The organism is Streptomyces sp. NPDC055955 (assembly GCF_042270245.1).
In the GTDB taxonomy this organism is placed as follows: Bacteria; Actinomycetota; Actinomycetes; order Streptomycetales; family Streptomycetaceae; genus Streptomyces.
Genome location: NZ_JBHJYS010000004.1, coordinates 56,159 through 168,680, shown reverse-complemented (window position 1 = coordinate 168,680; position 112,522 = coordinate 56,159). Strand labels below are relative to the sequence as shown.

Below are 112,522 nucleotides of genomic sequence, written 5' to 3'. Positions count from 1 at the left end.
ACCTCGACGTCGGCCGTGACCGGCGCGGACCGCACACGGGCGGGATCGGCCACGGCCCGCGCCAGACACGCGGCCACTTCCTCGTCCGTGGTCTGCGAGAAGTCGCTGTACCACTCGCCGACGGAACCGAACAGGGGCGGTACGGAGAGGCACACCACGTCGTCGGCCGCCGCGCTCAGTCGGCGCACCGCGTCGGGCGGTGCGACCGGCACGGCAAGCACCACGCGGGCGGCACCCTGCGCCCGTACGACCTGGCATGCGGCCGCCGCCGTGGCGCCGGTCGCGATCCCGTCGTCCACCACGATCACCGTACGGTCCTGACCGGTCACCGCGGGAGCCTCACCGCTCACCACCGCCGCGTCCTCGCCGGCCGGCGCGGGCCGCCCGCCGCGGTACCGCCGTGCCCGCCGCTCCAGTTCCTGTCGCTCCACCCGCTCGACGGCCGCGATGTGGTCCGGATCGATCCCGCAGTGGCGCACGACATCGTCGTTGAGCACTCGCACGCCGCCCTCGCCGATCGCGCCGAAGGCCAGTTCCGGCTGGTACGGGACGCCGAGTTTGCGGACCACGATCACATCGAGCGGGGCGCCCAGCGCACGCGCCACCTCGAAGGCCACCGGCACACCGCCACGGGGCAGCCCGAGGACGACCGGCTCCTCATCTCGCAGATGCTGTACCGCTGCGGCAAGCCGCCGCCCGGCATCAGTACGATCCGTGAACCGCACAGCGCTCGCCCCTCTCGGAGCCCCTCACAGGTGACGGCAGCCATGTGTCTGCCCTTACCTCCGGGCTATCCCCGTTCGCGGCACCGCGCAACTCGGGACGCGAGCCGCTCCCCGGCGCGACAATGGTGGTGCGGACGATGCGCTCCTTCGCGGAGAGGCGGCCCCGGCTATGCCGTACATATCGGTCACTGCGCTGAGCCACCCCGGACTCAGGCGCGAGCACAACGAGGACAGCCTGGTCGCAGGCCCGTGGACGTTGTGCGGAACGGTCACCGAGAATCCGCAGACGATGGCGTTCCCGCTCGGCCGCCCACTCGTGGTCGCCGTCGCCGACGGCATCGGCGGGCAGCCGGCCGGCGAGGTCGCCAGCAGCCTCGTCGTCCGCCGGCTCGCCCTGTTCGGACCCGCGCTGGACGGCGAGGAAGCCGTGCGGGACGCGCTGGGGATGTGCAATCACGCCGTGTACGCGGCGGCCGACCGCGCCCCGGAGCTGTCGACGATGGGAACGACCGTCGCGGGCGTCGTGATCCTCGAACAGGAACTGCTCGTGTTCAACGTCGGCGACAGCAGGGTGATCGAAGTGAGCCCGGCCAGTGACGGCGACGGCGACGCGCCCGGTGGCCGGGCCGCCACGGACGACACGCTCCACCAGCTGAGCGTGGACGACAGCCCGCCCCTCCCGCGGGGCCGGCGCACCACGTCGATCGTCACCCAGGCACTCGGTGGCGCACCCACGTTCAGCGCGATCACGCCACACGTCAGCACATCACCGCTCACCGCGGGTACGCGCATGCTCGTGTGCAGCGACGGCCTGACCGACCCCGTACTCGACAACGAGATCGACGACATCCTCAGGGCGCACGACGGGGGCCGGGCCGTCTTCGAGCTGTGGAAGGCCGCCATGGCCGCGGGCGGTCCCGACAACGTCACGATCGCGTTGGTCACCGTCACCGGCTGACCCGACAACGACCATCGGCCGCCCCGCGCCCGGGCGGCAAGGCTTTCGGCTCTCCCCGCTCTCAGGCCGGGACGTAGCGCAGCAACACGATCCCGCTCCGGAACGCCTTCGAGTCCACCAGGCGCAACCGCGGGACCTCGTGGCCGTCGGGGAAGAGCCGCCTGCCACGGCCCTGGACGACCGGGTACACGAAGAGGCGGTACTCGTCGACGAGCCCCGCCTCGATCAGCGTGTGGGCCAAGGTGATGCTGCCGGTGAGGACGATGTCCTTGCCGCCCTCCAGCGCCTTCAGCGCGGTCACCTCCTTGACCGCGTCGCCGGACAGCACGGTCGAGTTCTCCCATTGCGGGTCCTCGATCGAGCTGGACACCACGTACTTCCGCACCTGGTCGAGGTAGTCGGAGATGCCTGTGGCGTCGTCGGTCAGCCCGGGCCAGTAGCCGCGGAAGTCCTCGAAGGTGCGCCGGCCCACGAGCAGCGCGTCCGACCGGCTGTCCTGGCGACGGCTCTCCTCCAGCACATCGGCCATGTCCGCGTCGCCCTGGGCCTGCGGTTCGAACCAATCGGTGAGCATCTCGACGCAGCCGTCGACGGTGATGTTCTGGGTGATCGCCAGAGTGCGCATGCCGCGCCTCCTTCCGAACGGGTGACCGGTCCACCTTTCATGACCGATCCCGCCCCGGAAAGTCATCGGCGCGTGGGGGGCTGGCGTAGAGCACCCAGGGTGCCGACGGCGTCACAAGTCGGCACCCGACACATCGCTTCACCGGTTCAACACCGGTCTCGGACTCAGGAGGTGAGGGTCTTGAGCAGCGCCGTGAGGCCGTCCGCGTAGATGCCGTGGAAGAGCTCCTCGACGTGGGCCTCGCTGACGTCGACAGGTGTGAACGAGCCCGTCCATTGCACCCGCGACGTTCCGGGCGCGCCGGGGATGTCGCGCACTGTCAGCGTGGAGAGGTAGCCGGTGACGGGGAACGGCGCCTGCTCGATGGCGTAGGAGTAGGTGCGCTCGTCGTCGTCGAAGGCCTTGAGGCGTTCGACGATGACGCCGCCGTCCTGATTGGTCAGGCGGCGTAGGCGGCCGCCCTCGCTCAGCTCGCTCTCGGGGATGTACGGGAGCCAGTCGGGCAGGGAGTCGAAGCCGCCGATGAGCTGCCAGACGTCGTCGGCGGATCGGGGGAGGTCGATGGTGGCGATGGCGGTGGCCATGTGTTGTTCCTTTCGTGTGCCGTGACGTCGGGGGTCAGGCAGTGGGGGTGGGGGCGTCCGCGGCGATGAGCTGTTCGTCGCGCAGCGCGGTCCAGAAGGCGGCCGGGACGTTCTCGTTGAGGGCGGCGACGTCTTCGGCGATGCGGCTGGGCCGGGTGGCGCCGGGGACGACGGCGGCCGTGGCCGGGTGCGCCAGGGCGAACTGGAGGGCGGCGGCCTTGATGCCGACACCGTGCCCGGCGGCGAGTGCCTTGATCCTCTCGACCTTGGCGACGATGTCCGCGGGGGCCTTCTGGTACTCGAAGTGCTGGCCGCCGGCGAGGATGCCGGAGCTGTAGGGGCCGCCGACGACCATGTCGACGTTCTGCGCGGTGGCGGCGGGCAGCAGGCGCTGCAGGGAGCGGTTGTGGTCGAGCAGCGTGTAGCGGCCGGCCAGGAGGAACGCGTCGGGCTTGGGCTCGTCCAGCTCGAGGGTGAGCTCGATCGGCTCCACGCGGTTGACGCCGAGGCCCCAGGCCTTGATGACGCCCTCGTCGCGGAGGTTCTGCAGGACGCGGAAGGCGCCGGTGCGTGCCGTCTCGTAGACCGCGAGCCAGTCGTCGCCGTGGAAGTCCTGGGCGACGTCGTGCACCCACACGATGTCGAGGCGGTCCGTCCTGAGTCGCTTGAGGCTGTCCTCGATGGAGCGCAGGGTGGCGTCCGCGGTGTAGAGGTCGACCATCTTGTTCGCGCGGCCGTGCTCGAAGAGACCGCCCTTCTCGCCCAGGTCGCGGTCGGCGGGGTCCTCCAGCTCGTCCAGGATGACGCGGCCGACCTTGGTGCTGAGCACATAGTCGTCACGCGGCCGGCCGGCCAGTACGTCGCCGAGGCGCAGCTCGGACAGGCCCGCGCCGTAGAAGGGCGCGGTGTCGAAGTAGCGGATGCCCTGGTCCCAGGCGGCCTCGACGGTGGCGGCGGCCTCCTCGTCCGGGATGCTGCGGAACATGTTGCCGAGCGGGGCGGTACCGAAGCCGAGGGATCCCGGCAGGAGGGACTTGATACCCATGAGTGGAATCTTTCTTTCTGTCGCGTGATGCGAAGCTCAGGACGTTTTCTCCTGCTCCGCGGCTCTTGCTCTGTCGAGGTTAGGATCGAGGGGTCAGACTGTCCAAGACTTGCTTGGACACACTTGAGTCCCTAGAGGTCTTACATGCTTGACCTGCGACAACTTCGCTATTTCGTGGCCGTGGCCGAGGAGGAACACGTCGGCCGGGCCGCCGATCGCCTGCACATCTCCCAGTCACCGCTGAGCCGGCAGATCGCCCAGCTGGAGAAGAGCCTCGGCCTGACCCTGTTCGAGCGCAGCCAGCAGCGCCTGCGCCTCACCTCCGACGGCCGCGTCTTCCTCACCGAGGCCACGGCCCTGCTGCGGCACGCGTCCCGGCTCGAGAACCTCGGCCGGCGCCTCGGCCGCGGCGAGGAAGGCGGCCTGTGCGTGGGCTACGTCGGCGATGCCATGCACACCGGAATCCTGCCGCGGGCCCTGCGCGCCCTGCACGACGAGCGGCCCGGCATCCACGTCGCCCTCTACGACCTGACCGCGGCCCAGCAGTTCGAGGGCCTGCGCCAGCGCAGCCTGGACATCGCCCTCGTGCCGGAAGCACCCCCCGAGGCGGACCCCGACCTGCGCAGCGCCCTCCTCCTGGAGGATCCCCTGCTCCTGGCCGTGCCCAGCAGCCACCCTCTCGCCAGGAGCGCGGAGATCCTGCCCGAAGACCTCGACGGCCAGCCGTGGATCGCCATCGAGAACAGCCAGCAGCCCGCCTGGCGCGACGACTTCGTCGCCTCCTGCACGGCGGCCGGGTTCACCCCCGACATCCGGCTCGAAGCCCCCGAACCCCTGACCGCTCTCGGCCTGGCCGCATCCGGCCTCGGCATGACGCTGGTCCAGGAGAGCATGCTGCGGGGCGACACCCCAGGGGTCACGGTCCGTGAACTCCCCTGGTTCCAGAGGTCCGTACGCCTCTGGGCCGCCTGGCATCAGATCGATCTGCGCCCGGTCGTCACGTCCTTCCGCGCGACCGTACTGAACACCGGGGACGTCGCGGATGTCGCGCGCGACGCGGCCGAGCCTGTCAGGTGATGCCGGCGGCGGCCTGTTCCCCCGCGTTCCGGGGCGCCCGCTCGCGGCGCGGGAGCAGCAGCGGGGTGACCAGGAGGACTACTCCGGCGATCGCGATCGCGGTACGGGGGCTGGTGACAGCGGCGATCACACCCCACACGGCGGTCAGGGCCGCGATGGACAGGCTGCTGCTGACCGACCACGCGGACAGCGTGCGGGCCATCCGGTCGGAGTCCGTGTGTTCGAGCCGGTAGGTGGCGAGCACCGGGTTGAACAGGCCGCAGCAGGTCACCAGGCCGAGCTGGACGGCGATGACGAGCACCATCCCGGGAACTCCGGGCTGGACGAACGCCAGCCCGATGGGCCAGCACGCACGCAGGGCTCCGACGGTGAGCATCACCTTGCGCTGTCCGAACCGTGCCACGAGCGGGTGGGCCAGGCGTGAGCCGATGAGTCCACCGAGGCAGGGGGCCGCGAACGCGAGACCGTACTGCCAGGGTGCGAAGCCGAGCCGGCTCAGCATGAGCACGGCGATCAGCGGCTCGGAGGCCATGATGAGGCCGTTGACGACGATCGAGTTGAGGAACAGCGGGCGCAGCGTGCGGTGTCCGAGGATGTAGCGCCACCCTTCGAGCAGATCGCCTGCGCGCAGCCGTGGTGCGGCGGCCCGCGCGGGGTGCGCCTCCGTCCCTCCGATGGCGCGGATCCCGAGCGCCGAGAGCAGGTAGCTGACCGCGTCGGCGATCACCGTCGTCACCGGGCCGAACATCCCGATCGCGGCCCCGCCGAGCGGTGGCCCGACCACGATCGAGGTCCACGTCGTGGACTCGAACCGGCCGTTCGCGACGAGCAGGTCCTCCGGCGGCACGAGCGACTTCAGATACGCGCCGCCGGCCGCCTTGAAGGCGATGTCGGCCGCGGCCACGACGACGGAGACGACGAGGAGCTGAGCGAAGCTGAGCCCTCCGAACGCGAACGCGGCGGGGACGCTCATCAGCGCCGCGAACCGGATCAGGTCCATCGCGATCATGACGGGCCGCTTGCGCCGGAACTCCATCCACGGCCCGAGCGGCACCGCGACCACGGCCCCCACGGCCCGCCCCGCGGCGGCCAGCGCCGCCACCTGCGTCGGCCCGGAGTGCAGCACGAGGATCGCGATCAAGGGGAATGCGCCGAACCCGAACCCCGTGCCGTACGAGCTGACCGCGAACGCCGCCCACAACCAACCGAACCGCCGCCCCAGCGCCCGCCTGCCCTTCACGCCCACCGCACCTCTCGCCGCCCCCGACAACCACACGCTGACCACCGACATCAAAGCGAGGAGCAGACGACGAGATCAAACAACCGACCCGCCATGAGAACACAACCAGTCGTTGTGCAGACACTCGGGACGCCTGGACCTCCCGGCCACGAGCGGGAAATCGCTCGGGCCCGAGGCTCGGAAGGAGCTCGGCGGGGAGCGATGATGTGGCCATGACGTTGTCGACGGCGTTCACGGAGATGTTCGGCGTGCGGTACCCGATCGCGCTGGCGCCGATGGGCGGGTCGGCCGGCGGCGCGCTGGCCGCGGCTGTCGCACGCGGCGGCGGGTTCGGGTTGCTGGGCGGCGCGTTCGGCGACCCGGAATGGCTGGCGCGCGAGGTGCCGATCGTCGCGGGCACCGACAGGCCGTGGGGTGTGGGACTCCTGACCTGGGCAATCGACGTCGACGTGGTGGAACGGGCACTGGAGTACGGGCCGAAGGCCGTGATGCTGTCGTTCGGCGACCCGAGCCCGTACGCGGAACGTGTCCGCCGAGCGGGGGCGCTGTTGATCCTTCAGGTCACGGATCTGGAGGAGGCCGGGCAGGCCGTGGACCTGGGCGCCGACGTGATCGTGGCCCAGGGCACCGAGAGCGGCGGGCACGGAGCCCGGCACGGACGCTCCACCTTGCCGTTCGTGCCGGCGGTCGTGGATCTCGTGGACCCGGTGCCCGTACTGGCGGCCGGCGGGATCGCCGACGGCCGCGGCGTGGCGGCCGCACTCGTGCTGGGCGCCGCCGGAGCGCTCATCGGCACCCGCTTCCAGGCCACCACCGAGGCCCTGGCGGACCCCTCGATCACCAAGGCGATCCTCGAAGGACACGGCCGGGACACCGAGCTCAGCTCGGTACTGGACATCGCCCGCGGCTCCCGATGGCCCACGAAGTACCCCGCCCGCACCCTCGGCCACCCGTACCTCGACCGCTGGCGCGGCCGCGAGGCGGAACTCGCCGCCGACCCCCAGGCCCGTCAGAACTACCAGGACGACGTGGCACGCGGCACGGTGCCCCCGCTGCCGGTCTGGGCCGGCGAAGCCGTCGACCTCATCACCGACCTCCCTTCGGCAGCCGACCTCGTCCCCACCCTGGCCGCGCAGACGGAGGAAGCACTGCGCCGCGCGGGACGCGGCTGAGACGCCAACACCCCACGTGGTGACGGCTCATGGGCCGCGCACCCACGGCTAGACCGGCAGACAGCTACGGCGAGAGACTACTTTCGGTTGCTTCCGCGCTCCTCGAGCCAGTCCTCCAGCAGGGGGATCACGGCTCGGACGTCCTCACCTCAGATGCTCCCGGCGACGGCAGTAGGGATCACGCGGGCATCAACTTCCGTGCACGGCGCGGTGATTGAGAGAGAACGAAGTGGAGGAGGCCGGGCGGGCACCGCCCCCGAGGCGGGCCGGTCTCAGCCGGCCGCCCGCTTGATGAGTTCGCCGATCCGCGCCTCGTCGTCGGCGTTCAACTCCGTCAGGGCGTACGCAGACGGCCACATGGCGCCGTCGTCGAGCTTCGCCAGGTCGCTGAAGCCGAGCGTGGCGTATCTGCTCTTGAACTTCTGTGCGCTCTGGAAGAAACAGGCGACCTTGCCGTCCCTGGCGTACGCGGGCATGCCGTACCAGAGCTTCGGGGCCAGGTCCGGGGCGCTGGTCCTGACGAGGTCGTGGATGCGCTCGGCCAGGGCGCGATCCGCTTCCTGCATCCCGGCGATCTTGGCGCGCACCTCGCTGTCGCCGTCCGCCTTGGCCGTGCGCGATCCGCGTCGAGGGGCTGCCTTGAGCTCCTTGGCGCGCTCCTTCATCGCGCCTCGCTCCTCGTCGGTGAACCCGTCGTACGTCTTGTCGGCCGTGACGGTGCCGGTAGTGGTCCTGGCACTCTTCGTGGCGCTCTTCGTGGTCCTCTGCGTGTTCGTCATGGCAGGTTCCTCTCGGGCAACGCGCGGTCAGGGCAAGGCGGAAGGGATCGGCTTCGGGTCAGGCCGAGGAAGCGACCGTGGTGGCCTGCCAGGCGAAGTCGTCCGGGTCGGTGAAGGTCCCGGCGTCACCGCCGAGTACGAGCCGGTGCGATCCGCTGCCGTCGACGGGGACGCCGACATCCTTGGCCAGCGCGCGGCGCCCGTAGAGAGCCAGCTTGACCGGGCTCGAGGGTGTCTCGAACTCGACGTACTTGCGGCCGAAGCTCTTCGCCACGGCCAGACCACGGTCGACGTAGAACTGCCTGCTCGCGGCCACGTCCGCCACGCCCAGCAGGAGCACGATGCTGTCGATCTGCCGGGTCGCCGGGCCTTTGTCCTTCCGCGCGGACGTGGCGACCTTCCAGATCGTCCCGTCCGGTGCCCGGACGACGCCGCCGTATCCCCACAGGGACTTCGTGACGGGCTTGAGCGGTGTGGCGCCGGCGTCGAGGGCGGTGCCGACGAGCGCCTTGACGTCGGCCGGCTGAGACACGGTGAGCGAGAGCGAGAAACCGCGGAAGCCGGTCGTCGGCGCCTCGGAGGCGCTCAGCCCGATCTGAGTGTCCAGGCCGAAGGCGGCGGTGTAGAAGCGCTGGGCGGCCGTGGGGTCGGCCACCTCGAGGGTGATGGACTCGATGGAGGTCATGGACATCACGCTAGTTGTGGCTCGGTGGGGATTGCTTCTCCATTCCTGACCGGTATCGGCGGCGTCCAGGTCGCGGCTGCCGCCGTCCCGGAGCGGTATGCGTTCGGCGTCACGCCGGCCAGCTCGGTGAAGCGGGCACGGAAGACGCCCTGCGACGCGTAACCGACCAGGAAGCCGACCTCGGTGACCGTGAGGTCGCCGCCGCGCAGCAGCGCCTTCGCCCGCTCGATGCGACGCGCCGTCAAAAAAGCGTACGGCGACTGGCCGTACGCGAGCCGGAACTGGCGGCTGAGATGCCCGGCCGGCCAGTTCACCCGACGGGCGAGCGCCTCCATGTCCAGCGGCTGCGCGTACGCCAGGTCGATCCGGTCACGGACACGGCGCAGTCGCACCAGGTCCTTGAGCCGCTGATCCTGGGCGAGCGCGCGCCCCCAGGCGGGATGGCACATACGACACCTGCCTTCATCGGTATCCGCGCGCGCCAGGGGACCCCGGGGCCACCTGGCGCGGCAGGGCTCAGCGAAGCTCCTGGATGCGGACCATGTTGCCCGCGGGGTCACGGAAGGCGCAGTCACGGACGCCGTACGGCTGCTCGGTCGGCTCCTGGACGACGTCCACGTCGGCTGCCTGCACCTTCTCGAACGTGCCGTCCAGGTCCCGGGTGGCCAGCAGGATCCAGCCGTAGGTGCCCTTGGCCATCATCTCGGCGATGGTGCGGCGCTCGGCCTCGCTGACGCTGGGGTCCGCGGCCGGCGGGGCGAGGAGGATGGACGTGCCGGGCTGGCCGACGGGGCCGACCGTGATCCAGCGCATCTTGCCCTGGCCCACGTCACTGCGGACCTCGAAACCGAGGACGTCGCGGTAGAAGGCCAGGGAGGCGTCAGGGTCGTCGTGCGGGAGTGAGGTGGTGTGAATGGTGATGTCCATGGACCCACGTTAGTAGCGGCACGGCGGACCGCGCTTCTCCAATCCTGACCGGCCGGGCCGGATCTCACCCCAGTGGGGCCAAGGGGGCGTGCCGACGACTCGGTGCGGCTACTGTTCCAGCCCCTTCACGTTGTCCCCGAACGTCCACCCCTTCGACCCGTCCCAGTTGATCGACCAGGTCATCAGCCCCTTGAGGCCGTCGCCGTACGTGTTCCATGCCTGCGAAACCAGGCTCGGCGACATGTAGCCCCCGCCCGCGCCGGACTGGGCGGGCAGGCCGGGGACCTGCTTGTCGTAGGGGACCTTGATCGTGGTGCCCTGGACGACGAGGCCCTGGTTGAGGCAGTCGGTCTGGGCGGTGAAGCCCTGGACGGTGCCGGCCTCGTAGGAGTCGCCGGAGCAGCCGTACATGCTGCCGTTGTAGTACTGCATGTTGAGCCACCACAGGCGGCCGTTGTCGGCGTACTTCTTGATGATGGGCAGGTACGCGCCCCAGATCGAGCCGTAGGTGACGCTGCCGCCGGTGACGTACGCCGTCTCGGGGGCCATCGTCAGGCCGAACCCGGCGGGCATCTGGGCGAGGATGCCGTCGATGATGCGGATCAAGTTGGCCTGGGACGTGGAGAGTTGGCTGATGTTGCCGCTTCCGGTGAGGCCCGTCTCGATGTCGATGTCGATGCCGTCGAAGTTGTACTGCTTCAGGATCGGGACGATCGTCTCGACGAAGTGGTCGGCAACGGCGGTCGAGTTGAGGTCGATGCCCGCCGCCGCGCCGCCGATGGACATCAGGATGGTCTGGCCCGAGGCCTTCGCCTGACACATCTCGGCGGGGGTCGCGACCTTCACGTTCGTGTCCATGCCGTCCTCCCACAGCGCGGTGCCGTCGGAGCGGATCACCGGGAAGGCCGCGTTGATGACGTTGTAGCCGTGCTGTGCCATCTCGGGGTTGGTGATGGGGGTCCAGCCGAACGGCGGGTGCACGCCGTTGGACGCGCCGTCCCAGTTCTCCCAGTACCCCTGGAGGACCTTGCCCGCCGGTCGCGGTTTGGTGGCGCAGGTGTCGGCGGCGGGGGCGGCGGGCGCCGCGACGAGGACGGTGGAGAGGGACGCGGCCGCCGCGAGGGCTGCGCCGAGGAGACGGGACATACGGCTGCGACGGGACATGGGGGCCTCCGCAGGATCGCCGGGCGAGTGGGGGTTGGCGTGAGCATGACGCACGGTAGAGAGGTCCAGACCTTTCGTCAATGGGTATGGACCAATGGGGAGTTGGGGCAGAGATACCGTCGGTGCTAGTACGTCGCGCGCCGCCGCCGCGGCCGGGCCGCGCTCCCGTCCGCGGCGTGGGGGCGATCCTCCGGCGCCGAGCGCTCGCCCTGCGCACGCAGCGCGGCGAGCCCCGCGACGACCTCACCGCGATGGGCGGCCGAGGTCATCCAGCGGGGCAGCCTCGGGATCATCGCCAGGGACGACGACGCACTCCCGCGCTCCCTCAGGCGCGCCCCGATGTACGCCGCGAGCGCGTCCACATGCCCGATGTCGTACGCCCACAGCAGCCGGCCCGCGCAGCGCGTCTGCAACCACAACGGCAAGCCGAAGAACGGCTCGGCCGGGCCGCCGAGCGTCGCGCCGATACGGGCGTTGCCGCGCCGCTCCGGCTCCCACTCGGCCGTGGCGCCGCAGCGCGCGCAGGCCAGCCGCCTGGGCAGAAACAACAGGTCTACGGAGTGGCGGAGTTCGGGCCCTCCCGGCCGGGGTACGACCACGGCGCGCCCGGAGCAGCGGGGGCACACCACGAGGATGCGGGCGGCGAAGCCGGCCAGCATGGCGCCCTTGTCGGCGTGCCGGTTCACGGGGTCCACGGAGGCCTCCCCTGCGTACTTCGACACTCGAATCCGCTTACCTCGACCCGTCGAATCGTACGCAGCGACTGACCACACCGTGCGGTCCGCGACAGCTCACAGGCCGCCTTCCGTCCCGGTCAGCGCATCGAGATCGAGCACAGCACCCAACGCCCCCTTCAGCGCACCGACGCACATCCCGTGCAGTTCGGCGCGGGTGAACGACTCATTGGTCAGCCAGTCCACGCAGAGCACACGGACGAAGACCAGCCAGCTCGTGAGCGCGGCCGACACCAGGTGCGTCGGACCGTCGCCGAGCACCGTCGCCTCCAGCAATCGCCGTCGCAGCTCGGCCAGTTCACCCGTGATGATCGCCTGGATGACCGGATCGCCGGCGAGCACCCGGTTCGCGGCGAGCACGGTGTGCCGGTTGGCGGCGAAGTAGTCGAAGTGCGCGTCGAGCCCTGCCGACAGCTGCTCCATGACGGGCGCCGACTGGTCGAGCCTGGTCGCGGCCAGCAGTTGGTCCGCGGCCTGTCGGTAGACCTCGGCGAACAGGGCCGGTTCCAGCCGTAGCCCGTCAACAATCATGAGATCGGCCTTGCTGTCTCACGCGGCCCGTGCGCCGGCAGCCCCGTCTCCACCGGACCCCTGAACGGGACCGTCGCCGCCGGGGACAGCCTGGAGGCCAAGTCCCTGAAGGTCGTGGTCATGGGTATCACCGTGACCTGCAACGCCACATCCGCCCAGGCATCCGGTCCGTTCGTCCTCTGACGCGCCGGGCCGGCCTCGACCGACGGTGCCGCCCCCTTCGCGTGGGCGGGCGGCGCCTCTCGGCCTGCACGTTCTACGCGCCTACGAGCAGACGCGTCTCCGTGCCCGTGGCTACTTCCTGACCGGGCACATCCCCTCGGAGAGGGTGTTGTACGTGGGAGCGCTCTGCGTCGTCGCCGTGCCGCCTCCGCCCAGCTGGATGAGGATCTCGTCGGACAGCAGGTCCTCCTTGCCCTTCAGGGCGTCGGCGACCTTCGTGTCCTTCGGGAACACCATCTCCGCGGCGATGTTGTCCTGCACGATCCGGGCGAGGTTGTCGAGCGCGGTGAAGATCGGGTCCTTCGGCGTCTCGAGGCCGGGCAGGTCGATCAGGTGGGTGGCCACCTTCGCCGCGTTCATGCAGTCCTTGATGATGATGGTGTTCTGGTTGAGCACGCTGGTGGTCCACTGCGACAGCACCACGCAGTACAGGTCCGCCCATGCCGCCTCACCGACCTTCGCGCGCCAGGTCTTCATGATGTCCTGCACACCCTTGATCTGGGCCTGCGCGGCGTGCTCCATGTTGACGCGGATGTCGGGGTAGACGCTCCCGGAGAAGTCCTCGAAGGACTTCATGTCGAACACCTTCGCCTGGACCGAGGTGTTGATGAACTCCAGCGCGGCGTCGAGGATGTGGCCGCACGACGTGGTCAGCGCGGCCGGCAGGCCGGCGGCGGGAAGGTTCTTGCGCGCCGTGGTGAGGGTGGCGGCGTAGGCCTGGAGGGGTTCGATCCACGCGGTGGACCTGTCGTCGTTGAACGCCACCAGAAGGAGGTCATGCGGGTCGATGCGATCGGCGTTCGGCAGGTTCGGGATCTTGTCCGCGAGGTACGAGGCGATAACGGAGAAGCAGCCGAGCGGAACGTGAGCGATGGACTTCGCCAGCTCGAACGTCTCCGCCACGGGGTTGACGGACTCCTGGCCGTTCGCCGTCACGAGGGTGAATCTGCCGCCCTTCGCGTCGTTCTGCACCACGATCACCGGCGACAGATGCTTGACCAACTCCGCCTTGAGAGTGGCGTAGTTGGAGCGCATTCCGGCGTTGACAGCGAAGATCGAGTCCTTCGCCTGCTGCTGGGTCACCGAGACCGCGGTCGTACTCGCCGTGTCCGTCAGCGGGGAGTCCGCGGCACTCGGGGACGCCGAGTAGCCCAACAGCGCGGCGGTGCTGATGCCGGAAGCGCTGCCGATAAATCCTCTGCGCGTAGCCATCTTCGTTTTCTCCGTAGCGATTCGATGCGCGAATGTCGAGTGAGTGGGGGGACCATCTGCATGGCGGTGATGTGGGACATGGGGGGAAGTCCATCGGTCGGGTGAGTCACTTGTGGGGGCCTTACTTGTGGGGGGGCCTTACTTGTGGGGGTTCTTCTTCTGGGGGATCACAGGGCGTCGGAGGGGGAAGGAATGCGCGTTCCTTCCCCCTCTCAACGCCGAACGCCGAACGCCGAACGCCGAGCTCAGAACTCCGAACTCGGAACTCCGAGCGAGGCGAGTGCTGGGCGAGTGCCGGCTACTTGAGTGCGCTCTGCTTGGGGACCACGACTCCGTAGAGGTCCTGAACCGTGGCGAGCGCGGCCTCGTGCACCTGCTTCGCGGGGATGCCGTTCGGGTTGCCCTTGAGCGGCAGCGGCCGGGTCGCGGAGGCGTCGCCCACCACGGTCGGGTTGTTGCCGTTGAGGAACGCGCCCTGGGTCGTGAACAGGGTGCACATGTTGGTCATGAATCCGGCGATGATGACGTTCTTGCGCCCGGCCTTCTTGACCTCTTCGGCGAGATCGGTGTGGTGGAAGCCGTTGGGGACGGTCTTCTCGACGACAGGTTCGCCCTTCGCCGGCTTGAGTGCCGGGATGATCTGGCCCGCCTTCGACTTCAGGTCGTAACCCTTGTCGACGATGTGGATGACCGGTGTGCCCGCCGCACGGGCGCGCTGCAGCAGGGCTTCGGCGTTGTTCACCGCGGAGTGCCAGCCGTCGAGTTCCATCACACCGTGGGTGTAGGTGTTCTGGTAGTCGACGAGGATCAGCGTCGCGTCCGAGAGCTTCGCCGGGGTCTCGTCAAGCTTGTTGAGCTGCCGCAGCGTCGTCGTGTCCTTCGCGACGTTCTTCCCCCCGCCGTTCCCGCCGGCGTTCTCTCCGGCGGGCGACGGTTTGCGGTCGGTGCGCGCGGCGGCTTCGGAGCTTGCGCCGCACGCGGTCACGGTGGCCGTGAGAACGGTGGCGAGACCCAGCGCGGCGGCTGAACGCAGCAGCTTCATCAGACGATCTCCTTCTGGGTCGGTACGACGACGCCGTACAGGTCGGCGATGGTGGCGAGGGCGCTGTAGTGCACCTGGCAGGCGTCGAGGTCGGTACCGGCCACGGGCAGTGAGCGGGTGGCGGTGGCATCGGCGACGACCGTGGGGCGGTTGCCGCGCAGGAACGCGCCCTGCGCGGTGAACGCCACGCACATGTGCGTCATCCAGCCGGCGATGACGACGTCCTGTCCCTCCGGGACGTGCGAGCCCAGGTCGGTGTCGACGAACGCGTTCGGGACCTGCTTGACGACGACGGCCTCACCCTCGACCGGCGCGACACGGGGGTGGATCCGGCCGATGTCGGCCCGGATGTCGTACGGGGTGCCCTCGCCGCCGTCGTTGATGACGTGGACGACCTTGGTGCCCTCCTGGCGGGCCCGGGCCAGCAGCTGCGCGGCGGCGTCGAGCGAGGCCTCCCACCCGTCGAGTTCCATCACGCCCTGGGTGTAGGTGTTCTGGAAGTCGATCAGGATCAGCGTCGAGTCGGCCAGCTTCGCGGGCGTCTGGTCGAAGCCGTTGAGCTCGCGCAGCGTGGTTCTGGACATGGGTGTACCGCCTTCGGTCTTCGCGTGAGGTTGGCAGCCCGAGCGATGCGGTGGGCTACGACCAGAACGCTATGGCCCGGCAGGCGTGTCGACAATGACGTCTAACATGCAGATACCGACATGCCGCGCGCACATCACCGATCGCCAACTGCCCACTGCCCACTGCCCATCGCAGTCGCCGATCGCGGATCGCCGGTCACCGACCAGGGGGACTCATGCAGGACATCGCCAGACGGCTCATCGTCATCGTCCTCTTCGAAGGCGTCGATCTGCTCGACGTCACCGGGCCACCGGAAGTGTTCTCCCTGGCCCGGCGCGAGACCGAGGACGCGGCGGGCTATCGCGTCGTCCTCGCGGCCGAGAGCATGGACCCGGTGACCACCTCCGCCGGAGTCCGCATCCTTCCGGACATCACCTTCCGGGAAGCCGCCGGGGGAAGCATCGACACCCTCATCGTGCCCGGCTCGGTGGAGGTCGACAGCGAGCGTCGTGTACGCGCGCTCGTCGACCCCGAGCTGGTCGGCTGGGTGAAGACCCTCGCCGACCGGACGCACCGGGTCACGTCCGTCTGCGTCGGAGCGCACCTCCTCGCCGCGGCCGGGCTGCTCGACGGCAAGCGGGCGACCACGCATTGGTCGACCGCGCCCCAACTGGCCGCGGACCACCCGGCGGTGAAGGTCGACGCCGATCCGATCTTCATCCGTGAAGGCAACGTCTGGACCGGAGCCGGCATCAGCGCCTGCCTCGACCTGTCGCTCGCCCTGATCGCCGACGACCTCGGCGAGGCCGTCGCGCTGCGCGTCGCCCGACAGCTCGTGATGTACCTGAAACGGCCGAGCGGGCAGAGCCAGTTCAGCGTTCCCCTGGAACAGCTCGCCACGACGCGGCGGATCGAGGATCTGCGTCACCACATCATGCGCAACATCGGCCGGCCGCTGACCGTCGTGGACCTGGCCGAGTACGCGCATGTCAGCGACCGGCACCTCACGCGGCTCTTCAAGACCGAACTGGGCATGACCCCTCATGCCTACATCGAATCCGTCCGGGTCGAGAAGGCGCGCCATGACCTCGAATCCTCCGACGCCACGCTCGAACGCATCGCGTCCACCTGCGGGTTCGGCACGACGGACACCCTGGTGCGGGCGTTTCGACGGCGGCTGGACACGACGCCGACGGAGTACCGCCGCAGATTCCGGGTGCCGCAGACCCGCTGACGGCCGAGACCGCCTGCCGCCTCCGGATGCATAGACACTGTCTACGCGGCACTGGTAGACAGTGTCTATGGCTGATGAGAACTCTCTTCGCGAGCGGCTGATCGACGTCGGTGTGGACCTGGTCCTCACCGAAGGTTCCGCGTCCGTGGGGCTGCGGGAGATCGCCCGACGGGCCGGGGTGTCGCACGGGGCCCCGCGCCGGTACTTCGCCACGCACCACGCCCTGCTCTCCGCGATCGCGCGACGCGGCTTCGAGGACCTCGCGGCCCGATTCGAGACCGCCGTCGACCCCGAGGCGCCACCACGCGCCCAACTGGAGCGGCTCGCCAAGACCTACGTCGGGTACGCGCTGGAGTGTCGCGGCATGTTCGAGCTGATGTTCCGCCACGACCTGCTCGACGGCGCGCAACAGCGCGACGGCCGAACCCAGTTGCGCACCTCCACGCTTCCGCTGTTCGAGCTGCTGGCCACACTCGTCGACCGGTGCGGGAAGGAACCGGGCGCCGTACGTCGACCCGGCGCGCCCGGCGATTCGGCCCCGCCACCCACGGTGACCGCCGCCGCCCTGTGGGCCGGGCTGCACGGCATCGCCCAGCTCTGGACCTGGGGAAGCCTGCAACTGGCCCTCGCCACTCCCCCGCCCGGTGATGAGGAACGCGACCGGCTCGTCACGGCAGTCCTGGACGCGCACCTCGGTCCGGTGGCGGCATGAGCACGGCCGCACCGCGGCCCTTCGCCCTCCTCGCCTCCGTGTCCGGGGCGATGATCGTGGCACTGGACGGGACCATCCTGCTCGTCGCGCAGCCCAGCCTCCGCCATGATCTCGACGCGAGTGTGGCCCAGGTGCAGTGGACGAGCACCAGCTACCTGATCGCCGTCGCCACGCTCCTCGTCGTCGCCGGGCGCCTCGGCGACCGCTACGGACACGCACGGCTCCTCTTCACAGGTGTCCTCGGCTTCGGCGTCGCGTCGGCCGGCATCGCGCTCGCGCCCACCGTCGGCTGGGTCATCGCGCTGCGCGCCGCACAGGGCGTCTTCGGCGCGCTCCTCCAGCCCGCGACACTCGCCCTGCTGCGACTCGCCTACCCACCGGACCGTCTCGGCAGACCCATCGCCGTCCGCACCAGTGCGATCGCGGTGGCCGCCGGCATCGGTCCGGTCCTCGGCGGGATTCTGGTGCAACACCTCGGATGGCGTGCGGTGTTCTGGGTCAACGTGCCCGCCGCGCTGGTGATCGCAGCGCTCACCCTCTCCGTCCGTACGCCGATGCCTGAACGCACCGGCCCACAACGGCTGGACCTCGCCGGCACCGCACTGCTCACGGCGGCACTCGCGGTGCTCGTCCACACTCTGGCCGGCGTGCCGGGGCACGGCTGGACCGCCGCGTCGACGCTGCTCGAACTCGCCGTCGGCCTGGCCCTGTCGGCGGTACTCGTCCTGCACGAGCGCCGCGCCGCGCACCCGATCGTGCCGCGTGCCGTGGCCCGGTCCGTGCCCGTGACGTCGGCCATGACACTCCTCCTGGTCATCAGCGCGGGTCTGTTCGGCGCCCTGTTCAGAGCCACGTTCTACCTTCAGGACGCCCTGCGCCTCGCCCCGCTCGCCACCGGTCTGCGCGTCCTTCCGCTGACCGCGCTGATGGTCCTGGGCGCACCCGTGGCCGGCGTCGCGCTGCGCCGGTACGGTCCACGGCGCACCGCCGTCGCGGGCACGGCTCTCGTCGTGATGGGCATCGCGCAACTGGCCCGGCTCGGTCCGGCCGGCCCGTGGCCGTCCATGACAGCCGCCTTCGCCGCGCTCGGTGCCGGGTTCGCGACGGTGATGGTCACCGCCACCGGGACAGTCGTCGGTGATGCGCCGCCGGGGTACGCCGGAGTCGTCGGAGGGCTCAAGCAGACGGCGATGAACATCGGCCCGTCGCTCGGCATCGCCGTAGCGGCCGGCGCGACGGGCGCAGCGGGAGCGACCGGTGCGCCCGACGCCTCCGCTTCCACGATGACCAGCAGCCTGCTGCCCCTGGCCTTCCTCGCTCTCCTCGGCCTGATCCCCGCCTTCCTGCTGCCTCGGCACGCGAACGGCGACGTCGAAGCCGCTCCCCCGCCACGACAACCGGCCCCGCAGAAAACCCCTGTTGCGGAGGTCGGCGAACGCCGGTAGCAGCACGAAGCGCCGCACGCGATCCCACCCCAGGGTCACGTGCGGCGCGTATTCGGGCGAGGATCAGAGCTTCAGGCGGTGCACACCTCCCTGGACCGTGCCCACGTACAGCCGGCCGCCGTCGGCCGCGAGGCTGGTCGCGTCGAGGTTCTGCAGACCGGTGGAGATGTTCTGCCAGGTGCGGCCCCCGTCCGTGGAGCGCAGCACTCCGCGGCCGCCGCGCGGCAGAGCCGTCTCCCAGTAACTGGTGGTCGCCGCGTACAGCGTTCCGCCCACCTGGAGCAGATCCCTCACGCGTGTCGGCAGCTTGCCGGTGTCGCCGGTGCGGAAGGTCTTTCCGCCGTCCGTCGACACCTTGATGGCGTCGCCGCCGGTCAGCATGCGCGAGCCGGTGAACTCGATGGTGTCGACGCGGCCGTCGGTGACCTTGGTGATGTCGTCGCCACCGTTGTCCGAGCGGTACAGGCCGTCGGGGGCGCCGAGCCACAGCCGGTCGGGGTTCTTCGGGTCACCGGCGACCGCGGTGAAGTACGTCCGGTCGTTGAGCAGGTTCTTCCAGTTGGCTCCCCCGTCCTCGGTGGAGAACAGGCCCACGCCCAGCAGGTTGCCGTACGAGACATACACGCGGTCGGGGTCGGCGGGGTGCACGGCCATCGCGTACACCGTGCCGTCGCTCTCGCCCTTCTTCTTCCAGGTGACGCCCGAGTCGCCGCTGCGCTCCAGGCGGAAGCCGCCCCAGGCGTTGTACTGCACCCGCCAGACGATCCGTGAGTCCTTGGGAGAGGTCTGCAGCAGGCGGGTCGCGACGCCGATCCTGCCCTCACCCCCGGTGGTGCCCCACTCGGCCCCGGAGACCGGGAGCCGGGAGCGGTGGGTGCCCTGCCAGCCGGCCGCGAGCAGCTGGTCGCCGCTCACCGCCAGGGAGTTGACGGTGCCGCCCTGGACGCCCAGACGCCGGTAGTCCTTGCCGTCCGCCGTGCCCCGGTACACGCCCGCCGCGTCCGCCGAGACGGTCAGTGAGCCGTCGGCCCAGCGGTCGAAGTCGGAGACGGTCGAGGAGCGGTTGACGCCGGGGATGGTGCTCCACTCGCGGCCGTGGTTGCGGCCGACCCGGGTGTCACCGCCGTAGCTGACGTACAGGTCGCCGCCTGTGAGGGTCATCCCGGAAGCGCCGTATCCGTGATTGTCCAGCGCCGCCCAGGTCTTGCCGCCGTCGAAGGAACCGACGATGCCCGAGCCGATCTCGTAGATCGCCACGACCTGGCTGTCCGCGACCACGTTGACGGAGACGCCGCCGTCCACCGAGTCGTGGACCTTGACGGCTGGGCCGAGCGTGCCGGTGGAGAGGCCGTCGCGCTTCCAGAGCGACGTGCCCGCCGAGAGGTAGAGGCTGTCGCCGCCGATCGCCAGGTCGTAGACGTGGTCGGCGGGAAGGCCTATGGGCTCGGACGCCCAGGTGTCGCCACCGTCCCTGCTGATCAGCAGATCGGTGGCGGTGCGGGCGACGAGGGTCTTCGTCGCCTCGTCGGCGAGGAAGTCGTAGACGGGGGTGTCGGGGGTGTTCAGGGTCTTCCAGCTGCGGCCGGCGTCCTCCGTGCGCAGGATCGAGCCGGTGCGGGGGATACCGGAGGCGCTGTTCGCGGCGTACCACCAGCGCTTGGCGTTCGTCGGGTCGATGACGGTGAAGGCCTGGCCCGACACATTGCCGAGCGGCAGCCTGGTGTGCTGCTTCCAGGTCGCGCCCTTGTCCTCGGTCGACCAGGGGCCGGTCTTGTTGTACTGGGTGAGGACGGCGGACCCGGGGTCGCTCTGCGCGGTGCTGATGTCGCCGCTCTCCGAGTTGGGTCCGACCGGCTGCCAGCGGGAGTCGCGGCTGTCCTCGGGGGTCACCTCGAAGCCGTCGCGGTTGCTCGTCAGTGTCTTGCCGTCGGTGGTCCGACCGGTCACCGAGACCAGATGGGCGCCGGTGCCGCGACCGGTGATCTCCGCCTGGTAGACGTTCCCGGAGCGGAGTCTGGTGGTGACCGAGTAGGGCCTGCCGTGCGGCGGGGTCACGGTGAGGACCGGCGACTTCGCCAGCGGGGCCGGCGTGAAGACGACCGCGGTGGACCTGCCGTCGCTCGGGTCGGGGCCCGCCTGCACGAACAGCTGCCGCACGACCAGGAGATACGGGACGCGCAGGGCCGCGCCGCCCTCCGGCGTGACCGTGACCATGCCGCTGATCTCGGCCTCGCCCGCGGGGCGGTCGGCGCTGAGGGTGACGGTCGCGGTGGCGCTGCCACCGGCCGGGATGCGCAGGGTGCGCGGGCTGACCCGCGCCTCGCCGTCCACCTTCAGACGAACGGTGCGGGTCCGGGTTCCTGAGTTGTTGACGGTGAGCTTCTTGCTGCCGCCCACCGTGTGCCGCGCCAGGTCGGCGAGCCCGTACGAGAGCGTGGCCGGATTGGTGGTGACGGCGGTGTCCGCCCGGTCCGCGGCCGCCGCGACGTCGAGTCGGCCGGAGCCCTTGGTCGTCGTCCCGTAGTCCTTCAACTTCCGTGCGCTGCCCACAAGTTCGGAGGCGACTTTCGCAGGGGTCTCACCGGGGTGGAGCTGACGCAGCAGCGCCGCGGACCCGGCGACGTGCGGTCCCGCCATCGACGTACCCGACATGCGGTAATAGCCGGGCGCGTAAAGGGACTTGGGGACGGTCGAGCGGATGTCGTAACCCGGGGCGACCAGGTCCGGCTTGAGGTCCCAGTTCAGGTCGGGGCCGCGCGAGGAGAAGGAGGCGATCTTGTCCGTGACGTCCGTGCCGCTGATCGTCACCTCGACCTTGCCGTCCGCCAGTCGGCGGCCGAGCTCGGCGTACTGGGTCGAGTCGACGCCCAGCATGACCATGGAGTCCATGCGCATCGAGTCGCCGGACTCCTTGACGGAGGTCGTCGGGGCGAGCGGCACGGTGCCGTCCGCCTTCGCCGGCGGCTCAACCGCGGTGTCCGGCCGGCCCGCGTCCTCCGGCTGTCCGGCGAGCACCGGACCGCCGCCCGAGCTCTTCCCTCCGATGATGGCGAGCGCCCCATGGCGCTCCGCCTCGCGGGCCATCTCGATCTCCCAGGCGGACAGATGCTCCTGGGTGTCCGCGACGAGCATGTCGATGCGGACGGCCTTGCCCTTGACGTCTCCGGCCCGCTCCCAGTCCTCCGCGGTGCCCTGGCCGAGGTCGACGACCTCCGTCGTGACAGGGGCCGCGGGCGGGTTCGCGGAGATCACGCCGCGATACGTCTGGATCTTCTTGCCGCCCTTGTAGGTGGCGCCGGGTATGCGCAGCCCGCTGATCGAGGCGCCGACCGCGATGACGCCGTCGGCGGCGGCCGGGGTGCCGACGGTGCCGCTGCCCGGACCCTCGTTGCCGGCCGAGGCGACGACGACAACTCCGGCCTTGGTGGCGGCGGTTGCGGCCAGGCCGAGCGGATCGTCGCCGTCTCCGTAGCCGCCGAGGCTCATGTTGACGACATCGGCACGGTGCGGATTGGCCGGGTCGATCGCGGCCTCGATACCGGCGACGATGTCGGAGGTGTAGCCCTCGCCCGCATCGTTCATGACCTTGTACGCAAGGAGGTTGGCGCCCGGGGCCACACCGGTGACGCCGCCCTTCTCGGCGGCCTTGCCGGCGATGATGCCGGCTACATGGGTGCCGTGGCCGTTGTCGTCCATCGGGTCGGCGTCGCCGTTGACGAAGTCGTAGCCGCCCACGACCTTGTGGCCCTTGCCGAGGGCGCCGCCCAGGTCCGGGTGGGTGTAGTCGACGCCGCTGTCGAGGATGGCGACGGTGACGCCTTTGCCGTCGGCGCCGTTGCCCGCCGGGTCCTTGCGCTGCCAGACCTCCGGCGCGTTGATCAGCGGCACACTGTCGTCGGTGAGGATGCGCACCTTGGTGTCGGGGACGACGGAGGCCACCCCGGGCAGTTGCTTCAACTCGGGTACCTGGGAGGCCTTCACGGTCACGGCGACCGCGTCGAGCAGCAGGTTCAGGCGGCGCGGGGAGCCGGTGCGCAGTCCGGCGTCCTTCGCGTCAGCGAGGAACGTCTTCTGCCGTGCGGCGAGGGAGGCGCGGTCGGCGCCGATCTCCTTGGCGTCGGCGGAGCTCAGCCGGCCCTTTCCCGTCGCGGCGGCGGCCCCGGACAGCGTGACGATGACACGCTGCTCGGGATCCTGATGTGGGTCCGCGGTGGCGGACTGGGGCACCGCGGACAGCAGGCCGCCGACAACGGCGGCCGTGAGCCCGGCGGTGAACATTCTTCGAGGGGTCATGCCAGACGAATTAATCGGACGCGAGTGGTCCAGACAACGATTTGGCCTGGCCCATTGCTGCCCCTGGCACACACGGGCCAAGATCCGCCCATGCCTCAGCTGACCGCCGCAGGAATCGAAGCTTTCGACGAGAGCGTCTACCGCGCGATCCTCGTCCGGCACACCGCCGCGCCCGCCGAGCTTGCGGGTGACCTGTCCTGCTCCACCGAGCGGGTCGCCCGCGCCCTCGACCGACTCCGCGAGAACGGCCTGGTAGGGCGGCTCGCCGGAACCCGCCGCCGGTACGCGGCCATTGAACCGGGCGCGGCCCTGGAATCCCTGGTCCGCTCCCGAACCGCGGATCTCGACGGCGTGCGGGCGGCGGCCGGCGAGCTCTCACGCCTGTTCGCCGCGGCCCGGCAGGGCGGCTCCGAACAGGTCGAAGTCATCACCGGCGGCGAGGCGTTGGGCCGATGGTTCGTACAGCTTCAGCAGGAAGCGCGCGACGAGGTCATCACCCTGGACCGCCCGCCGTACGCGCTGACCACCTCCAACCCGGTCGAGGCGACCGCCCTCACCCGGGGCGTCCACTACCGCGCCGTCTACGCCCCCGAGGCACTGGAGTGGCCCGGAGTCCTGGGCGACATCCGCGAGCTGGTGGCGCACGGCGAGCAGGCCCGCGTACTGCCGGGCCTGCGCATCAAACTGGCCATCTCCGACCGCCGCCTCGCCCTGATGCCACTCACCCTCGACTTCACCACCGAGGTGCGCGCCGCGGTCATCCGCCCGTCAGCCCTGCTCGACGGCCTCATCGACTACTGGGAGCTGTGCTGGCGCACCGCGACCCCGCTGGGCGCGCCCACCGAGGACGACCCCCTCGGCGAGGAGGACCGCCAGATGCTGACCCTCCTCGTCGGCGGCCTCAAAGACGAGGCGATAGCCCGCCAGTTGGGCTGGTCGGTACGGACCATGCGACGCCGGATCAGCCGCCTGCACGAGGAACTGGGCGCCGCGAACCGTTTCCAGGCGGGGGTGATCGCGGCGCGTCGCGGGTGGATCTGAATTCCCTTCAGCCGTCGGCCGGTTGAGCGACTAGGGCCTGTCGTCACATTCCCGTCGTCCGCCCGAGGGGCGGGCCCGGCGGCGTCTGGTGCGTGCGATCGCAAGGCGCCGGAGAGCCCTTGTAGCGGAGCTACCAGGGCTTTTCGGCAACGCCGCGAGCGGGCGTGCCAGACGCCGCCGGGCAGACGGGAATGTGACGACAGGCTCTAGTCCCCGGCACCTTCGAGGTCGTCGGAGTGGCCGGACCGCAGCCGTGGCCACTGGGCGGTGGGGCGGCCGTCGGTGCGCACGTAGTTGCCGCTGATCTGCGGCCAGCCGGCGGGCGAGTCCTCCCACGGCTCCTGCCGCCCGTACGCCGTCCGGTCCAGCAGGCTGTACGTCTGGTCCATCGCCTCGACGCCACGGCCGGTGGTCCAGTACGTCTCGAACACCCGGTCTCCCTGGCGCAGGTAGCACGCAAGCATGAACGGGCCACGCCCCGCCATCAGTGTGTCGATCGACTCCCGGGCCGAGTACCAGGGCACGTCCCAGCCCATGAAGTCGCGGTAGCGGACGCTCTCCTCGTACGGGCCCTGGCACAGCGTCGCGTAGGTGACGTCACGGGAGTGCAGGTAGGACAGCTCGCGGACCTGACTGTTGAAGAACGTGCAGCCCTCGCACTGCTCGGCGGCGGGGTGGTCGGCGTGCCACATCTGGAAGTACGCGATGAGCTGCGTGCGGCCCTCGAAGGCGTCCAGCAGCGTGACCTGACCGGACGGTCCGGTCAGTGGGGTGCCGGCGTCCACTTCCACCATGGGCAGCCTGCGGCGGGCCGCCGCGATCGCGTCTCCTTCGCGGGTGTACGCCTTCTCCCGGATCCGCAGCTCGTCCAGTTCTGCCTGGTAGGTGGCACGGTCGACGGCCTTGGGCGCCGGAGCGCTCGTTTCGGTGCTCATGAGAACTCATCCCTTCATGTCCTGTCCGGAGGATCCAGTCCCGAGGATCCAGTCCGGAGGGGCGTGTCCAGAGGGCGCCTGTCCGGAAGGTCTCCTCCGGCTCTTGCTCGGCCCACCTCCAGAGTGACGGTCACCCCACCGACGAAGCCGGCACCGCCGGATCGACACCGGCAGCGAAAAAGTTCGCGGAATGTTGGCGACGCTCGTCAGTGGTCGTCGTTTCCGCTGGTCAGCTCGCTGATCCGGCTGGTCAGATAGCGACGCTCGGCCTCGGTCGGCGCCAGTTTCAGCGCGTCCTCGTACGCCCGTCCGGCCTCGGTCGTCCGGCCGGAGCGGCGGAGCAGGTCGGCCCGGGTCGCGGGCAGCAGGTGGTAGCCGTCGAGGCACCCGGATGCCGCCAGCTCGTCGACCAGTGCCAGACCGGCCGGGATGCCGTCCGCCATCGCGACCGCCACGGCCCGGTTCAGCTCCACGACCGGAGACGGGGCCAACCTCGCCAGCTCCCCGTACAACACCGCGATCTGCGGCCAGTCCGTGCTCGCCGCGTCGGGCGCGGTGGCATGGCAGGCGGCGATCGCGGCCTGGACCTGGTACGGCCCGGCACGCCTTCCGGCCAGCGCCTGGTCGAGGATCTCCACGCCCTCGGCGATCAGCCCCCGATCCCACCTGCGTCGGTCCTGATTCTCCAGCGTGACGAGCATTCCGCCGGACGTACGGGTCATGCGGCGGGCCTCGTGCAGCAGCATCAGGGCCAGCAGCCCGCGCGGCTCGGGTTCGCCGGGCATGAGCCGGACCAGGACCCGGGCCAGCCGGATCCCTTCGGCGGTCAGCGCTCGGCGGGCGTCCTCGCCCTCGTCGTCGTACCCCTCGTTGAAGATCAGGTACAGCACCGCGAGGACGGCGGCGAGTCGCTGCGGCAGCAGGTCGGCGGTCGGCACACGGTACGGGATGCCGGCCTCGGCGATCTTGCGCTTCGCGCGGACCAGCCGCTGCGCCATCGTGGGCTCGGCCGTCAGGAAGGCCCGGGCGATCTCGGCGGTGCTCAGCCCGGCCAGCGTCCGCAGGGTGAGGGCGACCCGGGCCGGGAAGGGCAGCGCCGGATGGCAGCAGGTGAAGATCAGCCGCAATCGCTCGTCCGGGATGTCCTCCACCGGCGGTTCATCCTGCTCGGGGGTGATCAGGGCGAGCCGGCGCAGCTTGGCCGCGCCCACGGCGTCGCGCCGCAGCCGGTCGGTCGCGCGGTTGCGGGCGGTGGTGGTGAGCCATGCGCCCGGGCGGCGCGGCACGCCGTCGCGTGTCCAGGTCGTCAGCGCCGCGGCGAACGCGTCCTGCGCGCAGTCCTCGGCCAGGTCCCAGTCGCCCGTCATCCCGATCAGGGTCGCGACCACCTGGCCCCACTCGTCCCGGAAGGCCGCGTCGACGGCCGTCCTGACCCGGTCGACCGGCGCGGTCATTCCCAGAGCGGGCGGATCTCCACGCCGCCCCAGCGCGCGTAGGGATGGCCTTCGGCGATCGCGATCGCCTCGTCCAGGTCCTCGCAGTCGACGATCACGAAGCCGCCGACGAAGTCCTTGGTCTCCGCGAACGGGCCGTCCGACACCAGGGTTTCGCCGTCCCGGACCCGGACCGTGGTCGCGTCCACCACCGGACGCAGCCGCGCACCGACGAGCATGCCGCCCCGCCGGTCGAGATCCGCGAGCCAGGCCTGGTGCACGGGGTCCGCCTCGAGTTCCTCGTTGCTGGGTGAAACCTTCTCGTCGTCGCAGATGAGCAGCACGTATTTCACCCTGTTCATTCTGCCGCCGCTGCCGCCGGGATGAGGGACGCGCATCGCATCGCGGACGGGCGCCACCGCTCTGCGTGCCGTGACGGCCCCACCGAGTGGTTGTCTTCGCCTGTCCGGCCGTTGACCCAGTTGCCCTCGACGCTTCCGGCCGGGGTCAGGGTGCCCTTGTCGCGGCCATGTCGGACTCGTGCTTCGGCCCGGTCGCTCGCCGGCGGTCACGGGGCCGGGTCTACGGGGCCGGGTCCGGGCTTCTTCGTGAGCGTGAGAGTCTCTGGGCGTGTCAGAGATGTCGAGCCGGTGGGAGTCGGCTCTGACCGAGGCTCTCTCCCCTTCGTGGTCGCGACGTGTACGGGCCGGGCGTGACCTTGCATCGTTCTCCCATGTCCCCGAGGCCGCGGAAGCGCTGGTGAGGCTGCTCCTGGACGCCGGGGACACGGCGGTCACCCGGCAGACGTCAGAGGCCCTGGCCCGCGTGGGAACGGTGGCGTCCGTAAGGCTCCTCGCTCTCGCGATCGCCGGAGCCGACGACAGCCAGGCCGACTGGATGGAGACCGGCGTGCAGGACGCGCTCGTGGAGACGGACGGTGCGCCGGACCTCGCAACGGTGTGCGGACACCTCGGTCGTGACTCAGAAGCAGCTGTCCGTCGAGGTGCCGCGGAGATCTTGGCATGGACGGACGACAGACCGGGTCCGCCATGACCTGCTACCCGGTGGCTGTCGCCGCGTCCACGGTCTCGGGCGCGGTCGGCTCGTCGGGCGTCGGCGGCGTGCGGTACGCGCGGAGGGGGGCGTTCGCCCCTGCCACCGCGGCGACTGCCAGCGTGGCGGAGAGGCCGCCGGCGACCAGGGCGAAGGGGGCGGAGGTGGCCGATGCCAACCATCCGCCGCGGAAGTTGCCGAGTTCGGGGCCCGCGACGCCGATGACGTGCTCCAGCGAGGAGACCCTCCCCCGGTACGCGTCCGGGGTCTCCAGCTGGACCAGCGCACTGCGGGTGACGACGGAGACGGTGTCGGCGGCGCCGGCCACGGCCAGGCATCCGAGCGCCGGCCACAGCGGCCCGGACAGGCCGAAGCCCGCCAGCGCGAGGCCCCAGACGGCGGCCGCGCCCAGTTGCACCAGGCCGCCGCGGCGCCGGCGCGTCACCGTGCCGGAGACCAGACCGGCCGCGATCCCGCCGACCGCGACGGCCGAGAGGAACAGGCCGAGGGTCTGCGGGTTGCCGCCGAAGCGGATCTCGTTGACCAGCGGGAAGAGCGCGATCGGCATGGCGAGCAGCGTCGCGGACAGGTCGGTGGCCATCGAGCCCCACAGGGTCGGGCGGCGCAGGACGATCCGCCAGCCTCCGCGCTCCGGCCGGCGCCTGGTGACGTTCGCGCCGGCGCTTTCGGGCTTCATGGCCGGGAGGCGGATCACCGCGAGCACCGAGACCAGCGTCGTCACGGCCTGGGCTCCGTATGCGGCAGAGAGGTCCCAGCGGGCGATGATCAGCCCGGCCAGCGCGGGGCCGGCCAGCATCGCCATCTGGAACGAGATGTTGGTCAGCGCCAGACCGGCCGCGACCTGGTCGGCCGGGAGCAGCCGGACGGGGAAGGTGCGCCGGGCAGGGGCGCCCAGCGCGCCGCAGGCGGTCCCGGCGGCAACCAGGGCGAGCAGCAGGACCACGTTCCGGTTGCCCGCCACGGCTTGAGCGGACAGCCCTGCGGCGACCAGCAGTTGGCCCGCCGTAGTGGCCCGCACCAGCGCCCGGCGTTCGACGCTGTCCGCCAACGTGCCCCCGAGCAGCCCGAACAGCACCATCGGCAGGCCGGTGGCGAGCCCGATGGCGCCGGTGCCCACCGTGCTGCCGGTCAGGTCCCAGACCTGGGCGAGCACCGCCACCGTCGCTATCTGGCCGCCGAGTTGGGAAGCCGCGGTACCGATCCACAGGTCACGGAACGGCCGGCTGCGACGCAGCGGGCGGATGTCGAGGAACCGGACGCGCCGGTTCACCGCGGTGGCTCCGTGAGGTGGCGGAGGATGCGCTCCCGCATCGACCGGTGCTCCAGTGCCCGCCGCACCTCCTCGACGACGGCCGTCATCGCGTGCGGGATCTCGCCGTCCAGCTCGGCGACCGTCGCGTGCGTGGCCCGCCACTCGGCTTCCAGGAACGGCACCAGCGAGCGGCCGCGTTCGGTGAGGTTGATCCGCCGGGTGCGGGCGTCGGGCCCTGGTTCGGAGGTGACCAGGTCCTCCTTGCGCATGGCGGCGACGGTCTGGCTGATCGCGGAGTGCGAGCGGTTCAGGGACTCCGCGAGTTCGCGGATGGTCAGGGGGCCGGTGTGGGCGAGCCGGATCAGCGGGTACGCGAAACGCGGCCGCACTCCCTCGATGCCTCGCTCGACGTAGACCTGCTCGATCTCGGCGTCCATGACGGACAGCAGCTGGTGCAGCGACTGCCAGGGATCGGGTAGCAACGTGGGATCTGGAGATGTCACAGCGCTAATATAACAGCGCTGCGATAAATGCCTCCGCAACTCCGCCACCCGGCCGAAGTGGCCGAACAGGCCGACTGACCGAAGTCACCGAACCGACCGGCCGACAGACCGAAGTAACCGAACCGACCGACTGGCCGACTGACCGACCGACTGACCGAACTGGCCGAACCGGCCCGGCGGGACGACGCAGGAAACAGGGCAGGGCAGCTCGAGTCGACTTGATAGGCAAGTGAAGAGTTGCCTATCATCCGGCCATGGCCGACGATCTCTTCAAAGCCTTGGCCGACCCCACCCGCCGCGCCATCCTCGACGAGCTCTCGGAGCAGTCCGGGCAGACACTGTTCGAGATCTGCGGGCGACTGAGCATGAAGCACCGGCTCGGCATCTCGCGCCAGGGCGTCTCCCAGCACCTCGCCGTACTGGAGGCCGCCGGGCTCGTCGAGACCAGGCGGGAGGGCCGCTACAAGTTCCACGACCTGAACACGGCGCCGTTGCGCCACATCGCCGAGCGATGGCCCGTGCCCGACATCCCCGGACCGGAGGAGAGCACCTCATGAAGATCCATCTGACCAGCGTCTTCGTCGACGACCAGGCCAAGGCCGAGCGCTTCTACACCGAGATCCTCGGCTTCGTGAAGAAGCACGACGTCCCGATCGGCGAGAAGGACCGCTGGCTGACCGTCGTCTCGCCCGACGAGCCGGGCGGCACCGAACTCCTCCTGGAGCCGGCCGGTCACCCGGCCGTCAAGCCCTACCGCGACACGCTCGTCGCGGACGGCATCCCTCTCGCCCAGTTCGCCGTCGACGACGTCAAGGCGGAGTACGAGCGCCTGCGCGCCCTCGGCGTGGTCTTCACCCAGGAACCCGTGGAGATGGGCCCCGTCACCACCGCCGTCTTCGACGACACCTGCGGCAACCTGATCCAGATCGCGACGAAGCCGGAGTAGGCGACCGATCGCCGGGGAGGCCGCCAGCCGCGTCTACGCTTCGGCGGCCTTCGCGGCCGGTGCGTGGAACTCGGCAAGCAGGCCGATGACCTCGCCGAGCCGCTCCCGCACCGTCGGGTCGGTGATCACTCCATCCGCGCCGATCATCCGGTGCTCCACCGGGATCCTCGCGCAGGCCGACTCCACGATGTCGGCGCCCGTATAGCCGAGTACGGTGCGCAGGGTCGCCGCGGCGCCCTCGCCCCGGCCCGGGGCAGCCGCGTTCACGAAGGCCACGGGCTTGTCGCAGATCTCGGTGCCGCCGACCGTCCAGTCCAGCAGATTCTTGAACGAACCCGGCAAGGTGCCCGCGTACTCCGGCGTACAGATCAGGATCGCCGTCGCCTCCGCGATCGCCGTGCGCAACGTGGCCACAGGAACCGGCAACGGATCGGCGTCGTCGTCGGGGTTGAAATGCGGAAGCGCCGCCAGCCCGTCGTACATGACCGTGCACACCCGAGGAGAGGCCAGGGCCTGCACGGTGCGCAGCACGGCCTCGTTGGAGGAATCGGTGCGCAGGCTTCCGGAGAGCAGCAGGATCGAAGGCAGCGTAGACATCTGGTCAACCTATCGGGGAGGGCGCCGATTGCGGCGGCTACTCCCTTGCGTCCCGCAATCGGTCCCCAACTCTGCCACCTCCGCCTTCAGTTGTCCGTCACGGCGAGGGTTCTCCGCGGCTCCGGCGGCGGTGAACTCTCGCCTTGCCCTTTCCGCCAGCGCCGCCACCGCCACCGCCACCGCCAGGCGACACCGGCATGCGACGACCCCGGTCACCCTCCTTCCTGACGGTCGTGGGACCGCCACCCCGGCGTAGGAGTCCAGCGCGCCTTGCCGCCTCCGCGACCTCCCGATACGTTCGACCATCAGGCGTTTCACCCCTTGCATGGAGACCTCGCCCATGTCGCAGCTGGAGATCGGTGCCGTCGTCTTCGACGTACTCGGCACCCTCGTCGACGAACCCGCCGGCATCCGCAACGGCATTCGCGCACTCGAACCGTCGCTCGACGACCCCAGCGTCGAACAGCTCCTGTCGCTGTGGCAGGAGCACATCGAGCGCGAGCAGCGTCGCATCCTCGACGGCGGCCGGCCCTACGTCACCAGCGACGCGCTCGACCGGGAGGCCGCCCGGCTCGTCGCCGACGCCGCCGGAGTCGACGACCCGGCCGCCGCAGCGGCGCTCGCCCGGTCGGGCCAACAGCTTCCGCCGTGGCCCGACACCGTGACCGGCCTCGCCCGAATCGCGGAACGGCACCCGCTGATCGGGCTCTCCAACGCGAGCCGGGCCGCGCTGCTGGAAGTCAACGCCCACGCCGGCCTGCGCTGGCACCAGGCGCTGTCCGCCGAGGACGCCCGGACCTACAAACCGGACCCAGGTGTCTACCAGTTGGCCGTCACGGTCTCCGGACGACCGCCCGAGCGGCTGCTGATGGTCGCCGCTCACGCCTGGGACCTGCGTGCGGCCCAGGCTCTCGGTCTGCGCACCGCGTACATCGCCCGCCCCGTCGGCGACCCGCCCACCGCCACAGATCAATTCGATCTCTACGCGGACGACTTGGACGACCTGGCCGGCCAACTCGACAAGGGTGTCCCCGCCCGCCTCGGCAGGCCCCGGCCATAGGGGCGTGGCCAACCAGCGCGGCCCGTACGTCACATGACGCTCGCGCGAGGGCTCACGACCGATTCCGGGTCCCCCGACGTCCAGACCGTGTCGCAGGAAGTGCAGGCGAATCTGTTGGACAGGCCGTCGGTGTGACAGCCGCAGCTGGGGCACTGTTCCGTCGTGAAGTAGGCGTTCACGACATACGAGCGTAGTGGCGAACGCCTGTGATGCCGCCCGGGATTCCGTACGAGCGTGGTGGCGAGCGTGTGCTTGCTGGCGTTCGTCGAATCCGTTGCCGGGCGGATGAGAGGTTCTCGGCGGGACGCCTGACAGGCCCGATGAGTCAGTCCAGGGAGAACGGGTCCTTCCCCGGCGGTGTCGTGTGGTGATCGAACAGCCCGTCCGGCACCTCTTCGATCGGCATGGTGGAGCCGCCAGTCCGACATACCCGGGGTTCTCTCTCGCCGGCCGCCGCGCGGTCTCGGCCGCCTCCTCGCTCAGCGACAGTGCCTCCGAATGCCGTTGGAGGCGCCACAGGGTCGCCCCTCGCTCGGCCAGCGCCTTGGTGAGCAGGAGAGGGTCCAGGTCGGGGTGCGGCGATCCGCTGAACGACGGCCCACGGCCGCCCGTCGGCGCTGACCACGCGCCCGCTGCACAACCTTGACCCGCTAGACGAGGTCGAGAACTGCCCGCAGTGCGTCAGGGCGTCGGTCGACGGGCAGGTGGTCGACCAGATGCACCGGGCATCCGAGCGCCGCGGCACCCACGTCCGCGACGCGATCGTCGCCGACCATGAGGACCTCCTCGGGTGGCAGTCCGAGCTTGTCGCAGGCCGCTCGGAAGAGCCCCGGATCCGGCTTCTGCACCCCGTGTTCGAAGGAGAGGGCGTACGCGTCGACGAGGCCGTCGACATCGTGGGCGCGGAAGACGGGCCGCAGGTCCCAGCCGATATTGCTCACCACAGCGACCGGAACTCCCCGCCCCCGCAGAGCACGAAGAGTCGTCTCGGTGTCGGGATAGGGGCGCCATGCGGACGCAGTGCGGTGACGGTCGTAGAGCGCTTCTGCCAGTTCCGCCGAGGGGAGGGACGCCTCGCGGGCGAGAGCGGTGAAGGCGGCGCGGTGTTGCTCGGCGCTGAGATCCCGTTCACGCCACAGCGCTTCGAGATGCGGGGGCACCGCGCGCGGCGGAGCTCCTCCGGGCAGAGCGCCCGCCTCGGTCAACCGACCGGAGCACGCGGCGAGTTCGTCCTCACTCATGTCGAGTCCGGCCTCGGCGACGACCGCTCCCAGCCACTCCGGGACCGACTCGATACGGAAGAGGGTCCCGGAAAAGTCGAACATCACACCTTTGATCATGCCGTCGATCCTCGCCTTCCCCGTCACCGGTCCGCAAGCCCGGCAGGGGGCGGGAAACGGGCGACGGCGTTGGCTCCTGTGCCGCGAGTTGGCGCCTACGTCACGACTTCCGGTACGTCACGAGCGGTGTGGCGTCACCGAGGTTCCTGAGCTCCATCGGTCCGTCCGCAGTCGCCACCACGTACTCGGAATTGAACTCCTCAGGCGGGCAGTACGTGGTCTTCTCGCCCTCCAGGACCTTGGTTCTCCTGGGCTGTACGCGGTCCTCCCAGATGTTGATCAAGTCCATGCGGACCTTGCACGTGGGGCCCTTGAGCGTCTCGACGGTGGCGGACGCGGGCACGTTGAGCCTGCTCTGCCGGAAGGTCACCTGATGACTGCCGTCCTCGGCACGCCAGGTGCCGAGGAACCGTGCGCCGAGCTTCTTGTACGTGGTCACGACCTCGCCGAAGCCCTTGCCCGCCCGCCATTCGAGCGTCGTCGTGCCGGACGACGACTTGGTCGAGAACGTCGCCGACTTCCCGTTCCGGGCGATGTCGACCCGGTCCCAGCCGTCCCAGTCCTTGGCGAGGTGGGTGTCCCACTTCCCCGGTCCACCGGTGCCGACGGCGGCGACGCTCTCCGTCGGTGGCTCGCCGTCCCGGCAGTACTGCCCGAAGTCGGCGCGCACGGTGACGGTGGCGCGTTGGGCCTTCAGATCGATGCCCCGGCAGGGGTCGGTCTTGGTGGCGTAGACCGTCTTCGCCGTGGACCAGGGCTTGCCGCGGGCGCTCCGGTGCCGTTCGAGCAGGCCCGTACCGGCCTGGTAGCGCAGGGAGACCCGGCGTCCGTCGGACAGTTCGACGACCGCCTCGTCATCGGTTTCCTTGACGACGCGTGCCGCGCCCGCCGGATCGGCCGAGGCGTCGCCCTGGCAGGCGGTGATGCCGCCTGTGGCCAGCAGCACGGCCCCGGCGACACCGAAGACACACGCGCGTCGCATCTACGTCCTTCACGCATCGAAGTGAACTCTCGGATAACTGACGCGGGTCGGGGCGGAATCGTTGCACAGGTCGCTCATATTCCGCTCCGAAGGCGGGGTGGCGGCCGTCATCACTGCAGGGGTGATGACGGCCGTGGTCACCGCCTGCCGCCGAACTGCCAGTCGTGGACCTCTATCTCGGCGTAGAGACCCACGGTCAGAACGGAGCAGGCCGTGTCCGGGTCCGGCGCCCGGACCAGCGCCGCCGTACCCAGCCAGGTGGCGCCGTCGTCGGACAGCAGAGGCCCGTACGCGATCAAGTCGTCCTGGTCGGGCGGCACATCGAGGTCGGCGGCCTGCCCCGCACCAAGGCCGAGCACCAGGTACCGGTTGCCATCGGTCGGGCCACCGGGGTACTCCCACATGGTCCGCCCCAGGCTGTTGCGCCACCGGCGCAGCATCACGTCCCGGTACACCCCGGCCTGATAGCCGGGTTCGTCGAACGCGAACGCGCGTGCCGCCGCGGGATCCGGCAGGTCGACGATGTGCACACTCCCCGTCGGCTCCTCCCCGTCACTGCTGAACGTCGGGCCGCGCGCGATCAGCTCCTTGCCGTACCGGTCCATGTAGGACCAGTGGTCTTCCAGCAACTCCTGACGTAGCGCCAGGGAGTCGAGACGATCGCGGTGGTAGCAGAAGAACTCCATGCGCACACTCTCCACCACGATGCTCAGCGTCATCTCGCAAGCGTCCTCATTCGGTCTGCGAGCGAGGTCACCCGGAGGGGCGGGCCACCTGATCGGGCAGGTCGGTCGGATCGGACAAGTCAGCCCGATCCGACAGGTCGGCGGTCCCGGCGCTCAGCCGGCCCGGCGGTCGACCGGAGAGCGCCGCCGGGCCGGGCACAGCTCGTCGTCCGTCCGGACCGAGTTACCCGAACTGGCCGGGCTGGTAGTCGCCGGCCGGTGTCTGGATGATGACGTTCCCCCGGTTGAACGCGTTGATGAGGGCGATCTGTGACACCAGGGCGATGAGCTCGTCCTCGTCGTAGTACTTGGCGGCGTTCGCCCAGACCTCGTCCGAGACGCCGCCGGCCGCGTCGGCGAGGCGGGTTCCCTGCTCCGTCAGCTCCAGCGCCGCTCGCTCGGCCTCGGTGTAGACCGTGGCCTCCCTCCACGCCGCGACCAGGTTGAGGCGCGTCGAGGTCTCACCGGCGGCAGCCGCGTCCTTGGTGTGCATGTCGAGGCAGCCGCCGCACCCGTTGATCTGGCTGGCGCGGATCTTCACCAGCTCCAGCGTCGCGTGCGGCACCGACGACTCGGCGAGCGCCTGGTTCGCCGCGATGACGTGCTTCCAGATCTTCATGGCCGCCGGGTTGCCGAACATGTTCAAACGGGCGTTCATCGTGAACTCCTCCGTCGTTGCCGATGCCTACACCCCTATGACGAAACGGCTCCGCGCGCTGTGACATGGCCACATGTGACCTGCGTCTCCACGTCCTGCTCCGCGGGAGCTACGTAACAGGCGACCGGCCCGTGGCCGTCGGTTCGCCCTCAGGGCACTCTCCCGGGCCACGTCCCGTACGGTCCTGAGCCAGGACCGCGATCCGCGACAGCCGCCGCGTACGACGATGTCCTCGCCGGCCTGGCTCGTCGGCTGCCGGGCCCGGAGCGCCGCGCAGCGGGAATTCCCGCTTCTCCCCCAGGACATCGCCGTCCCGGACACGGCGTCATGTCGGGACTCCGCCCCCAGTGGTAAGTACCCTGCACGCATGATCAACGGTGCTCACGTCATCATCTACAGCCAGGACGCGGAGGCGGACCGCGCCTTCTTCAAGGATGTTCTGGGCTATCCGCACGTCGATGCCGGCGACGGCTGGCTCATCTTCAAACTGCCTCCGGCCGAGGTCGCGGTCCATCCCTCCGACGCGCCGTCACACGAGCTGTATCTGATGTGCGACGACGTCAACGCGACCGTCGATCAGCTCTCGGCCAAGGGGGTCACGTGCGCCCCGGTCACGAACGCCGGCTGGGGCCTCAAGACCGGGATCCGGCTGCCGGGCGGCGGTGAGCTGGGCCTCTACCAACCGCGCCACGAAACGGCCCTCAACCTCTGACGACTTCTCCGGTCCGGGTGGCCGGGGCCCGGTGGCCAGGTCCGGGGCGTGGGCTGCCCCTCAGGCCCTTGGAATGGGGCGTCCCGTGGGCCGGTACTCCATCACCAGCACCCGGCCGTCCAGGTCGTGATGGCTCACCAGCTCCAGGTCGGCCGATCCCACACCGGCGAACAACGGCTCGCGACCCGATTCCCCGACGAGCAGGGGAAAGGTCGTCAGCCTCAGCCGGTCCACGAGGCCCGCTTCGAGGAGCTGCCGGACCAGGGACAGACTGCCCATGGTCCGCAGGGGTACATGGCCCTCGCTCTTGAGCCGGGTGACCTCGGCGATCAGGTCGTCCTGGCACACGCGGGTGTTCTGCCAGGCGACCGTCTTCAGCGTCGACGAGAAGACGACCTTGTCCACACCGGGCACCGGGTCCGTGTCGGCGCCACCCGTCTCTCCTGCGACACCCGCAAGGGCCTCGTAGGTGCGCCGTCCCATGAGCACCAGCTGCGGTGCGGCCATCTCCTCGCGGATCCACTCCTCGAGCAAGGGCCCGTCGTACCCGAAGTAGGCGGGCGATGTCGCGCTGCCGGCGTACCCGTCAACCGAGACGAACACATCGACGGTGAGTGTCTGCATGGCCATACCTCCGAACGGCTCGCACCTTCCGTGCCACGTCCGCCCCCACGGCCATGGCCTTCCGTGGAGACGTCGGAGCGGCATCGCGTGATTCGACCTGTTCAGCCAACCATGTCGCTCGCTCCTGCGGGTCGCTACGAGCCGCTGTCCGTGGGGCGGCGTGCGATCCAGAGCTGGCGCGTGGAGCGCACCACCAGGTCGTCGCGATGGCGTACGTCCGCAGGGCCCCCGTTCACCAGAGCGTCCAGGGCTTCCAGGTCGGCCGGGTCGATGCGGCCGACCAGTGCGCCCCGGATGCGGCTGAGCGTGCCGTGCGCGTAGAGCCCGGCACTGCTCTCCGCCTCCGGGCGCAGTTCGAGACTCTCCGTGCGTTCCTCCTCAAGGGTGAATCCGGCCGAGGTCAGCAGCGCGCCCCAGTCGGCTCCCATGTGGGGTACCCCTTCGTCGTGCAGCGTCGTGAGTACCTCACGGCAGCGGCCTTCCAGTCCGGGGCGCTCCGGTACGGCGTCGTCGGCGAGGAAGCGTGGCATCCCGTCCAGTTCGGCGACGGCCAGGACTCCGCCCGGGCGCAGCGCCTTGAAGATGATGTCGAGGGTGGCCGCGGGGTCGTCCATGTGGTGCATGGAGGCGGAGGCCCATACGAGGTCCGCGTCGGTGACGCCCGGAAGACTCGTCCCGGCGTCCGCTTCCAGCGGGTGGACGCGCGGGTCCAGGTCCCTGGCGGCGGCGGTTCGGGTCAGCCGTTCCAGCATGTGGGCGGAGCTGTCCACGGCCGTGACCTGGGCGGACGGGAACTGCTTCAGCAGGGCGAACGTCCCGGTGCCGCTACCGGCACCGAGGTCCACGATCCGCTTGACGTCGCCCGCCGCGACTTCTGCGACTTCTGCGATGCGACGCATCGAGGCAGCCAGGTAGGGCGCGAACAGCTTGGCATCGAGGTCGAGCAGTTCCGCGAGGCCGTCCTGCTCGTGCTCATGCGCATGTGTTCCATGGCTTTCCTGCGCATGAGTGTTGTGGCCGTGGGAGTGGTGCCCATGGGAGCCGTGGGCGCCGTGGCCGATTTCATGGGCCCTGTGTCCGTGCGGCTGGGAGTGTGCGGGGGAAACGTGCGGTGCGGGCGTGGGGTGCGTCATGACGTCGACCGTACGCGCCATTTCGTTCGGCGCATAAGTTCTTGCCCATGACGCAAGAAGGTTCCCCGCTCGACGGCCTCATGCGCAAGGGATCACGGCCTTGTGCGCCTGGCGTGGCCGGTCGGGCGACGGCCGGAACAGCCCGCGCCCTGTCCGTTTCGGGCCTCGGCCTGGCCATGGCTCGCCAAGATCGCCCGGACCCACGGAGCGGAGCAGGCGCAGGAAGGCGGGGCATTGGTCCGGCTGACGTTCGGGTGAGGGTGGCCGCACGGGGTGACCCGTGAGCGAGGCCTCTATCCCCCTCCATCCGCTGCGGCGCGCGCAATAGCGGGAAGAAAGAAGCCTGGCTGCCGGACACCGAACCCACGCGGGCTGGAGTGCGGGAGCCTACGGCGCCCACTACCTGAGCAGCCCGCTACGGTAACCACTGGTTTCGTCAACAACCAGTACGACGGCGCCCACGCCGAGCGCGGCGAAGACGCCGGTGCCCGCGCGGCCTGGACCACCGCCTGCCCCTCTACCGCAACCAAGGCCGGTCCATCCACCGCTACGCACCGTATGACGGCGAACCTGACCACAGACGGTCCCGAACGGCATACGGCATCACGGGCCAACACCTCACGAAGGCAGGGAAATTGACTACGCAGGCCGAGCACATCGACCACGAACTCATCGAGGCCGCGGCCCAAGTCGCGCGCACGCGTTGCCGGGGCGACAACCACACCATGGCGGCCGCCGCCCGCGCCCGGGACGGCCGGATCGTCACCGCGGTGAACGCCTACCACTTCACCGGCGGCCCCTGTGCCGAGCTGGTCGTCATCGGCGCGGCAGCGGGCCAGGGTGCCTACGAGCTGGACACGATCGTCGCCGTGGGTGACCGCGACCGCGGGGTCGTCCCCCCGTGCGGACGGTGCCGCCAGGTCCTCCTCGACTACTTCCCGGACCTCAAGGTCATCGTCGGGGCGGGCGACCATCTTCGCTCCGTCCCCGTCGTCGACCTGCTCCCCGAAACCTACGTGTGGGCCGACCACCAGCTCGACACGGAAAGCTAGTAGTACTGGGACAGGCAGAACTCGTGCCCCTCGGGATCGGTCATCACGACGACCACACCCTCGTCGTAGTCGTGCCGCTCGCCGGTGAACCGGCCGCCGAGGCTCTCGACTTGGGCGATGCCCTGATCGATGTCGTCGACCGAGACGTCCAGGTGCAGGCGCACTTTTCCGGCTCTCGGCTCGGCGACGGGCTGGAAGACCAGGCGCGGCAGCGGGTCGTCGCGATGTCCGAGATAGACCCAGCCGGGCTCGGACGGTCCCCGTGGGCGGTCCAGCAGCACGCTCCAGAACGCTGACACCCGTTCGACGTCGATACAGTCGACGGTCACTCCCACCCACCGGTTCACCATGGGCCGAGTATGCCCCTGAACTCGGTGTTCCACGGCCGGGATCAACATCCCGGCGGGTGGCCTCAGTTCGGCCCGGTCACCCAGTCGCCCACGAAGCCCCCCGCCCCAAGGCGGTGAGTCACCCGAGGCTGCCGGTCGCCCGAGTCACTCAGGGACTGGCGGGCAGAGGAGATGACCGCGGATGTGGCGCCGTGGGCGTCCAGCGGCATCCCCAGCCGGTAAACGAGGTGCGCTCCGGGCATCGTCCCTCGTAGTGTCCTCTGCGCACGTTCGACAGTCAGCTTGCCCAGGAGGTCCAGGTGCCCCGGAACATCGTGTCTGACGCAGGTGACACGGGCACCGCCCAAGCGGTCCTGCGTGAGGCCAACCACGCGCATGGCGAGCGGTTCCGACTGCTTCGACGGTTCGACGACGGAGTCCAGTCGGGAGCCTGGCTCCTCACCGATGACACCGGCCGGCGAGCCGTTCTGAAGTGGAGCCCGGACCTCTCCTGGGCCCCTCAGATCGAACGGGCTGCCGCGGGCGTCGCCAAGATCCGCGCTGCCGGATATCCGACCCCCGCCTGGCTCGCCGTGGGCACCAGCACCGACGGCTTCGGATACCAGATCCAGGAACTCGCACCTGGTCACACCAGACCGCAAGTGGGCGCGAGCGAGGCCCGGTTGCTGATCGGCGTCCTGGAGATGCACGCCGGCCTCGACCCCGACCCGCGGCGATGCTGGTCGGAGTTCGTGACCGCCCGCATGGCCGGTGAGGACCTCTGGCGGCAGACGGCCCGGACCGGGCCGACCGGGCGGGACCTGGTCGACGCCTGCGAGCGGCTACTGGCCGCCCACGGACCCGTCACCTTGCCCACCGAGGACCTGGTCCACGGCGATTTCCGCCCCGGCAACATCCTGTTCGACGCGGACCGCGTCAGTGGCGTCATCGACATCGAGGCGCTGGGCAGCGGTACCAGAGTCTTCGACTACGCGACGCTTCTGAGCGCCCACGACTTCACGCCCGAGGCCTTTGAGATGCTGTGCGACGCCGGCGAGCAAGTGGCGGGACCCGGTGTTCTGGCCTACTGCTTCGCGCAGGTCGCCCTCGATCTCACCGTCTTCGTCCACGAGCGGAACCTTGAACTGGGCATGCGGAACGTCGGCAAGCTCGTCAAGCGCACGCTGATCCTCCTCCGTCGCGCGGAAGGACGGAGCTGAAGCACCGACGCAGCGGACCAGATGTCCGGGACTTCGCTCGTCGTTGCCTTGCAGCGCGTGGCGCGGGCGGCCGGCTACCGACGCGCCGGGACCCTTGACCGCCCCGCAACAGATACCAATGCCGGTACCGACCTGTGGCGCGTAACTGACATCCACGGCCGGGAAGTTCAGCGGTCCTTCGGGTCGAGCAGCCACAGCCCCAGGACGACAAGGAACGACAGGCACAGGAAGCCCGCTCCCCACCATGCCGTGCCGGTCTCGCCCATCATCCACTCGTTGACGATCACGGTGAGGCCCCAGAGCTGGCCGATGACCACGGTCATGGCCAGGACGAGGCGGGCGGTGAGTTTCGAGGAGCGTTCCGGCTCCTGGTCGGTGCCTGCGCCGGGTCCCGGGCCCGTGTGCTGGATCCGGGGGTCTCCGTAGCCGCTGGTCGGGCGGATCTGCGGGTAGCGCTCCTGGACGGGGCGGTTGAGGCGCGGCTGGGCGCTGCCGGGGGTGTAGTGGGGCGTCGGGGGAAGGCCTTCGGGCTGTTCGGTGCTCATGTCCGCTGGCTCCTCTCCCCGTTGGCGCCGTTCGCGACGGGGCAGCCCAGCTGGGCCCTCGTCTCGGGCCGTGAGCCGGCGAACTCGCGGCACACGGCGTCCTGGGGGCTCTCGCCGGAGCGGGCTGTGGCGACCGCCCAGACGCTGCCGTCGGGCTGTTCCACGAGCAGTACCTTGGGCAGTCCGCGCGGTGGCGGGCCCGCGGTGACCTCGCCGGTGCGGGCGTCGAAGACGCCTTCGTGGCAGGGGCAGTACAACTCGCCCTCGCTGCCGCGGTCCTTGCGCCACAGCACGCCGCAGGCCAGGTGTGTACAGACGGCGGAGTAGCCGACGAGGCTGCCGTCGGTGAGGCGGACGGCGACGGCGCGGTCGTCCTCGCCGGGGTAGCGGAAGGCGATGGACTCGCCGGGGGCGAGCCGGTCCGTGATCCGCTTGGCGTCCGGTGCGCCCTCGGTGTCGCCGTGCCGGTGCAGCACTCCACCGGCGACGGCGAGGCCGCCGACGGCGAGGCCGCCGGAGACAGTGGCGACGATTCGGAGGTAGTCACGGCGCGTGGTGAGGGAGTCGGCGGAGATGCGGTCCTCGAGTGCTGCCTGGGCCGAGTCGTCGTCGGTGCCGTGTTCGGGGGCGGGGGGCGGCTCGGTGAGGCTCATCGGGTCACGTCCTTCCCGTTGACCTGGACGATCGGCAGGCCTCCGGGCACCGGCCACTGGACCTTGTCGGCGGGGACGACCATCGCCACGCCGGTGTTGACGACGACGTCGCCGAAGGTGAAGGAGTCCGCGACCTGGACGCCGGGCCGCTCGGTCTGGAGGTCCTCGAGGGTGCCGTAGAAGAGTGCGCCGGTGGGGCAGACCGTGGCGCACATGGGGGCGAGACCGTAGGCGGTGCGGTCGTAGCAGAGGTTGCACTTCATCTGGAGTTTGGCGTGGAGGTCGATCTTCGGTACGCCGAAGGGGCAGGCGTTGACGCAGTTGGCGCAGCCGATGCAGCGGGTGGTGTCGGCCTGCTGCACCACGCCGTCGGCGGTCACCAGGATCGCGTCGGCGGGACACACTTCGGCGCACGGGGCGACCGGGTCCTCGCAGTGCATGCAGACCGTGGGGAGGGACGCCACGGAGTGGCCCTCGTCGGGGTAGTCGAGGTGAATCATGGACTTGCCCCGGTGCGAGTCGCATTCCCGGCAGGCGGACACGCACGCCTGGCAGCCGATGCACCGCCCTGGGTCGATGAAGATCGTTCTGCCCATCATGGCGTGACCTCAGCTCCTCTCGGCGGTGCCGCGGCCCTGCGGGGACGTGGGCGGCAGGGGGTCGGTGCGGGACACCTGGGCTTCCGGGTACGCGGCCTGGCCCGGCGCGGTCGGGGGCGCCGGCACCTCGTCGATCTGTTCGGCGGCCTCGATGCGGCAGGCGCAGACCTTGTACTCGGGGATCTTGGAACGGGGGTCGAGTGCATCGATGGTGAGCGCGTTGGCGGCCGTGGGGACCGGCCAGTGGTAGGGCACGAAGACGGTGTCGGGGCGGATCGCGTCGGTGACCAGCGCGGGGAAGACCTCGCTGCCCCGGCGCGTCACGACGCGTACCGGGTCACCGTTCTTGAAGCCGTGCGAGGGGTGGACCTCCGCCCATGGGCGCGGGGTCTGTTCGACGAGGCCGGCGAGTCGGCGTGTCTGGTTGCCGGACAGGAAGTGGGCGACGGTGCGGCCGGTGGTGAGCGACATGGGGTGGTCGTCGTCGTACGGGTCCATCGGCGGGTGCCATTCCACGGTCTGGAGGTGGATCTTGCCGTCGGGGTGGTACGACCTGCCGTCCTCGAAGAGGCGGGGGGTGCCGGGGTGGTCGGTGGTGGGGCACGGCCAGGCGATGCCGCCGGTTTCCTCGAGGCGGTCGTAGGTGATTCCGTAGTAGTCGTTGACCGTGCCGGCCGACGCGATGCGCAGTTCCTCGAAGACCTCGCGGGAGCCCGGAAACTCGAACTTGTCGCCCGCGCCCAGGCGCCGGGCCAGCTGGCACATCACCCAGGTGTCGGTGCGTACGCCCTCCGGCGGCTCCTGGGCCTTGTTGTGCTTGACCACCCGGGCCTCGGCGTTGGCCATCACGCCCTCGTCCTCGGCCCAGGTGGTGACGGGGAAGACGACGTGGGCGTTGTCCGCCGTCTCGGAGAGGAAGAAGTCGAACTGGGCGTGGAACTCGAGGGTGTCGTAGCCGTCCTTGACCGTCTTGTAGTGGGGGAGGGAGACGAACGGGTTGTTGCAGATGCCGATCAGGCCGCGGATCTCCTGGCGCTGCATCTGCCAGACCATTTCCATCATCGACGTGCCGGCGGCGGGGAGCTCGGACTCCTCGATGCCCCAGATCTCGCAGATCTGCCGTCGGTGGTCGGGGTTCAGGATGGAGCGCCCGCCGGGCAGCAGGTCGGCCTTCTGGCCGTGTTCGCGGCCGCCCTGGCCGTTGCCCTGGCCGGTGAGGGTGCCGTAGCCGGCGCCCGGTTTGCCGATGTTGCCGGTGGCCACACAGAGGTTGATGACGGTGAGGCAGTTCTCGACGCCCTGCGAGTGGTGCTCGATGCCCCGGGCGTGCCAGGCCATGGCGTTGTTGGCGCCCGCGAAGGCTCTGGCGACCTGGACGACCTGTGCGGCGGGGATCCCGCAGATCTCGGCGGCCCGTTCCGGGGTGTATGTCGCGACGGTGGCCTTGACCTCGTCCCAGCCGGTGGCGTGGGCGGCCACGTACTCCTCGTCGACGAGGTTCTCGCGGATGACGACGTTCAGTACGGCGTTGAAGAACACGGAGTCGGTGCCCGGTTTGAGGGCGACATGGATGTCGGCCGTGCGGGCGATGGCCGTCTCGCGCGGGTCGATGACGATGAGGACGGCGCCGCGGTCGCGGGCGCCCCACACGTACTGGGTCATCACCGGGAAGCACTCCCCCACGTTCGACCCGGCGATGAGCAGGCAGTCGGAGAGGAGGATGTCGGAGAACGGGTTGCCGGCCCGGTCGATGCCGAAGGCCAGCTTGTTGGCGCCGGCGGCGGAGACCATGCACAGGCGGCCGTTGTAGTCGACGTGCTTCGTCTTGAGGGCGACGCGCGCGAACTTGCCGACCAGATACGTCTTTTCGGAGAACAGGCTCGCACCGCCGAGCACGCCGAACGCGTCGTTGCCGTGGGCCGACTGGATGCGGCGGATCTCGGAGACGGTGAAGTCGAGGGCTTCCTCCCAGGTCGCCTCGCGGAAGGGTTCGTCGCGGGAGCGGCGCATGAGGGGCGCGGTCAGCCGGTCCGGGTGGTTGACCTGCTGGTAGGCGTTGATGCCCTTGGGGCAGAGCCGCATCCGGTTGATGTCGTGGTTGCGGGGCTCGACGCCGAACACCTTGCCGCCCTTGTCGACGCGCAGATACATCCCGCACTGCACGCCGCAGAAGCAGCAGTGTGTGGGGACGAGGGTCTCGCCGTGCTGGTCGGCGTGCCACTGGTCGGCCGGAATGCCGCCCGCGTCACGGAAGTTGCGGGTGCCGGGCGGCGCGATGGAGGGGTCAAGCGGGATGTGCTGCTGGGTCACTTGAAGCCCTTCTTCACATCGCTGAGGTATGCGGTACCGCGCAGCACCCGCTTGCAGCGCGGGCAGTACTCGGTCCAGGTGTCGAAGTCGAGCTTGAGGTCGCGCATGGTGCCCTGGAGGTTCTCGACGTACGGGGCAGTGTCGATCAGCTGACCGCAGCGCTTGCAGTGGAAGAGCTGTTCGTCCTGGCGGGCCGTGTACTTGAACAGCTGCATGCCGACGGCGGCCGGCCGCTGCACGATGTGGAAGAACTTCCCGAACGGGATGTAGATGAGGGTGAAGACCACCGACACCATGTGCAGGATCGCCAGGAACTCGTAGCCGCCGCCGTGCAGGAAGATCGACGAGAAGGTGAGGAGCAAGCCCGTCACCGAGATGACGATCAGTGCGATCAGGGGGACCAGGTCGTAGGCGAATCGCTGGCCGGTCATGGCGCCGCGGTCCTTCATGCGCCGCCACAGGAAGTACGAGGCGCCGGGGATCACCAGGACGGCGGCGATGTCCAGGCCGTGGAACATCAGCCAGCCGAGGATGTTCAGCGAGTCGAAGCCGATGACCTTGATGCCCCAGATCCGCATCGCGTAGCCGGGGCCCGCGCCGGACGGGGAGGTGAAGGTGAACCACCCCCAGGTCAGCGGGAAGGTGATCAGGGCGGCCAGGATGCAGCCCCAGAAGATCAGCTGGTGGGCGGCCCAGCGGGCGTGCGAGCGGGCGCCGAGGAACTTCTGGAAGCCGAGGTAGGTGGCGATCATCCCCGGCAGCGCGGTGGGTGCCCTGCGGAAGTTGTCGGCCGAGAAGAGGCTGCGCCAGCCTTCCTTGAACAGCCGGCGCGCGCCCGGTGCGGAGATCCACACGGTGTAGCGGTAGGCGACACCGAAGGCCAGGAACACGGTGGCGACGGCGTACGGCAGGAGCGCCGAGTCGAAGTCCTGGAGCATCCGGCTGCCGAACACGATGGCCAGGATGAGCAGTACGGACACGATGGTGCCGGCGAGTGTGGCCCGCCCTGCGACCGAACGCGGTCCGTGCCCGCCGGCCACGCCGGCCGGCGGCGCGTCCGGGGTGGGGGCCGCATCCGGGGCGGCGGCGGGGGGTGCGGGTGGCTCAGTCACCCGACCCACGATAGGGAGTTTTATACACGTTTTGCCCGTTCTGGGAGGCGCGCGAGTGACGTGTCGACGGGACGCGCGCCCCCTACAGCCGCTCCGCCCCGAGGTTCCGCATGCGGCCGTACGCGTAGACGCAGCCGGCGAGAGCGAGGTCGGACAGCAGCATGAATCCGATGGAGTACGAGTTCTTGGCGCTGTAGACCGCGCCCATGACCAGGGGTGGCACGAAGCCGCCGAGGCCACCCATCGCGCCGACGATGCCGGTGACGGAGCCGACCTGCGGTTGCGGAGTGACCTGGGAGACGAGCGCGAAGACGCTGCCGCTGGCCGTGCCGAGCCCGGCGGCCATCACCAGGAAGCAGATCGTGCCCAGGGGGTGCAGGTGCGGGTCGAAGGCCTGGACGATCGCGAAGAGCGCGACGACGGCGAGGGCGAAGGCGGTGACCGTGGCCGGGTGGATCCGGTCGGACAGCCAGCCTCCGATGGGCCGGAAAATGACCGTGACCAGGGCGAACCCGGCCGCTTTGGTGCCCGCGTCGGTGGGGTCGAGCTCGTACCAGGTCTTCAGATAGGTGGGCAGGTAGACGCCGAACGCGACGATGCCGCCGAACCCGATCGCGTAGAGGAACGACAGCTCCCACGTCACCCTCAGACGTCCTGCCTGCCCGAGCCTCGCGGCGAGCGGACTGGTGGGGATCGGCCGGTCGGGGCGGTCGGTGATGAGGAACAGGGCGATCAGCGCGTACGCGGCCAGCGCGACGGCCACGACGAGGAACGGCAGGTTCTCACTCTGCTTGGCCATGCGCGGCGTGAAGTAGCCGGACAGGGCCACACCACCCATGCCCATGCCGAAGATGCCGAGCGCGACCCCCCGGTGGGCGGGCGGGAACCACGAGTTCACGAGCGGGATGCCGATGGCGAAGGTGGTGCCGCCGATGCCGAGCAGGAAACCGACACCGAGCATCGCGACGAAGGAGTCCCTGGCGGGGATGACCAGCAGCACCGGGACGATCGTCAGGGCGGCGACCAGCGGGAACATCAGCTTGGCGCCGTAGCGGTCGGTCAGCGCGCCGACCGGTACGCGGCCGAGAGCGCCCACGATGACGGGCACCGCGACGAGGAGCGACTGACTGAACGAGCTCAGGTCCAGACGTTCCTTGAAGTCGCCGCCGAGTGGCGCGATGAGGGACCAGGCCCAGAAGGTGAGGGTGAAGCCGACGGTGGCCACGACCAGGTTGCGGTAGGCCGCGGCAGGCGGCCGGGTGGTCGGCCGGGTGGTCGTCTGCTCCGGTGCGAGGTGTTCCACATCCCGATGCTAGGAAGCCCCGGGGCGTCCGGCCTGATCTGGTGCTCCGATCGATGCGCCCACGCCCGACAGTCGGTCGTCAGCATATGTTGACGATCGCCACGCGTCAGCATATGCTGACGGCCATGGAGAGCACACTCGAAATCGCCGAGGGCGCCGCCAGCAGCGACCCGGACACCGGGCTCCGGGCGGTGGCCGCCCTACGAGAACTCACCGAACGGCTGGAGATCCTCCAGGTGGAGAACGCCCGCAAGCTGGGATGGTCCTGGCAGGACATCGCGGAGCGGCTCGGCGTCACCAAACAGACCGTGCACCGCAAGTACAGCCGCCTGATGGGGAGTCGATGATGTTCGAACGCTTCAGCCCGGACGCCCGCAGCGTGGTGGTCCACACCCAGGAACACGCCCGCCGGCTCGGCCACCATCACGTCGGCCCCGAGCACCTCCTGCTCGCCCTCGTCTCCCTGGACCAGCCCGCGAGCGCCGTACTGCGCGAGCACGGCGTGACGCCGGAGAGAGTGGAGGAGGAGATCGTGCGCCTGGCCGGACTCGGTGCCGGGTCCCGCCTGTTCGGCACCCTCAACCGGGACGCGCTGGCGTCCGTGGGGATCGACATCGACGCGGTGCGCGCCAGGATCGAGGAGTCCTTCGGGCCGGAAGCCCTCGCACGCGCCGACAGCGCCGTCCACGGCGGGCGCCGCCCGTCCAGGCGCGGCCCACGTCGCACGGTTCCCACGGCCCTCGCCCGCCACTGGCGCCGGCGGCGCGCCGCCCGACGCCCCGTCCTCACGGCACCGGCCACCGCCCCCACCGGCCTGCGCCAAGCCGCCGGCGCTCGCCCAGCCGGGCACATCCGGTTCTCCCCCCGCGCCAAGGAGAGCCTCGCGAACACCGTCCGCGAGGCGCAGGCCCGGCACGACCGTCACATCGGCGTCGAACATCTCGGCCTCAGCCTCGTCACCATGACCAGCGGCCTCGTACCTTCAGTGCTGTCGGCGCTCGGCGCCTCTGCCCCTGCGTTGCGCACCGCGATCATCGACCGGTACCGGCAGGCGAGCTGATCCCCTCTCCCTCCCCGTCATGGGGCCAGCGCGTATCCGCACCGTCCCGTCGTCCGCCCGGAGTGCCTGACCCGCGGGCCAGGCGGAAAGGTGAGGACAGGCTTCAGGGCGCCGTCGCCGTGGTCCGGTCGGGGGCGGGCGGGGCCGTCGGGTCGACGGTGAGGACGAGGAACGTCGCGACGAGCGCGCTGGCCCCCGCCAGCCCCGCCGCGAGACGGCGGCGCGCCGTGAGGGTGGGAAGGGGCGTGGGGCCTGCGGGCTTGCGGTGGCGTCCCATGGTGGGTCTCTCTGTTGCGGTCCGGACGGGTCAGAACGTGAAGCACTCTGCGTGGATGTGGCCCTCGGGCACCCCGGCCCGCACCAGAGCCGTCGTGGCCGCGGCCGTCATCCCGGGCGGCCCGCACACATACACGTCGTGCTCGGCGAGTTCGGGCACGAGATTGCGCAGCGCCTGCGGTGCGAGCGGGTCGAACGAGGCGTCCGACGGACCGAGCAGATAGTGCAGGGCCGCCTGCCTGCTGCGGGCGATCGCCTCCAACTCCCCACTCAGGACAAGCTGTTCGGCCGTACTCGCGCGATACAGGAGAGTGAGGTCGCCCGCCGTTCCCGGCAAGGTCTCGAACAGGGCCCGCAGGGGTGTGATGCCGACGCCGCCCGCCAGGAGCAGCACCTTGCGCCGAGTACGGCGATGTGCGGTGAGCGCGCCGAACGGGCCGGTGGCCAGCACGCGCGTGCCCGGCGCGATTCTGCGGACGCGGCGCGTGTGCCGGCCAAGTGCCTTGACGGTGATACGCAGTTCGTCGCCGCGCACCGGCGCCGAGAGGGAGAACGGGAGCGACGTGTGCCAGAGCCCACCCCTGAGGAACCGCCAGCGGAGGAACTGGCCGGGCTCGGCACGCAGTCCGTCGAGCCCGATGCCCTGCATGACGACGGAGAAGACGCCGGGCCCTTCGCCATGGACGGCGACCACGCGCAGACTGTGCCGTAGCGCCTGGTGAACGGGTACGACCAGCCGGTACCAGACGAGCAGCACGGCGACGACCGCGTGCAACAGGGCCCACAGCCACCGCGTGACGACGCCACTCCCCACGTCCGGGCCCGCGAGTTGATGCACGAAACCCAGCGCCGCGGCCAGGTAGGTGAGCAGATGCAGGGCACGCCACGTCTCGTGGGACACGCGGCGGCGCACCGCACGAGCGCTGCTCACCCCGACGGCGACGAGCAGTCCCGTACCGGCGCACGCGGCCGCGATGGCCGGGTAACCGAGCAGATCCACGACGGTGGAGACGAGATCGGTGCCCGCGTGGGTGGCGTATCCGCACACCGCGAGGACCAGATGCGCCGCACACAGCCCCAGGACGTGGCGGCCCCCGGCAGCGTGACGGCGCGCGAGACGGTCGGCGCCCACACCGTGTTCGACCGCAGGTATGCGCGCCATGAGGAAGAGCATCACGAGGATGCCGTAGCCGGCGAGCAGTCCGGTGAGGTGTGCGCCGGTCGCGAAGAGCGCGTCGAGGCGCGCCGACGGTTCGGCCTGCACGGCCCACAGAGCGCTGACGCCGATGCCGCCCGCGGCGATGCCGGCGCGCAGCGCACGGGGCGAGATGCGAAGAGGCGCGGCGGGACGGCCGATGCGGGGCCGGCGTGTGGGCCGCGGGGGTATGGGCGGGAGTTCCGCGCCCGGGCCCTCGACGTGGCGCAGGTACGCGTTCAGTGCGGGGTACCTGGAGAGTTCGGATGCGCTGGCGGCCTCGGTCGTCACGCAGCCACAGTAGGGGCGGGAAGGGGTGAAGAAGGCCAGGTCAGAGCCTTCTCGCTGATCCTTAAGGCGGGCTTGAGGATCGCCTCACGAGTGGTTAAGCCACGGCCTCCTCCGACCCGGGCGGCGGGCCGCACGACCGCTCCGGGAACGCTGCTCGGTGTTTCGCGTTTCCGGGTTTCCGACTTCTTCGCCAGGCGGTCACCGTCCCGGACGACAGTGACTCCCGTACCGCACAAAGGACTTCAACTCTTTGTACACAATGTCGGACAGGGCGGGGACCCGACTCCCCAGTGGAGCGAGATACGAACCACGGGCACCCTGGTACAAAGAACACGTCTTCGGCTCCTCACGACCGTGCCTCACTCATCGGACACGGCTCACGAGCCAGATGTGCCGGCCGGACCGGCCCGCGCCGAAGCCCCCGCACCGAGCCTCGACCAGGCATGCCGGGCGCACTGATCAACAGGCGGCTCAGAGCAGCCGCCACCCGTGCAGAAAGGCCGACGGTTTGAACCCGCAGACATTTCAGGACGAGGCACCTCCCCACATACCCGCACCGGGTCAGCGCATCGTGATCATCGAGGACGACGAGGCGCTGGGGCGCTCCGCCGCCGCTCACATCGGCCGCTGGTACGGCACGGTGCACCGCCTGCCGCGGCCCGACGACGACACCCTGCGCGAGCACCTCGATCAGTGCGTCGACGCCGTCGCCGTCGTCTCCCGTGACGACATCGTCGCCCTGCGCTACGCCTTGCTGGCCGAACACCTCAAGCCCGGCATCCGGTTGGTCGTGACCCTCTTCGACCGCACGGTCGCCGACGAGGTCTCCCGTACAGTCCCCAACTGCACCGTCCTGAGCATGACCGATGCCATCGTGCCGAGCCTCCTGGCCGAGTGCCTCGCTCCGAACTACGCCATGCTCCAGCCCGACGGCGGCGACGTCATCGCGGTCCGGCGGGAGGACGGGACCACTTCCGTCGAGCGCCTGCACGCACGTGCTCTCGCGGCCCACGCGCCCGTTCACCCCCGGGCGTCCTTCCGCGCGTGGCTGCGCTCCCTCGGGACCTCGGCCAAGGCGCTCATCGCGAGTCTGGCCGCTCTGTCGGTGGCCTTCTCGGTGGACATCGCTCTCGGCGTCCTCGTCCTGCACGAGCACTGGACCGACTCCGTGTGGAACGCCGCCCGCGCCCTCACCACCATCGGCTCCTCGCCGGCGGCCGAGCACGGACCCGGCTGGTACAAGGTCCTGTCCGCCGTCTCCATGCTCGCCGTCCTGGTACTGGCGGCCATCTTCACCGCGAGCGTCGTCGACCGGTTCACCGGGCACCGCATGACGAGCATCCTGGGCGCCCGCTCCATCCCGCGTCGGGACCACGTCATCGTCGTCGGCCTCGGACAGGTGGGCCTGCGGCTGTCCGCGCGACTGAAGGGCCTCGGCATCAAGGTCGTCGCCGTGGAACGCAACCCCCAGGCGGCGTGCCTGCCCCTGGCGCGCTCCCTGAACATCCCGGTCGTCCTCGGCCGGGGTGGCGACCGCTTCCTGCTCGAACGCCTCTCCGTCCTGCGGGCCCGCGGTCTCGCCGCGGTCGGCTCGGACAGTCTGGCGAACATGGCGGTCGCGGTCGCGGCCCGGGCCGTCGCCCCCGACCAGCGGATCATCCTGCGCGCCGGAAGCGACGAGGTCACGACGGACTCGCAGTCGCTGTTCCGGATCGGCGCGGTCTGCGACTTCCCGCGCATCGTCGGCGCGTTCGTCGCCGCGTCGGTCCTGGGCGCCGAGCCGTCCAGCGTCTTCGTCGCCGAGGACCGCACCTGCGCCCTGTTCCCGGACGGCCAGGTGGTCGACCTCGCCGTCTGGGACACACGCCCGGGGCCAACAGCTGCCGAGACCGAACCCGACCGTTCGGCGTCCGAGGTCGAGGCATCAGCGGCCACGAACTGAGGGGGCCTCCATCAGCCGCACTCCGCCTAGGGCACCGAGGTGTCGCAGGGATCATTTGCCGGACACGACCTGAAAACCTGCGCGTACGTGGCCGCCGGCCGGTCCGGCTGCGATGCTTCCCCAATGGGGTCGAAACGGCGCAGTCAGGCCGAGCGGGACGCGATCACCGTCGAGATCGGCTATGCGCTGGTCAGCGCGTGCTTCCTCGGTGGTGTCGCGTTCGGGGCCATCGCCGGCCCCGCCGCCGTCTGGAACCTCCCGCGCGCCGTTGAACAGTTGTTGCTGGCAGCGGGGACTGTCGTGGGCGGCGTCCTCGCGGTGCTGCGAGTTGTTCACGTCCTGTGGCGGTTCGGATCGCCACACCGCTGACGGGACGCCAGGTTCACACGACGGAGGCCGCATCCGTACGTACAGCCACCAGCAGCACAGTTGCGTTCGCGGAACACCGGCGGCGGCGACCGGCCTTTGAGGCAACGTCAGCGGCACAGACCGCAAGCCGCTCGGCCCAGGCATGGGGGCCCTGTTGTTCCCCCTCACAACAGGGCCCCTCAGCAAGGGCGCGCAAGCGCGATGACGGCGGCAACTTGGCCGTAGGCTTCCAGCGAGACGTGCGGCCACAAGACCCGCCCCGGGGACACCGGTGACGGGCCGCGCAGGCCGCCGTGCTGCGTCCGGCCTCGGCGCCCCTGCCCGCGAGCAGCGGCCGGCGGCGGACCGGAGCGGAACCAGCCCGAAGACGACGGAGCGGAGAGCACTGATGCACCACATCCACCTGCGTGACCTGGACGTTTCCCGGATCGGTCTCGGGGCGATGGGCATGTCCCAGGCGTACACCGGCGCGGGGACCGATGATGCTGAGTCCATCCGTACCGTGCACCGGGCCCTGGAGCTCGGCGTCACCTTCATCGACACCGCCGAGATCTACGGTCCGTACACCAACGAGGAACTGCTCGGACGTGCCCTGAAGGGGCGCCGCGACCAGGTGGTGCTGGCAACGAAGTTCGGCCTGGTGTCGCACGGCGGCGACGGGCCGGGCCACCAGGATTCCAGCCCGGCCAACATCCGCACCGCCGTGGAAGGATCGCTCGCCCGCCTCGGCACGGACCACATCGACCTCTACTACCAGCACCGGGTCGACCCGAGCGTCCCCATCGAGGAGACGGCGGGCACAGTGGGCGAGCTGATTACCGAGGGCAAGGTCCGCGCATTCGGCCTGTCCGAGGCCGGGCCCGACACCATCCGCCGAGCGAACGCGGTCACACCGGTCAGCGCCGTCCAGTCCGAGTACTCCCTCTTCACCCGCGACCCCGAAGCCCGCGTCCTTCCGGCGCTGCGCGAACTCGGCATCGGCTTCGTCCCGTTCTCGCCGCTGGGACGCGGCTTCCTCACGGGAGCGATCCGCTCCACCGAGGGCTTCGACAAGGACGACTTCCGGCGGGACAACCCGCGCTTCACCGGCGACAACTTCCAGCACAACCTGCGCCTGGCCGACGAGGTCAGGGAGGTCGCCACCGAGGCCGGCGCCACCCCGGCCCAGGTCGCCATCGCCTGGCTGCTCGCCCAGGGCGACGACATCGCCCCCATCCCCGGCACCAAGCGCGTGACCCGCCTCGAGGAGAACGCCGCCGCCGACGCCGTGCGGCTCTCCCCCGCCCAGCTGGAGCGCCTGACGAACCTCCCGCCCGCGGCCGGTGACACACACAACGAAGCGCAGATGAAGATGATGGAACGCTGACCCGCCCGCACCCGAAGAAAAACACATGCACCACTCCACTCTGAACCTCGACGTCTTCGACTTCGAGCTCACCGACGACGAGATGGCGTCCATCGCCACCCCGGACACCGGGGCCACACTCTGCTTCGACCACCACGACCCTGAGATCATCAACTGGCTCAGCGCCCGGCGCCTGGACGGCTGAACGACTCGGGCCCGAGCCTTGACGTGGCGCCCTCGGCCGAGGGCTTCGGCTGCGGCGTGGGGCCGACACCCCCTTTTCGCAGCCCCGGCGTGGCGGCGGCTCGCGGTTCGGGGGCAGGTTCCGAGGGCGTACCGAACACGATGAGCCGTACGAGCCAAAAGTGCGTCCGGTCGGCGCGGCGCGCGGCGACCTCGCCGTTGTGACCGCTGCACTCACCGGGGCAGGAGTCACCACGAGACGCGGCCGGCCGGATCGGTCGAGGCACGCGGTCACCTTCGGAGGCGAAATTGTCGGTGAGCCGAGTCGGCCTCGTCGTTCACGGCGGGCGCGCGGAGGCCGTAGAAGCAGGTCGGGTCGTCCGTGCATGGTGCGATGAGAACGCCGTGCGGTCCACGGACATCGATGTGTGGCGCAACGGTGGGCCTCGTGACGACCGTACGGAGCTCGATGCCGCCGAGCATCCCGATCTCATCGTCACGCTGGGCGGGGACGGCACCTTCCTGCGCGGTGCACGGCTCGCCGTGGAGGACGATGCGCTGGTTCTGGGAGTCGACCTGGGGCGCGTGGGGTTTTTGACGGATGTGTCGGCCGAGGACGTGCGTGCGGCGCTCGACGCGGTCCACGAGGGACGGTTCAAGGTCGACAGTCGCATGCTGCTCGCGATGCGGGCCTCCCGCCGCCTGGAGGTTCCCAAGGACGTGGAGGACTGGGTGCAGTACGGCCATGGACGACTGATGCGGCCGCCCCCGGTACACCCGGACCTCAAGGGAGACGACGAGTGGGGTACCCCCTTGAACGTCACCGCGCTCAACGACATCGTCGTGGAAAAGCTCACCAGAGACCGCCAAGTGTCCGTCGGCGTCTACATCTGCGGCCGACTGCTGGCGTCCTACTCCGCCGACGCGCTACTGGTGGCCACGCCGACAGGCTCGACCGCCTACAGCTTCGCCGCCGGCGGGCCCGTCGTCTCACCCCGCGCCGACGCCCTCGTCTTCACACCGGTGGCCCCGCACATGGCGTTCGACCGGTCCATCGTCGCCGCCCTCGACGAACCCGTGGCCCTGCGCATCCTCGAGCGGTCCGGGCAGGCGGCCGTCAGCATCGACGGCCAGCTCCGAGGCGTGCTGGATCCAGGCGACTGGATCGCGGTGTACGCCGCCCCACGCCGGCTGCGGGCCGTACGCCTCGCATCGATGGATTTCTACGGCCGCTTGCGCGAGAGGATGAACCTCACCGACGCCCCGGCCGCCCTCGCCGACGGTTGCGCGCCCCGGTTGTGGTCCATCTCCACGCCTCCGCCCGCGGACATCGCCCATCTCGAGATGCTGCCGGTTCCGGATCCGTCCCTCGGTCAGTGACGGCCTCGGGTGTCCCGCCGAGGCCGTCTGACGCCCCTGGCACAGGAGGCGGCCCGTTGGGCCCTCGCCCCGTGTGGCCTCTGGGGCTGGCTCAGGCCTACCTGGCCTGCACGAAATCGGCAGACCGTGCACGGCGGACCGCCGAGGGATCGTTCGACGCGCGCAGGGGCGGCACGTACGCGGAGAATGGAGAAAGGATCGGTTGCCAGGAGCACCACGCCATCTGCCCTGCAGAGCGGCGGTGGCCCCTTCGCGAAGGTGGTGGCGATGCCGACGTGGCGATTGCGGGACTTCCACGATGACGACCTGGACCGCGCCATCCAGATCTGGGACCAGAACCAGCAGGCGGACGAGGCACCTGCCGTTTTCCCTGTGTCCGAGGTGGTGACCGCAGCCAGGGCCGGAGGGCCGGCCGTGGTGGCGGTGGTCGGCGACGAGCTGGTGGGCGTAGCCGTGGCGCAGTCCTTCGGCGAGCGGGGCTGGATCACCGTGGTGGCCCTGGCCGCGACGTGGCGCAACCGCGGCATCGGGAGCTCTTTGATCGCCGAGCTTGAGCGGCGCCTGCGGTCACAGGGAGTCCGCAGGATCGGTGCGCTCATTGCGCCGGGCGCGACGGGAACCGCAGCCTTGGAGAATTCCGGCTACCGCGCCCGGTCCGGGCTCGTCTTCTACCAGAAGGTCGAGCACCTCGGCGCGAGCGACGCCGGCCTCCTCGCGGAACTGGGGGGACGGATGCTTCCCGAGGGTCTGTGGAACAGCCTCGCGGGAATGGAACGGGAGAAGGAAGCCATCGAGCGGCGGATCGTGCTGCCGCTGGCCCAGCCTGTGCTGGCCGAGCAGTACGGAGTGAGGCCGCCGAAGGCGGTCATCCTCTTCGGGCCGCCGGGAACCGGCAAGACCAGTTTCGCCCGAGCGGTCGCCTCGCGGCTGGAGTGGCCTTTCGTGGAGCTCTTCCCCTCGCGGCTTGCGTCATTCCAGGAGGGAGGACTGGCGACGTCGCTGCGGGAGGCGTTCACCGAGCTGGCCGAGCTGGAGACGGTGGTGCTCTTCATCGACGAGGTCGAGGAGATCGCCTCTGTCCGCTCCGGTACGGCGGTCGACCCCAGTCACGGGGTCACCAACGAACTGCTCAAGCTGATCCCCGGCTTCCGCGATCACGACGACCGGCTCCTGATCTGTGCCACGAACTCCGTCCGCTCTCTCGACCCGGCGTTCCTTCGCCCTGGCCGTTTCGACTACGTCATCCCCGTCGGCCCACCGGATCCAAAGGCCCGTGCGGCGGTCTGGCGACGCTACCTGGGGCCTGCCGCCGCCCATGTCGACCTGCACCGCTTGGTCGAGGCAAGCGAAATGTTCACGCCGGCCGATATCGAGTTCGCCGCTCGCAAGGGTGCCCAAACCGCCTTCGAACGCGAAGTCGCCGAGGGGAAAGGCATCCCGATCGGCACGCAGGACTACCTTCAGGCCATCGCCCAGACCCGTCCCACACTCACCGACCAGGCACTGAGGGACTTCGCTCAGGACACCGAGGAGTACGTGCGTATGTGACAGGCAGACGCCGTACCTCCCCGGCTTCCTCCGGCACGCACCGCTCGAACATGTCGGACGAGCCGCCCGCGAACAGTCCGCCGGCAAGCGCGGGGGCGGCGGCCTCTGTGTGATCGGCCGCCGCCCGCATGGTCAGCGCTTGTGGTGGGGCTGCTGGACTCGGCCCTTGACGGAGGTGACCGCCGGGTCGAGGTTCTTGAACTGGTCGGTGTAGGGGCCCACCGAGATGCCTCGTACCTTTTGGGCCTGGGCCAGTTGCTGGAACGAAGCGGTCTTGGCCGCGGTGGTGAGGATGCGGATCGCGCTGCGCTGCAGGTCGCCCAGCCGCATCGTGTAGGCGTCGGCCGCGGGGTAGTTGCCGGTCAGGGTGACGGTGTAGGAGGTCACGGGGCTGGTCGAGTCCCCTGCCGTGCTGTGCTTCACGTCCGAGACCGTGACCGCTGCCTTCTGGGTCGCGGTCAGGGCGGAGGAGGCGAGCAGTTCCTGCACGGCCTGGTAGGCGTCGTCGACCGAGGTGAACTTCGGGTGAGCCGTGTAGGTCTGGTTGTTGATCGCATCGATCGTCGTGGTACCGGACAGCGGGGTCTTCGACAGGTCCGTCGTGCCGTCGACGGTGGAGGAGACGGTGGTGCTGCCGCCGGCTGCCAGGGTGAGTCCGCCGAGCTGGAAGGTGTAGCTGGTGGAACCGGTGCTCCGGACGGTCTTGGTGTAGGCGGGCAGGCCGTGGACGTCGATGGTCGGTGCGGCCTTGACGGTGGCGTTGACGATGTCGGAGGGCTTGCCGCCGGGCTCTATGAGGTCGTTGCCGGAGTACATGGTGTTGGTGGCGCCGTGCGCTCCGCCCCAGTCGGTCATGACGGTGCCCTTGAAGCCCCATTCGCCGCGGAGCACGTCGGTGAGCAGGTCGTAGTTGCCGGAGGCGTAGGTGCCGTTGACCTTGTTGTACGAGCTCATGACGGACATGGGCTGGGCGGCCTTGACGGCGATCTCGAAGCCCTTGAGCTCGATCTCGCGCAGGGCTCGCTCGCCGACCATGTCGTTGCCGGAGTTGCGGGCGGTCTCCTGGTTGTTCCCGGCGAAGTGCTTGATGGTCACCCCCACGCCCGGGTTGCTCTGGACGCCCTCGGTGGTGGCCGCGGCGGTGAGTCCGGAGATCAGGGGGTCTTCGGAGTAGTACTCGAAGTTGCGGCCGTTCAAGGGGTCGCGGTGGATGTTCATTCCGGGTGCCAGCCAGAGGGAGACCCCGTATTCGTTCATCTCCTTGCCCACGGCCGTGCCGACCTTGTCGACCAGGTCACGGTCCCAGGTCTGGGCCAGGAGGGTGCCGATGGGCCAGGCGGTGCCGTACTGGTAGGTGGGCGGGGTTGTGGCGATCTGCTGGGTGAGGCGCAGTCCCGCGGGTCCGTCGGACAGTGTCATGCTCGGGATGCCGAGGTCCTCGTGGGCTCCGGTGGTGTATCCGGCGGCTCCGACGGCTGACGGGGTGGTGCCTCCGACGCTGGAGCCTTCCACGATGTCGGCGAGCTGCTTCACCGTGAGTCCGGCGACGAACTGCTCGATCGAAGTCTTGCCCTTGGCCACGTCGTAGAGGGTGCTGCCGGAGCTGGTCCGGACGTGCTTGACCTTCTCTCCGGTCTTGGGTGCGTAGGGAGCACCCGTTCCCTCCCAGTCCTTCTCGTCCTGGTCGAGATAGACGGTGGTGGAGGAGATCTTGTCCCCGTCGAGGGCGTAGTAGGGCGAGGTCGAGTCGACGGTGACGTTCTGCTCGCTGTCGGAGGCATGGTTCTCGGTGTGGAACGACCGGGGGTCCAGGTTGATGCGCCGGGCGTGGGCGATCTCCTTCTTCTCGTCGGCGTAGGTGTAGAAGTCCGCGGGCTTGCTGGTGAGTTCGCTCGCGGGCTTCTGGTCGTTCAGCTCGTTGTGGTCCTGTTCGGTCACGACGGGCTTGGCGAGGTTGAGCTTGGCGGCGACGTGGGTGTTGCGGGACGAGTTGCCGACGCGGACGAGGTAGTCACCGGCGTCGAGGACCCATGCGGCTCGGGATTCGCTGTAGGAGGCCAGTGAGGAGGTGTTGAAGGTGACCGTCACGGTCTGCGAGGCGCCGGGTGCCAGGTCGTCCGTCTTCGCGTAGCCGGCGAGCTGCTGGTAGGCCTTGTCCGCGCCGGTCTGCGGGGCGGAGACGTAGACCTGCACGGTCTCCTTGCCGCTGTAACGGTGCCCGGTGTTGGTGACCTCGGCGGTGACCGTCACCTGCTTGGCGCTCGCGGTCACCTTCTGCGCCTGGATGCTGAAGTCGGTGTAGGAACCGCCGTAGCCGAAGGGGTAGTTGACGACGGAAGCCGGGTCGTTCTCGTTGATCGAGCGGTAGAAGGAATCGAAGTAGCGGTATCCGACGTAGATGCCCTCGCTGTACTCCTCGGTCGCGGAGTTGCCGTCATTGTTCGCGAAGGTCGCGGAGGCCGGGTAGTCGGAGTAGCTGGATGCCCAGGTGTCGGTGAGCTTCCCGGAGGGGGTGGTAGTGCCGTTGAGGACGTCGACGAGGGCGTTGCCGCTCTCCTGGCCGGCCTGGCTCATCAGCAGCATCGAGTCCAGGGCCTGTCCACCGGACGAGTCCTTCTCGGCGGCGTTGATCTGCTGGTAGAAGCTGGTGTCGATGATGCCGCCGGAGTTGATCACCACGACCACGTGCTGGTAGGTGCGGCCCAGCAGTTCGAGGTTGGCCCGTTCGGTGTCGCCGAGGAGGTAGTCGCCCTTGCCGGAGGAACGGTCCGATCCCTCACCGGAGTTGCGGGCGATGACGTAGACGGCGGTGCCGGTCTTGGCGGTCGGCTTCACCGTGTCCGTGGTCAGCGGCTGTTCCACGGAGGCGTAGTCGATCGTGGGGCCGAAGATGCCGCCGGTGGGGGTGCCGTACTTGGCGTCGTAGGCGCTGGTCATGGCGGACCAGTAGGCGTCGCTGGTGGTCACGCTGTAGCCGGCGTTCTCCAGCCCCTGGCGAGCGGTGATCGTGTACCGGTTGTTCACGTTGCCGGAGCCGGTGCCGCCCTTGACGGTCCGGTAGGCGCCGACTCCGTACAGGGCGATGTTGCCCGAAGAGGCGATGGGGAGAGCCTGGTCGTGGTTCTCCAGCAGGACCATGCCCTGCTCGGCCGCCTTGCGGGACAGGGCCGCGTTGGCCTGCTCAAGGGCGGTGGGCTGCGGGTCGGTCGTCGCGGCCTGGGCGGGTATCAGTCCGCCGAACATCAGGGTCGACGCCACGACCGAGGCTGCGGCGGCCACGATCATGGGTCTGTTCCGGGGGTAGCGCGGGGCGATGGTCATCGACAGCGTCCTCTCTGTCCAAGTCCGGCTGAGAGCCGGACGCAAGAGGAGGCTATGGAGCCGCTTTTGGCCCGTCAATAACTGAAAACAGCTACGATTCCCGGGTTTTGCGTTAACTCCGCAAAACAAATTCGCCCATCATTGGCTGAATGAAGGGAGGTGCCTATCATCAGCGCATGGACGTGACCTCCGATCGCTCCTCACCACGCAACAGGACCCGCGAAGAGATCTTCCGCGCCCTCCAGGGCGGCAGCATCACGCGCGCTCACCTCGTCGAGACCACGGGTCTGTCTCGCAGCACGGTGAACCATGCCGTTGCGCGGCTCATCGCCGAGGGGCGCGTGACGGAGGACGATCCAGCGGTCAAAGGCCCGGGCAGCGGCAGCGGCCGCCCCGCCGGCGTGCTGCGATGCGTGCCCCGCCACGGCAACGCCACGGCGATCGACTTCGGACACACACACGTCAAGGTCGCCGTCGTCGACGGCTCCGGCCATATGGTCGCCCAGCGACGCGCCGATCTGAATGTCGACCTGTACGCGGCTGAAGCCATGGACGCCGCCGCGGACATGTTGCGGGAACTTCGCCAGGACCACGAAATCGACGCCGGTTCCACCGTGGTCGTAGGGATTCCCGGGCCGCTGGACTCCGCATCCGGCCTGGTGCGCTCACCCACGATCCTCTCCAGCTGGGTCGGCCTCGACCCCGGACAGGAACTGATACGCCGACTCGACCTGCCGGTCCACGTCGAGAACGACGCCGTGCTGGGTGCCTACGGTGAACTGCGGCGCGGCGCAGGCAAAGGCTACGCAGACTTCCTGTACGTGAAGGTCTCCCACGGCATCGGGGCGGGCATCGTACTGAACTCCGAGCCCTACAGAGGTTCGCTCGGCTTCGCCGGGGAGATCGGTCACACGCCGCTGTCCGGGTACACGGAGCTGTGCCGCTGCGGCCGACGAGGCTGTCTGGAGGCTGTCGTCTCCGTCTCCTCGATCATGGCCCAGGTCGCCCACACTCATCCGAGCCTGCAGTCCGACGCCTCCCTCCAGGGGCAACCCGACGACCCCACGACCCGGCGCATCCTCAACGACGCCGGCCGCATGCTCGGAGGTGTTCTCTCCGTCCTGAGCAATCTCCTCAACCCGGCCGCACTCATCATCGGAGGCGAACTGGGAGCAACCGGTGGCCCGCTTCTGGAAGGTATCGACGCGACCGTGAAGCGCGACGCCCAACCCGCGATCGCCGCGTCCCTCAAAGTCCTGCCCGCCCAGCTCGGGGACAACGCGGAACTGGTCGGTGCGGCGGTACTGGCAGGCGAACTGGCCCAGAGGTGAAACGAGACACCGAGCTCCAGGCGGCGTGCAGTGTCGCGCCGACAGACACTGCCGGACGCGGACGGACGCTTCGCCGGGCACGTTGACACACCCGCATGACGCCGACACCTCAGACAGGGGCCCTCGGTCGGCGTCCACCGCCATGAACGAGGGCCTGCCCGACCACGCTGCTCGTCTCACCCCCGGCGAAGACGCATGCAGACACCTGCGCAAGAGGAACCATCATGACCGTGACGCGCGGACCGCGCAGCTCAGCCGCCCTCCTGGAAACTGCCGTCCTGAGTTGCTTCGACACGGTCCCGACCCTGAACCGTGCAGAGGTCGCCCAGCGCACCGGCCTGTCGCGGACCGTCGTCACCTCCGTGCTCAACACCCTGGTCGACCGGGGAACTCTCTCAGTCGTCACCGGCTCCCCGGTCAGAACGCCCGGCCGCCCCGCCATCGCCTATCAACTCCGCGCATTCGCCGACCCCGTCGCCTTGATCCGGTTCGGGGAGTCAACTTCCGATCTGACGCTGGTGAGCCCCGCGGGCCCGTACTCGCCTGCCCCGATCTCGATATCGGCCACTCAGCCCGACCGCTGGGCCGCCGCAGTCCTTGACCTTCTCGAGGAAGCCGACAGCAAACACAGCTCGCCGATCAGACAGGTGGTCATCGCCGCACCATTCCCCGTGTCCCGGGACGGCCATCCTGCGATCCCCGCCTCTGCCGTTCGAGACGAGCGTCTGGCCGGGTACTTCCGCACGGTGGAGGAGGCTCATGCACGCCTGAGCGCAACGCTCCGTCAGCCGGTCGTCCTCGTCAACGACGCCCAGTTGGCCGGACTGGGCGAGGCCGTCTTCGGTGCCGCCGCCGGCGTCCACTCCAGCGTGCACCTGAGCGTGCGTCACGGCTTCGGCTGCGGCATCGTCATCGGCGGCCGCCTCTTCACCGGTCCCGGCGGCACCGCAGGCGAGATCGCGCACGTTCAGATCAGCGCAGACGGGCGCGAATGTCTGTGCGGCGGCCGGGGCTGCCTGGCGACACTGTTGACGAGCAAGCACACGGATCGCGCCCTTGCCACGCTCTACGGACGCCCGCTCACCCCGGTCGAAGCGAACGAACTGGTCACTGCTCGCGACCCCCTGGCCATGGAGTTCTACCAGGACATCGGACACAAGGCCGCCCGAGCACTGGCCGGCCTGGTCACGGTCCTGACGCCTGATGTGATCGTCATTGACGCCGAACTCGGATCGGCACACATACCGTTCACCACCTCACTCGCCGACGGTCTGGCCGAACACTGCCCACCGACTCAGCTCCAGGGCCTGCGGCTCCTACGTGGCAGGCTCGCAGACGCGCAAGCATACGGAGCCGTGGCCCTGAGGCCAGACGTATCTGACCAGCGCGCGACACTGTGACCCAGAACCGACGGTGAGCGCCCGCATCCGCCCAGGTGGATCCGTTCTTCCGAGGTGCGCGAGGGACCGCCGGAACTCGTCGCCCCGCCGACTTCGCTGCGTCGCACGGTTGCGCCGGCCTCGCGGCGAGCGGCATGCTGCCGCCGGACGCGGCCAGGCACGGACGCGGACGCCGTCAGCGCATCCACACTGCGCGGGTGTACGCAGGAACAGGCCCCCGACATCTCGGGCGGACCCTCGACCATCGGCGACCGTCGACCCGACCGCAAACGACAGTCCCCTGCACACGCGCCCCCTCGCGGAAGGAAGAGCCGGCCGCAGGGCGCCGGCAGCACCAGGGCATGACAGGACGGGCGATAACGGGTGACGGAGGTCACCGACACATTCTGGTCGATCTTGGAATGCGCGAGTCCCCCGCACTGCTGAGCCTTGTGGGCTTACCCCTGCCCATCCCTGTCCACCCCTGCTCCACGGTGGCGCTGGGCCATGGTGCCCAGCGCGACAGACCACCGGGTCGGAGACCTTCCCGGTCCCCTCACGCCCATCCGCTCATGGACCACTGTCCCCAGTCTTCGAAAGGTCTCCCGCACCATGCCGCTGGCCCTCCTGGCCCTTGCTGTTGTCGCGTTCGGCATCGGCACGACCGAGTTCGCCACGATGGGGCTCCTGCCCCAGATCGCTGACGGCATCGACGTATCCGTACCGCACGCCGGCAACCTAGTATCGGCCTACGCGCTCGGTGTCGTCGTCGGCGCCCCCGTACTGACGGGCATCGGCGCGCGCGTTCCCCACAAGCGGCTGCTGCTGCTCCTGTCCGGGCTGTTCGTGGTCGGCAACATCGCCTCCGCGCTCGCTCCCAACTTCGGACTGCTCTTCGCCGCGCGCTTTCTGGCAGGACTGCCCCACGGAGCGCTGTTCGGCGTGGGCGCCGTCGTCGCTTCCCGGCTGGTCGCCCCCGAACGTGCCGCACGTGCCGTCTCGAAGATGTTCCTCGGACTCACCATCGCGAACATCGTCGGCGTGCCGGCGAGTACAGCCCTCGGGCAGCACCTCGGCTGGCGGTCCGCCTACTGGGCGGTCGCCGTCATCGGCATCCTCGCCCTTGCCTCGCTGGCCCTCTTCGTTCCCCACCAGCCACGCGGCCGGCAGTCCGGCATCCGGCACGAGCTGCGGGCGATGGGCAACAAGCAGGTCGCGATCGGCCTGGCCACGGCCGTCGTCGGGTTCGGCGGGTTCTTCGCCGTCTACAGCTACCTGGTGCCCATGCTGACGAACGTCACGGGCATCTCCGACTCCTCCACCACGCTGGTCCTCGCGCTCTACGGCGTCGGCATGACGCTCGGCACGGTGATCGCGGGCCCGCTCACCGACCGCGCCCTCAGGCCGACGCTGTACGCGGGACTCGCTCTGCTCGCCGCGGCGCTGGTGACGTTCTACTTCACCGTCCACAGCACGGTGCCCGCGCTGGTGACGATCGCCTTCATCGGCGCGATGGGTTCCCTCATCACCACGCCCGTCCAGATGCTGCTCATGGCCAAGGCGCAGAACGCTCCCACGATGGCGGCCGCCTCCAACCACTCCGCCTTCAACCTCGCCAACGCGGGCGGTGCCTGGCTCGGCGGCCTGGCCATCTCGGCGGGCTGGGGCTGGACCTCACCCAACCTGGTCGGGGCCGCTCTCGCCGTGGCCGGCCTGGGCCTCGCCTTCACGGGAGGCCTCATGGACCGGGGCACCCGAAGCTCAGAGGTAGTCACCTCCTCCCGTGCCGAACACCCGAAGGAAGCCGACCAGGTCACCGCCGCCCAATGAACGCGCGCAGGGCGCGTGCAGGCTCGTTCCCGTGGCCGTGGCCGCGGGAACGAGTTGCCGGAGCTGTGACCGCCCGCGGGATGGGCCCGGCATCAGTCCCTGCGCACTGAGCAGACCGACGCGATCCGGCCGTCGGCCTGAGCCTTATGGACCGGAAAGTGCGGGCGACATCGACGTTGCCGTGACGCGCCACCGTGCCTCGACATCGTTGTCGAAGCACGGCTCCACAGGTCGCTGCCCTACGCGATGCGGCAAGCCCCGAAGGGGCACCACATGCCGAGGCGTGCGCTGGCCCTACGGCGTGTAGACAGCGTCACTGCCGTACAGCTCCCTGGTGAACGCGGAGACGTCGGCGGTGCGGTCGGCGCCGTCGAGGTTGTACGTCAGGTAGACGCCATACCCCTCGCTGACGGTGCGGCGGGCGAGGTCGGCTGCCGTGCTCTGCGAAGTCCGGCCGATCTCGACGGCCGCCGGCGACAGCTTCGACTTGGGCAGTGCGATGCCGGGGACCTGCCAGCTGCCGTAGTACGGGTTCCAGGCGTAGTCGAACTTGGACGAGACGTCGACACCGCCGTAGGAGAGGCGCGTCGCGGCCGGGCCGATGTTGTAGAGACTGATGATCTTGTCCGGCATGTTCGCGCGCAGCGCCGTCACCAGGTACACGAACGAGCTGTCGTTGGGCTGACCGGTGCCGTTGTTGCCGTACTCGGCGTACTCGTCGTCGAAGTCGATGCCGTCGAGGCCGTACTTGGTCACGGTGTCCGACAGTTGCTTCGCGAACGCCGAAGCCGCTTGCTGGGACGGGAAGTTCGCGAAACCCGCGCCCTGGTGGTTGCCGAGCACCGAGAGGACGACCTTGATGCCCTTCTGCTGCAACGGCCGTATCTCCGTGGCCGCGTTGTCGAGGACGCGCTGCACGTTCTCGTTGAAGGACAGATACGCCGCCTTCGTACCCGTGTCATAGTTGATGTTCGCCGCGAAGATCACGGCGACGTCGAAGACGTTGCCTCCGCCGTTGGCGAGGGTGTACTTGCCGACGTTCAGCATGCTGTTGTTGTTCACCTCGACGTACGCCACCGAGGTCGGCCCCTGCTTCAAGGGCGCGGGAGCCGCAGTCGCGCTGGTCATGGTGGTCGTACCGAAGGCCAGGGCCGCGACGGCCGAGAGCGCGAGCACGGCCCTACGGGCCCTGCTCCGTACCAGAGTGAACATCGTTGATCGGTCTCCCATCGCATGGGGCGGCGCCCGACCTGTTCGGAAGCGCCGAGTGAGCCCTCCGAGTTTTCCGTTCCCGTGACCGAATCCCGAGAATCGTGCGCGACCTCTTCACGACTCCCACGCACGTTGCCCCGCAACTCGCCGTCCCGGCACAGAAGTTGGTGCGCCCAGGTCCACCGTCGACATTGAGGATGCGGATCCATCCATCCGGCCAGATCAAGCGTCATGCCGGCATTCGTGGAGAATCCGCCGAGTCGGTCGCGTCGGCGAACACGTCTTGCGGTCGGGAACGTAGGTGCTCCCCAGCTCTCATTGCCCGCCGAGCCGGACCGCAACAACCACGTACAGGGTCGCGGACGTCGTCAGAAGCAGAAAGGCGAGAGCTGTGTGGACGACGAGCCCGCGTCCCGGGGCGAGGCCCAGGTATGTCCGCGCCGCACGGCTCACCCGGGGGCGGGGGAGTCCTCGCGCGGCGTTCGCGTCAGCCTTCTCGATCGCTCGGCGCAGCTTCCCGCGGGATCTCTTCGTCGTGATGCCCAGGCGCACACCATGGACGTCGCACACCACCAGGGTGCGGTGCGGGCCGCTGTACGAAAAGGTCGTGAGCAGGCGGACGGTGGCGATCCGGTTCAGGTCGACGGAGCGTTCGCCGGTCAGCGTGCGCGCGGTCAGGTGCGACGACGAGTGCCGGAACGGGGCTCGTTCCTCGCCCAGTTCGGTCAGGAGGACGGGGCCGATGATCCCGCACAGCAGGGCGAGCACGATCGGTGCCCCTTCGGGGACTGCCCCGGTACGGGCGAGCCCGTAGCCGGCGAGGGGCAGCAGAAGGACAGCCACCGCCAGTCCCGATCCCACGCGCGCACGCGCCACGCTGCGGGTTGTGCTTGCTTCCACTGACGCCCCCGTCTCTGCCGAAGGGCACCAGCATGCCTGCACGGTGAGTCCTGCCGCACTGCCTGTGTCCGGCAATCTTCGACGCAAGAAACCCGCCGGTGGCAGGCGCCATACGCAGACGGTCGCGTTCGTGGCCCCGCCCTGAGCATGGGCCCTGTCCGGCAGCCCGCCTGCGCTCCTGGGCTGCACCGCCTGCTGGCCGCCTTCACGATCGGTTCACCCTGCGCCCTTAAGTGCAGTCGGCCGCCGACCTGATCCGCTCCGCCACCACGACCACCACGCGCTTCTTGCGCGAGGAGGGCCGGATCGGCACACTCGCCGTCGGCGCACACGCCGACCTGCTCGTCCTCGACGGCAACCCGCTGGAGGACATCTCGGTCCTGACGAAGCCTCGGGAACATCTGCGCCACGTCATCAAGGGCGGGCACGCCCATGTGTCGTACGCGAGCACCCACGGCACGCTTCGGCCGATGCCGCGGGAGCATTGCGTGGCGCTTCGCCACCGTTTGAGGGATGTGCCCGTCCGTGGAGACAAGGAAGGCACAGAAACAAGAAAGGCAAGGAGGTCTTCCCACTCCTTGCCACTCTTAACTTATAGCGCACTGGGGGGCTTGCGGCAAGGCCCCCACCATCCCTCACAATCGCTGGCCGAGGCCCGAACCTGCGGAAATGGGAGATCAACGAAGTGCATGTGTTGTTGTCGGTTGGCGGGTCGCGTGGCGGCGTCGAGCCGGTGGTGGGACTCGCGTCGCCGGTGTGGACGCTCGGTGCCGGGGTGCGCGTGTGCGCACCGTCGGACTTCGCAGACGTGACCTCGGATCGGAGCTGATGACAGTGACCTCCACGACCACCAGTGCGTTCGACCTGCCCGAGCGTCTCTCCTCCAAGGCTGACGCGAATCTGATCGCCGGCGACGAGGCGCACTTCGCGGCCATCGCGAGCAGCCTCGACCAGACGATCACCGAACTCTCCGACCGTCTCGACGCCCTGCGCAGGGCTCCCGGCGGCATCGGACGCGAGGCGATGGACCGGGACTCGGAGATCCACCGGCTGACAGGCCGCCTGCGCGCCCTGCGCCGCTTCGGCCTGGATCTGTGCCTGGGCCGTGTCGTCGGCGCGGACGGCACCGAGCCCCTGTACATCGGGCGACTCGGCCTCACCGACAGCGAGGGGCGACGGCTGCTCGTCGACTGGCGCTCCCCCGCCGCCGAGCCGTTCTTCGGGGCGACCCACGCCAACCCGATGGGCCTGGCGAGCCGCCGCCGCTACCGCTGGACCGGCGGCCGGATCAGCGACTACTGGGACGAGGTGTTCACCGCCGACGGCCTGGAGCAACGCGCCGCGCTCGACGACCAGTCCGCATTCATCGCCAGCCTGGGCAGCAACCGGTCGGCCCGTATGCGCGACGTCCTCGGCACCATCCAGGCCGACCAGGACGCCATCATCCGCGCCGGTTCGCGCGGCTCCCTGGTCGTCGACGGCGGCCCCGGCACGGGCAAGACCGTCGTCGCCCTGCACCGCTCCGCGTACCTCCTCTACTCCGACCCGCGCCTCAGCCACCGCCGGGGCGGTGTGCTGTTCGTCGGCCCGCACCGGCCGTACCTGGACTACGTGGCCGATGTCCTGCCCAGCCTCGGAGAGGACGGCGTCCAGACCTGCATCCTGCAGGACCTCGTCACCGAAGGTGCCGCGGCGACCGTCGAGACCGACCCGGACGTGGCCCGCCTGAAGTCCTCCGCGGACATGGTGCGAGCGATCGAGAAGGCCGTCAGGTTCTACGAGGAGCCGCCCACCAAGGGCATGACCGCCACGACGGCCTGGTCCGACATCTGGGTGAGCGCCGACGACTGGGCCGAGGCCTTCAAGGCGCCGGGGCCGGGCGCTCCGCACAACGAGGCACGCGAGCAGGTCTGGGAGGAACTGGCCTCGATCCTCATGGACAAGCAGGGCATGGACGAGGACGAGGACGGCGTCTCGCCCGATCTGTTCCTGCGGTCGCTGCGGCAGGACCGGGATCTGGTCGCGGCGCTCAACAGCGCGTGGCCCCTGCTCGAGGCCGCCGACCTGGTCTCGGACCTGTGGACGGTCCCCGCCTACCTGCGCATGTGTGCCCCCTGGCTCGACCGCGACGACGTGGCCAAGCTGCAGCGCAAGGACGCGCCCCAGGCGTGGACGGTGTCCGACCTGCCGCTCCTCGACGCGGCTCGCCAGCGGCTCGGTGACCCGCAGGCCGCGCGGCGCAAGCGGCAGCACGATGCCGCGGTCGCCGCCGAGCGCGAGCGCATGGCCCTCGTCATCGACGACATCATCTCGGCCGCAGACTTCAACTCGGCCGGCGACGACAGTGAGGGCGCGGTGCGGATGCTGCGCGGGAAGGACCTCCAGGACAGCCTGATCGACGAGAGCGCGCTGCCCACCGTCGCCCCTGACCGGCTCGCGGGACCGTTCGCGCACATCGTCGTGGACGAGGCGCAGGAACTGACCGACGCTGAGTGGCAGATGCTGCTCCTTCGCTGCCCGTCCCGGAGCTTCACCATCGTCGGTGATCGCGCCCAGGCGAGGCACGGGTTCACACAGTCGTGGGAGGAACGCCTGGAGCGGGTCGGCCTCGACCGGATCAAACTGGCGTCCCTGAGCATCAACTACCGCACTCCGGAAGAGGTCATGACGGAGGCCGAGCCGGTCATCCGGGCCGAGCTCCCCGACGCCAACGTGCCGACGTCCATCCGCAGCAGCGGCATCCCCGTCGTCCACGGACCGGTCACGGACCTGGACTCGATCCTCGATGCGTGGCTCGCCGCACACGACGACGGGATCGCCTGCGTCATCGGCGACTCCACGTTCCGGGCGACGTCACGCGTGCGGTCCCTGACCCCGGAACTGTCGAAAGGCCTCGAGTTCGACCTGGTCGTCCTCGTCGACCCGGAGGAATTCGGCGACGGTATCGAGGGAGCGGTCGACCGCTATGTGGCGATGACCAGGGCGACGCAGCAACTCGTCGTCCTCACGAGTTCCTGACGAGTTCCTGACCTGGGAGAGGCCGGTGTGATCACCGGCGAGGGGGCGTGCCCGAGCCTGCCGCGTACGTGGCGGGCTCGGGCACTCCGTCGTACCGGCCGACGTGCCTCAGGTGCGGTCGTCGACGACATGGACCAAAGTCCATCTGAGCGTGCCGAGGTCACAGTCACGAACTGCCGCATGGCCTCCGGTTGCGCGAGCACCCGCCGCGCCGGGGAATGGCCAAGACGAGATGGGCACTCCTGCGCGCGCCCACAAAGAGGAGACTTTCGTCCTGGGAGAGAAGCATCCTGGGCGCGAACTCTCCCCCTCGGGAGCACAATGCCTCAGTGCTCACCCTCACCGACATCGCCGATGACCCACGGGTCCTGACCAGCCGCCTGCGCTTGCCCGACGGTTCGACGGCCGTACTGCGCCCTCTCGTGCACGCCGACGCGGAGAGACTGGCCGGCTTCCTTGAGGGACTCTCCCCGGAGTCGAGACGGCTGAGCACCTTCGACGGATACGACCTCGCGGCGGCCCGGGAACTGTGTGACGCGATCGCGCGCTACGACAAACTGCGGCTGGTGCTGGAGGACGAGCGGTCCGCGCGCGTCGTCGGCCTTTTCGAGCTCAGCCTCGCGCTCACCGCCGGCGACATCGCGCGCTACCGGGCCGCCGGGATCCACCTCTCCGAGCAGACCGACTGCCGGTTCGGCCCCACCCTGTCCGACGCGTATCAGGGCAGTGGGGTGGGCTCGCTCGTCCTGCCGCTCGTCATGGAGGCCGTACGGCGGCTCGGCAGGACGCGGGTCATCCTGTGGGGCGGCGTCCTCGCCGACAACCCGCGGGCGCTGCGCTTCTACGAGAAGAACGGCTTCCAGCTCGTCGGCCCCTTCACGGGCCCGGACGGCACACCGTCACTGGACATGATCCTTCCGCTCGACTGCGCCTGACATCACAGTTCACCTGAACTGCGCAGACACTGAGGTCGGCCACGAGCCCGGTGCCGGAGGCGGACTCATCCCCAGGTCTCCGCCTCCACCCCCCTTCTGCACCCATCGCTCTACAAAAGGGGTCCGGCGGTCATACCGGGGGATGACCGGCCGCCGCGTCCGACTACCGCAGGCGTGGGCCGGAGTCCGGCCCGGAGTCTGACATCCGGGCTCCGGAATGCGGCGACGATAGAGGGAGAAATCCTGCTGACTTCCCTGACGTGCCGCGGGCACCGCCGGGCGGTCGCGCCTGCCTCCGCCTCCACCCGACGGGAGTCTCTTTCGCCGTGGCTACCTTCCTGTACAAACTAGGGCGCCTCTCCTTCAGGCGGCGCCGCTATGTGGCACTTCTGTGGGTGCTGCTCCTGGGCGGCATCGGATACGCGTCCTCGGCCGCGCCCGCGCCGCCCGCCGACTCGTTCTCCATGCCGGGCACGGACTCCCAGAAGGCCTTCGACCTGCTCGACGAGCGCTTCCCCGCCGCCAGCGCGGAGGGCGCGACGGCCCGGGTCGTCATCCGCGCGCCGGAGGGCGAGAAGATAACCGACCCCGCCGCGAAGGCGGAGGTCAGCCAGCTCGTCGCGGTGCTCGGCAAGGGGCCGCAGGTCGCCGGCGTGGCCGATCCGTTCAAGGCGAACGCCGTCAGCAAGGACGGCACCACCGCGTACGCGTCCGTCACCTACAAGGTGATCTCGACGGAGCTGACGGACAAGACGCATGACGCGCTGACGGACGCCACCGACAAGACCCGCGCCGAGGGCTTCACGGTCGAGACGGGCGGTGACGCCGTCCAGGCCGAGCAGGAGATGGGCGGATCCGCCGAGCTCATCGGCATCGCCGTCTCCGCGGTCGTCCTCGTCATCACCTTCGGCTCGCTGATCGCCGCCGGACTTCCGCTGCTGACCGCCATCATCGGCGTAGGCATCGGTGTCTCCGGCATCGCTGCCCTGGGCAGCGTCCTCAACCTCTCGGGTACGACCTCGACGCTGGCGATGATGATCGGGCTCGCCGTCGGGATCGACTACGCCCTCTTCATCGTCTCCCGCTACCGCGCCGAGATCGCCGAGGGACGAGAACCGGAGGAAGCGGCGGGCCGGGCCACCGGAACCGCTGGCTCCGCGGTGGTCTTCGCCGGACTGACCGTGATCGTGGCTCTGGCGGGTCTGTCGGTCGTCAACATCCCCATGCTGACCAAGATGGGGCTCGCGGCCGCGGCCACCGTGGCCATCGCCGTACTCATCGCGCTCACCATGATCCCCGCGCTGCTCGGCTTCGCGGGCAGGCGCGCCCTGCGTCGCAAGGACCGCAAGAACCTCAAGAGCGCGGACAGCAAGGACAGCGGGGCCACGAAGGACAGGGGCCGCACGAAGCCGGGCGCCGCGCACAGCACCACGAAGGCCGAGAACGCCAAGGCCAACCTCGGCACCCGCTGGGCGCGCCTCGTGCTGCGCCGCCCCGTCACCGTGCTGCTGATCGGTGTACTCGGTCTGGGCGCGGTCGCCGTCCCGGCCACGAGCCTGGAACTCGGGCTGCCCGACGAGGGGACATCGGCGCCGGACACCACGCAGCGCAAGGCGTACGACCTGCTGTCCGAGTCGTTCGGAGCGGGCTTCAACGGTCCGCTGATGGTCACCGTCGACACGGGCGGAACGAAGGGCGCCGCTGCCGCCGCCAAGACGGTGGGCACGTCCCTCGCCAAGGTCGACGGGGTCGCGGCGGTCACGCCCGCCTCGGTGAACCCGGCCGGTGACACGGCGATCATCACGGTCGTCCCGACCACAGGACCGAGTGACCACAAGACCGAAGAACTCGTCAAGACGATCCGCGCCAAGGCGAGCGGCCTGGAGGCGGACACCAAGTCCGACGTCCTGGTCACCGGGCAGACGGCGATGACCATCGACTTCTCGCAGACTCTCGACGATGCTCTCCTGCCCTACCTGGGTCTCGTCGTCGGGCTCGCGTTCCTGCTGCTGATGCTGGTCTTCCGCTCGGTTCTCGTCCCGCTGAAGGCGGCCCTGGGCTTCCTGCTGTCGGTCGCCGCGGCCCTCGGCGCCGTCGTCGCCGTGTTCCAGTGGGGCTGGCTCGCGGACATCGTCGGCGTCGACCAGCCGGGCCCCATCATGTCGATGATGCCGATCTTCATGATCGGCGTGGTGTTCGGCCTGGCGATGGACTACGAGGTGTTCCTCGTGACGCGGATGCGCGAGGCGTACGTCCATGGGGCCCGCCCCGCCGAGGCGGTCGTCACCGGCTTCAAGCACGGCGGACGGGTCGTCGGCGCGGCCGCGGTCATCATGATCAGTGTCTTCTCCGGCTTCATCATGGAGAACGACGACATGATCAAGATGATGGGCTTCGGGCTCGCCATCGCGGTGTTCTTCGACGCCTTCGTCGTCCGCATGGCCATCGTCCCGGCGGTCCTCGCCCTGCTCGGCACGGCGGCCTGGTGGCTGCCGCGTTGGCTCGACAAGCTCCTGCCCGACATGGACGTCGAGGGCGAGAAACTGCACAAGTCGCTCACGCCGTCGTCGTCACCTGCAGCCGAGGACGAGCACGCGGACAAGGACGGGGACAACGACGAGGAGGAGCGGGAACTGGAGCCCGTACGCGGCTGATCCCACGCTGCTGATCCCCCGCGGACCGGCCCCGTCCGGGACGCTTCCCCGCCAAAAGCCGCCGCCCCGGTGACCGTGGTCATCGGGGCGGCGGCTTGTCTCAGCTACGGATCATCGACATCAACTGCCCATGGGTCTCGGCGTCGGCGGCCGCCACAAGTCCCCGCCCCCCAGCCCCGGTCGGGGCGCCGTCGATCCCGGTGACGACGCAGCCCGCGGCCCGGCACAGGGCGATGCCGGCGGCGAAGTGCACACTGCCGCTGAGGTCGGCGCCGTCCGTGACGTACGCGGCGCGCCTGCCTGCCGCGACCCAGGTCAGCGCCAGCGTCGTCGACACGACTCGCGGCCGGAACCGCTCGACGAACGCGGGGTGGGCCAGCAGGTCGACGGCCCGGAAGCCGGGCCGGTTGATGAACGGCGGGTCGAGGTTGACGTCCACGAGCGAGGTGGCGGAGGTCGGGGCCAGCGGCTCGTCCACCCCGTCGCGCCGCACCCACGCGCTCGTCCCGTCCGTGAAGAACACCTCGCCGCTGAACGGGTCGGCCACCGCCGCCGCCCCGTCGCGCAGCGCCACGTTGACGGCCACGAGCATGCTGCCGGCGGCGTAGTTCAGCGTGCCGCACAGCGGGTCCACCAGCCATTGGCGCGCGGCACCGGCCGTACCCTGTTGCCCGCCCTCCTCACCGACCACCGCGTCGTCGGGGCGGGCGGCGCGGATGACGTCGACCATGGCCTTCTCGGCCTCCACGTCGGCGGCGGTGGCAAAGTCCCCCGCGCCCTTATCGATGCGGGTGAGGCGTCGCCCGTACAGGCTGCGCACCACGTCGGCACCGGCACTGGCCGCGGCTGTCGCGACCGCGGAATCGTCAGAACTCTCAGATGAGTTGATCACTCGGTGCAGGGTATCGGGCGGTGCCGGAGACGGCGGCGGAAAGCCCACCGCCGTCTCCGGCGCGGGTGCGCATCGCGTGGTGGACGGGTCGTTACGACGCCACTCGCCCGGCCCCGGCCTCCACTGCGCCCGGCTCCGTCAGGCCCAAGTGGTCGCGCAGGGTGCTGCCCTCGTACTCCGTGCGGTACACCCCGCGTTCCTGGAGCAGGGGGACGACGGTGTCGGCGAAGTCGTCGAGGCCGCCGGGCGTGATGTGCGGGACGAGGATGAAGCCGTCGGCCGCGTCCGCCTGCACGAAGGCGTCAATGGTCTCGGCGACGGTGGCGGGGGAGCCGACGAAGGACTGGCGGTTGCCGGTCTCGATGACGAGATCGCGGATCGACCACTTGTTGGCTGCCGCGCGCTCCCGCCACTCACGGGCCGTGGCCAGTGGGTCGCGGTACATGCGGACCTGGGCTCGGCCGCGTGCGATGGTGTGCTCGCCGGGGTCGGGGTCGATGTCGGGGAGCGGGCCGTCCGGGTCGTAGCCGGACAGGTCACGGTTCCAGACGAACTCCAGGTGCTTGATCGCGGTGGCGCCGCTGACCTGCTGGCGGCGCACCTCGCGGGCCAGTTCCGCCGCCTCGGCGTCGCTCTCACCGAGGACGAACGTCGCGGCGGGCAGGATCAGGAGCTGGTCGGGCGTACGGCCGTGGCGGGCGAGGCGGCCCTTGACGTCCGTGTAGAACGCCTGCCCTTCCTTGAGGGTGCTGTACCGGCTGAAGATCGCGTCGGCGCTCGACGCGGCGAACTCGCGCCCCTCCTCGGAGTCACCGGCCTGGAAGATCACCGGGCGGCCCTGCGGGCTGCGGGGGACGTTGAACTGTCCGCTGATGTCGAAGTGCTGTCCCTGGTGGACGAAGGCGCCGGCCCGGGCGTCGCGCAGGAAGGTGCCGCTCGCCCGGTCGGCGACGATCTCGTCCCCGTGCCAGGAGTCGAACAGCTCGTTCGCGGTGGTGAGGAACTCCTTGGCGCGCGAGTACCGCTCGTCCTGCGGCAAGAACCCGCCGCGCCGGAAGTTCTCGCCGGTGAACGCGTCCCAGGAGGTGACGACGTTCCACGCGGCACGCCCGTCCGAGAGGTGGTCGAGGCTGGCGAACTGGCGGGCGACCTCGTAGGGCTCGTTGAAGGTGGAGTTGATGGTGCCGGTCAGCCCGAGGCGTTCGGTGACCGCGGCGAGCGCGGTGAGGATCGTGAAGGTGTCGGGCCGCCCCACGACGTCCAAGTCGTATATTTCACCGCCCTGTTCGCGCAGGCGCAGGCCCTCGGCCAGGAACAGGAAGTCGAACTTGGCCCGCTCGGCGGTCTGCGCGAAGTGCGCGAAGGAACTGAACTCGATGTGGCTGCCGGCCTTCGGGTCGCTCCATACGGTGGTGTTGTTGACGCCCGGGAAGTGGGCCGCGAGGTGGATCTGCTTGCGAGGCATGGTGTCGGTGGTCCCTCCGGCTCAGACGGTGGCGGCGTAGCGGTTGGCGGGGCGCGCGAGCCCGAGGAGTCCGCGCAGGGTGTCGGCCTCGTACGCGCTCCGGAACCTTCCGCGCCGCTGCAGCTCGGGGACGAGTCCCTGGGTGATCGCGGGCAGGTCGTGGCCGACGACGCCGGGACGCAGCCGGAATCCGGTGAGGCCCGCCTGCTGCAACTCCTTTAGTAGATCGGCCAGTTGAGCGGGGGTGCCCGTGAAGATCCGGGCGTCGCTGGTGTACGGGTGGCCCGCCAGGCTGTCGAGGCGCTCGCGTCGTGCCGCCGCGGCGGCCGGGTCGTCGTCCAGGAAGACCACCAGGTCGCCGAAGACGTGAACGGGCTCGTCCGTCCGGCCGGCCGCGGCCTGTGCCGTACGGATCTCGTCGACCACGGCACGTGCCTGGTCCGCGTCGTGCGGGGTCACGAATCCGATGTCGGCGGAACGCGCGACGAGTTGGAACGGCACGCTCCGATGGGCCAGGGCGCTGACGACCGGCTGGCCCTGGGGTGGCCGGGGCGTGATCGAGGGGCCCCTGACACTGAAGTGCCTGCCCTCGAAGTCGATGTAGTGCAGCTTGTCCCGGTCGATGAAGCGGCCGGTGGCGACGTCGCGGATCTCGGCGTCGTCCTCCCAGCTGTCCCACAGTCGCCGCACCACTTCGATGTGGTCGGCGGCCTCGTCGAAGAGGTCGCCCGTCAGCTCCTTCGCCTGGGGGCTGTCCAGGTCCTCGACGCTGAGTGCGGGGAACGTTCGGCGTCCGAAGTGCGCGGCCTCGTTCGGGCGGGCCGAGACCTGTACGCGCAGTCCCGCGCGCCCGGAGCTCACATAGTCGAGCGTGGCGATCGCCTTGGATATGTGGAACGGCTCCGTGTGTGTGGCCACCACGGTCGGAACCAGACCTATGTGCCGGGTCAGCGGGGCGACGCGGGCGGCGATGAGAACGGCGTCGAGGCGACCGCGGACCTGGTCGGTGCGGGCGTCCGGCTCCGTGAAGTGCGAGGACTGGGGTCCGAGCCCGTCCTCGATGGTCACGAAGTCGAGCAGCCCGCGCTCGGCCTCCTGGACGAGGTCGGCCCAGTAGCGGGCGGTGAACAGCTCCCGGGGCCGGGACACCTGCTCACGCCAGGCGGCCGGGTGCCAGCCCGCGCCGTCGAGGGCAACGGCGAGGTGCAGCAAGGAAGTTGAAGAGGGCAGCGCAGAAGACGAGGACACGAAAGGGTGCCTTCCTGATCGACCGTACGAGAGGAGCGACCCTCAGGCGGAGGGTGCGACGGCGAAGAATCCGATCAGGAACAACAGAGCGCGCCGGCGACGCGCTGGAGGTCGATATGGGCGCGGGTGTACAGGTGCACCGGGCGGTACGGGGCGAGGGCCGGGGCGCACAGGCGGGTCACCTGGGTCATGTCCGCCCTCCCTCTCATCGCTGGACACACCGCATTGTCAGCAAGAACGGTCCGCCCCTGCCGTCTGTTCCCGTTCCCGGCCCGAATATCGCACGGAACCGCGCGTGTTGGCGAGATGCGCCGTGCGACATCAGCCGCTCTGCGCCAGGGAACCGACCCAGTCCTCGACGGTGACGACCTGCGCCCACTGCGGGAACACCTTCTCGATGAGGGTCCGGTGCACCTCTGGGTCGAGGTCGAGGCAGGCGTCCGACAGGACGGTGAGGCCGAAGTCCAGGTCGTTGGCCTGGCACAGGGTGTGCAGCACCACGCCGCTGGTCGCGATGCCCGCCAGGACCAGGCTGTTGATGTCGTGAGCCCTGAGCACCAGGTCGAGGTCGCTGCCCGAGAACGCGCTCGCCCGTCTCTTGGTGACCACGATGTCGCCCGGCAGGGGCGCCACGTCGTCGTGGATCTCGGTGCCGGGAGCCCCCTCGGTGAACAGGCCCGCCTGCAGAACGGTGGCGAGCGTCCTGTTGCGCGGACTGACTTCGGGCTGACCCGGCCGGAGCCGCATGACGACGTAGATCACGGGGACACCCGCCGCGCGGGCGCCCGCGATCGCCCCCTTCAGGCGGGCCGGACAGCCGGATCCGTCGTCGGCGATGCGGACGACGTCCCGCTGGACGTCCATCACGAGCAGAGCGGTGTTCGCCTCGACCATGTGTGCGGTCCCTTCCCTCGCAGTGGCCCTCGAACGGGGCCTCCATCGAAGCAGAAGAGCGTGAGAAGCAGGGGCCGGTGCCGCGAAGAGTTCACCGCGTTCCGGATCCGGCATCCGAGCCACGCTGTGCCGCGAGGTGGCGCCAGGGCCGTGAACCGGAATCGGCCGGTGTGCCGTCCAGGACGCGGGCCGTGCGCGTGGCCGGTTCGAGGACGACCGTGGCCAGGCTTGCCCATCGCTGTCCCTCGGGCAGGTTCATGTCGGGCAGGCAGGTGAGGGCCGCCTCGCCCTCCCCCGATACGAGGAGACCGACAAGGTCGTCGGGCGACTGCGGCAGAGCGGCGGGCGTCAGGCGCTTTCGGATGAGGTCGTACCGCTCGCCGGAATCCGGCTGGTAGAGCCACGTCTTCTCCCCGGCCGAAGGGGTGGGCGTGAGGAAGTGGTTGGTGCGCACGAGCGTGCCAGGGTCGGATTCGACCGCGAACACGCCCTCGGGGCTCAGGTCGAGGAGGACGGCTTCGGAGGTGTCGAAGAGGGCGAACGATCCCGACGAGGCGATCGGAGCGCCGCGCACGATCTCCAGGGCCTCGGCCACGTTCCCCGCTTCCTCCAGGACGACGGCGGCCAGGACGTGCATGGGAACGCCGCCGACGCCGTCTCGGCGGTGGCCGAGGATGTTGAAGTGCAGTGCGAGGCCTGCGCTGTTGATGCCGATCTTGCCGAGGATGCCGTGCTCGGTGAGGCCCACCACGTCGTGGGTGCCGCCGCGGGATTCCAGGGTGTGCCAGAAGGGGTTCAGCTCGACGTGCCAGTCCCAGGTCTGGATGCCGAACGGGGCGCATGCGCCGTCCGCGCGGCGGACGATCGTCGAGCATTCGCCAGGTGGGACGGTGGCGCTGCGGGCGAGTATCTCGGTGCGTGCGTTGAGTGCCGCGATGCGCCAGACGTCGACACCGGCGCCGTGCGCGATGCCTTCGATCTCCGCCCGCGCATGGGGGCGGAACGCGTCGATGGTGTCGAGCGCGCGCTCGGCGTCGTCGCGGACCTGTTGCGGGCTGATGCCGCCGAGGCGGAAGAACCGGTCGTACCCGGCGATCCCTCCAGGGAGGGTGTCGCGCAGTCGCTCACCGCGGGCGGCTCCGCGCGCGAACGGGTCGGGCGACGCGACCTCGACGTGGAGGCGTTCGGCGGGACGGGCGATCATGGCTGCGTTCTCCTGGGAGGGTGGGGGATGTCGTGGTGTGGGGATGTGGCTGCCGCGCGTCGGTCACGCGCCCGGTTCACGGGTCACCGCGCGGCGCCGGGTGCGCCCCAGGGCCCCGTACACGACGGCGGAGACCACGAGTCCCGCGACGAGGGACAGGTTGGCGCCGCCGAGCGACGACGAGACGGGGCCGGTCCAGAAGCTCGTACTCACACACAGGACTCCGGCGAGAGCACCGGCGAGGAACCCGGCCACTCCCGCCCGGTGCACGCCCGCGTCGTACCAGAAGGGGCTGTCGCGCCGCTCGTCGAGGAGTTGCCGACCGTCGTAGCGGTTGCGGCAGAGCCAGATGTCGGCGACGTACACGCCCACCGCGGGTCCAGTGACCACCACGACGAGTTCGAGCATGGTGTTCACACTGGTCAGGAAGTCGAAGACGAGCAGGGCGTACAGCGTCATCGCCGTGGCCAGGACGCCGATGATCAGGACGGCCCGGATCCGGCCCAGCCTCACGCCGATGGACTGGAGGGTGAGTCCCGCGCTGTACGCGGTGAGGCCGTTGTTGGCGACGGTGTTGAGGACGACCGCGATGACGAACACCGGGATGAACCAGCTCGGGAGGATCCCCTCGAGCGCCGCCTCCGGGTCGCTCATGTCGAGCGTGGTGGCGGCCAGGGCGCCGACGCCGGTGAAGAGCACGCTCGGCAGGAAGGCCCCGAGCGCCGTCCATCCCGCCACCGCCGTCGGCTTGCTGTCGCGCGGCAGGTAGCGCGCCAGGTCAGGGCTGTTGCTGTACGAGAGCGGGGTGGACGCGATGATCGCGAAGCCACCGACGAGCGTCACCCAGAGCTGGGCGCCGTGCAGGGACTCGGCGGGCCGGTAGGACCAGTCGGTGTGTCCCAGTACGTAGCCGCTCACGACGACGAACACGACGGTGAGGGCGACACTCAGCACGGAGTACAGCCGCACGATCGTGGCGTGGCCGTACACGCTGACCACGAGGGTGGCCGCGGCGATGGCGCAGATGATGACGCCGTCGAGGACGGGGCTGTCGGGAGCGCCGAGCCGCCGGGCGAGCCCGAACGCGGCGACCGAGGCCGCTGACCAGTTCAGCGCCAGGTAGGCGGCGGAGATCAGCCAGCCCGTGAGCGCGATGACGGCCTTGTTCCCGAGGACTCCGTACATGGCGCGGGAGATGACCGAGCCCGTGGTGCCCGCGGCCGGCCCGCTGACGGCCAGGACTCCGGTGAGCGCCCACAGCAGGTTGCCGGCGACGATCACCGCCAGCGCCTGTCCGAGGGTGAGGCCCATCAGGACCAGCGCCGCACCCACGACGAGGCTGAGGTAGCTGACGTTCGGCGCCGCCCACACCGCGAACAGCTCCCGGGGGCGGCCGTGCCGCTCCTCCTCAGGGATGTAGTCGATCCCGTGAGCTTCCAGCTGTCCGGCCTGTTCCACGGCTGTGGCCGCGTCACCGCCGACGGCGGCTGTCAGGTCTCTGGTCGCCATCGCGTCCTCCCTTGAAGCGTCACGGCATGACCGATCGACCTTATTGGCCGCATGCCCAATAGGGGAGATCTAATAGCGGAGGGTCGCGAGACGTCAAGGGTTCACCGGAAATACGGTCTCGATACAGCGGAAGGGACACGGTCGATACGCCATGGTCAGCCGGTAGCGGACCCTGCCGGGCGCCGCGGCCCCGACGTCTGCCGGGACGACGGTCACGTCACGGACGGCGACGACGGCGGCACCCGCGAGAGCTGCCGGAGCGGCCCGGCCTGTCCGAGCCACCCAAGCCACAAGAACAACCCAGGGCAACCAGCCGGGAGACGAGCCGACGTCTGCCTCTCGGCATGCGACGGCTCGTCCCGTACCTGGCGGCCCTGTGCGTGAGGTGGGGTTACGCGGCCGGCTTGCCCGGCTGGTCGTGGGTCGAGCAGTGGATTCCGCCGCCGCCGGCCGCGATGGTGTCGATCTTCACGGGCACGATGTCGCGCGTCGGGAAGTGGTCCTGGAGAATCCCCTGCGCGCGGTCGTCGGCCCTGGTGTCACCGAAGCGCGGCATGAACACGGCGCCATTGGCGACATAGAAGTTCGCGTACGTCGACACGAAGTCGTCGCCGGTGCCGGTGATCCTGTCGAGGTCCGGCTGGGGCAGGTCGATGACTTCCAGGCGCTTGCCGCGGGCGTCCGTGGCCTTCTTGAGGACCGCCCTGGCCTGGTCCGCCGAGCGCGACCAGACGTCCGGCGGGCTGCCGGGGTACGCCTGGTCCACGAGGACGACCCCCGGCGCGGTGAACCTGACGAGGCTGTCGACGTGCGCGTCGGTGATGTCCTGGCCGCGCACTCCGGCCAGCCAGAGCACCTTCTCGACGCCCAGCGTGCTCTTGAGCTCGGCCTCGATCTGGTCGCGGGTCTTCCCAGGGTTGCGGTTCTTGTTGACCACCGAGCTCTCGGTGACGAGCAGGGTGCCCTCGCCGTCGGTCTCGAAGGAGCCGCCCTCGGCGACGAGCGGGGCCTTCGAGCGGGCGATGTCGTACTTCTCCAACAGGAGCCGGCCGACCTGCGCGTCGTTGCGGTGCTCCTGCTTGTCGCCCCACCCGTTGAAGTTGAAGTCGACCCCCAGCAGACGACCGTCGGACTCCTCGACGAACACCGGGACGATGTCGCGGGCCCACAGGTCGTCCACCTCGAGAGGGATGACCTCGACCTGGGAACCGCAGGCACGCTGGGCGGCGTCGACCTGTTCCGGCCGCGCCATGAGCACCACCGCCTCGTACTCCGCCACGGCCCGCGCCACGCGAGCGATGTCGGCGCGCACGGCGGGCAGATCCTCGAACCACACCGATTCCAGCGCGGGCCAGGACATGAACGTACGGGTGTGGCTGTCCCACTCCGCGCCGAACCTGCGACCCGAAGTCTTCGCCTCGCTCCCGGACGACGAGGACGCGGAGGAGGTCACTTCGTCGCCGGGACCGCAGGCCGCGGCTCCGAGGGCGAGCGCTCCGAGGCCGGCGAAGGAACGCAGGGCGCTGCGACGGGACATGGGGGGACGGTGCACTGAGAACTCCGGAATTCAGCTGACGGGCCACGTTCAGGAATGCTGGATCCTGAAGGATGGAGCCCTGGGGACGAAAATATCCGACGCCGGGTGCCTTTCGGCTGCCTGGGCGCGTTTTCAGGTGTCTGGGCGATTTTTCGGATGTCTGGGCGCGCTTTCAGTCACCTGGGTGGTGTGGGGGTCTACGGCACGGGTTCGTGCATGGTGGAGCAGTGGATGCCACCGCCTCCGCCCATGAGACGGTCGACGTCGAGCTGGATCACCTCGCGGCCGGGGAACGCGTCGGAGAGGGCCTGGCGCGCGGCGTGGTCCTTCGCCCGGTCCCCGAACTGGGCTGTGACGACAGCGCCGTTGACGACATGGAAGTTGAGGTACGAGTCGACGAACTGAGAGCTGCGCGAGCGCACGGTGTCGGGGCCGTCGACCTTGATGACCTGGAGTCTTCTCCCCCGGGCATCGGTCGCACCGGACATGATCGCGAACTGTTCGCGCGCGTCACGGGCCCAGACGTCTCCCCTGTCGTCGGGCGGCATCTGCACCATGACGACGCCGGGGCGGATGAAGCGGGACGTGACGTCGATGTGGTTGTCGGTGATGTCCCGGCCGCGGACTCCGGGGACCCAGATCATCTTTTCGGCGCCGTACGCGTGCAGTACGGCCTCCTCGATTTCCGTGCGGCTCATTCCGCGGTTGCGGTTCTTGTTGACGAGGCTGCTCTCGGTGGCCATCACCGTCCCGTCGCCGTCGGTCTCGATCGACCCGCCTTCGCCGACGAAGTCCGCCCGCTCGAAGTCGAGTTCATTGAATTCGGCGACCCATTCGGCCACGGCGGCGTCGTCTCGATGGGTCTGCTTGTGACCCCACCCGTTGAAATTGAGACCTACGGCGTCACGGTTTCCCCGGCCGTCGCGGCGGAAGACGGCGCAGGTGTCGCGCATCCAGAGGTCGTCGGTGGGGATCGAGGTGATGACGGTCACGTCCAGCCCGCAGGCGGCCCGGGCGTCCTCGGCGGTGTCTTCGTCCGGGGCGCACATGATGACGGGCTCGTAGGCGGCGACCGTGCGGGCGATGAGGGCGATGTCCTGCTGGACTCCGGACAGCTGGCGGCCCCAGATGGATCTGCTCGCCGGCCAGGACATCCAGGTCCGCACGTGCGGGACGTCGTCCGCCGGGACATGCCATCCGTCGTCGGCCGCGTTGTCGTAGCCGGCCTGACGCGAGGGACTCGCCCCGAAGACCGCGTCGAGCAGACGCCTGCCCAGGGAAGGTTCGTTCATGGGGGGGGCTCCACATCAAGTGCTGTGTATTGAGCGGCTGTTGAGGTGCGGGCATCGCCGGGGAGCGGGCGGTCGGCGACAGGGACCCTGCCGCGGCCTCGCACGGGACGGGCCGGAAGCCTCTACGGCGATCGCCGTTCGCCCACTCCATGACGGGGACCGTCGGCCCGCGGCGCCTAGCCGGCTGCCGCACTCACCCGTATCCCCCGGGTCGCAGGACGCGACCCGGACAGGGAGCGAGCCGAGCCGCTCGGTGTCACCATGCCCTCATTGTGACACTGACTGGATTTTCAGTCAAAGAGCCGCGCCGGACTCCGCCCATCCGGCGAACCGGTGCGGCCCGGCGCTTCGTACAGTCCCGGGGATCAGCCCTGCGGATCGGGCAGCAGCTCGCGCTCCAGGGCGGCTGCCACGTGCGACCGGGCCTCGGCGGTGGTGAGCAGGCCGGCGAGCCAGCGCCCGCTCAGCCCTTCCACCAGCGAGGTCAGCCGTACCGCGGCGGCACGCGAGTCCACCGAGGCCGGGATGTCACCCTCGTCCTGACCGTCCTCGATCACCTCCGCCAGCTCGACGAGCCAGCGCTCGGTCAGCGTCGCCAGGACCGGCCGCAGCCCCTCGTCGAAGGTGGCCGCCGCTCGCACCTCGCCCCACACCGCGGAGTTCTCCCGCACGGCCCGGTCGTCCTGGAACTCCCCGGCCAGCAGCCGGAGCAGCAGCTCGCGGACGGGGGCGTCGTCGTCGTCGGAGATGCCCGCATACCCTTCGGCGCGGTCGTTGACGTACTCCAGCGCGCTCGTGACCAGGCCCGACCGGTCACGGAAGTGGTAGTAGATCAAGGTCTTGGACACACCCGCCTCGGCGGCGACCTCCTCGACCCGCAGTCCTCTCACTCCCCGCAGGGCGATCACTCGGCAGGTGGCTTCCAGCAGTTTGGCGCGTCGAGTACTCACGCCCGTACTGTAACCAGCAGGTCAGGGCGCAGGTGCGGCGCACAACGCCGGGGCGGGCAGCACCTACCGGCGCTCCAGCCGCCCCAGTTCGGCGTCGACGGCGTCCAGCATCAGCTCGCGGGCGTGCTCCAGCGGGAGGATGCCGCTGAGCCAGCGCATGCTGATGCCCTCCACCAGAAGCGTCAGACGCTCGGCGGAGGTGGCGAGGGTGGTGACGGTGGCCATCGGCCGCACCTGGCCGAGCAGTTCGGAGATCTCCTGCACCCAGACCAGCGTCGCCCTGGCCAGGTCTTCCCGCAGATCGGGGTCGAAGATGGCGCTGGCGCGCAGCTCGCCCCACGCCGTGCTGTTCTCGCGTACGACCGGATCGTCCTGGAGTTCCAGGAGAAGGGTGCGCTCCAGCTCCTGACGCGGGGTCAAGGGCTCGGCGTCCGCGTCGCGCTCCGTGGTGTAGCGCTCGGCGCGGTCATTGATGAACTCCAGGGTCCGGCGCAGGATCCCGGCGCGGTCCTTGAAGTGGTAGTAGATGAGCGCGGTGGACACCCCGGCCTCGGCGGCCAGCTCCTCCACCCGCAGCCCGCGCACTCCGCGGCGGGCGATGACCCGCGCGGCTGCCTCCATGATCGCTGTTCGACGGTCGCCCACGATCCCTACCCTAACCGCTCTCGCCGACTGAACCTCACCTCATATTGACTGAAACTTCAGTCACGGGCACGATGCAGTCCATCCCTCCCCCTGTCCCGCGCGTGCCGCACGCAGCCCCCAGTCCGTCACACCCCGAGAGAGCCATCGCATGACCACCGACCGACGCGCCGCGCCACCCGCCTTCGAGGTCCTGTCCGCGGACGATCCGCACGAGATCGGCGGCTATCGGCTGTGCGCCCGGCTCGGCTCGGGCGGCATGGGCCACGTCTACCTGGCCTTCACGCCCGGCGGCCGGCCGGTCGCCCTCAAGGTGGTACGCCCGGAGCTTGCCGGCGACACCTCCTTCCGCCACCGGTTCGCCCAGGAAGTGACGAACACGCAGCGCGTGCACGGCCTGTACACGGCCCCGGTGATCGACTCCGGCACCGACGCCGCGACACCTTGGCTGGCCACCGCCTACGTGCCGGGCCCCTCGCTGCACGAGGTGGTCCACCGGCACGGCCCGCTGCCCGTTCCGACCGTGCTGCTGCTCATGGCCGGCATCGCCGAGGCGCTCCAGGCGATCCACGCCGCCGGCGTGGTCCACCGCGACCTCAAGCCCGCCAACGTACTGCTCGCCTCAGACGGCCCGCGAGTGATCGACTTCGGCATCGCCCGGGCCGCCGACGCCGTCGCGCTCACCAGCGCGGGCCTGCAGATCGGCACACCCGCCTTCATGGCCCCCGAGCAGGCCCTGGGCGCAGCCGCCACACCCGCGACGGACGTCTTCGCGCTGGGGGCGCTCGCGGTGTACGCGGTCTGCGGCGCGCCCCCGTTCGGCGGCGGCCCCGAGTCCGCGGCCCTGTACCGAGTGGTGCACGAAGAGCCCGACCTCAGGCACGTACCGCCCGAACTGCAGAACCTGCTGTGGCAGTGCCTGGCGAAGAGCCCCGGGGATCGGCCCACCACCGGCGCCCTGATCGAGGCCGTGCGCCGCCATCCGGCCGCGGGCGCGCAGCTGCGGTTCACCGACGGGTGGCTGCCGCACTCGATCCGTGCGGACATAGCCGGCCGCAGCGATCTGCCCGAACCGCTCCAGCCGTCACACGCGCAGCCCACGATGACGGCCACCCCCACGGCCCCGGCCCGCACGGAAACGGCCGTCACCGCGCAGCCCGCGCCGGCCCGGCGCAGGAGGCGCCGGCGCTGGGTCGTGCCGACGGTGACGGTGGCCGTTCTGGTCGCCGGAGCGACGGCCTACCGCCTGAGCGACTCGAACGGGGACCCGTCGAGGGCGAGCGGGTCCAGCGGGCGCGACGGGGGCTCGGCCCCACCGTCGCGGCCGCACTCTTCGGGGCCCGCGAAGTCGACCGCCTCGCCAGGTGCCGGATACCGGCAGGTGTACGCCGAGACCGAGCTGACCTCCCCGGACCCGAGCTACGAGTTCGACCTCCGCAACGGCACGGTCGCCCCCGAGTCCACCGCCGCCTGGTACCTGGCACGCACCACCGACGCATTCGAGTTCCCCGACGACAGCGACGCCTACATCGCCTACGACGACACGCTCTCCCCCGGCGGCTGCGAGGAGGGGATCGACAGTGAGCCGGTCACCACGCTGAACTTCGACGACCTGGAGGAGTGGCGTCCGTTCTGCATCCGCAGCGCGGACGGCAAGGACATCGCGATCGTGCATCTCATCGACGCTCCGACGACGAGCGAGTCCGTGACGGTCTCCGTCCGTCACTACCGCAAGACCGCCTGACGACAAGACCGCCGGACGCACGGCCGCCTGACGCACGCCCGCCGGACGCATGGCCGCCGGACCGTCCGGCGGTCCCGCCCGGCGCACATGCGGAGAAGTCACGTCGCACATCTTGACTGAATTTTCAGTCAGTGAGATCTTCAGGTCAGCACCAGATGAACCACCACAGAGAGCGACTCACCACCATGCACCTCGACGACGCCACCACCCACGCGCCCGACCGGGGCAGATCCGGGGAGCCGCCGGTATGCGGCTGACCCCGACGGAACGCGACCGGCTGCTGCTCTTCGGTGCCGCCGAACTGGCCCGCGCCCGACGCGCCCGCGGTCTGCGCCTGAACGTGCCCGAGGCGACCGCGCTCATCGCCGACACCGCGTGCGAGGCCGCCCGTGACGGCGCCCGCCTCGCGGAGGCCGTCGCCGCCGCACGCAAGGCCCTCGGGCCGGACGACGTCCTGCCCGGCGTGCCCGATGTGGTCACCGAGATCCACGTCGAGGCGGTCTTCGACGACGGGACCCGGCTGGCCGTGGTCAGCGATCCGTTCGGCGGCGGCAGCCTGGGAACGCAGGCACCCGGCGCGGTCCTGCCCACGGCGGAGGCACCGGCCGGGGAGCCCGTGCCGGTCCGGACGGTCACCGTCCACAACACCGCCTCCGTACCGATCAGCGTCACCTCGCACTTCCACTTCTTCGAGGCCAACCCCCGCCTGGACTTCGACCGGGCCGCCGCCTTCGGCATGCGTCTGGCCATGCCGGCCGGTGCGTCCACCCGGTTCGCGCCGGGCTCTCGGAGCGAGGTCGGGCTCCTCCCCATCGGCGGCGACCGCGTGGTGATCGGCTTCGCCGGTCTGGTCGACGGGCCGCTGGACGCGCCGGGCGCCCGCCGCGACGCGCTGCTCCGCGCGGCCGCCTGCGGCTACCTCGGCGCCAGGCCGGACGACGACCAGGAGGCTTCATCGTGAGCACCACCATCGATCCGCAGGAATACGCCGCCGTGCACGGCCCGCGCACCGGCGACCGGGTCCGCCTCGGCGACACCGGACTCGTCGTACGGGTCGAGTCCGACTCGCAGGCCCCGGGCGACGAGTTCCTGGCCGGCTTCGGCAAGACCGCCCGCGACGGACTGCATCTGAAGGCCGCCGCCGTCCGTGAGACCTGCGACGTCGTCATCAGCAACGTGCTCGTGATCGACGCGGCGCAGGGCATCCGCAAGACGTCGATCGGCATCCGGGAGGGGCGCATCGCCTCCGTCGGCCGCGCGGGCAACCCGGACACCCTGGCCGACGTGGACGTCGTGGTCGGCACCGGGACGACGATCGTGTCCGGAGAGGGCATGATCGCCACGGCGGGTGCGATCGACACGCACGTGCACCTGCTGTCGCCGCGCATCATGGAGGCATCGCTCGCCTCCGGCGTCACCACCGTCATCGGGCAGGAGATAGGCCCCAGTTGGGGCGTCGGGGTCAACTCGCCCTGGGCGCTGCGGCACGCGTTCAACGCCTTCGACGCCTGGCCGGTCAACATCGGCTTCCTGGGCCGGGGGTCGTCCTCCGACCCGGCGCCCCTGGTGGAGGCGCTCGCCGAGGGCGGCGCCTGCGGCTTCAAGGTGCACGAGGACCTCGGCGCGCACACCAGGGCGCTCGACACCGCGCTGCGGGTCGCCGAGGAGCACGACGTCCAGGTCGCCCTGCACACCGACGGTCTGAACGAGTGCCTCTCGGTCGAGGACACCCTCGCCGTCCTCGAAGGGCGCACCATTCACGCCTTCCACATCGAGGGATGCGGCGGCGGGCACGTGCCCAACGTGCTGAAGATGGCAGGCGTACGGAACGTCATCGGCTCGTCGACCAATCCGACCCTCCCCTTCGGCCGGGACGCGGTCGCCGAGCACTACGGGATGATCTTCAGCGCGCACGCCCTGCAGCCGGACCTCCCGGGTGACGCCGCCATGGCGCGGGACCGCATCCGGGCGGGCACCATGGGCGCCGAGGACGTGCTGCACGACCTCGGCGTCATCGGCATCACCTCGTCCGACGCCCAAGGCATGGGCCGGGCCGGGGAGACCGTGCGCCGCACCTTCGCCGTGGCAGGGAAGATGAAGGCCGAGCTCGGCCCGCTGGAGGGCGACGGACGCGACGACGACAACGCGCGCGTGCTGCGCTACATCGCCAAGCTGACCATCAATCCGGCGATCGCCCATGGCCTGTCCCACGAGGTCGGCTCGATCGAGAGCGGAAAGCTCGCGGACATCGTGCTGTGGTGGCCCGACTCGTTCGGCGCCAAACCGCAGATGGTCCTCAAGGCCGGCTTTCCCGCCTACGGGGTGACCGGCGATCCCAACGCGGCAGACGACCGATGCGAACCGCTCGTCCTCGGCCCGCTGTTCGGCGGACACGGGGCGACCGCTGCGGATCTGTCGGTCGCGTTCGTCAGCCGGGCCGCCGCGGAGTCCGGCTCCTTCGGCCGGCCCTACGACGCGCTGGCCACCCGGCGCCGGCGGGTGGCCGTGCGCGGCACCCGCGGGATCGGCCCGGCCGACATGGTGAACAACGCGCGCCTGGGTGTGGTCCACGTCGACGCCGACAGCGGCCTGGTCACGCTGGACGGGTCGCCGGTCCGCTCGGAACCGGCGTCCGAAGTGCCGCTCAACCGCCTGTACTTCCTGTAACGCACCGAGACCGACCGGTGCACAATCGCCGAGACCTTTCGGCTCCCACGTCCTGACTGAATTTTCAGTCACCTTCTTTGTCTGCTGCGAACCCGGATGAATCCGGAGAGGGAGAACCCTGATGACCTTCCGCATGCCTGCCGAGTGGACCGAGCACGAGCGCTGCCTGATGGCCTGGCCGACCCGCCCCGATCTGTGGGGCGACGTCCTGGAGACCGTCAAGGGTGAGTACGCCGCAGTGGCCCGCGCCATCGCCGGGTTCGAGCCCGTGACCATGGTCGCTCCGCCCGGCCACGGAGCCGAGGCCCGCGAACGGTGCGGCGACGACGTCGAGGTGATCGAACTGCCCATGGACGACTCGTGGTTCCGTGACTCCGCGCCGCTGTTCGTGCTCGACGCCGACGGCCGCCGGGCCGGCGTGGACTTCCGCTTCAACGCCTGGGGCGGCAAGCACCACCCGTACGACGCCGACGACCGGATCAGCGCGCTGCTGCTCGAACGGCTGGGTGTTCCGGCCGACCGCTCCGAGATGATCCTGGAGGGCGGGGCGATCACTGTGGACGGTGAGGGCACGCTGATCACCACCGAGCAGTGCCTGCTCCACCCCAACCGCAACCCCGGCCTGACCAGGGCGGAGATCGAGGCGGAGCTGAAGGCCCGGCTCGGTGTCACCAAGGTGATCTGGCTGCCGTACGGCGGGCTCCTGGACACCGAGACCGACGGCCATGTGGACGGCGTCTGCGCCTTCGTCGCCCCCGGCAAGGTCGTCGTACAGCTCCCCGACGACCCCGAGCACCCCGACTACGCGCGGATGCGCGCCAACCGGGCGGTCCTCGAGGCCACGCCCGATGCGACGGGACGGACGCTGGAGATCGTCGATCTGCCGCAGAGCGCGTTCGTCGAGGTCGCGGGACAGCCGGTCGAGGTCGGTTACCTCAACTTCTACGTGGCCAACGGCGGCGTGGTCGTCCCGGTCGCCGGACTGCCTCAGGACGCGCAGGCCCTGGAAGTCATCGCGCAGGCCTGTCCCGGGCGCAAGGTCGTCGGCGTCGAAGCGCGCGTGATCGCCCACGGCGGCGGCGGTGTCCACTGCATCACCCAGCAGGTCCCCGCCGCGCGTCCGCGCGCCTGAGCAGTTCCTCACCCTCGGCGACGCACGTACGGAGAGGAACCGCGCCGATGCACACCACACCACCCAGGCCGGGAAGACGCGGGGCCGGCCGGCCGGCCCTGCTGGCAGCCGCCCTGTCCGCCGTCCTCCTCGTGCCCGCGTGCGCGGGGCCGCCGGGCACCGGCGCCTCGGGCGCGGGCACCGAATTCCGGCTGTCCACGAGCACACCACGGGCGAAGGGACAGATCGACTCGTTCACCTGGGCGCTCTACGCGGAGCCCCCGACGCTCGACTACATCTCCGCGTTCGACTACCCGCAGAACATGATCCTCTCCAATGTGTGCGAGAGCCTGATGCGGTGGACGCCCGACCTGAGACTGGCGCCGGGCCTTGCCCGGAAGACGTCCCATCCCGATCCGCTGACCTGGGTGTACGACCTGCGCGACGGCGTGCGCTTCCACGACGGGCGCGTCATGACCGCCGACGACGTCCTGTTCAGCCTCGGCCGGCAGATGAACCCGCACAACGGGGCGGCGTGGGCGCAGGTCTTCGAGAACGTCGCCTCGCTCGACAGGACCGGGCCGCTCCAGGTCACCGTCAAACTGAAGCGGCCCGACTCGCAGTTCCCCCAGTACATGGCAACCGCCGCCGGGGTGGTGGCAAGCCGGTCCGGAGTCAGGGCCGCGGGCCGGGACTACGGCACCTCCGGCAGCCTCGCCTGCACGGGACCGTACAAGCTCGGCACGTGGGACAAGGGGCAGTCGATCGAGCTGCGGCGCTTCGACCGCTACTGGGGCACGAAGGCCAAGTCCGCGAAGGCGGTGTTCCGCTTCCTCAGTGACTCCTCCGCGCGCACCAAGGCCATGCTCAGCGGCGAGGTGGACGGCGGATACCTCATCCCCACCGAGAGCTACGGCGCGCTGCGCTCCAGCGGCGTCGGGACCCTCTACTTCGGCGAGGGTCTCAGCACCGTCAACGTCAACGTCACCAACATGCGCGGACCCCTCGGTGACGTCCGGGTCCGCCGCGCGCTGTCCCTGGCACTGGACCGCCGGGGCTTCCTCAAGACGGGCCTGAGCGGCGCGGGAACCATCACCAACTCCCTCACCACCAAGGCTGCTTGGGCCGCCGCCCCCGAGTCGGTCCGCAAGGCCGCCTTCGACGGACTCCCCTCCGCCGAGCCGAACCTCACCAAGGCCAGGAGGCTCATCAAGGAAGCCGGCGCCACCGGCAGGACACTCACCGTCGCCACCAGCTCGATCGGGCAGGACGTGTCACTGCTCGCCACCGCCGTCCAGGCGGCAGGCAGCGAGATCGGGCTCGACATCAAGCTCAAGACCGTCGCCCCCAACGCCTTCACCGCGCTGTTCACGGACCCGCAGGCGCGCAAGGGCATCGACATGTTCCCCGAGACGTACTACGACTCGATCACCGATCCGCTGGATCTGCTCGGCAACTTCCGGACGGGCGCCTACCAGAACTTCGCCGGCTACAGCGACCGCTCCTACGACCGTCTGGTCGACCGGGCCCGCGCCACCTACGACCCGGTCGAGCGGCTGACGAAGGAGGCCGAGCTCCAGCGCAAGGCGGCCGATCAGGTGCTGTGGATCCCGGTCGCCGAATGGCCCACCGCCCTGTTCCTCAACAAGCGGATCACCGGCGCCCCCACCACGATCTCCTACCTCTACTCCCCGTGGGCCGCCGGCATCGGGGCCGCGCAATGAACTTCCTCACGTTCACACTGCGGAGGCTGGCCGAGATGGCCGCCACCCTGCTCGGCGCCTCGTTCGTGATCTTCGGTGCGATGTATCTGGCACCCGGCAGCCCGGCGAGCTTCCTCCTGTCGGGACGGTCCGCCTCACCCGACGCGCTGCGGGCGCTCAACGAGCAGTACCACCTGGACGACCCGTTCGCCGTGCGGTACTTCCGCTGGCTCGGCCAGTTGCTGCACGGCGACTTCGGCCGCTCGATCACATACCGCACCGACGTGTCCCGGCTCCTGGCCGACCGGCTGCCGAGCACCCTGCTCCTGGTCACGATGGCGCTGGTCCTCGTCGTGGCCGTCGGACTCGCTCTCGGCCGGATCGGCGCGGTCCGCGGCGGCGCCACCGACGCCACCATCCTCGTCACCACCACCCTCGCCGTCGGCACCCCGTCCTTCGTCGCCGCGGTCGTGCTCCAGGGTGTCTTCGCGGTGCGACTGCACTGGTTTCCCGCCGGCGGGACGGGCGAAGGGTTCGGACAGCTGCTCTGGCATCTGACCCTCCCGGCCGTGGCCCTGTCCCTGTATCTCATCGGCATGCTGGCCCGCGTCACCCGCAGCGCCATGCTCGACGTCCTCAGCCAGGAGCACGTCACCGTGGCCCTCAGCCGAGGTGTCCCCAAGCGACATGTGATCAGCAGGCACGTGTTCCGCAACGCGCTCGGCACCGTGCTCACCACCGGCGGACTGATCGTCTCCACCCTGCTGGTGTGCACCGTCCTCGTGGAGTCCGCGTTCGGTGTCGGCGGCATCGGCCAGCTCCTCGAACTGTCCATCACCACCAAGGACTTCCCCACCGTGCAGGCCATCTCGCTGACCATGGTCGGGCTGTTCATGGCGGTCAACCTCGTCGTCGACCTCGTCCATCCCCTGGTCGACCCGCGCATCTCCCTCGCCCCGGGGAGGTATGCCGCATGACCGTCGCCGTTCTGCGCCGCCCCGGCCTCGCCCGGCTCCGCACCAACCGTCCGCTCCTGTACGTGCTCTGCCTCGGTTTCGTCTGTCTGGTCGTCCTCACGGCCCTGATCGCCCCCTGGCTGGCCCCGGCCGACCCCAACGCGGCCGAACTCGGGAACGCGCTCGCGGGCACGTCCACCGCCCACCCCCTCGGCGTCGACGCCTCGGGCCGCGACACCCTCTCCCGCCTGGTCACCGGCGCCCGGACCTCACTGCTCGGCCCGCTCGGCGTGGTCGCCTTCTCGACCGTCTCCGGAGTCGCCGTCGGGATCGCGGCCGCCTGGCGGGGCGGCTGGCTCGACTCGGTGCTGTCCCGCAGCACCGAACTCGTCTTCGCGTTCCCCGGCATGCTCCTGGCGATCCTGATCGTCTCCGTGTACGGCGAGGGCCTCTTCGCCCCGGTCATCGCACTCGCCGTCGCCTATCTCCCGTACGTCAGCCGGCTCACCCGCTCCCTGGCGCTGGCCGAGCGCGAACGCCCCTACGTCAGCGCCTCCTCGGTGCAGGGGCACTCCGGGCTCCAGGTCTGCCTGCGGCACGTCCTGCCCAACATCGCGCCCGTCGTCCTCGCCCAGTCCGCCATCAACTTCGGCTACGCCCTGATCGATCTCGCGGGTCTGTCGTTCCTCGGGCTCGGCGTGCCCGCGCTGACGCCCGACTGGGGCCGGATGGTCTTCGACGGCCAGACCGCCGTCCAGCGGGGCTATCCGCTGTCGGCCTTCCTGCCGTGCGCCGCGATCGTGCTGACCGTCGTCGCGTTCAACGTGGTCGGCGAACGCTGGGCCGACCAGGTCGCCAGGAGGGACAGATGAACGACACCCCGCCCGTGCTCGACATCAAGGGGCTCCGGCTCCGACTCCCGGACACCGCACGCCCGGTACTCGACGGCGTGGACCTCACCATCGCCCCCGGGGAGACGGTCGCCCTGGTCGGCGAGTCCGGCTCCGGGAAGTCCCTCACCTCCCGCAGCGTCCTGGGCCTGCTGCCGCCTGGGGCCACGTCCGAGGGGACCGTACGGGTCTCCGGCGACGATGTCCTCACCATGACGCCGCCACGGCTGCGCCGGCTGCGCACCGGCACGGCCGCCATGATCTTCCAGGACCCCCGGGCCGCCATCAACCCGCTGCGCCGGATCGGCGACTTCCTCACCGAGAGCCTGCGCCTCAACACCGGGATGCGCAACGAGGACGCCGGCCGGCGCGCCGCGCAGATGCTCGCCGCGGTCGGCCTCTCCCCCGACGTCCTGCGACGCCACCCGGGGCAGCTGTCCGGCGGCATGCTGCAACGCGTCATGATCGCCGCCGCGTTGATGGGCGACCCGGCACTGCTCCTCGCCGACGAGGCGACCACGGCACTCGACGTCACCACCCAGGCCGAGGTCGTCGCCCTCCTCGGTGACCTGCGCGAACAGTTCGGCACCGGCCTGCTCTTCGTCACCCACGACCTGGGTCTCGCCGCGACCATCAGCGACCGCGTCTACGTGATGTACGCGGGCCGGATCGCCGAGACCGGCCCTGCCGACGCCCTGTTCGACCGGCCGAGGCACCCGTACACGGCCGCCCTCCTCGAGGCCACACCGCGCCTCGACGCACCGCAGGGGCGGCTGGCCGCGATCGACGGCCAACCACCGGACCTGAGACAGGAGTTGACGGGATGCCCGTTCGCGCCACGGTGCGCGTACGCCACCGACATCTGCCGGAACGAATCGCCCGTCGACCGGCCGGTCGGCGACGAGGACGAGCCGCAGCGGCATCGCGTCTCGTGCCACCACAGCGAACGGCTCGAAGGGAAGTCCGGCCATGCGTGAGACCGTCCTCGAAGTGACCGGAGTGAGCCGCTCCTACCGCGACGTCCGGGCGGCGGACGACGTCTCGTTCACGCTCGGCGTGGGCGGATCGCTCGGCATCGTCGGTGAGTCCGGCTCCGGCAAGACGACCACCGCCCGCATCGTCGTGGGCCTGGAACGCGCGGACGCGGGCGAGGTCCTGGTGCGCGGCGTTTCACGGACGGTACGGGCGCGTGGCCGGGCGGCCCGGCTCGCGCGGGCCCGCGACGTCCAGATGGTGTTCCAGGACCCCTTCCTCTCCCTCGATCCGAGAATCACCGTCGACGCGGCGCTGCGCGAAACCCTGCGCCTCCACTTCCCCGACGGCGACCACGGGCGCCGTCTCGGCGAACTCCTCGACCAGGTGGGGCTCGGCAGCCGTGCGGCCGGCGCACTGCCCCGGCAGCTCTCCGGTGGACAGCGCCAGAGGGTGGCCATCGCACGGGCACTCGCCGTCGAACCGGCCGTACTCGTACTCGACGAGGCCGTCGCCGCCCTGGACGTGTCGGTGCAGGCACAGATCCTCAACCTGCTCGCCGACATCCGCGAACAGACCGGCATCGCCTACCTGTTCATCACCCACGACCTCGGCGTGGTGCGCTGCGTCACCGACGACGTGATCGTCATGCGTCAGGGCCGGATCGTCGAGTCAGGACCCACCTCTCAGGTCCTCGATGACCCCCGACACCCCTACACACGACTGCTGTTGGAGTCGATACCCCGCCCCGGATGGAACCCGCAGGCCATCGCCCTGGCCCGCCGCGCTCTGTAGCCCCGGGGCTCCGAGACCACCGACCAGAGATCCGTACACAACAGATCGGAGATCACAGATGAACGACCACCGCGCACCTCGGATCCCGTCCCAGCGCCTTCTCAACAGAAGGAACTTCCTCGCCGCGACGGGGCTCGCGGCAGCCGGCGCCGCCTGGGCCGCGACCGGCGGCGGCAAGGCGCTCGCCACCCCGGTTCCGGCCGCCGGCACGGGATGCGCCGTGCCGCTCGACACCGTCCCGCACACCCGGACATGGATGGCGTGGCCCGACAGCACCGCCATCTGGGGCCGCAAGCTGGCCGGCGTCCAGGCGAACATCGCCCTCATCGCGAAGACGATCGCCAAGTACGAACCCGTCACCCTGTGCGCCAACTCCGCCAGCGTCTCACAGGCCCGGAGCGCCTGCGGGTCGGCCGTCACAGTGATCGGATCCATCCCGGTCGACGACTGCTGGATGCGGGACAGCGGGCCGGTCTTCCGCACCGACGGGGCCGGCGGCCTCGACGCCGTGAACCTGAACTTCAACGGCTGGGGCGACAAGCAGACCCACGCCAAGGACTCACTGGTCGCCGAGCGCATCGCGGCCGAGGTCGGGGTCCGGCTCACCACCGCCGACTTCGTCGGCGAGGGCGGCGCGGTGGAGACGGACGGCAACGGCACGCTCATGGCGACCAGGAGCAGCCTCGTCAACAAGAACCGCAACCCCGGCATGACCACCGCGCAGATCGAGGCCGCGATGTGCGACGCCTTCGGGGCGTCGAAGGTGATCTGGTTCAACGGAGTGACCGGGCGGGACATCACCGACGACCACGTCGACGCCACCTCCCGCTTCCTCGCCGCCGGTGAAGGACTCGTCCAGATGCCCCTGGCCACCGACACCGACGCCTGGTCGAAGGACGCCCGCCAGCAGTACCAGATCCTCTCCACGTCCACCGACGCCGACGGCGCCCCGATCGCGGTGACCAAGATCCAGGGTCCCGACTATTCCCGCATCCGGTCGAGTGACGTCAACTTCGTCGCCGCGTACGCCAATTACTACGTGTGCAACGGTGCCGTGATCTCGGCCCAGTTCGGTGACACCCGCGCGGACGCCGGCGCGAAGGCGGCCCTCCAGCGGCTGTTCCCGGGCCGCACCGTCGAGCAGCTCAACATCGACAGCCTCGGAGCGGGCGGGGGCGGCATCCACTGCGTCACCCAGCAGCAGCCCCGGCCGTAGCCACCGGTACCGGTGCCGGGCCACGGCTCGGCACCGGTACGTCGAGACACCCCGCCCCACGTGCACACGGTTTAGGATCAGCGACGCCGACGTGGCAACCATGCCCTCGGCCGACTCGACGCGGTGAAGGTGGAGCACCACGTCACGTGCCGCGGAAGGGGCAGGGAGCAGATCGTGAGCAAGGGCGGGGCGTCCATATCGGACGAGGAGTGGGAGCGATTCCAGAGGGAGGCCGAGGCCGGAACCCAGGGTGCGCCCCAGGAACCGTCCGCCAGGGCCCGGATGGTGACGCGACGGCTGCAGGAGGAGACCGACCGGCCCGAGGGGTGGCGGACCCATCAGCCGGTCCGGCAGCGCCGCGGCAAGGGCTGGTACGCGGTCGGCCTCCTCCTCGCCGCGGGCCTACTGTTCGTCGCACTGGACCCCGGACGCGTGACCGATTGGTTCGACGGTGGAGGCGGCGACACCCCACTCGCCGCGGAGAAGGAACGCCCCGACCAGCCACCCGCGACGGAAGCGGCCCAACAGCCCACTCTCCAGCACCCGTTCAAGGGATCGCCCGCGGCACGATGGGGTGACGGAACGGCGGGGATCACCGTGCCCGAGGCCCGGGCGACCGGCTGGATGAGCAAGGCGCAGGTCTCGCAAGCGCTCGACAGGTCCCGGGACTTCCTCGCCGCGTCCAGTCTGGACTCCGGCGTGCTGCTCGGACAGACGCCCGAGAAGGCCATCGCGTTGATCAACCCGAAGCAGAAGGACGTCCAGGACTACCTGGCGACCGCGTTCCGCGCACCGAGCAAGGACGCCGATCCTCTCCTGCTGTTCAGCCGCTTCGCGAAGGAGAAGGTGCGTCTCGTCGGCGACGTGGTCAAGACGCGCGGTCGGATCACCTTCCGGGAGGGCAAGCGCGGTGCGGTCGAGGTGACCACCGACGTCACCTATGTCTACCCGGTCGCGCACGCCGCGGAGGGCAGGGACGAGGTCGCCCGCACGATCGTGCGCCGCGAGGTGGTGATGAGCTGGGACGACCCGGCGAAGGTGATCACCGAGCCGGGGACGTTCTCCCTCGTCTCCTACAAGTCGGACACCACCAACGGCGGCTGTGACAACCACACCGGTTTCTACGTACCGGAGTTCCGGTCCGCGCGTACGGGAACCGGCCCGGAAGCCGGCCGCGAGGTCGACCCGTACGACCGGAGTACGTCGATGGACGCGCGCATGCAGGGCGCCGACGGTACGAAGTGCGGGACCGCGACACGCTCGTGAGCGGTGCGGGGGCGTGAGTGGGGCGGCGCGAGGACTACTCGCGCCGCGTCCCGTACCAGCGCCACTCGGTGAGTCGCGGCCGATCGGGCAGTGCGGTGCGTCCGGTCGCCCACAGCAGATTGTCCCAGGCATCGCCGCAGACGGTGACGTGGGGGAAGAGCCTTCGCAGGACGCGCTCGCACAACTCCCTCGGCGGCGACCACTGCCGGTTCAGTCCCTGAGCGATGTCGTGGGTGTGCACGAGTGTCTCGACCACGGCCATCGCCGCGAAGCCTTCCGGGTCCGAGGGCCCGAAGACGTGGTAGGAAACAGTGGTCGACGGAGCCGTGCGCAGGACGGACGCCATCAGACCACCGCACGCCTCCAGAACGGTGAGGAGTCCGTCAGGACCCGCGGCCCGGTCGACGAAGATGACGTTCGCCGGCCCACCGCTTCGGTCACTGCTCGTCCGGAACGGCAGCGGCGTGTCGGTCGGCGGCTTCGCGAGGCCGAACCTCGCCGCGTAGGTGAACAGGTCGTCGGCCAGGTGCTCCAGCGTCTCCCAGCAGGTCCACTCGAGCGTTCCCGCCTCGGCCTCCCAGGCCTGTGGATCGGCGCCTCGCAGGACGTCTGCGGCCAGAGTGACGACCCGGCACACGTCCTCGCCGTCGACAGTGGTGTCTGCGCGGTCCATGCACAAGATCGTAACAACGGGCGCGGACGAGGAACCCGATCCGTCCGACGGCTCGTCCTGAGAGGCGATGCCGAGCAGATGGGAAGCCGTGGTGAAGTGGGATCGGTCGGCCTGGGAACGGGGGCGCGTGCTCGCCGGGCTCGCCCTCGTGACAGCCGGGCTGCTGGCCTTCCACCGGGCCGTGCCCAACTCCGTGGGAAATCTGGGCAGTCTGCTGGAGCAGCTCCTGCCGTGGCTCGGCCTGGTGGTCGCGGTGCTGTTCGTCCTGGCGCTGGTACGCCGTTCGGCGATCGCGCTGGTGACCCTGCTCCTGCCCGTGGCGGCATGGACGCACCTGTGCGGCGGGCTGCTGCTGCCGGGGGCGACACACGGCGCACACGACCTGGTCGTCGTGCAGCACAACGTCAGTGACGAGAACGCCGACCCGGCGGGTACCGCGCGCTCCCTGGCCGACGCCGAGCCCGATCTCATCGCACTGGAGGAACTTCTCCCGGCAGCGCTGCCGGTCTATGAGAAGACGCTGGCACCGCGGTATCCGCACCATGCGGTACGGGGAACGGTCGGACTCTGGTCGAAGCATCCGCTGACCGGCGCCCGGACAGTGGACATCAAACCCCGCGGGATCACGGACAGTTGGCAGCGCGGGCTGCGAGCCGTGGCCCGTACTCCGCACGGCGACATCGCGGTGTACGTCGCGCACCTGCCCTCGGTCCGCGTCGGGGCGGGCGGCCTTCGATCCGCGTGGCGCGACGAGAGCGCGGGCATGCTGGGCCGGGCTGTCGCCGCCGAGAAGTCGGAGCCGGTGATCCTCATGGGCGACCTCAACAGCACGGTCGACGATCGCGGGCTGGCCCCGCTGACCTCACGCATGAACACGGCGCAGCGCGGCTTCGCGTTCAGCTTCCCCGCCTCGTTCCCGGTGGCCCGGATCGACCAGGTGATGGCCCGCTCGGCGACCGTGACCCAGATCCGTACGCTGCCCGGGACCGGCAGCGACCACCTGCCCGTGGCCGCCCGGATCGCGCTGGGCCGGGAAGGAGAGCGTGCGGCTGTCGGCGCGGGTCGGTGACAGCCGCACCGGTCCTCAGGACAGCTGGTCGGCCAGCGGTCCGAGTACGGGGATCCACTCCCGGACCGAGACGTCGCTGACGAGCCCGTTCAGACGGAACGGATCCTTCTCCGTGGCCGCCAGAGCCGACTGCTTGTCGGCGGCGCGGAACAGGAGCAGCGCGCCGGGCGCCTCCTCCTCGGCGAAGGGGCCTGAGACGAGATTGATCCCCTGCTCGATGAGCAACCCCAGGAACTCCCGGTGGGCGGGGCGGACGGCGTCGCGGGCCGCGGAGTCATCGGTGTAGGTGTAGGTCACGGCGTAGATGGGCATCGTGGTGTTTCTCCTGTCAGTCCGATTCCGCGGGAGGCCCGAGGTATGTCTGAGTGTGCGGCAGGCCGGGGCGACCGCTGTGCGATTATGCTGCCCGGCTTGTCGAAAAGATCAGTACCCCCGTCCGTGCGGTCCGTCTTCAGGGCACGTCACGCCGGTGGGACGGCTTGGGAGATGGGGGCTGCGGTGCGGGGACGGCTGGGCGGATCTCATGGTGGACGGGCGGCGGCAGTGGCCGGGGCGGTGGCACTGTGCCTGGGCCTGACCACCGGGTGCTCGTTCGGCGACGGCTCCGACCCCAAGAGGGCTGCGGCCCAACAGCAGCGTTTCTGCGCCCAGTTCGGCCAGTGGCAGCAGGAGGTCGACACGCCTGACGCCGACTCCGTCTCAGGTCAGATGGCGATCGACGCGGCGAAGGTGCTGGACCGGGAGCACCTGGACACAGGCGGCAGTCACATCCTGCGGGACACCGAGGCTGCCGTCATGTACCGCATGCAGGACAGCGGAGCCAGGGTCGCCGCGTACTGCGACCGGGCCGGTTTCGAGACGCTGGTCGGCTGACGCAAGGGCGCTGATGCACTGACCACCCCGGTGGTCAGGCTTCTCCGTCCGGGTCTCGCGAGGCCTGAGACCTACCCGGACCTCGCCCCGGGCCGGGCGCAGGCCGGCAGCCGGGGCAGCGACGAGCACCTCCTCCCCTTGCCCGCACACGTTCCGTGCGGGCGATGCTGTCGTCCGTGGCGGTTCAGCCGACGCGCACGGGGAGCGCGGTCAGGCCTCTGAGCAAGGTGCTGGTGCGCCAGGTGAGGGTGGCCGGGTCCGTGGCGAACGCGAGGGTGGGGCGGTCGCGGAGGAGCAGGCGCACTGCGGTGGTGGCTTCGGCGCGGGCGAGGGGCGCGCCGAGGCAGTGGTGGAGGCCGTGGCCGAAGCCGAGGTGGCCGCGGGGCGGGCGGCGTAGGTCGAAGTGGTCCGGGTCGGGGAAGTGGAGGGGGTCCCGGGAGGCGGCGGCGAGGGAGATGAGTACGGCGTCGCCCTTGGGTATGTGCGTTCCGGCGATGTCGAGCGGTTCGGCGGCGAAGCGGAACGCGCTCGCGTGTACGGGTGAGTTGTGGCGCAGCGATTCCTCGACGGCCGCGCCGGTCAGCTCGGGCTCGGCCCTGAGGAGGTCGAGTTGGTCGGGGTGGCCGAGCAGGGCGTGGAGCGTGCCGGAGATGAGGTTGACGGTGGTTTCGTGGCCTGCGACGAGGAGGAGGAAGGCCATGCCGAGGAGTTCTTCGGGGGTCGCAGGAGCGTCACCGGTTTCGGTGTCGGCGGTGGCGAGGACGCTGAGCAGGGCGGAGTCCGGTGTGCGGCGTTTGTGTTCGATCAACTCGGTGAGATAGGTGGTCAGTTCGGTGGCCGCCGAGGCCGCGTGCTCTGGGTCGTCCGGCATGACCATTGCGTTGGACCAGGTGTGGAAGGCGGCTCGGTCGGAGGCGGGGACGCCCAGGAGGTCGCAGATCACGGTGACCGGCAGGGGCAGTGCGTAGGCGGTGACCAGGTCGACGGTCCCGTGGTGCGGGAGTTCGGCGAGCAGGTCGGTGGCGATGGCTTCGATCCGGGGGCGCAGGGCGGTGATACGTCCCGGGGTGAAGTGGCTTGCGACCAGGCGGCGGAGGCGGGTGTGCCGGGGTGGGTCGGTCTGGAGCATGTTGCGTCCGATGGCGTGTCCGCCGTCGTCGTGCCAGGAGGAGGAGTGCCGGATGTCGTTGCGCAGCCGAGGATCGGTCAACGCGGCGCGTGCCGCGTCACGTGTGACGACGAGCCACGCCTCCCCGCTCTCGGGGACGAGGACGCGGTGCACGGGACCCTTGGCCCGTAGGGCCGCGTATACGAGGTAGGGGTCCGCGGTCACGTCGTGCCCGTCAGGTGCCAGGTCGTTGAGGGTGGGTGGTTGAGGGCGCTTTCCCATGTCCGTCACACCTTCCAGAGACGGGACGCCGCGTCTGCGAGCGTGGTGGCCTGGGCGTGGCCGGCTCGTGCGGCGGCGGGCCTGCGTGTGTCCGCGGTCATGTCGCGTCCCATGGCGCGGCGGGCGGCGCGGTCCGGGGACACCAGCAGGATGTCGGCCCCCTCGGCCGCGAGTTCGGCCGCCTGCTGCTGCGCGCTGGGGTGCGGGCCCGGCGCGGAGGTCAGCGGGGCGATGGCCAGGACGCGGCGGTAGCCCCGGGCGAGATGGATGTTGGCGGTGGCGCGGCTGCCGCCGTCGATCCAGCGGCGCCCGGCCGCCGATGCCGGGGGCCAGACAATGGGGACGGCGCAACTGGCGGCGACCGCCTCCGCGAGGGTGACCTGTCCGGCGGCGTCGAACGCCTCCAGGGATCCGGTGTGTGCGTCGATCGCCGTGATCCGCAGATCGGTGTTCGCGGGCCAGGCGGTGGCGTCGCGCAGCAGAGTGGCGAGGATGCGGCGGACGTCGGCCTCGGGTGGCGTTCGTGCGGCTAGGGCGGCTCGTCCCAGCCGTTGTACGGACCGCTGTGTGTCACGCGAGCCGAGTGCCGCCCAGAGAAAACGCAGGGTCTGGGCGGTGGTGACCGGCAGGTCGATGCGCTCGGCTCGGGCGAGCTGCCGCTCGTACAACTCGCGAGCGGATTCGCCGCAGGCCAGGCGCGCGCCGTAGATCGCGCCCGCCGACGTGCCGATGACCACGTCCGCGCTCAGGAGATCGATCCCTGCGTCGGCGAGACCGGCCAGCACTCCCGTCATCCAGGCCCCGCCCACGGGCCCGCCACCGCCCAGCACCAGTGCCGTGCCGTCTCTGCCGCCCTGGTCACCGATCTCGCTCTTGTTGCTCACGTCGCTCATGTCGCAACCCCTCGAAACCATAAACGGGGAGTACTCCCCATTTCTTGCGTCGACGTTAGCATCAGTACTGGGGAGCACCCCCCGGTACCGTGAAGGGCGATGAGGATGACAGACAGCACGGACCACCCGGGCGGAACCGCGGACACCGGCAGCGGCAGCGGCAGCGGCAGCGGCAGCGGCAGCGGCAGCGGCAGCGGCAGCGGCAGCGGCAGCGGCAGCGGCAGGGCAACTGGCGACCGCGGGGACGGTTCCGGCGTCGGCGCCCCCGTCCGCCGCCGGGACGCGCGGCGCAACAGAGATCTGCTGCTCGAAGCCGCCCACGAGGTGTTCACCGAACTGGGCCTCAACGCCCCGCTGGACGTGATCGCCCGTCGCGCCGGCGTGGGAAACGCCACCTTGTACCGGAACTTCCCCCACCGCGCCGCACTCGTCGACGCGGTCTTCCGCGACCAGTTGACCGGCACCATGGACGCCGGCGCCCGCGCCCGGGACGCCGACGACGCGTGGACCGGGCTGACCGGCTACCTCCAGGCCGTCTTCACCGTCCTGGCCACCGACCGCGGGACGAACGACCTCATGACCACCCACCTCGAGGGCGTCGAGTCACTGGAGGCCGTACACGCCCACAACCACCGCACCGTGGAACTCCTCCTCGAACGCGGTCGCCACCAGGGCACCGTCCGCCCCGAACTCACCACCGAGGACGTGCTCTTCGCCCTGGCCGCACTCGGCCGCGCGGTCCCCGCGCTCACCGCGGCGACCACCCCCGACGCGTGGCGCCGGCCCCTCGCACTCCTCTGCGACAGCCTCCGCGCCGCACCGACCTCGCCCCCGCTCCCCTCCCCCGCACTCACGCCCGAACAACTCGAAGACACCTTGCACCACTTCGACCGCTGACAGCCGATGCCTGCCGACGTGCCGCGCGTCCGACGACTGTGGACGTCATCAACTCCGCGACGGGTACCGCCGCGCCCCTGCCCGGCCGGTCCCGCGACGAGGGTTCGCGCGCCGGTTCCTGCCGATCGCGTGAACTGGTGTGCGTACCGCGTTTGTTGGGACGTAGGTTATGCACTGGAAACAGTTCACGCCCCGCTTGGAAGACGGACGGTAACCATGACGGACCACGCGACGACACCCGGAGCTGCGGCTCACCAGAAGATCGACACGTCGGTTCCGCATTCGGCCCGGATCTGGAACTACTGGCTGGGCGGCAAGGACAACTACCCCGTCGACGAGGAGGCGGGTGACGCGTACAGCGCGCTGTTCCCCGGTATCTCCACCATCGCCCGCAGCAGCCGCGCCTTCCTCCGCCGCAACATCTCGTACCTGGTCGGCCAGGCGGGCATCCGCCAGTTCCTGGACATCGGCACCGGCCTGCCGACCGGCGACAACACCCATGAGGTCGCCCAGCGGATCGCTCCCGAGACCAAGATCGTGTACGTCGACCACGACCCGATGGTCCTCGCCCACGCCCGCGCGCTGCTCACGTCGACCCCCGAGGGTGCGACCGCCTACGTCGACGCGAACCTGGCCGACCCCGACCGCATCCTCGCGGCGGCCGCCGAGACGCTGGACCTCACGCGCCCCACGGCCCTGATCCTCAGCAACATCCTGGGCCACATGGGCGACTACGAGCAGGCGCGGACCATCGTCAAGCGGCTGATGGACGGACTGCCGTCGGGCAGCTACCTCTCCATCAACGACGGGTCGCGCGGCATCGACGCGGGCTTCGAGCAGGCCCAGGACGGCTACAACAGCTCGGGCGCCGTTCCCTACTTCCTGCGCCCGGTCGACGAGATCACGGCGTTCTTCGACGGCCTCGAACTGCTGGAACCCGGCGTGGTCTCGGTGCCGTTCTGGCGCCCGGAATCCGACTCCCCGGCCCCGCAGCTCATCGCCGAGCACGGCGGCCTGGCCCGTAAGCCGTGATGAGCAACTCCCCTTCGGGGAAAGCGAGTTACTGACCAAGCACATCCGGAAACCGAGGCCGTCGCCGGGGGCGGATCGGGCTACGCGTCCGGATCGTCGTTCCGCCACCGCGGGCCGACGCCGAGTCTGCGCCGGCCGGAGTCCGTCAGCTCCGCATCGTCGGCGGAGGACGGCTCGGGGTCGAGAGGCTGCGGGGCGGCACCTGCTCGCTCCGCAGCCGTGCGGCCGCGTGCGGCGCGCGCGGGCTCAGTGGCCTCGTCGAGGCTCGGTCCGGTGCCCAAGGGGCGGCGGGAATGGCTCACGCGGCAAAGTCTCGCAGGTCACCGCGGCAGGTTGCACCACGCCCAGCGCCTCGTCACAACGCTCTCACTACGGCGCCGTCACGAGAGCGCAGACGCTTCCTTCGGCGTCGGACCTCGGGCGGCGGTTCACGCGGCGGTCGCGATCCGGCTGCCCACGTCGCCAAGGTGCGTCGATCGCGCCGCCCGCCCCGCAGCCGTCACGGCACATCAGATCCCGTACCGCGTACGCGAAGTCACGATGACGCGGCGGGTCCGGCCTCGGCGGCGCACGCCGCGAGACCCTGGCGGCGTACGCGCGCGACAGACCGCGCTTGCCCCACCGCCGCCGTCAGGTGGGCCGGGCACCACGCCATGTGACATGGAGTCACCCAGCCCCGCCGAATGGCGTAAGCGCGATGGCAAGGGACAGGAGGACGACCCTAAATTTCCGCCATGGCACGATTCGTAGGCTTTTACTCCTGTATTACCAAGTCAGTTGTCGCCTGCTCCGCCGGTGCGGCGATCGCGGTCGGCCCGGTCGGCGGCATCGCGGCCGCTGTGCCCCGCTCCGACGGTGTGGGCCATCAGATCCAGACCGCGCCGGGGACGCCGGACGCACCGGACGTGTCCGCCCTGTCCTGGACGATCACCGACGTCGGCACCGGCAAACTGCTGGCCGCCAAGGAGCCGCACCTCCACCTGCCGCCGGCCAGCACCCTCAAGACGCTGTTCGCCCTGGCTCTGTTGCCACAGTTGCCCGCCTCCACAGAACACACGGCCGTCACCGCCGACATCGCCGACGTAGCCCCCGGCAGCAGTCTCGTCGGCGTGCACGAAGGAACCAGCTACACCGTCGGCGACCTGTGGCGCGGCGTCTTCCTCAGCTCCGGCAACGACGCGGTCCACACCCTCGCCCGGCTCAACGGCGGAACGGATCTCACGCTCGCGCGCATGCAGACCACCGCCGACCGGCTCGGCGCGCACGACACCTCGGTGCGCTCACTCGACGGATACGACACTCCGGGGCAGTACTCATCCGCGTACGATCTGTCACTGTTCGCGCAGGCAGGGCTGCGGAACCCGGACTTCCGTCGCTATTGCGGCACGAAATCGGCCCAGTTCCCGGCGGCCGGCGGCCCCAACTCGTTCGGCATCCAGAACACCAACCGCCTCCTGGTCGGATCCCACGGCGTGGAGCCCTATCCGGGGCTGATCGGCGTGAAGAACGGATACACGTCCGAGGCCGGCAACACGCTCGTCACCGCCGCGACCCGCCACAACCGCACGATCCTGGTCACCATCATGAATCCCCAGGACACCTCGGCCAACGCCGTCTACGAAGAAAGCCGCCAACTCCTGGACTGGGGCTTCGACGCCGCTCCCCAAGCCGTGACGGCAGGGCAGCTGCCCGGGTCGCCCTCGCCCACCGCGCCGCGTCACCCCGATGCGGCCCACCACGGTGCCGTCGCCGCGCAGACCTCCGCGTCCGCGGACGCGTCGTCCCGCATCACCCGCCATCTGGAGGCCGCCGTCGCCCTGCTCACCCTGGCCTCCGTGCCCTTCGTCATCAAGGCCATCAGGCGCAGGCGCAGCCGCTCCACCAGGTGACGGCCCGCGCGCACCGGGGCCCGTTGCCGGACAGGCGACCCTCCTCCATTCCGCGCAGAATGGAGGAGGCGGGGCCACGCCCGGCGCAGCCGCGAACCGGCGCGCCCACGGTCACCGAGGGTGTAAGGGCCAGGAGGTTTCATGGATCTCCCCTTCGAACCGAGCCGCGTGCCCGACACACAAAGCGATCCCGAGACCGCCGCCCACGTCGCCCTGGCGGTCAACGGCATGGGCACCTTCTCGTGGGACGTGGACGCGGGACTCATTCACTACGACGCCGGGGGCCTGGCCGTCATGGGGTTCGAGCCCGGCGAGTTCGACGGCCGGCTGACCACCCTGGGTGAGCGGATCGTGCCCAGCGAGGTGCCGGCCATCGAGGACCTGGTGGACAGGGCACTGCGGGAGCGCTCCGGATTCAGCCTCTACTTCCGGGTGCGGCATCCCGAGGGGCGACTGCAGTGGACCCACACGCAAGGTCACATCGTCCGGGACGAGCGCAACCGTCCGGTGCGGGTCATCGGGATCATCCGGGACGCGAGCCAGGAGCTGCGGGCGGTGGACCAGACCGATCTGCTGCGGCAGGCCCGGGAGGAGCGCCACCGTCCGTCCGACGTCGTCGTCCACGTCAGCGACGCCCTCGTGCCGACCGTCACCGTGGAGGACGTCGCGGAAGCCCTCACCGACTCGCGGCTGATGGAGCGGATCGGCGCCTCCAGCGTCCTGCTCGGCCTGATCGACAACGGCCGCATGGAACTGGTGGGCTCCAACGGCGTCCACGAGAGCCTCATCCAGGACTTTCACCTGGCACGTCTGAGTGAGCAGCTGCCGCTGACGGAGGCGGCCCGCACCCGCGAAGCGGTGTTCGTGACGAACAGGATGGACTTCATCGCCCGCTTTCCGGCGCTGACGCCGTACCTGTCGCACTTCCCGGACGCCGCGGCGGCGGTGTACCTGCCGCTGATCGCGCAGGACACCCCGATCGGTGCCGTCGGGCTCACCTACGAGGGGCGGGCCGGCTTCCCCCCGGACGAGCGGACCGTGCTGACGGCGCTCGGCAAGGTCATCGCCCAGTCCCTCCAGCGGGCGCTGCTCTACGACCAGGAGCACGAGCTCGCCGCGGGCCTGCAGACGGCGATGCTTCCCGGGATCCTGCCGCACGTGCCCGGCGTGCACCTCGCGACCCGATACCGGCCCACGCGGGCCCGGGGCGGCATCGGTGGCGACTGGTACGACGCGCTCACACTGCCCGACGGCCGGATCGCCGTCGTCGTCGGCGACGTGCAGGGCCACGATGTGACGGCCGCCGCCGTGATGGGACAGCTGCGTATCGCCCTGCGCGCGTACGCCGCCGAGGGGCACCCGCCGTCCACCGCCATGGCACGCGCGTCCGCCTTCCTCGCCGAACTCGACACCGACCGCTTCGCCACCTGTCTCATGGCCCTCGTCGATCCGCTGACGGGGATGACCTCGGTGGTGCGCGCGGGCCATCCGGAGCCCGTGCTGCGCGGCGCGGACGGAAGCTGTGCCTGGCTCGACATCCCCGGCGGACTCCCCCTCGGTCTCAACACACCGGGCGGCCACCCCGCGTACCCGGTCTTCGAGACCGTCGTCGAACCCGGCTCGACCCTGGTGCTGTGCACGGACGGGCTCATCGAGTCGCGCGCCGGGGACCTCGACCAGGGGCGTGAGCGTCTCCTCGACGCGCTGAGCGCCGGGCCGGGGCCGCCCGACGCGCTCGCCGACCACCTGCTGGACACCATGGCCGCCTTCACCGGCGAGGAGGACGACGTGGCTCTCCTGGTGCTGCACCGGTCCCGGGGGAAGGCGTCCCCGGCGCCGCGTATGGAGGCGGTCATCTACCCCGGCGATCCCGACGCCCTGCGCAACGCGCGGATCGCGTTGCGTGAGGCGCTGCACAGCTGGTCGCTGGAGGCTCTCAGTGACACGGCGGAACTCCTCGCCTGCGAAATGGCCACCAACGCCCTGGTGCACACCGACGGCAGCGCCACACTGACGGCCAGACCGGTACGGCACAGCGGCCGGGGCCTGCGTCTGGCCGTCAGTGACACGTCGACCGCGTCGCCCCGGCGCCGGGCCGCCCCGGAAAGGGCCACCTCCGGCCGCGGGATGATGCTCGTCGAGGAGCTCGCCACCGCCTGGGGCATCGAACCCCGCGGCAACGGCAAGACGGTGTGGTGCGAGTTGTCCCTCGATCTGGTCTAGCCACGGACCTCACGAGCTTTCTCCCATGCTCAACTCCGGTGTGGGGCGGCTGAATCCGCGGGTGAGCCAGATCAGGTGGGCGCCTCCCGCGGCGAGCCAGCACAGCCCGATGGTGAGGGCGACCGCGCTGAGCCGGGTCATCAGATAGATGGTGACGCAGGCGCCGAGCGCGGGTGCGACGACGTAGCCCAGTGCCTTCACGCCGCCCTCGCCGCGGTGGCGGACGAAGTGGACGACGACACAGGCGTTGACCGCGGTGAAGGCGAGGAACGCCCCGAAGTTGATGAACGACGTCGCGGTCGCGAGGGAGATGTCGAGGCCGAGCACACACATGGCGCCGGTGAGCAGGAGGCAGAGCACCGGGGTCTGGGTCCTCGGGTACAGCGCCCCGAAGAACCGCTTGGGCAGCACGCCGTCACGGCCCATGGTGTAGAGCAGTCGGCTGGAGCTGAGCTGGACGGCGAGGCCCGAGGCGAACCCGCCGACGATGCCGGCCATGTTGGTCCAGTCGGCGAACGTCCGGCCGCCGACCTCGACGGACATCGCGTACGAGACGACCTCCGGGTCCTCGAACACGCCGCCCGGGTGGACGAGTTGCATGACGTAGGCCACGGCGGCGAAGAGGAGTCCGCCCACCGCGATGACGAGGACGACGGCCCGGGGGATGGTGCGCCGCGCGTCGCGGGTCTCTTCGGAAAGCGTGGTCACCGCGTCGAAGCCCAGGTAGGAGTAGGCGGCGATGGCGGCGGCCGCCGAGATCCCGCCGAGGCTGCTTCCGCTGTTCCACAGCGGCTGCGTGTAGGACTTCGGCGCGTGGTGTGCGAGGTGGACGAGGCAGTACGCGACGAAGAGCAGCACGATGAACACGGCCAGGCCGGTCAGGAGCTTGTTGACGCGGTCGGTCAGGGTGAGCCCGATGATGTTGACGAGCGTGGTCAGGCCGGCGTTGAGGAGCATCCACACCCAGACCGGGATGCCGGGGAACTGGGCGTTCAGGTAGATCGACTGGACGAGCCAGGCGACCATCGGCAGGAACAGGTAGTCGAGCAGCACGGCCCAGCCGACGAGGAAGCCGACGGGTGCGCCGAACAGGTTCCTGGTGTATCCGTACGCCGATCCGGACGTCGGATAGTGGCGGGCCATCTTCGCGTAGCTCAGGGCGGTGAGGAACATGGCGCCCGTGGCGACGAGGAGCGCGGTCGGCGCGGCGCCCGAGCTGGCCGCGGAGATCACACCGAAGATCACCATGACCATGCTGGGCGCCATGTAGGCGAGGCCGAAGGTGACCACCGACGTCAGCGAGAGCTTCGGGGTGAGGCTCACCGAGGTGTCACTCATCGCCGGACTCCTCGGCGGGGCGCTCCGGGACCGTGTGTCCGGTGGGGCGCAGCTCGTCCGGGGTTTCGCGGGAGACGGCGGGCCGCCAGGTGGCGGGGTCGATGCGGCCGTTGTAGAGCGGCAGCTCCAGCGGGGTGTCGCCGGCGGTGAAGTGGTCCCACGGCCAGGAGTCCCCGCAGGTCCCGAACTTCCGCGCGGCGGCGACGCGGTCGAAGTCGACGACGCTGGTCAGCGTGACGTCCTCCATGCCGGCGGCGGAGACCTGGACGTGTCCCTCGGGGTCCACGAGGAGGCTGCGGCCGTGGGCCGTGGGGGCCGCGCCGTTCACGCTGGCCACCCAGACCTGGTTGACGATCGCGTTGGCCTGGTTGATCGGGATTTCCTGTGCGCGTCCCGCGGTCGGCGTCTGGACCACGTTGATCACCAGCTCGGCGCCCATCCAGGCGAGATGGCGGGTGAGCTCGGGGTACCAGCTGTCATAGCAGATCGAGAGGCCGACGCGGCCGTGTCCGGGTATGTCGAAGACGACGAAGTCCCGGCCGACGCACACCGGTTCGTAGGGGCGCCAGGTGAAGATCTTCCGGTAACGCGCGACGAGTTCACCGTCCGGGTTGTAGACCACGGCGGTGTTGTAGACGCTGCCGTCCGCGTCGCGTTCGAGGACCGTCCCGGGGACGAGCCAGATGCCCAGCTCGCGGGCCAGGGCCCCCAGCGCCTTTCCGCGCATGCCGTCCAGCGGCTCCGCGTGGGCGTCGTACAGCTCCTGCGCGGACATCGAGTCCGTGCCCAGCGAGTAGAGATGCGCCTCGGGATAGACGACGAGGTCGGCCGCGTTGGGCGACTTCATGCGCAGTCGCAGGCCCTCGGCGAACTGCTCGAAGGATTCCGCTGGCGCCTGGACAAGGGCGAGACGTAGGTGGCGGCTCATGGGGTTCCTGACTCTGGTGGACGGACCGGCACGAGCACTCGACGGCCTGCCGATCGGTGTGACGGGGACACGGAACCCGATCCGCAACGCTGTTGTCAACGGTGTTGTCATTTCTGCCGGCGCCCCTTGGTAAAGTTCCGCCATGGTGAAGAACACCGCGACCGCGGCCCCGACCGAGCGGTCCGGGGGCGACGCGGCCCGGCAGCCCACGCGGCGGGAGCGCAGGACCCTGCGGCAGGAGGCGGCGGTGAACGCCGCGTTCACGCTCGCCGAGCGGGAGGGTGTCGCCGGCCTGACGATGCGCAGGCTCGGCCAGGAGCTGGACGTCGACGCGGCGGTGCTCTACCGGCTGTTCCGCGACAAGGACGAGCTGCTCCTCGCCGTGTGCGAGCGCACCATCGAGACCATCCTCGGCGAGATCGGCGAGGTGCCCGGCGACGAGCCCTGGCAGGACACGCTGCGCCGGATCGCCGAGGCTACCTGGCAGGTGCAGACCCGCTTCCCGGCGATCACCGTGCTCACCTTCGCGCGCACCACGGGAGGGCCGTGCGAGGCCCGGCTGGTCGAGCTTCAGCTCGCCACGTTCACGCGCGCGGGGCTCGCCCCCGCCGAGGCCGTCCTGTACTACAGGACCTTCGTCGACACCTCCCTCGGACTCTGCGCCCACTCCGCGGCGCTCAGCTCACTGGACCCCGAGGTACGGGAGAAGGACGCCAGCGCGTGGACGCGGGTCTACGCGCATCTGCCCGCGGACGAGTACCCGGCCACTCGGGCCCACATCGGCCAACTCGGCTCCGTCAGCCAGAAGGCCCTCTACGACACCGCGGTGGAAGCGGTCGTCGCCGCGATCGAGAGGGCCGCCGGCGACCGGTGACGCGAGGCCGAAAGGCCTGCGTCGAGTGCCCCTAGCGCAGCGTGAGGTACGGCTCGAAGGCGTCCAGGAGCAGCTCGCGCATCCGTGCCGCGTCCATGTCGCCCGTCCCCGCGAGGACCTGGATGGCCATGCCGTCGACCATGCTGGTGAAGCGGCTGGCCATGGCTTCCGCGTCCGCGCCCTGTGCCATCCCCTCCTGCTGGCAGGTCCGCA

General features: G+C 70.2%; 106 protein-coding genes (2 of these 106 cut by a window edge). 47 read left to right on the top strand and 59 right to left on the bottom strand.

Going from position 1 to position 112,522, the window contains the following annotated elements; translation table 11 throughout:
* Positions 1 to 725, bottom strand: the 5' portion of a protein-coding gene (locus ACFC96_RS09440; RefSeq protein ID WP_376611177.1) for a phosphoribosyltransferase family protein. The gene continues 643 nt to the left of window position 1, outside the view; 725 of the gene's 1,368 nt are visible here — the first part of the coding sequence; the start codon lies at positions 723 to 725; its stop codon lies off the left edge, out of view.
* A 169-nt stretch (positions 726 to 894) separates the two neighbouring features.
* Here ACFC96_RS09440 and ACFC96_RS09435 point away from each other — a divergent pair, with 169 nt between their 5' ends.
* Complete coding sequence (locus ACFC96_RS09435; protein ID WP_376264341.1) at positions 895 to 1,683, top strand: PP2C family protein-serine/threonine phosphatase; 789 nt, start codon at positions 895 to 897, stop codon at positions 1,681 to 1,683.
* 61 nt (positions 1,684 to 1,744) lie between these two features.
* On the opposite strand, the gene ACFC96_RS09430 is transcribed toward ACFC96_RS09435, so the two are convergent.
* From ACFC96_RS09430 to ACFC96_RS09420, 3 genes are all read right to left on the bottom strand, one after another.
* Positions 1,745 to 2,308 carry a dihydrofolate reductase family protein gene (locus tag ACFC96_RS09430; protein WP_376611176.1) on the bottom strand — a complete coding sequence of 188 codons (564 nt, stop codon included), beginning with the start codon at positions 2,306 to 2,308 and terminating at the stop codon, positions 1,745 to 1,747.
* 164 nt (positions 2,309 to 2,472) lie between these two features.
* A complete protein-coding gene (locus ACFC96_RS09425) occupies positions 2,473 to 2,892 on the bottom strand; it encodes an SRPBCC family protein (RefSeq protein WP_376611175.1) in 420 nt (139 codons plus the stop codon).
* A 34-nt stretch (positions 2,893 to 2,926) separates the two neighbouring features.
* Positions 2,927 to 3,937 carry an aldo/keto reductase gene (locus ACFC96_RS09420; RefSeq protein WP_376611173.1) on the bottom strand — a complete coding sequence of 337 codons (1,011 nt, stop codon included), beginning with the start codon at positions 3,935 to 3,937 and terminating at the stop codon, positions 2,927 to 2,929.
* Between the two features lie 144 nt (positions 3,938 to 4,081).
* Here ACFC96_RS09420 and ACFC96_RS09415 point away from each other — a divergent pair, with 144 nt between their 5' ends.
* Positions 4,082 to 5,014: a LysR substrate-binding domain-containing protein gene (locus ACFC96_RS09415; RefSeq protein WP_376611172.1), complete on the top strand. Its 933-nt coding sequence runs from the start codon at positions 4,082 to 4,084 to the stop codon at positions 5,012 to 5,014.
* Here ACFC96_RS09415 and ACFC96_RS09410 read toward each other — a convergent pair.
* Positions 5,007 to 6,254: an MFS transporter gene (locus tag ACFC96_RS09410; protein WP_376611170.1), complete on the bottom strand. Its 1,248-nt coding sequence runs from the start codon at positions 6,252 to 6,254 to the stop codon at positions 5,007 to 5,009. The two genes, ACFC96_RS09415 and ACFC96_RS09410, sit on opposite strands and share 8 nt — an antisense overlap.
* 212 nt (positions 6,255 to 6,466) lie before the next feature.
* Between ACFC96_RS09410 and ACFC96_RS09405 the strand changes: the two genes are divergently transcribed.
* Positions 6,467 to 7,426 carry an NAD(P)H-dependent flavin oxidoreductase gene (locus ACFC96_RS09405; protein ID WP_376611169.1) on the top strand — a complete coding sequence of 320 codons (960 nt, stop codon included), beginning with the start codon at positions 6,467 to 6,469 and terminating at the stop codon, positions 7,424 to 7,426.
* Between the two features lie 272 nt (positions 7,427 to 7,698).
* On the opposite strand, the gene ACFC96_RS09400 is transcribed toward ACFC96_RS09405, so the two are convergent.
* From ACFC96_RS09400 to ACFC96_RS09355, 10 genes are all read right to left on the bottom strand, one after another.
* Positions 7,699 to 8,205, bottom strand: coding sequence for an iron chaperone (locus ACFC96_RS09400; RefSeq protein ID WP_376611167.1), 507 nt, complete (start codon positions 8,203 to 8,205; stop codon positions 7,699 to 7,701).
* Positions 8,206 to 8,263: 58 nt separating this feature from the next.
* Positions 8,264 to 8,890, bottom strand: coding sequence for a glyoxalase (locus ACFC96_RS09395; protein ID WP_376264361.1), 627 nt, complete (start codon positions 8,888 to 8,890; stop codon positions 8,264 to 8,266).
* Between the two features lie 5 nt (positions 8,891 to 8,895).
* Positions 8,896 to 9,339, bottom strand: a complete 444-nt coding sequence (locus ACFC96_RS09390) for a helix-turn-helix transcriptional regulator (protein WP_376611165.1) — start codon at positions 9,337 to 9,339, stop codon at positions 8,896 to 8,898.
* Positions 9,340 to 9,406: 67 nt separating this feature from the next.
* Positions 9,407 to 9,817, bottom strand: a complete 411-nt coding sequence (locus ACFC96_RS09385; RefSeq protein ID WP_340460511.1) for a VOC family protein — start codon at positions 9,815 to 9,817, stop codon at positions 9,407 to 9,409.
* Between the two features lie 108 nt (positions 9,818 to 9,925).
* Complete coding sequence (locus ACFC96_RS09380; protein ID WP_376264598.1) at positions 9,926 to 10,963, bottom strand: chitinase; 1,038 nt, start codon at positions 10,961 to 10,963, stop codon at positions 9,926 to 9,928.
* Positions 10,964 to 11,106: 143 nt separating this feature from the next.
* Positions 11,107 to 11,676: a hypothetical protein gene (locus ACFC96_RS09375; RefSeq protein WP_376611163.1), complete on the bottom strand. Its 570-nt coding sequence runs from the start codon at positions 11,674 to 11,676 to the stop codon at positions 11,107 to 11,109.
* 96 nt (positions 11,677 to 11,772) lie between these two features.
* Positions 11,773 to 12,246, bottom strand: coding sequence for a TetR/AcrR family transcriptional regulator (locus tag ACFC96_RS09370; protein WP_376611161.1), 474 nt, complete (start codon positions 12,244 to 12,246; stop codon positions 11,773 to 11,775).
* A 294-nt stretch (positions 12,247 to 12,540) separates the two neighbouring features.
* Positions 12,541 to 13,680, bottom strand: coding sequence for a hypothetical protein (locus ACFC96_RS09365; protein WP_376611159.1), 1,140 nt, complete (start codon positions 13,678 to 13,680; stop codon positions 12,541 to 12,543).
* 298 nt (positions 13,681 to 13,978) lie between these two features.
* A complete protein-coding gene (locus ACFC96_RS09360) occupies positions 13,979 to 14,722 on the bottom strand; it encodes a cysteine hydrolase family protein (RefSeq protein WP_376611158.1) in 744 nt (247 codons plus the stop codon).
* On the bottom strand, positions 14,722 to 15,306 hold the full coding sequence (locus ACFC96_RS09355; RefSeq protein WP_376611156.1) for an isochorismatase family protein: 585 nt from the start codon (positions 15,304 to 15,306) through the stop codon (positions 14,722 to 14,724). Before ACFC96_RS09355 ends, ACFC96_RS09360 begins: the two co-directional genes overlap by 1 nt.
* 215 nt (positions 15,307 to 15,521) lie before the next feature.
* Between ACFC96_RS09355 and ACFC96_RS09350 the strand changes: the two genes are divergently transcribed.
* From ACFC96_RS09350 to ACFC96_RS09340, 3 genes are all read left to right on the top strand, one after another.
* Entirely contained in the window at positions 15,522 to 16,520 is a 999-nt protein-coding gene (locus ACFC96_RS09350) for a GlxA family transcriptional regulator (RefSeq protein WP_376264382.1), read from the top strand.
* Positions 16,521 to 16,587: 67 nt separating this feature from the next.
* Entirely contained in the window at positions 16,588 to 17,232 is a 645-nt protein-coding gene (locus ACFC96_RS09345) for a TetR/AcrR family transcriptional regulator (RefSeq protein ID WP_376611155.1), read from the top strand.
* Complete coding sequence (locus tag ACFC96_RS09340; RefSeq protein ID WP_376611153.1) at positions 17,229 to 18,677, top strand: MFS transporter; 1,449 nt, start codon at positions 17,229 to 17,231, stop codon at positions 18,675 to 18,677. The genes ACFC96_RS09345 and ACFC96_RS09340 overlap by 4 nt, the downstream gene beginning before the upstream one ends.
* Before the next feature lie 63 nt (positions 18,678 to 18,740).
* Here the strand turns inward: ACFC96_RS09340 and ACFC96_RS09335 are convergent, their stop codons facing one another.
* The gene (locus ACFC96_RS09335) at positions 18,741 to 22,970 is read right to left on the bottom strand and encodes a S8 family serine peptidase (RefSeq protein WP_376611152.1); all 4,230 of its coding nucleotides are present in this window, start codon (positions 22,968 to 22,970) and stop codon (positions 18,741 to 18,743) included.
* A 90-nt stretch (positions 22,971 to 23,060) separates the two neighbouring features.
* Between ACFC96_RS09335 and ACFC96_RS09330 the strand changes: the two genes are divergently transcribed.
* Positions 23,061 to 24,011 (top strand): helix-turn-helix domain-containing protein, encoded by a 951-nt coding sequence (locus ACFC96_RS09330; protein WP_340459702.1) that lies wholly within the window; start codon positions 23,061 to 23,063, stop codon positions 24,009 to 24,011.
* A gap of 206 nt (positions 24,012 to 24,217) precedes the next feature.
* Here ACFC96_RS09330 and ACFC96_RS09325 read toward each other — a convergent pair whose 3' ends face one another.
* The 3 genes from ACFC96_RS09325 to ACFC96_RS09315 all read right to left on the bottom strand — a co-directional run bounded on the left by ACFC96_RS09325 (position 24,218) and on the right by ACFC96_RS09315 (position 26,741).
* Complete coding sequence (locus ACFC96_RS09325; RefSeq protein WP_376264394.1) at positions 24,218 to 24,946, bottom strand: DUF899 family protein; 729 nt, start codon at positions 24,944 to 24,946, stop codon at positions 24,218 to 24,220.
* Between the two features lie 206 nt (positions 24,947 to 25,152).
* Positions 25,153 to 26,400: an RNA polymerase sigma factor gene (locus tag ACFC96_RS09320; protein ID WP_376611150.1), complete on the bottom strand. Its 1,248-nt coding sequence runs from the start codon at positions 26,398 to 26,400 to the stop codon at positions 25,153 to 25,155.
* Positions 26,397 to 26,741, bottom strand: coding sequence for a YciI family protein (locus tag ACFC96_RS09315; RefSeq protein WP_376611149.1), 345 nt, complete (start codon positions 26,739 to 26,741; stop codon positions 26,397 to 26,399). The genes ACFC96_RS09320 and ACFC96_RS09315 overlap by 4 nt, the downstream gene beginning before the upstream one ends.
* Positions 26,742 to 27,018: 277 nt before the next feature.
* Here ACFC96_RS09315 and ACFC96_RS09310 point away from each other — a divergent pair, with 277 nt between their 5' ends.
* On the top strand, positions 27,019 to 27,432 hold the full coding sequence (locus ACFC96_RS09310) for a hypothetical protein (protein ID WP_376611566.1): 414 nt from the start codon (positions 27,019 to 27,021) through the stop codon (positions 27,430 to 27,432).
* A gap of 4 nt (positions 27,433 to 27,436) precedes the next feature.
* On the opposite strand, the gene ACFC96_RS09305 is transcribed toward ACFC96_RS09310, so the two are convergent.
* Together ACFC96_RS09305 and ACFC96_RS09300 are read right to left on the bottom strand one after the other, a co-directional pair.
* Positions 27,437 to 28,723 (bottom strand): MFS transporter, encoded by a 1,287-nt coding sequence (locus tag ACFC96_RS09305; protein ID WP_376611147.1) that lies wholly within the window; start codon positions 28,721 to 28,723, stop codon positions 27,437 to 27,439.
* Positions 28,720 to 29,208, bottom strand: coding sequence for a MarR family winged helix-turn-helix transcriptional regulator (locus ACFC96_RS09300; protein WP_376611145.1), 489 nt, complete (start codon positions 29,206 to 29,208; stop codon positions 28,720 to 28,722). Before ACFC96_RS09300 ends, ACFC96_RS09305 begins: the two co-directional genes overlap by 4 nt.
* Before the next feature lie 254 nt (positions 29,209 to 29,462).
* Between ACFC96_RS09300 and ACFC96_RS09295 the strand changes: the two genes are divergently transcribed.
* Positions 29,463 to 29,765: an ArsR/SmtB family transcription factor gene (locus tag ACFC96_RS09295; RefSeq protein WP_376611144.1), complete on the top strand. Its 303-nt coding sequence runs from the start codon at positions 29,463 to 29,465 to the stop codon at positions 29,763 to 29,765.
* Positions 29,762 to 30,154 (top strand): VOC family protein, encoded by a 393-nt coding sequence (locus tag ACFC96_RS09290; RefSeq protein WP_326714791.1) that lies wholly within the window; start codon positions 29,762 to 29,764, stop codon positions 30,152 to 30,154. Before ACFC96_RS09295 ends, ACFC96_RS09290 begins: the two co-directional genes overlap by 4 nt.
* 33 nt (positions 30,155 to 30,187) lie before the next feature.
* On the opposite strand, the gene ACFC96_RS09285 is transcribed toward ACFC96_RS09290, so the two are convergent.
* Entirely contained in the window at positions 30,188 to 30,751 is a 564-nt protein-coding gene (locus ACFC96_RS09285; RefSeq protein ID WP_376611142.1) for an NADPH-dependent FMN reductase, read from the bottom strand.
* A 340-nt stretch (positions 30,752 to 31,091) separates the two neighbouring features.
* On the opposite strand from ACFC96_RS09285, the gene ACFC96_RS09280 reads away from it, so the two are divergent.
* Complete coding sequence (locus ACFC96_RS09280) at positions 31,092 to 31,811, top strand: haloacid dehalogenase type II (protein ID WP_376611141.1); 720 nt, start codon at positions 31,092 to 31,094, stop codon at positions 31,809 to 31,811.
* Positions 31,812 to 32,461: 650 nt separating this feature from the next.
* On the opposite strand, the gene ACFC96_RS09275 is transcribed toward ACFC96_RS09280, so the two are convergent.
* The 4 genes from ACFC96_RS09275 to ACFC96_RS09260 form a co-directional block, all read right to left on the bottom strand.
* Positions 32,462 to 33,151 (bottom strand): HAD family hydrolase, encoded by a 690-nt coding sequence (locus ACFC96_RS09275; RefSeq protein ID WP_376264411.1) that lies wholly within the window; start codon positions 33,149 to 33,151, stop codon positions 32,462 to 32,464.
* 100 nt (positions 33,152 to 33,251) lie between these two features.
* Positions 33,252 to 34,133, bottom strand: coding sequence for a hypothetical protein (locus ACFC96_RS09270; protein ID WP_376611139.1), 882 nt, complete (start codon positions 34,131 to 34,133; stop codon positions 33,252 to 33,254).
* A gap of 137 nt (positions 34,134 to 34,270) precedes the next feature.
* Complete coding sequence (locus ACFC96_RS09265) at positions 34,271 to 34,819, bottom strand: YciI family protein (RefSeq protein ID WP_376611564.1); 549 nt, start codon at positions 34,817 to 34,819, stop codon at positions 34,271 to 34,273.
* A 223-nt stretch (positions 34,820 to 35,042) separates the two neighbouring features.
* Positions 35,043 to 35,516, bottom strand: a complete 474-nt coding sequence (locus ACFC96_RS09260) for a carboxymuconolactone decarboxylase family protein (protein ID WP_376611137.1) — start codon at positions 35,514 to 35,516, stop codon at positions 35,043 to 35,045.
* Positions 35,517 to 35,883: 367 nt separating this feature from the next.
* Here ACFC96_RS09260 and ACFC96_RS09255 point away from each other — a divergent pair, with 367 nt between their 5' ends.
* On the top strand, positions 35,884 to 36,228 hold the full coding sequence (locus ACFC96_RS09255) for an extradiol dioxygenase (protein WP_340458367.1): 345 nt from the start codon (positions 35,884 to 35,886) through the stop codon (positions 36,226 to 36,228).
* A gap of 60 nt (positions 36,229 to 36,288) precedes the next feature.
* Here ACFC96_RS09255 and ACFC96_RS09250 read toward each other — a convergent pair whose 3' ends face one another.
* Both ACFC96_RS09250 and ACFC96_RS09245 read right to left on the bottom strand, forming a co-directional pair.
* Positions 36,289 to 36,852 carry a dihydrofolate reductase family protein gene (locus tag ACFC96_RS09250; protein WP_376611135.1) on the bottom strand — a complete coding sequence of 188 codons (564 nt, stop codon included), beginning with the start codon at positions 36,850 to 36,852 and terminating at the stop codon, positions 36,289 to 36,291.
* Between the two features lie 134 nt (positions 36,853 to 36,986).
* On the bottom strand, positions 36,987 to 37,985 hold the full coding sequence (locus tag ACFC96_RS09245) for a class I SAM-dependent methyltransferase (RefSeq protein WP_376611133.1): 999 nt from the start codon (positions 37,983 to 37,985) through the stop codon (positions 36,987 to 36,989).
* A 635-nt stretch (positions 37,986 to 38,620) separates the two neighbouring features.
* Here ACFC96_RS09245 and ACFC96_RS09240 point away from each other — a divergent pair.
* Positions 38,621 to 39,037: a cytidine deaminase gene (locus tag ACFC96_RS09240; RefSeq protein ID WP_376611131.1), complete on the top strand. Its 417-nt coding sequence runs from the start codon at positions 38,621 to 38,623 to the stop codon at positions 39,035 to 39,037.
* On the opposite strand, the gene ACFC96_RS09235 is transcribed toward ACFC96_RS09240, so the two are convergent.
* Positions 39,034 to 39,387 (bottom strand): VOC family protein, encoded by a 354-nt coding sequence (locus ACFC96_RS09235; RefSeq protein ID WP_376611129.1) that lies wholly within the window; start codon positions 39,385 to 39,387, stop codon positions 39,034 to 39,036. The two genes, ACFC96_RS09240 and ACFC96_RS09235, sit on opposite strands and share 4 nt — an antisense overlap.
* Before the next feature lie 314 nt (positions 39,388 to 39,701).
* Between ACFC96_RS09235 and ACFC96_RS09230 the strand changes: the two genes are divergently transcribed.
* On the top strand, positions 39,702 to 40,586 hold the full coding sequence (locus ACFC96_RS09230; protein ID WP_376611127.1) for an aminoglycoside phosphotransferase family protein: 885 nt from the start codon (positions 39,702 to 39,704) through the stop codon (positions 40,584 to 40,586).
* Between the two features lie 167 nt (positions 40,587 to 40,753).
* Here ACFC96_RS09230 and ACFC96_RS09225 read toward each other — a convergent pair whose 3' ends face one another.
* The 6 genes from ACFC96_RS09225 to ACFC96_RS09200 form a co-directional block, all read right to left on the bottom strand.
* Positions 40,754 to 41,131 carry a hypothetical protein gene (locus ACFC96_RS09225; protein WP_340458360.1) on the bottom strand — a complete coding sequence of 126 codons (378 nt, stop codon included), beginning with the start codon at positions 41,129 to 41,131 and terminating at the stop codon, positions 40,754 to 40,756.
* Complete coding sequence (locus ACFC96_RS09220; protein WP_376611126.1) at positions 41,128 to 41,784, bottom strand: ubiquinol-cytochrome c reductase iron-sulfur subunit; 657 nt, start codon at positions 41,782 to 41,784, stop codon at positions 41,128 to 41,130. Before ACFC96_RS09220 ends, ACFC96_RS09225 begins: the two co-directional genes overlap by 4 nt.
* On the bottom strand, positions 41,781 to 42,383 hold the full coding sequence (locus ACFC96_RS09215; RefSeq protein WP_376264436.1) for a 4Fe-4S dicluster domain-containing protein: 603 nt from the start codon (positions 42,381 to 42,383) through the stop codon (positions 41,781 to 41,783). Before ACFC96_RS09215 ends, ACFC96_RS09220 begins: the two co-directional genes overlap by 4 nt.
* 9 nt (positions 42,384 to 42,392) lie before the next feature.
* Complete coding sequence (locus tag ACFC96_RS09210; RefSeq protein WP_376611124.1) at positions 42,393 to 44,693, bottom strand: molybdopterin oxidoreductase family protein; 2,301 nt, start codon at positions 44,691 to 44,693, stop codon at positions 42,393 to 42,395.
* On the bottom strand, positions 44,690 to 45,805 hold the full coding sequence (locus ACFC96_RS09205) for an MFS transporter (protein ID WP_376611122.1): 1,116 nt from the start codon (positions 45,803 to 45,805) through the stop codon (positions 44,690 to 44,692). The genes ACFC96_RS09210 and ACFC96_RS09205 overlap by 4 nt, the downstream gene beginning before the upstream one ends.
* 82 nt (positions 45,806 to 45,887) lie before the next feature.
* Positions 45,888 to 47,108: a nitrate/nitrite transporter gene (locus ACFC96_RS09200; protein WP_376611120.1), complete on the bottom strand. Its 1,221-nt coding sequence runs from the start codon at positions 47,106 to 47,108 to the stop codon at positions 45,888 to 45,890.
* Positions 47,109 to 47,233: 125 nt separating this feature from the next.
* Here ACFC96_RS09200 and ACFC96_RS09195 point away from each other — a divergent pair, with 125 nt between their 5' ends.
* Together ACFC96_RS09195 and ACFC96_RS09190 are read left to right on the top strand one after the other, a co-directional pair.
* Positions 47,234 to 47,455, top strand: a complete 222-nt coding sequence (locus tag ACFC96_RS09195; RefSeq protein ID WP_376611118.1) for a helix-turn-helix domain-containing protein — start codon at positions 47,234 to 47,236, stop codon at positions 47,453 to 47,455.
* On the top strand, positions 47,452 to 48,168 hold the full coding sequence (locus tag ACFC96_RS09190) for a Clp protease N-terminal domain-containing protein (protein WP_376611117.1): 717 nt from the start codon (positions 47,452 to 47,454) through the stop codon (positions 48,166 to 48,168). The genes ACFC96_RS09195 and ACFC96_RS09190 overlap by 4 nt, the downstream gene beginning before the upstream one ends.
* Before the next feature lie 103 nt (positions 48,169 to 48,271).
* On the opposite strand, the gene ACFC96_RS09185 is transcribed toward ACFC96_RS09190, so the two are convergent.
* Together ACFC96_RS09185 and ACFC96_RS09180 are read right to left on the bottom strand one after the other, a co-directional pair.
* Positions 48,272 to 48,445, bottom strand: coding sequence for a hypothetical protein (locus tag ACFC96_RS09185; RefSeq protein ID WP_266571716.1), 174 nt, complete (start codon positions 48,443 to 48,445; stop codon positions 48,272 to 48,274).
* A gap of 30 nt (positions 48,446 to 48,475) precedes the next feature.
* Positions 48,476 to 49,930, bottom strand: a complete 1,455-nt coding sequence (locus ACFC96_RS09180; protein ID WP_376611115.1) for a ferric reductase-like transmembrane domain-containing protein — start codon at positions 49,928 to 49,930, stop codon at positions 48,476 to 48,478.
* 508 nt (positions 49,931 to 50,438) lie between these two features.
* Here ACFC96_RS09180 and ACFC96_RS09175 point away from each other — a divergent pair.
* The 6 genes from ACFC96_RS09175 (at position 50,439) to ACFC96_RS09150 (ending at position 56,697) form a co-directional block, all read left to right on the top strand.
* On the top strand, positions 50,439 to 51,872 hold the full coding sequence (locus ACFC96_RS09175) for an NAD-binding protein (RefSeq protein ID WP_376611113.1): 1,434 nt from the start codon (positions 50,439 to 50,441) through the stop codon (positions 51,870 to 51,872).
* A gap of 123 nt (positions 51,873 to 51,995) precedes the next feature.
* Positions 51,996 to 52,241: a DUF6332 family protein gene (locus ACFC96_RS09170; RefSeq protein WP_376611111.1), complete on the top strand. Its 246-nt coding sequence runs from the start codon at positions 51,996 to 51,998 to the stop codon at positions 52,239 to 52,241.
* A 388-nt stretch (positions 52,242 to 52,629) separates the two neighbouring features.
* Entirely contained in the window at positions 52,630 to 53,607 is a 978-nt protein-coding gene (locus ACFC96_RS09165; RefSeq protein WP_376611109.1) for an aldo/keto reductase, read from the top strand.
* Between the two features lie 25 nt (positions 53,608 to 53,632).
* Entirely contained in the window at positions 53,633 to 53,791 is a 159-nt protein-coding gene (locus ACFC96_RS09160) for a hypothetical protein (RefSeq protein WP_376611107.1), read from the top strand.
* Between the two features lie 287 nt (positions 53,792 to 54,078).
* The gene (locus ACFC96_RS09155) at positions 54,079 to 55,149 is read left to right on the top strand and encodes an NAD(+)/NADH kinase (protein WP_376611106.1); all 1,071 of its coding nucleotides are present in this window, start codon (positions 54,079 to 54,081) and stop codon (positions 55,147 to 55,149) included.
* Positions 55,150 to 55,416: 267 nt separating this feature from the next.
* A complete protein-coding gene (locus ACFC96_RS09150) occupies positions 55,417 to 56,697 on the top strand; it encodes an ATP-binding protein (protein WP_376611562.1) in 1,281 nt (426 codons plus the stop codon).
* 132 nt (positions 56,698 to 56,829) lie between these two features.
* Here ACFC96_RS09150 and ACFC96_RS09145 read toward each other — a convergent pair whose 3' ends face one another.
* Positions 56,830 to 60,018, bottom strand: coding sequence for a glycoside hydrolase family 3 N-terminal domain-containing protein (locus ACFC96_RS09145; RefSeq protein ID WP_376611104.1), 3,189 nt, complete (start codon positions 60,016 to 60,018; stop codon positions 56,830 to 56,832).
* Positions 60,019 to 60,194: 176 nt separating this feature from the next.
* On the opposite strand from ACFC96_RS09145, the gene ACFC96_RS09140 reads away from it, so the two are divergent.
* The 3 genes from ACFC96_RS09140 to ACFC96_RS09130 all read left to right on the top strand — a co-directional run bounded on the left by ACFC96_RS09140 (position 60,195) and on the right by ACFC96_RS09130 (position 64,558).
* Complete coding sequence (locus tag ACFC96_RS09140) at positions 60,195 to 61,349, top strand: ROK family protein (RefSeq protein WP_376225421.1); 1,155 nt, start codon at positions 60,195 to 60,197, stop codon at positions 61,347 to 61,349.
* 224 nt (positions 61,350 to 61,573) lie between these two features.
* On the top strand, positions 61,574 to 62,749 hold the full coding sequence (locus ACFC96_RS09135; RefSeq protein WP_376611102.1) for an ROK family protein: 1,176 nt from the start codon (positions 61,574 to 61,576) through the stop codon (positions 62,747 to 62,749).
* Positions 62,750 to 63,340: 591 nt separating this feature from the next.
* Positions 63,341 to 64,558, top strand: coding sequence for an MFS transporter (locus ACFC96_RS09130; protein WP_376611100.1), 1,218 nt, complete (start codon positions 63,341 to 63,343; stop codon positions 64,556 to 64,558).
* 294 nt (positions 64,559 to 64,852) lie between these two features.
* Here ACFC96_RS09130 and ACFC96_RS09125 read toward each other — a convergent pair whose 3' ends face one another.
* Positions 64,853 to 65,770, bottom strand: coding sequence for an endo-beta-N-acetylglucosaminidase H (locus ACFC96_RS09125; protein WP_376611098.1), 918 nt, complete (start codon positions 65,768 to 65,770; stop codon positions 64,853 to 64,855).
* Positions 65,771 to 66,085: 315 nt separating this feature from the next.
* Positions 66,086 to 66,613 carry a hypothetical protein gene (locus tag ACFC96_RS09120; RefSeq protein WP_376611097.1) on the bottom strand — a complete coding sequence of 176 codons (528 nt, stop codon included), beginning with the start codon at positions 66,611 to 66,613 and terminating at the stop codon, positions 66,086 to 66,088.
* A gap of 290 nt (positions 66,614 to 66,903) precedes the next feature.
* Here ACFC96_RS09120 and ACFC96_RS09115 point away from each other — a divergent pair, with 290 nt between their 5' ends.
* From ACFC96_RS09115 to ACFC96_RS09100, 4 genes are all read left to right on the top strand, one after another.
* Positions 66,904 to 67,482 (top strand): amidohydrolase family protein, encoded by a 579-nt coding sequence (locus tag ACFC96_RS09115; protein ID WP_376611095.1) that lies wholly within the window; start codon positions 66,904 to 66,906, stop codon positions 67,480 to 67,482.
* A gap of 22 nt (positions 67,483 to 67,504) precedes the next feature.
* Positions 67,505 to 69,688, top strand: coding sequence for an RNA polymerase recycling motor ATPase HelR (gene helR / locus ACFC96_RS09110; protein ID WP_376611560.1), 2,184 nt, complete (start codon positions 67,505 to 67,507; stop codon positions 69,686 to 69,688).
* A gap of 329 nt (positions 69,689 to 70,017) precedes the next feature.
* A complete protein-coding gene (locus ACFC96_RS09105; protein WP_376611093.1) occupies positions 70,018 to 70,623 on the top strand; it encodes a GNAT family N-acetyltransferase in 606 nt (201 codons plus the stop codon).
* Positions 70,624 to 70,949: 326 nt separating this feature from the next.
* Positions 70,950 to 73,277: an MMPL family transporter gene (locus tag ACFC96_RS09100; RefSeq protein ID WP_376611092.1), complete on the top strand. Its 2,328-nt coding sequence runs from the start codon at positions 70,950 to 70,952 to the stop codon at positions 73,275 to 73,277.
* A gap of 100 nt (positions 73,278 to 73,377) precedes the next feature.
* Here ACFC96_RS09100 and ACFC96_RS09095 read toward each other — a convergent pair whose 3' ends face one another.
* The 11 genes from ACFC96_RS09095 to ACFC96_RS09045 form a co-directional block, all read right to left on the bottom strand.
* Positions 73,378 to 74,169: an inositol monophosphatase family protein gene (locus ACFC96_RS09095; protein WP_376611091.1), complete on the bottom strand. Its 792-nt coding sequence runs from the start codon at positions 74,167 to 74,169 to the stop codon at positions 73,378 to 73,380.
* Positions 74,170 to 74,260: 91 nt separating this feature from the next.
* Positions 74,261 to 75,634, bottom strand: a complete 1,374-nt coding sequence (locus tag ACFC96_RS09090; protein ID WP_376611089.1) for an NtaA/DmoA family FMN-dependent monooxygenase — start codon at positions 75,632 to 75,634, stop codon at positions 74,261 to 74,263.
* A 21-nt stretch (positions 75,635 to 75,655) separates the two neighbouring features.
* Positions 75,656 to 76,882: an LLM class flavin-dependent oxidoreductase gene (locus ACFC96_RS09085; protein ID WP_376611087.1), complete on the bottom strand. Its 1,227-nt coding sequence runs from the start codon at positions 76,880 to 76,882 to the stop codon at positions 75,656 to 75,658.
* 74 nt (positions 76,883 to 76,956) lie between these two features.
* Positions 76,957 to 77,073, bottom strand: a complete 117-nt coding sequence (locus tag ACFC96_RS09080; RefSeq protein ID WP_340460156.1) for a putative leader peptide — start codon at positions 77,071 to 77,073, stop codon at positions 76,957 to 76,959.
* A gap of 130 nt (positions 77,074 to 77,203) precedes the next feature.
* Positions 77,204 to 77,776: a cysteine hydrolase gene (locus ACFC96_RS09075; RefSeq protein ID WP_340460157.1), complete on the bottom strand. Its 573-nt coding sequence runs from the start codon at positions 77,774 to 77,776 to the stop codon at positions 77,204 to 77,206.
* A 91-nt stretch (positions 77,777 to 77,867) separates the two neighbouring features.
* A complete protein-coding gene (locus tag ACFC96_RS09070; RefSeq protein WP_376611085.1) occupies positions 77,868 to 78,980 on the bottom strand; it encodes a C45 family autoproteolytic acyltransferase/hydolase in 1,113 nt (370 codons plus the stop codon).
* Positions 78,981 to 79,043: 63 nt separating this feature from the next.
* A complete protein-coding gene (locus ACFC96_RS09065) occupies positions 79,044 to 80,489 on the bottom strand; it encodes a purine-cytosine permease family protein (protein ID WP_376611083.1) in 1,446 nt (481 codons plus the stop codon).
* Between the two features lie 391 nt (positions 80,490 to 80,880).
* Positions 80,881 to 82,026, bottom strand: a complete 1,146-nt coding sequence (locus tag ACFC96_RS09060) for an agmatine/peptidylarginine deiminase (protein WP_376611081.1) — start codon at positions 82,024 to 82,026, stop codon at positions 80,881 to 80,883.
* Between the two features lie 197 nt (positions 82,027 to 82,223).
* Positions 82,224 to 83,318, bottom strand: coding sequence for an agmatine/peptidylarginine deiminase (locus tag ACFC96_RS09055; protein ID WP_376611080.1), 1,095 nt, complete (start codon positions 83,316 to 83,318; stop codon positions 82,224 to 82,226).
* 365 nt (positions 83,319 to 83,683) lie between these two features.
* Positions 83,684 to 84,268 carry a TetR/AcrR family transcriptional regulator gene (locus tag ACFC96_RS09050; RefSeq protein WP_376264534.1) on the bottom strand — a complete coding sequence of 195 codons (585 nt, stop codon included), beginning with the start codon at positions 84,266 to 84,268 and terminating at the stop codon, positions 83,684 to 83,686.
* Between the two features lie 63 nt (positions 84,269 to 84,331).
* Positions 84,332 to 84,889, bottom strand: a complete 558-nt coding sequence (locus ACFC96_RS09045; protein ID WP_227300213.1) for a TetR/AcrR family transcriptional regulator — start codon at positions 84,887 to 84,889, stop codon at positions 84,332 to 84,334.
* A gap of 172 nt (positions 84,890 to 85,061) precedes the next feature.
* Between ACFC96_RS09045 and ACFC96_RS09040 the strand changes: the two genes are divergently transcribed.
* From ACFC96_RS09040 to ACFC96_RS08990, 11 genes are all read left to right on the top strand, one after another.
* Positions 85,062 to 86,654: a serine/threonine-protein kinase gene (locus ACFC96_RS09040; protein WP_376611078.1), complete on the top strand. Its 1,593-nt coding sequence runs from the start codon at positions 85,062 to 85,064 to the stop codon at positions 86,652 to 86,654.
* Between the two features lie 247 nt (positions 86,655 to 86,901).
* The gene (gene ureA, locus ACFC96_RS09035; protein ID WP_376611076.1) at positions 86,902 to 87,615 is read left to right on the top strand and encodes an urease subunit gamma; all 714 of its coding nucleotides are present in this window, start codon (positions 86,902 to 86,904) and stop codon (positions 87,613 to 87,615) included.
* Positions 87,612 to 89,321 carry an urease subunit alpha gene (locus tag ACFC96_RS09030; protein ID WP_376611074.1) on the top strand — a complete coding sequence of 570 codons (1,710 nt, stop codon included), beginning with the start codon at positions 87,612 to 87,614 and terminating at the stop codon, positions 89,319 to 89,321. Before ureA ends, ACFC96_RS09030 begins: the two co-directional genes overlap by 4 nt.
* Before the next feature lie 121 nt (positions 89,322 to 89,442).
* Complete coding sequence (locus tag ACFC96_RS09025) at positions 89,443 to 90,453, top strand: agmatine/peptidylarginine deiminase (protein ID WP_376611072.1); 1,011 nt, start codon at positions 89,443 to 89,445, stop codon at positions 90,451 to 90,453.
* A gap of 47 nt (positions 90,454 to 90,500) precedes the next feature.
* Positions 90,501 to 92,156, top strand: coding sequence for an ABC transporter substrate-binding protein (locus ACFC96_RS09020; RefSeq protein WP_376611070.1), 1,656 nt, complete (start codon positions 90,501 to 90,503; stop codon positions 92,154 to 92,156).
* Complete coding sequence (locus tag ACFC96_RS09015; RefSeq protein WP_376611068.1) at positions 92,153 to 93,112, top strand: ABC transporter permease; 960 nt, start codon at positions 92,153 to 92,155, stop codon at positions 93,110 to 93,112. The genes ACFC96_RS09020 and ACFC96_RS09015 overlap by 4 nt, the downstream gene beginning before the upstream one ends.
* Entirely contained in the window at positions 93,109 to 93,963 is an 855-nt protein-coding gene (locus tag ACFC96_RS09010) for an ABC transporter permease (RefSeq protein ID WP_376611066.1), read from the top strand. The genes ACFC96_RS09015 and ACFC96_RS09010 overlap by 4 nt, the downstream gene beginning before the upstream one ends.
* Positions 93,960 to 94,958 (top strand): ABC transporter ATP-binding protein, encoded by a 999-nt coding sequence (locus tag ACFC96_RS09005; RefSeq protein ID WP_376611064.1) that lies wholly within the window; start codon positions 93,960 to 93,962, stop codon positions 94,956 to 94,958. Before ACFC96_RS09010 ends, ACFC96_RS09005 begins: the two co-directional genes overlap by 4 nt.
* On the top strand, positions 94,951 to 95,748 hold the full coding sequence (locus tag ACFC96_RS09000; protein ID WP_376611062.1) for an ABC transporter ATP-binding protein: 798 nt from the start codon (positions 94,951 to 94,953) through the stop codon (positions 95,746 to 95,748). Before ACFC96_RS09005 ends, ACFC96_RS09000 begins: the two co-directional genes overlap by 8 nt.
* Positions 95,749 to 95,806: 58 nt before the next feature.
* Positions 95,807 to 96,964, top strand: coding sequence for an agmatine/peptidylarginine deiminase (locus ACFC96_RS08995; protein ID WP_376611060.1), 1,158 nt, complete (start codon positions 95,807 to 95,809; stop codon positions 96,962 to 96,964).
* A 174-nt stretch (positions 96,965 to 97,138) separates the two neighbouring features.
* Positions 97,139 to 98,230, top strand: coding sequence for a hypothetical protein (locus ACFC96_RS08990; protein WP_376611058.1), 1,092 nt, complete (start codon positions 97,139 to 97,141; stop codon positions 98,228 to 98,230).
* Positions 98,231 to 98,264: 34 nt separating this feature from the next.
* On the opposite strand, the gene ACFC96_RS08985 is transcribed toward ACFC96_RS08990, so the two are convergent.
* A complete protein-coding gene (locus tag ACFC96_RS08985; protein WP_376611056.1) occupies positions 98,265 to 98,903 on the bottom strand; it encodes a maleylpyruvate isomerase N-terminal domain-containing protein in 639 nt (212 codons plus the stop codon).
* 91 nt (positions 98,904 to 98,994) lie between these two features.
* Between ACFC96_RS08985 and ACFC96_RS08980 the strand changes: the two genes are divergently transcribed.
* Positions 98,995 to 99,972, top strand: a complete 978-nt coding sequence (locus ACFC96_RS08980; RefSeq protein ID WP_376611054.1) for an endonuclease/exonuclease/phosphatase family protein — start codon at positions 98,995 to 98,997, stop codon at positions 99,970 to 99,972.
* A 15-nt stretch (positions 99,973 to 99,987) separates the two neighbouring features.
* Here the strand turns inward: ACFC96_RS08980 and ACFC96_RS08975 are convergent, their stop codons facing one another.
* Positions 99,988 to 100,284 carry a YciI family protein gene (locus ACFC96_RS08975; protein ID WP_340458124.1) on the bottom strand — a complete coding sequence of 99 codons (297 nt, stop codon included), beginning with the start codon at positions 100,282 to 100,284 and terminating at the stop codon, positions 99,988 to 99,990.
* A gap of 231 nt (positions 100,285 to 100,515) precedes the next feature.
* Between ACFC96_RS08975 and ACFC96_RS08970 the strand changes: the two genes are divergently transcribed.
* On the top strand, positions 100,516 to 100,845 hold the full coding sequence (locus ACFC96_RS08970; protein ID WP_376264568.1) for a hypothetical protein: 330 nt from the start codon (positions 100,516 to 100,518) through the stop codon (positions 100,843 to 100,845).
* Positions 100,846 to 101,029: 184 nt separating this feature from the next.
* Here ACFC96_RS08970 and ACFC96_RS08965 read toward each other — a convergent pair whose 3' ends face one another.
* Positions 101,030 to 102,235, bottom strand: a complete 1,206-nt coding sequence (locus tag ACFC96_RS08965) for a cytochrome P450 (protein ID WP_376611052.1) — start codon at positions 102,233 to 102,235, stop codon at positions 101,030 to 101,032.
* A 5-nt stretch (positions 102,236 to 102,240) separates the two neighbouring features.
* Positions 102,241 to 103,128: a patatin-like phospholipase family protein gene (locus tag ACFC96_RS08960; RefSeq protein WP_376611050.1), complete on the bottom strand. Its 888-nt coding sequence runs from the start codon at positions 103,126 to 103,128 to the stop codon at positions 102,241 to 102,243.
* Positions 103,129 to 103,233: 105 nt separating this feature from the next.
* On the opposite strand from ACFC96_RS08960, the gene ACFC96_RS08955 reads away from it, so the two are divergent.
* Positions 103,234 to 104,025 (top strand): TetR/AcrR family transcriptional regulator, encoded by a 792-nt coding sequence (locus ACFC96_RS08955; RefSeq protein ID WP_376611048.1) that lies wholly within the window; start codon positions 103,234 to 103,236, stop codon positions 104,023 to 104,025.
* A gap of 216 nt (positions 104,026 to 104,241) precedes the next feature.
* Positions 104,242 to 105,057, top strand: coding sequence for an SAM-dependent methyltransferase (locus ACFC96_RS08950; protein WP_340458119.1), 816 nt, complete (start codon positions 104,242 to 104,244; stop codon positions 105,055 to 105,057).
* Between the two features lie 80 nt (positions 105,058 to 105,137).
* Here ACFC96_RS08950 and ACFC96_RS08945 read toward each other — a convergent pair whose 3' ends face one another.
* Entirely contained in the window at positions 105,138 to 105,359 is a 222-nt protein-coding gene (locus tag ACFC96_RS08945; protein ID WP_340458118.1) for a hypothetical protein, read from the bottom strand.
* Between the two features lie 432 nt (positions 105,360 to 105,791).
* Here ACFC96_RS08945 and ACFC96_RS08940 point away from each other — a divergent pair, with 432 nt between their 5' ends.
* Together ACFC96_RS08940 and ACFC96_RS08935 are read left to right on the top strand one after the other, a co-directional pair.
* Positions 105,792 to 106,946, top strand: a complete 1,155-nt coding sequence (locus ACFC96_RS08940; protein WP_376611046.1) for a D-alanyl-D-alanine carboxypeptidase family protein — start codon at positions 105,792 to 105,794, stop codon at positions 106,944 to 106,946.
* 141 nt (positions 106,947 to 107,087) lie between these two features.
* Complete coding sequence (locus ACFC96_RS08935; RefSeq protein ID WP_376264586.1) at positions 107,088 to 109,169, top strand: SpoIIE family protein phosphatase; 2,082 nt, start codon at positions 107,088 to 107,090, stop codon at positions 109,167 to 109,169.
* A 9-nt stretch (positions 109,170 to 109,178) separates the two neighbouring features.
* Here the strand turns inward: ACFC96_RS08935 and ACFC96_RS08930 are convergent, their stop codons facing one another.
* Together ACFC96_RS08930 and ACFC96_RS08925 are read right to left on the bottom strand one after the other, a co-directional pair.
* A complete protein-coding gene (locus ACFC96_RS08930; protein ID WP_376611044.1) occupies positions 109,179 to 110,507 on the bottom strand; it encodes an APC family permease in 1,329 nt (442 codons plus the stop codon).
* Complete coding sequence (locus tag ACFC96_RS08925) at positions 110,500 to 111,435, bottom strand: carbon-nitrogen hydrolase family protein (protein ID WP_376611042.1); 936 nt, start codon at positions 111,433 to 111,435, stop codon at positions 110,500 to 110,502. The genes ACFC96_RS08930 and ACFC96_RS08925 overlap by 8 nt, the downstream gene beginning before the upstream one ends.
* Before the next feature lie 142 nt (positions 111,436 to 111,577).
* On the opposite strand from ACFC96_RS08925, the gene ACFC96_RS08920 reads away from it, so the two are divergent.
* Entirely contained in the window at positions 111,578 to 112,309 is a 732-nt protein-coding gene (locus tag ACFC96_RS08920) for a TetR/AcrR family transcriptional regulator (protein ID WP_376611040.1), read from the top strand.
* A gap of 31 nt (positions 112,310 to 112,340) precedes the next feature.
* On the opposite strand, the gene ACFC96_RS08915 is transcribed toward ACFC96_RS08920, so the two are convergent.
* Positions 112,341 to 112,522, bottom strand: the 3' end of a protein-coding gene (locus ACFC96_RS08915) for a TetR family transcriptional regulator C-terminal domain-containing protein (protein ID WP_376611038.1). Its footprint extends 709 nt past the window's final position; the window shows 182 of its 891 coding nt (coding positions 710-891); the start codon falls outside the window, past its right edge — the gene reads right to left on this strand; the stop codon is at positions 112,341 to 112,343.

Bases quoted from the DNA above. Each gene is read 5' to 3' on its own strand.
- ACFC96_RS09435 (WP_376264341.1), top strand. From the start codon at position 895: ATGCCGTACATATCGGTCACTGCGCTGAGCCACCCCGGACTCAGGCGC.
- ACFC96_RS09430 (WP_376611176.1), bottom strand. From the start codon at position 2,308: ATGCGCACTCTGGCGATCACCCAGAACATCACCGTCGACGGCTGCGTC.
- ACFC96_RS09425 (WP_376611175.1), bottom strand. From the start codon at position 2,892: ATGGCCACCGCCATCGCCACCATCGACCTCCCCCGATCCGCCGACGAC.
- ACFC96_RS09420 (WP_376611173.1), bottom strand. From the start codon at position 3,937: ATGGGTATCAAGTCCCTCCTGCCGGGATCCCTCGGCTTCGGTACCGCC.
- ACFC96_RS09415 (WP_376611172.1), top strand. From the start codon at position 4,082: ATGCTTGACCTGCGACAACTTCGCTATTTCGTGGCCGTGGCCGAGGAG.
- ACFC96_RS09405 (WP_376611169.1), top strand. From the start codon at position 6,467: ATGACGTTGTCGACGGCGTTCACGGAGATGTTCGGCGTGCGGTACCCG.
- ACFC96_RS09400 (WP_376611167.1), bottom strand. From the start codon at position 8,205: ATGACGAACACGCAGAGGACCACGAAGAGCGCCACGAAGAGTGCCAGG.
- ACFC96_RS09395 (WP_376264361.1), bottom strand. From the start codon at position 8,890: ATGACCTCCATCGAGTCCATCACCCTCGAGGTGGCCGACCCCACGGCC.
- ACFC96_RS09390 (WP_376611165.1), bottom strand. From the start codon at position 9,339: ATGTGCCATCCCGCCTGGGGGCGCGCGCTCGCCCAGGATCAGCGGCTC.
- ACFC96_RS09385 (WP_340460511.1), bottom strand. From the start codon at position 9,817: ATGGACATCACCATTCACACCACCTCACTCCCGCACGACGACCCTGAC.
- ACFC96_RS09380 (WP_376264598.1), bottom strand. From the start codon at position 10,963: ATGTCCCGTCTCCTCGGCGCAGCCCTCGCGGCGGCCGCGTCCCTCTCC.
- ACFC96_RS09370 (WP_376611161.1), bottom strand. From the start codon at position 12,246: ATGATTGTTGACGGGCTACGGCTGGAACCGGCCCTGTTCGCCGAGGTC.
- ACFC96_RS09365 (WP_376611159.1), bottom strand. From the start codon at position 13,680: ATGGCTACGCGCAGAGGATTTATCGGCAGCGCTTCCGGCATCAGCACC.
- ACFC96_RS09360 (WP_376611158.1), bottom strand. From the start codon at position 14,722: ATGAAGCTGCTGCGTTCAGCCGCCGCGCTGGGTCTCGCCACCGTTCTC.
- ACFC96_RS09355 (WP_376611156.1), bottom strand. From the start codon at position 15,306: ATGTCCAGAACCACGCTGCGCGAGCTCAACGGCTTCGACCAGACGCCC.
- ACFC96_RS09350 (WP_376264382.1), top strand. From the start codon at position 15,522: ATGCAGGACATCGCCAGACGGCTCATCGTCATCGTCCTCTTCGAAGGC.
- ACFC96_RS09345 (WP_376611155.1), top strand. From the start codon at position 16,588: ATGGCTGATGAGAACTCTCTTCGCGAGCGGCTGATCGACGTCGGTGTG.
- ACFC96_RS09340 (WP_376611153.1), top strand. From the start codon at position 17,229: ATGAGCACGGCCGCACCGCGGCCCTTCGCCCTCCTCGCCTCCGTGTCC.
- ACFC96_RS09335 (WP_376611152.1), bottom strand. From the start codon at position 22,970: ATGACCCCTCGAAGAATGTTCACCGCCGGGCTCACGGCCGCCGTTGTC.
- ACFC96_RS09330 (WP_340459702.1), top strand. From the start codon at position 23,061: ATGCCTCAGCTGACCGCCGCAGGAATCGAAGCTTTCGACGAGAGCGTC.
- ACFC96_RS09325 (WP_376264394.1), bottom strand. From the start codon at position 24,946: ATGAGCACCGAAACGAGCGCTCCGGCGCCCAAGGCCGTCGACCGTGCC.
- ACFC96_RS09320 (WP_376611150.1), bottom strand. From the start codon at position 26,400: ATGACCGCGCCGGTCGACCGGGTCAGGACGGCCGTCGACGCGGCCTTC.
- ACFC96_RS09315 (WP_376611149.1), bottom strand. From the start codon at position 26,741: ATGAACAGGGTGAAATACGTGCTGCTCATCTGCGACGACGAGAAGGTT.
- ACFC96_RS09310 (WP_376611566.1), top strand. From the start codon at position 27,019: ATGTCGAGCCGGTGGGAGTCGGCTCTGACCGAGGCTCTCTCCCCTTCG.
- ACFC96_RS09295 (WP_376611144.1), top strand. From the start codon at position 29,463: ATGGCCGACGATCTCTTCAAAGCCTTGGCCGACCCCACCCGCCGCGCC.
- ACFC96_RS09290 (WP_326714791.1), top strand. From the start codon at position 29,762: ATGAAGATCCATCTGACCAGCGTCTTCGTCGACGACCAGGCCAAGGCC.
- ACFC96_RS09285 (WP_376611142.1), bottom strand. From the start codon at position 30,751: ATGTCTACGCTGCCTTCGATCCTGCTGCTCTCCGGAAGCCTGCGCACC.
- ACFC96_RS09280 (WP_376611141.1), top strand. From the start codon at position 31,092: ATGTCGCAGCTGGAGATCGGTGCCGTCGTCTTCGACGTACTCGGCACC.
- ACFC96_RS09275 (WP_376264411.1), bottom strand. From the start codon at position 33,151: ATGATCAAAGGTGTGATGTTCGACTTTTCCGGGACCCTCTTCCGTATC.
- ACFC96_RS09270 (WP_376611139.1), bottom strand. From the start codon at position 34,133: ATGCGACGCGCGTGTGTCTTCGGTGTCGCCGGGGCCGTGCTGCTGGCC.
- ACFC96_RS09265 (WP_376611564.1), bottom strand. From the start codon at position 34,819: ATGGAGTTCTTCTGCTACCACCGCGATCGTCTCGACTCCCTGGCGCTA.
- ACFC96_RS09260 (WP_376611137.1), bottom strand. From the start codon at position 35,516: ATGAACGCCCGTTTGAACATGTTCGGCAACCCGGCGGCCATGAAGATC.
- ACFC96_RS09255 (WP_340458367.1), top strand. From the start codon at position 35,884: ATGATCAACGGTGCTCACGTCATCATCTACAGCCAGGACGCGGAGGCG.
- ACFC96_RS09250 (WP_376611135.1), bottom strand. From the start codon at position 36,852: ATGCAGACACTCACCGTCGATGTGTTCGTCTCGGTTGACGGGTACGCC.
- ACFC96_RS09245 (WP_376611133.1), bottom strand. From the start codon at position 37,985: ATGACGCACCCCACGCCCGCACCGCACGTTTCCCCCGCACACTCCCAG.
- ACFC96_RS09235 (WP_376611129.1), bottom strand. From the start codon at position 39,387: ATGGTGAACCGGTGGGTGGGAGTGACCGTCGACTGTATCGACGTCGAA.
- ACFC96_RS09225 (WP_340458360.1), bottom strand. From the start codon at position 41,131: ATGAGCACCGAACAGCCCGAAGGCCTTCCCCCGACGCCCCACTACACC.
- ACFC96_RS09220 (WP_376611126.1), bottom strand. From the start codon at position 41,784: ATGAGCCTCACCGAGCCGCCCCCCGCCCCCGAACACGGCACCGACGAC.
- ACFC96_RS09215 (WP_376264436.1), bottom strand. From the start codon at position 42,383: ATGATGGGCAGAACGATCTTCATCGACCCAGGGCGGTGCATCGGCTGC.
- ACFC96_RS09195 (WP_376611118.1), top strand. From the start codon at position 47,234: ATGGAGAGCACACTCGAAATCGCCGAGGGCGCCGCCAGCAGCGACCCG.
- ACFC96_RS09190 (WP_376611117.1), top strand. From the start codon at position 47,452: ATGATGTTCGAACGCTTCAGCCCGGACGCCCGCAGCGTGGTGGTCCAC.
- ACFC96_RS09185 (WP_266571716.1), bottom strand. From the start codon at position 48,445: ATGGGACGCCACCGCAAGCCCGCAGGCCCCACGCCCCTTCCCACCCTC.
- ACFC96_RS09170 (WP_376611111.1), top strand. From the start codon at position 51,996: ATGGGGTCGAAACGGCGCAGTCAGGCCGAGCGGGACGCGATCACCGTC.
- ACFC96_RS09165 (WP_376611109.1), top strand. From the start codon at position 52,630: ATGCACCACATCCACCTGCGTGACCTGGACGTTTCCCGGATCGGTCTC.
- ACFC96_RS09160 (WP_376611107.1), top strand. From the start codon at position 53,633: ATGCACCACTCCACTCTGAACCTCGACGTCTTCGACTTCGAGCTCACC.
- ACFC96_RS09150 (WP_376611562.1), top strand. From the start codon at position 55,417: ATGCCGACGTGGCGATTGCGGGACTTCCACGATGACGACCTGGACCGC.
- ACFC96_RS09145 (WP_376611104.1), bottom strand. From the start codon at position 60,018: ATGACCATCGCCCCGCGCTACCCCCGGAACAGACCCATGATCGTGGCC.
- ACFC96_RS09140 (WP_376225421.1), top strand. From the start codon at position 60,195: ATGGACGTGACCTCCGATCGCTCCTCACCACGCAACAGGACCCGCGAA.
- ACFC96_RS09135 (WP_376611102.1), top strand. From the start codon at position 61,574: ATGACCGTGACGCGCGGACCGCGCAGCTCAGCCGCCCTCCTGGAAACT.
- ACFC96_RS09130 (WP_376611100.1), top strand. From the start codon at position 63,341: ATGCCGCTGGCCCTCCTGGCCCTTGCTGTTGTCGCGTTCGGCATCGGC.
- ACFC96_RS09125 (WP_376611098.1), bottom strand. From the start codon at position 65,770: ATGTTCACTCTGGTACGGAGCAGGGCCCGTAGGGCCGTGCTCGCGCTC.
- ACFC96_RS09090 (WP_376611089.1), bottom strand. From the start codon at position 75,634: ATGCCTCGCAAGCAGATCCACCTCGCGGCCCACTTCCCGGGCGTCAAC.
- ACFC96_RS09080 (WP_340460156.1), bottom strand. From the start codon at position 77,073: ATGACCCAGGTGACCCGCCTGTGCGCCCCGGCCCTCGCCCCGTACCGC.
- ACFC96_RS09075 (WP_340460157.1), bottom strand. From the start codon at position 77,776: ATGGTCGAGGCGAACACCGCTCTGCTCGTGATGGACGTCCAGCGGGAC.
- ACFC96_RS09070 (WP_376611085.1), bottom strand. From the start codon at position 78,980: ATGATCGCCCGTCCCGCCGAACGCCTCCACGTCGAGGTCGCGTCGCCC.
- ACFC96_RS09065 (WP_376611083.1), bottom strand. From the start codon at position 80,489: ATGGCGACCAGAGACCTGACAGCCGCCGTCGGCGGTGACGCGGCCACA.
- ACFC96_RS09060 (WP_376611081.1), bottom strand. From the start codon at position 82,026: ATGTCCCGTCGCAGCGCCCTGCGTTCCTTCGCCGGCCTCGGAGCGCTC.
- ACFC96_RS09055 (WP_376611080.1), bottom strand. From the start codon at position 83,318: ATGAACGAACCTTCCCTGGGCAGGCGTCTGCTCGACGCGGTCTTCGGG.
- ACFC96_RS09045 (WP_227300213.1), bottom strand. From the start codon at position 84,889: ATGGAGGCAGCCGCGCGGGTCATCGCCCGCCGCGGAGTGCGCGGGCTG.
- ACFC96_RS09040 (WP_376611078.1), top strand. From the start codon at position 85,062: ATGACCACCGACCGACGCGCCGCGCCACCCGCCTTCGAGGTCCTGTCC.
- ureA (WP_376611076.1), top strand. From the start codon at position 86,902: ATGCGGCTGACCCCGACGGAACGCGACCGGCTGCTGCTCTTCGGTGCC.
- ACFC96_RS09025 (WP_376611072.1), top strand. From the start codon at position 89,443: ATGACCTTCCGCATGCCTGCCGAGTGGACCGAGCACGAGCGCTGCCTG.
- ACFC96_RS09020 (WP_376611070.1), top strand. From the start codon at position 90,501: ATGCACACCACACCACCCAGGCCGGGAAGACGCGGGGCCGGCCGGCCG.
- ACFC96_RS09015 (WP_376611068.1), top strand. From the start codon at position 92,153: ATGAACTTCCTCACGTTCACACTGCGGAGGCTGGCCGAGATGGCCGCC.
- ACFC96_RS09010 (WP_376611066.1), top strand. From the start codon at position 93,109: ATGACCGTCGCCGTTCTGCGCCGCCCCGGCCTCGCCCGGCTCCGCACC.
- ACFC96_RS09005 (WP_376611064.1), top strand. From the start codon at position 93,960: ATGAACGACACCCCGCCCGTGCTCGACATCAAGGGGCTCCGGCTCCGA.
- ACFC96_RS09000 (WP_376611062.1), top strand. From the start codon at position 94,951: ATGCGTGAGACCGTCCTCGAAGTGACCGGAGTGAGCCGCTCCTACCGC.
- ACFC96_RS08995 (WP_376611060.1), top strand. From the start codon at position 95,807: ATGAACGACCACCGCGCACCTCGGATCCCGTCCCAGCGCCTTCTCAAC.
- ACFC96_RS08985 (WP_376611056.1), bottom strand. From the start codon at position 98,903: ATGGACCGCGCAGACACCACTGTCGACGGCGAGGACGTGTGCCGGGTC.
- ACFC96_RS08975 (WP_340458124.1), bottom strand. From the start codon at position 100,284: ATGCCCATCTACGCCGTGACCTACACCTACACCGATGACTCCGCGGCC.
- ACFC96_RS08965 (WP_376611052.1), bottom strand. From the start codon at position 102,235: ATGGGAAAGCGCCCTCAACCACCCACCCTCAACGACCTGGCACCTGAC.
- ACFC96_RS08960 (WP_376611050.1), bottom strand. From the start codon at position 103,128: ATGAGCGACGTGAGCAACAAGAGCGAGATCGGTGACCAGGGCGGCAGA.
- ACFC96_RS08955 (WP_376611048.1), top strand. From the start codon at position 103,234: ATGACAGACAGCACGGACCACCCGGGCGGAACCGCGGACACCGGCAGC.
- ACFC96_RS08950 (WP_340458119.1), top strand. From the start codon at position 104,242: ATGACGGACCACGCGACGACACCCGGAGCTGCGGCTCACCAGAAGATC.
- ACFC96_RS08940 (WP_376611046.1), top strand. From the start codon at position 105,792: ATGGCACGATTCGTAGGCTTTTACTCCTGTATTACCAAGTCAGTTGTC.
- ACFC96_RS08935 (WP_376264586.1), top strand. From the start codon at position 107,088: ATGGATCTCCCCTTCGAACCGAGCCGCGTGCCCGACACACAAAGCGAT.
- ACFC96_RS08930 (WP_376611044.1), bottom strand. From the start codon at position 110,507: ATGAGTGACACCTCGGTGAGCCTCACCCCGAAGCTCTCGCTGACGTCG.
- ACFC96_RS08925 (WP_376611042.1), bottom strand. From the start codon at position 111,435: ATGAGCCGCCACCTACGTCTCGCCCTTGTCCAGGCGCCAGCGGAATCC.
- ACFC96_RS08920 (WP_376611040.1), top strand. From the start codon at position 111,578: ATGGTGAAGAACACCGCGACCGCGGCCCCGACCGAGCGGTCCGGGGGC.